This window comes from Nonomuraea sp. NPDC049607 (genome assembly GCF_040675375.1).
Classification (GTDB): Bacteria; Actinomycetota; Actinomycetes; order Streptosporangiales; family Streptosporangiaceae; genus Nonomuraea.
The window spans coordinates 1-110,624 of record NZ_JBFAOV010000032.1 but is presented as its reverse complement, the minus strand read 5'-3'; the positions used below and the strand labels follow the sequence as shown (position 1 = coordinate 110,624).

General features: G+C 69.1%; 116 protein-coding genes, 1 tRNA gene and 2 pseudogenes (1 of these 119 running past the window's edge). 69 read left to right on the top strand and 50 right to left on the bottom strand.

What is annotated here, in order from left to right:
- Together AB0J97_RS40625 and AB0J97_RS40620 are read left to right on the top strand one after the other, a co-directional pair.
- Positions 1–830 carry the 3' portion of an RNA polymerase sigma-70 factor gene (locus AB0J97_RS40625; protein ID WP_364099379.1) on the top strand. It extends 88 nt beyond the left edge of the window, so 830 of the gene's 918 nt are visible here — the last part of the coding sequence; its start codon lies beyond the left edge, outside the window; its stop codon occupies positions 828–830.
- A 145-nt stretch (positions 831–975) separates the two neighbouring features.
- Positions 976–4,728: a S8 family serine peptidase gene (locus AB0J97_RS40620; protein ID WP_364099376.1), complete on the top strand. Its 3,753-nt coding sequence runs from the start codon at positions 976–978 to the stop codon at positions 4,726–4,728.
- A 35-nt stretch (positions 4,729–4,763) separates the two neighbouring features.
- Here the strand turns inward: AB0J97_RS40620 and AB0J97_RS40615 are convergent, their stop codons facing one another.
- From AB0J97_RS40615 to AB0J97_RS40605, 3 genes are read right to left on the bottom strand one after another with little or no spacing between them, the layout of a single operon-like run.
- Complete coding sequence (locus AB0J97_RS40615) at positions 4,764–5,717, bottom strand: helix-turn-helix domain-containing protein (RefSeq protein WP_364099373.1); 954 nt, start codon at positions 5,715–5,717, stop codon at positions 4,764–4,766.
- Between the two features lie 30 nt (positions 5,718–5,747).
- The gene (locus AB0J97_RS40610; RefSeq protein WP_364099370.1) at positions 5,748–6,575 is read right to left on the bottom strand and encodes a hypothetical protein; all 828 of its coding nucleotides are present in this window, start codon (positions 6,573–6,575) and stop codon (positions 5,748–5,750) included.
- Positions 6,576–6,607: 32 nt separating this feature from the next.
- Entirely contained in the window at positions 6,608–7,027 is a 420-nt protein-coding gene (locus AB0J97_RS40605; protein WP_364099367.1) for a hypothetical protein, read from the bottom strand.
- 156 nt (positions 7,028–7,183) lie between these two features.
- Between AB0J97_RS40605 and AB0J97_RS40600 the strand changes: the two genes are divergently transcribed.
- From AB0J97_RS40600 to AB0J97_RS40530, 15 genes are all read left to right on the top strand, one after another.
- On the top strand, positions 7,184–7,603 hold the full coding sequence (locus AB0J97_RS40600) for a VOC family protein (protein WP_364099364.1): 420 nt from the start codon (positions 7,184–7,186) through the stop codon (positions 7,601–7,603).
- 39 nt (positions 7,604–7,642) lie between these two features.
- Positions 7,643–8,002 carry an MmcQ/YjbR family DNA-binding protein gene (locus AB0J97_RS40595; protein WP_357692331.1) on the top strand — a complete coding sequence of 120 codons (360 nt, stop codon included), beginning with the start codon at positions 7,643–7,645 and terminating at the stop codon, positions 8,000–8,002.
- A gap of 22 nt (positions 8,003–8,024) precedes the next feature.
- Complete coding sequence (locus tag AB0J97_RS40590; RefSeq protein ID WP_364099361.1) at positions 8,025–8,519, top strand: GNAT family N-acetyltransferase; 495 nt, start codon at positions 8,025–8,027, stop codon at positions 8,517–8,519.
- Positions 8,520–8,618: 99 nt separating this feature from the next.
- Positions 8,619–8,996, top strand: a complete 378-nt coding sequence (locus AB0J97_RS40585; RefSeq protein WP_364099358.1) for a hypothetical protein — start codon at positions 8,619–8,621, stop codon at positions 8,994–8,996.
- 18 nt (positions 8,997–9,014) lie between these two features.
- A complete protein-coding gene (locus tag AB0J97_RS40580) occupies positions 9,015–9,917 on the top strand; it encodes an EamA family transporter (protein WP_357692325.1) in 903 nt (300 codons plus the stop codon).
- Positions 9,917–10,546 (top strand): GntR family transcriptional regulator, encoded by a 630-nt coding sequence (locus tag AB0J97_RS40575; RefSeq protein WP_364099412.1) that lies wholly within the window; start codon positions 9,917–9,919, stop codon positions 10,544–10,546. The genes AB0J97_RS40580 and AB0J97_RS40575 overlap by 1 nt, the downstream gene beginning before the upstream one ends.
- A gap of 72 nt (positions 10,547–10,618) precedes the next feature.
- Positions 10,619–10,969: a hypothetical protein gene (locus tag AB0J97_RS40570; protein WP_357692323.1), complete on the top strand. Its 351-nt coding sequence runs from the start codon at positions 10,619–10,621 to the stop codon at positions 10,967–10,969.
- A gap of 270 nt (positions 10,970–11,239) precedes the next feature.
- Positions 11,240–12,694, top strand: a complete 1,455-nt coding sequence (locus tag AB0J97_RS40565) for a sugar transferase (RefSeq protein WP_364099354.1) — start codon at positions 11,240–11,242, stop codon at positions 12,692–12,694.
- 2 nt (positions 12,695–12,696) lie between these two features.
- Positions 12,697–13,764 carry a glucose-1-phosphate thymidylyltransferase gene (locus AB0J97_RS40560; protein WP_364099351.1) on the top strand — a complete coding sequence of 356 codons (1,068 nt, stop codon included), beginning with the start codon at positions 12,697–12,699 and terminating at the stop codon, positions 13,762–13,764.
- Positions 13,761–14,690, top strand: a complete 930-nt coding sequence (gene rfbB, locus AB0J97_RS40555) for a dTDP-glucose 4,6-dehydratase (protein WP_364099348.1) — start codon at positions 13,761–13,763, stop codon at positions 14,688–14,690. Before AB0J97_RS40560 ends, rfbB begins: the two co-directional genes overlap by 4 nt.
- A 13-nt stretch (positions 14,691–14,703) precedes the next feature.
- Complete coding sequence (gene rfbD / locus AB0J97_RS40550) at positions 14,704–15,555, top strand: dTDP-4-dehydrorhamnose reductase (RefSeq protein ID WP_364099345.1); 852 nt, start codon at positions 14,704–14,706, stop codon at positions 15,553–15,555.
- The gene (locus AB0J97_RS40545; protein ID WP_364099342.1) at positions 15,540–16,499 is read left to right on the top strand and encodes an endonuclease/exonuclease/phosphatase family protein; all 960 of its coding nucleotides are present in this window, start codon (positions 15,540–15,542) and stop codon (positions 16,497–16,499) included. The genes rfbD and AB0J97_RS40545 overlap by 16 nt, the downstream gene beginning before the upstream one ends.
- Positions 16,500–16,551: 52 nt before the next feature.
- Positions 16,552–17,322, top strand: a complete 771-nt coding sequence (locus AB0J97_RS40540) for a WecB/TagA/CpsF family glycosyltransferase (protein ID WP_357692311.1) — start codon at positions 16,552–16,554, stop codon at positions 17,320–17,322.
- Complete coding sequence (locus AB0J97_RS40535; protein ID WP_364099338.1) at positions 17,319–18,434, top strand: hypothetical protein; 1,116 nt, start codon at positions 17,319–17,321, stop codon at positions 18,432–18,434. Before AB0J97_RS40540 ends, AB0J97_RS40535 begins: the two co-directional genes overlap by 4 nt.
- Before the next feature lie 69 nt (positions 18,435–18,503).
- Complete coding sequence (locus tag AB0J97_RS40530) at positions 18,504–22,316, top strand: LamG-like jellyroll fold domain-containing protein (RefSeq protein WP_364099335.1); 3,813 nt, start codon at positions 18,504–18,506, stop codon at positions 22,314–22,316.
- On the opposite strand, the gene AB0J97_RS40525 is transcribed toward AB0J97_RS40530, so the two are convergent.
- Both AB0J97_RS40525 and rfbC read right to left on the bottom strand, forming a co-directional pair.
- Positions 22,313–23,143, bottom strand: coding sequence for a glycosyltransferase (locus tag AB0J97_RS40525; RefSeq protein WP_357692305.1), 831 nt, complete (start codon positions 23,141–23,143; stop codon positions 22,313–22,315). The two genes, AB0J97_RS40530 and AB0J97_RS40525, sit on opposite strands and share 4 nt — an antisense overlap.
- Complete coding sequence (gene rfbC / locus AB0J97_RS40520) at positions 23,137–23,694, bottom strand: dTDP-4-dehydrorhamnose 3,5-epimerase (protein WP_357692303.1); 558 nt, start codon at positions 23,692–23,694, stop codon at positions 23,137–23,139. Before rfbC ends, AB0J97_RS40525 begins: the two co-directional genes overlap by 7 nt.
- 96 nt (positions 23,695–23,790) lie before the next feature.
- On the opposite strand from rfbC, the gene AB0J97_RS40515 reads away from it, so the two are divergent.
- The 9 genes from AB0J97_RS40515 to AB0J97_RS40475 all read left to right on the top strand — a co-directional run bounded on the left by AB0J97_RS40515 (position 23,791) and on the right by AB0J97_RS40475 (position 33,028).
- Entirely contained in the window at positions 23,791–24,996 is a 1,206-nt protein-coding gene (locus AB0J97_RS40515) for a class I SAM-dependent methyltransferase (protein WP_364099409.1), read from the top strand.
- Positions 24,993–25,772, top strand: a complete 780-nt coding sequence (locus AB0J97_RS40510) for a sugar phosphate nucleotidyltransferase (RefSeq protein WP_357692301.1) — start codon at positions 24,993–24,995, stop codon at positions 25,770–25,772. The genes AB0J97_RS40515 and AB0J97_RS40510 overlap by 4 nt, the downstream gene beginning before the upstream one ends.
- Positions 25,769–26,416, top strand: a complete 648-nt coding sequence (locus AB0J97_RS40505; RefSeq protein WP_357692299.1) for a PIG-L family deacetylase — start codon at positions 25,769–25,771, stop codon at positions 26,414–26,416. The genes AB0J97_RS40510 and AB0J97_RS40505 overlap by 4 nt, the downstream gene beginning before the upstream one ends.
- Complete coding sequence (locus AB0J97_RS40500; protein ID WP_357692297.1) at positions 26,416–27,432, top strand: SDR family oxidoreductase; 1,017 nt, start codon at positions 26,416–26,418, stop codon at positions 27,430–27,432. Before AB0J97_RS40505 ends, AB0J97_RS40500 begins: the two co-directional genes overlap by 1 nt.
- Positions 27,429–28,694, top strand: coding sequence for a DUF4910 domain-containing protein (locus AB0J97_RS40495; RefSeq protein ID WP_364099328.1), 1,266 nt, complete (start codon positions 27,429–27,431; stop codon positions 28,692–28,694). Before AB0J97_RS40500 ends, AB0J97_RS40495 begins: the two co-directional genes overlap by 4 nt.
- The gene (locus AB0J97_RS40490) at positions 28,691–29,671 is read left to right on the top strand and encodes a hypothetical protein (protein WP_364099325.1); all 981 of its coding nucleotides are present in this window, start codon (positions 28,691–28,693) and stop codon (positions 29,669–29,671) included. Before AB0J97_RS40495 ends, AB0J97_RS40490 begins: the two co-directional genes overlap by 4 nt.
- Positions 29,672–29,682: 11 nt before the next feature.
- Complete coding sequence (locus AB0J97_RS40485) at positions 29,683–31,158, top strand: oligosaccharide flippase family protein (RefSeq protein WP_357692291.1); 1,476 nt, start codon at positions 29,683–29,685, stop codon at positions 31,156–31,158.
- Positions 31,159–31,173: 15 nt separating this feature from the next.
- Entirely contained in the window at positions 31,174–32,052 is an 879-nt protein-coding gene (locus AB0J97_RS40480) for a glycosyltransferase family A protein (RefSeq protein WP_357692289.1), read from the top strand.
- A gap of 130 nt (positions 32,053–32,182) precedes the next feature.
- Complete coding sequence (locus tag AB0J97_RS40475; protein ID WP_364099321.1) at positions 32,183–33,028, top strand: hypothetical protein; 846 nt, start codon at positions 32,183–32,185, stop codon at positions 33,026–33,028.
- On the opposite strand, the gene AB0J97_RS40470 is transcribed toward AB0J97_RS40475, so the two are convergent.
- Complete coding sequence (locus AB0J97_RS40470; RefSeq protein WP_364099318.1) at positions 33,021–34,148, bottom strand: acyltransferase; 1,128 nt, start codon at positions 34,146–34,148, stop codon at positions 33,021–33,023. The genes AB0J97_RS40475 and AB0J97_RS40470 overlap by 8 nt on opposite strands.
- 143 nt (positions 34,149–34,291) lie before the next feature.
- Between AB0J97_RS40470 and AB0J97_RS40465 the strand changes: the two genes are divergently transcribed.
- From AB0J97_RS40465 to AB0J97_RS40455, 3 genes are read left to right on the top strand one after another with little or no spacing between them, the layout of a single operon-like run.
- Positions 34,292–35,182 (top strand): hypothetical protein, encoded by an 891-nt coding sequence (locus tag AB0J97_RS40465; protein WP_364099315.1) that lies wholly within the window; start codon positions 34,292–34,294, stop codon positions 35,180–35,182.
- Between the two features lie 8 nt (positions 35,183–35,190).
- On the top strand, positions 35,191–35,922 hold the full coding sequence (locus tag AB0J97_RS40460) for a hypothetical protein (protein WP_364099312.1): 732 nt from the start codon (positions 35,191–35,193) through the stop codon (positions 35,920–35,922).
- A complete protein-coding gene (locus AB0J97_RS40455; protein WP_364099309.1) occupies positions 35,919–37,313 on the top strand; it encodes an O-antigen ligase family protein in 1,395 nt (464 codons plus the stop codon). Before AB0J97_RS40460 ends, AB0J97_RS40455 begins: the two co-directional genes overlap by 4 nt.
- Here the strand turns inward: AB0J97_RS40455 and AB0J97_RS40450 are convergent.
- Both AB0J97_RS40450 and AB0J97_RS40445 read right to left on the bottom strand, forming a co-directional pair.
- Positions 37,202–37,750, bottom strand: coding sequence for a dTDP-4-dehydrorhamnose 3,5-epimerase family protein (locus tag AB0J97_RS40450; protein WP_357692277.1), 549 nt, complete (start codon positions 37,748–37,750; stop codon positions 37,202–37,204). The genes AB0J97_RS40455 and AB0J97_RS40450 overlap by 112 nt on opposite strands.
- 10 nt (positions 37,751–37,760) lie before the next feature.
- The gene (locus tag AB0J97_RS40445; protein ID WP_364099306.1) at positions 37,761–38,684 is read right to left on the bottom strand and encodes a glycosyltransferase family 2 protein; all 924 of its coding nucleotides are present in this window, start codon (positions 38,682–38,684) and stop codon (positions 37,761–37,763) included.
- Between the two features lie 105 nt (positions 38,685–38,789).
- On the opposite strand from AB0J97_RS40445, the gene AB0J97_RS40440 reads away from it, so the two are divergent.
- The 3 genes from AB0J97_RS40440 to AB0J97_RS40430 all read left to right on the top strand — a co-directional run bounded on the left by AB0J97_RS40440 (position 38,790) and on the right by AB0J97_RS40430 (position 42,102).
- On the top strand, positions 38,790–39,605 hold the full coding sequence (locus tag AB0J97_RS40440; RefSeq protein ID WP_357692273.1) for a 2OG-Fe(II) oxygenase: 816 nt from the start codon (positions 38,790–38,792) through the stop codon (positions 39,603–39,605).
- Positions 39,606–39,622: 17 nt separating this feature from the next.
- Entirely contained in the window at positions 39,623–40,519 is an 897-nt protein-coding gene (locus tag AB0J97_RS40435) for a hypothetical protein (RefSeq protein ID WP_357692271.1), read from the top strand.
- A gap of 227 nt (positions 40,520–40,746) precedes the next feature.
- Positions 40,747–42,102 (top strand): PT domain-containing protein, encoded by a 1,356-nt coding sequence (locus tag AB0J97_RS40430; protein WP_364099302.1) that lies wholly within the window; start codon positions 40,747–40,749, stop codon positions 42,100–42,102.
- A gap of 35 nt (positions 42,103–42,137) precedes the next feature.
- Here AB0J97_RS40430 and AB0J97_RS40425 read toward each other — a convergent pair whose 3' ends face one another.
- The 6 genes from AB0J97_RS40425 to AB0J97_RS40400 all read right to left on the bottom strand — a co-directional run bounded on the left by AB0J97_RS40425 (position 42,138) and on the right by AB0J97_RS40400 (position 48,444).
- Positions 42,138–42,794, bottom strand: coding sequence for a hypothetical protein (locus AB0J97_RS40425; RefSeq protein ID WP_364099299.1), 657 nt, complete (start codon positions 42,792–42,794; stop codon positions 42,138–42,140).
- Between the two features lie 64 nt (positions 42,795–42,858).
- Positions 42,859–43,782: an NAD-dependent epimerase/dehydratase family protein gene (locus AB0J97_RS40420; protein ID WP_364099296.1), complete on the bottom strand. Its 924-nt coding sequence runs from the start codon at positions 43,780–43,782 to the stop codon at positions 42,859–42,861.
- 62 nt (positions 43,783–43,844) lie between these two features.
- On the bottom strand, positions 43,845–44,891 hold the full coding sequence (locus AB0J97_RS40415) for a 2-oxoacid:ferredoxin oxidoreductase subunit beta (protein WP_357692263.1): 1,047 nt from the start codon (positions 44,889–44,891) through the stop codon (positions 43,845–43,847).
- Positions 44,884–46,728, bottom strand: coding sequence for a 2-oxoacid:acceptor oxidoreductase subunit alpha (locus AB0J97_RS40410; protein ID WP_364099292.1), 1,845 nt, complete (start codon positions 46,726–46,728; stop codon positions 44,884–44,886). Before AB0J97_RS40410 ends, AB0J97_RS40415 begins: the two co-directional genes overlap by 8 nt.
- Before the next feature lie 120 nt (positions 46,729–46,848).
- Entirely contained in the window at positions 46,849–46,938 is a 90-nt protein-coding gene (locus AB0J97_RS40405; RefSeq protein WP_357692259.1) for a putative leader peptide, read from the bottom strand.
- 33 nt (positions 46,939–46,971) lie between these two features.
- Positions 46,972–48,444, bottom strand: a complete 1,473-nt coding sequence (locus AB0J97_RS40400) for a polysaccharide deacetylase family protein (RefSeq protein ID WP_364099288.1) — start codon at positions 48,442–48,444, stop codon at positions 46,972–46,974.
- 85 nt (positions 48,445–48,529) lie between these two features.
- On the opposite strand from AB0J97_RS40400, the gene ndhC reads away from it, so the two are divergent.
- The 6 genes from ndhC (at position 48,530) to AB0J97_RS40370 (ending at position 53,293) form a co-directional block, all read left to right on the top strand.
- Positions 48,530–48,901 carry an NADH-quinone oxidoreductase subunit A gene (gene ndhC, locus AB0J97_RS40395; RefSeq protein WP_364099285.1) on the top strand — a complete coding sequence of 124 codons (372 nt, stop codon included), beginning with the start codon at positions 48,530–48,532 and terminating at the stop codon, positions 48,899–48,901.
- A gap of 119 nt (positions 48,902–49,020) precedes the next feature.
- Complete coding sequence (locus AB0J97_RS40390) at positions 49,021–50,217, top strand: M48 family metallopeptidase (RefSeq protein WP_364099282.1); 1,197 nt, start codon at positions 49,021–49,023, stop codon at positions 50,215–50,217.
- A gap of 90 nt (positions 50,218–50,307) precedes the next feature.
- The gene (locus tag AB0J97_RS40385) at positions 50,308–50,781 is read left to right on the top strand and encodes an NADH-quinone oxidoreductase subunit B family protein (protein ID WP_357693524.1); all 474 of its coding nucleotides are present in this window, start codon (positions 50,308–50,310) and stop codon (positions 50,779–50,781) included.
- Positions 50,778–51,320 carry an NADH-quinone oxidoreductase subunit C gene (locus AB0J97_RS40380; protein ID WP_364099279.1) on the top strand — a complete coding sequence of 181 codons (543 nt, stop codon included), beginning with the start codon at positions 50,778–50,780 and terminating at the stop codon, positions 51,318–51,320. Before AB0J97_RS40385 ends, AB0J97_RS40380 begins: the two co-directional genes overlap by 4 nt.
- Positions 51,313–52,254, top strand: coding sequence for an NADH-quinone oxidoreductase subunit NuoH (gene nuoH, locus AB0J97_RS40375; RefSeq protein WP_364099276.1), 942 nt, complete (start codon positions 51,313–51,315; stop codon positions 52,252–52,254). Before AB0J97_RS40380 ends, nuoH begins: the two co-directional genes overlap by 8 nt.
- 94 nt (positions 52,255–52,348) lie before the next feature.
- Positions 52,349–53,293 carry a hypothetical protein gene (locus AB0J97_RS40370; RefSeq protein WP_364099273.1) on the top strand — a complete coding sequence of 315 codons (945 nt, stop codon included), beginning with the start codon at positions 52,349–52,351 and terminating at the stop codon, positions 53,291–53,293.
- Positions 53,294–53,415: 122 nt separating this feature from the next.
- Here AB0J97_RS40370 and AB0J97_RS40365 read toward each other — a convergent pair whose 3' ends face one another.
- Positions 53,416–54,609 (bottom strand): serine/threonine-protein kinase, encoded by a 1,194-nt coding sequence (locus AB0J97_RS40365; protein WP_364099270.1) that lies wholly within the window; start codon positions 54,607–54,609, stop codon positions 53,416–53,418.
- Positions 54,610–54,762: 153 nt separating this feature from the next.
- Here AB0J97_RS40365 and AB0J97_RS40360 point away from each other — a divergent pair, with 153 nt between their 5' ends.
- The 7 genes and pseudogenes from AB0J97_RS40360 (at position 54,763) to htpX (ending at position 63,601) form a co-directional block, all read left to right on the top strand.
- A complete protein-coding gene (locus tag AB0J97_RS40360; RefSeq protein ID WP_364099267.1) occupies positions 54,763–56,367 on the top strand; it encodes a 4Fe-4S binding protein in 1,605 nt (534 codons plus the stop codon).
- Positions 56,364–56,924 (top strand): NADH-quinone oxidoreductase subunit J, encoded by a 561-nt coding sequence (locus AB0J97_RS40355; RefSeq protein WP_357692241.1) that lies wholly within the window; start codon positions 56,364–56,366, stop codon positions 56,922–56,924. Before AB0J97_RS40360 ends, AB0J97_RS40355 begins: the two co-directional genes overlap by 4 nt.
- A pseudogene (gene nuoK / locus AB0J97_RS40350) lies at positions 56,924–57,226 on the top strand (NADH-quinone oxidoreductase subunit NuoK); the annotation flags it as partial. The gene AB0J97_RS40355 and the pseudogene nuoK, both read left to right, overlap by 1 nt.
- A gap of 125 nt (positions 57,227–57,351) precedes the next feature.
- A complete protein-coding gene (locus tag AB0J97_RS40345) occupies positions 57,352–59,310 on the top strand; it encodes an NADH-quinone oxidoreductase subunit L (RefSeq protein ID WP_364099264.1) in 1,959 nt (652 codons plus the stop codon).
- A gap of 87 nt (positions 59,311–59,397) precedes the next feature.
- Positions 59,398–61,026 carry an NADH-quinone oxidoreductase subunit M gene (locus tag AB0J97_RS40340; RefSeq protein ID WP_364099261.1) on the top strand — a complete coding sequence of 543 codons (1,629 nt, stop codon included), beginning with the start codon at positions 59,398–59,400 and terminating at the stop codon, positions 61,024–61,026.
- Positions 61,023–62,573 carry an NADH-quinone oxidoreductase subunit N gene (locus tag AB0J97_RS40335; protein WP_364099258.1) on the top strand — a complete coding sequence of 517 codons (1,551 nt, stop codon included), beginning with the start codon at positions 61,023–61,025 and terminating at the stop codon, positions 62,571–62,573. Before AB0J97_RS40340 ends, AB0J97_RS40335 begins: the two co-directional genes overlap by 4 nt.
- A 176-nt stretch (positions 62,574–62,749) precedes the next feature.
- Complete coding sequence (htpX, locus tag AB0J97_RS40330; RefSeq protein ID WP_357692233.1) at positions 62,750–63,601, top strand: zinc metalloprotease HtpX; 852 nt, start codon at positions 62,750–62,752, stop codon at positions 63,599–63,601.
- A 236-nt stretch (positions 63,602–63,837) separates the two neighbouring features.
- Here htpX and AB0J97_RS40325 read toward each other — a convergent pair whose 3' ends face one another.
- Positions 63,838–64,308 (bottom strand): NUDIX domain-containing protein, encoded by a 471-nt coding sequence (locus tag AB0J97_RS40325; RefSeq protein ID WP_357692231.1) that lies wholly within the window; start codon positions 64,306–64,308, stop codon positions 63,838–63,840.
- A gap of 101 nt (positions 64,309–64,409) precedes the next feature.
- Positions 64,410–64,910 (bottom strand): YajQ family cyclic di-GMP-binding protein, encoded by a 501-nt coding sequence (locus AB0J97_RS40320; RefSeq protein WP_357692229.1) that lies wholly within the window; start codon positions 64,908–64,910, stop codon positions 64,410–64,412.
- A 219-nt stretch (positions 64,911–65,129) separates the two neighbouring features.
- Here AB0J97_RS40320 and AB0J97_RS40315 point away from each other — a divergent pair, with 219 nt between their 5' ends.
- A complete protein-coding gene (locus AB0J97_RS40315; RefSeq protein ID WP_364099253.1) occupies positions 65,130–65,810 on the top strand; it encodes a sulfotransferase family protein in 681 nt (226 codons plus the stop codon).
- An 87-nt stretch (positions 65,811–65,897) separates the two neighbouring features.
- Positions 65,898–65,979, top strand: a tRNA-Tyr gene (locus tag AB0J97_RS40310).
- 121 nt (positions 65,980–66,100) lie between these two features.
- Here AB0J97_RS40310 and AB0J97_RS40305 read toward each other — a convergent pair.
- The 21 genes from AB0J97_RS40305 to AB0J97_RS40205 all read right to left on the bottom strand — a co-directional run bounded on the left by AB0J97_RS40305 (position 66,101) and on the right by AB0J97_RS40205 (position 78,773).
- The gene (locus AB0J97_RS40305) at positions 66,101–67,486 is read right to left on the bottom strand and encodes a tyrosine-type recombinase/integrase (RefSeq protein WP_364099250.1); all 1,386 of its coding nucleotides are present in this window, start codon (positions 67,484–67,486) and stop codon (positions 66,101–66,103) included.
- Complete coding sequence (locus AB0J97_RS40300; RefSeq protein WP_364099247.1) at positions 67,486–67,680, bottom strand: helix-turn-helix domain-containing protein; 195 nt, start codon at positions 67,678–67,680, stop codon at positions 67,486–67,488. The genes AB0J97_RS40305 and AB0J97_RS40300 overlap by 1 nt, the downstream gene beginning before the upstream one ends.
- 179 nt (positions 67,681–67,859) lie before the next feature.
- Positions 67,860–69,077 (bottom strand): DUF3631 domain-containing protein, encoded by a 1,218-nt coding sequence (locus tag AB0J97_RS40295; protein WP_364099244.1) that lies wholly within the window; start codon positions 69,075–69,077, stop codon positions 67,860–67,862.
- A complete protein-coding gene (locus tag AB0J97_RS40290) occupies positions 69,074–69,976 on the bottom strand; it encodes a bifunctional DNA primase/polymerase (protein ID WP_364099241.1) in 903 nt (300 codons plus the stop codon). The genes AB0J97_RS40295 and AB0J97_RS40290 overlap by 4 nt, the downstream gene beginning before the upstream one ends.
- Positions 69,973–71,079, bottom strand: coding sequence for a DNA cytosine methyltransferase (locus AB0J97_RS40285; protein ID WP_364099238.1), 1,107 nt, complete (start codon positions 71,077–71,079; stop codon positions 69,973–69,975). The genes AB0J97_RS40290 and AB0J97_RS40285 overlap by 4 nt, the downstream gene beginning before the upstream one ends.
- 96 nt (positions 71,080–71,175) lie before the next feature.
- Entirely contained in the window at positions 71,176–71,433 is a 258-nt protein-coding gene (locus tag AB0J97_RS40280) for a hypothetical protein (RefSeq protein WP_364099235.1), read from the bottom strand.
- 33 nt (positions 71,434–71,466) lie between these two features.
- Complete coding sequence (locus AB0J97_RS40275; protein ID WP_364099232.1) at positions 71,467–71,721, bottom strand: hypothetical protein; 255 nt, start codon at positions 71,719–71,721, stop codon at positions 71,467–71,469.
- Positions 71,722–71,723: 2 nt separating this feature from the next.
- The gene (locus AB0J97_RS40270) at positions 71,724–72,203 is read right to left on the bottom strand and encodes a hypothetical protein (protein ID WP_364099229.1); all 480 of its coding nucleotides are present in this window, start codon (positions 72,201–72,203) and stop codon (positions 71,724–71,726) included.
- Between the two features lie 279 nt (positions 72,204–72,482).
- Positions 72,483–74,540, bottom strand: coding sequence for a hypothetical protein (locus AB0J97_RS40265; RefSeq protein ID WP_364099226.1), 2,058 nt, complete (start codon positions 74,538–74,540; stop codon positions 72,483–72,485).
- Entirely contained in the window at positions 74,540–74,944 is a 405-nt protein-coding gene (locus AB0J97_RS40260; RefSeq protein WP_364099223.1) for a hypothetical protein, read from the bottom strand. Before AB0J97_RS40260 ends, AB0J97_RS40265 begins: the two co-directional genes overlap by 1 nt.
- Positions 74,941–75,366, bottom strand: a complete 426-nt coding sequence (locus AB0J97_RS40255) for a hypothetical protein (protein ID WP_364099220.1) — start codon at positions 75,364–75,366, stop codon at positions 74,941–74,943. The genes AB0J97_RS40260 and AB0J97_RS40255 overlap by 4 nt, the downstream gene beginning before the upstream one ends.
- 5 nt (positions 75,367–75,371) lie before the next feature.
- Complete coding sequence (locus tag AB0J97_RS40250) at positions 75,372–75,653, bottom strand: hypothetical protein (protein ID WP_364099217.1); 282 nt, start codon at positions 75,651–75,653, stop codon at positions 75,372–75,374.
- Positions 75,650–76,579, bottom strand: a complete 930-nt coding sequence (locus tag AB0J97_RS40245) for a DUF2637 domain-containing protein (RefSeq protein ID WP_364099214.1) — start codon at positions 76,577–76,579, stop codon at positions 75,650–75,652. The genes AB0J97_RS40250 and AB0J97_RS40245 overlap by 4 nt, the downstream gene beginning before the upstream one ends.
- Positions 76,576–76,851, bottom strand: coding sequence for a hypothetical protein (locus tag AB0J97_RS40240; RefSeq protein WP_364099211.1), 276 nt, complete (start codon positions 76,849–76,851; stop codon positions 76,576–76,578). The genes AB0J97_RS40245 and AB0J97_RS40240 overlap by 4 nt, the downstream gene beginning before the upstream one ends.
- Positions 76,848–77,231 (bottom strand): RRQRL motif-containing zinc-binding protein, encoded by a 384-nt coding sequence (locus AB0J97_RS40235; RefSeq protein WP_364099208.1) that lies wholly within the window; start codon positions 77,229–77,231, stop codon positions 76,848–76,850. Before AB0J97_RS40235 ends, AB0J97_RS40240 begins: the two co-directional genes overlap by 4 nt.
- Positions 77,228–77,419, bottom strand: coding sequence for a hypothetical protein (locus AB0J97_RS40230; protein WP_364099205.1), 192 nt, complete (start codon positions 77,417–77,419; stop codon positions 77,228–77,230). Before AB0J97_RS40230 ends, AB0J97_RS40235 begins: the two co-directional genes overlap by 4 nt.
- Positions 77,419–77,658: a hypothetical protein gene (locus tag AB0J97_RS40225; RefSeq protein ID WP_364099202.1), complete on the bottom strand. Its 240-nt coding sequence runs from the start codon at positions 77,656–77,658 to the stop codon at positions 77,419–77,421. Before AB0J97_RS40225 ends, AB0J97_RS40230 begins: the two co-directional genes overlap by 1 nt.
- Entirely contained in the window at positions 77,658–77,993 is a 336-nt protein-coding gene (locus tag AB0J97_RS40220) for a WhiB family transcriptional regulator (protein WP_364099199.1), read from the bottom strand. Before AB0J97_RS40220 ends, AB0J97_RS40225 begins: the two co-directional genes overlap by 1 nt.
- A complete protein-coding gene (locus AB0J97_RS40215; protein ID WP_364099196.1) occupies positions 77,990–78,133 on the bottom strand; it encodes a hypothetical protein in 144 nt (47 codons plus the stop codon). The genes AB0J97_RS40220 and AB0J97_RS40215 overlap by 4 nt, the downstream gene beginning before the upstream one ends.
- Before the next feature lie 74 nt (positions 78,134–78,207).
- A complete protein-coding gene (locus tag AB0J97_RS40210) occupies positions 78,208–78,588 on the bottom strand; it encodes an RNase adapter RapZ (protein WP_364099193.1) in 381 nt (126 codons plus the stop codon).
- Between the two features lie 11 nt (positions 78,589–78,599).
- Positions 78,600–78,773 carry a hypothetical protein gene (locus AB0J97_RS40205; protein WP_364099190.1) on the bottom strand — a complete coding sequence of 58 codons (174 nt, stop codon included), beginning with the start codon at positions 78,771–78,773 and terminating at the stop codon, positions 78,600–78,602.
- Between the two features lie 400 nt (positions 78,774–79,173).
- On the opposite strand from AB0J97_RS40205, the gene AB0J97_RS40200 reads away from it, so the two are divergent.
- The 3 genes from AB0J97_RS40200 (at position 79,174) to AB0J97_RS40190 (ending at position 81,690) form a co-directional block, all read left to right on the top strand.
- Positions 79,174–79,938: a GntR family transcriptional regulator gene (locus AB0J97_RS40200; protein WP_364099187.1), complete on the top strand. Its 765-nt coding sequence runs from the start codon at positions 79,174–79,176 to the stop codon at positions 79,936–79,938.
- A 34-nt stretch (positions 79,939–79,972) separates the two neighbouring features.
- Positions 79,973–81,064 (top strand): alanine racemase, encoded by a 1,092-nt coding sequence (locus AB0J97_RS40195; RefSeq protein ID WP_364099184.1) that lies wholly within the window; start codon positions 79,973–79,975, stop codon positions 81,062–81,064.
- A gap of 236 nt (positions 81,065–81,300) precedes the next feature.
- Positions 81,301–81,690: a GntR family transcriptional regulator gene (locus AB0J97_RS40190; RefSeq protein ID WP_364099181.1), complete on the top strand. Its 390-nt coding sequence runs from the start codon at positions 81,301–81,303 to the stop codon at positions 81,688–81,690.
- 371 nt (positions 81,691–82,061) lie between these two features.
- Here the strand turns inward: AB0J97_RS40190 and AB0J97_RS40185 are convergent, their stop codons facing one another.
- From AB0J97_RS40185 to AB0J97_RS40175, 3 genes and pseudogenes are all read right to left on the bottom strand, one after another.
- Complete coding sequence (locus tag AB0J97_RS40185) at positions 82,062–82,706, bottom strand: Crp/Fnr family transcriptional regulator (RefSeq protein ID WP_364099405.1); 645 nt, start codon at positions 82,704–82,706, stop codon at positions 82,062–82,064.
- 1,560 nt (positions 82,707–84,266) lie between these two features.
- A pseudogene (locus AB0J97_RS40180) lies at positions 84,267–84,524 on the bottom strand (site-specific integrase); the annotation flags it as partial.
- 911 nt (positions 84,525–85,435) lie between these two features.
- Positions 85,436–86,074, bottom strand: a complete 639-nt coding sequence (locus AB0J97_RS40175; protein ID WP_364099178.1) for a hypothetical protein — start codon at positions 86,072–86,074, stop codon at positions 85,436–85,438.
- Positions 86,075–86,348: 274 nt separating this feature from the next.
- Between AB0J97_RS40175 and AB0J97_RS40170 the strand changes: the two genes are divergently transcribed.
- Both AB0J97_RS40170 and AB0J97_RS40165 read left to right on the top strand, forming a co-directional pair.
- The gene (locus AB0J97_RS40170; RefSeq protein ID WP_364099175.1) at positions 86,349–87,284 is read left to right on the top strand and encodes a hypothetical protein; all 936 of its coding nucleotides are present in this window, start codon (positions 86,349–86,351) and stop codon (positions 87,282–87,284) included.
- A gap of 393 nt (positions 87,285–87,677) precedes the next feature.
- Positions 87,678–88,190: an ATP-binding protein gene (locus AB0J97_RS40165; RefSeq protein ID WP_364099172.1), complete on the top strand. Its 513-nt coding sequence runs from the start codon at positions 87,678–87,680 to the stop codon at positions 88,188–88,190.
- Between the two features lie 229 nt (positions 88,191–88,419).
- Here AB0J97_RS40165 and AB0J97_RS40160 read toward each other — a convergent pair whose 3' ends face one another.
- Entirely contained in the window at positions 88,420–88,746 is a 327-nt protein-coding gene (locus tag AB0J97_RS40160; RefSeq protein ID WP_364099169.1) for a hypothetical protein, read from the bottom strand.
- Positions 88,747–88,944: 198 nt separating this feature from the next.
- Positions 88,945–89,115 (bottom strand): hypothetical protein, encoded by a 171-nt coding sequence (locus AB0J97_RS40155; RefSeq protein ID WP_364099166.1) that lies wholly within the window; start codon positions 89,113–89,115, stop codon positions 88,945–88,947.
- A 72-nt stretch (positions 89,116–89,187) separates the two neighbouring features.
- Between AB0J97_RS40155 and AB0J97_RS40150 the strand changes: the two genes are divergently transcribed.
- Positions 89,188–89,313, top strand: a complete 126-nt coding sequence (locus AB0J97_RS40150; protein WP_364099163.1) for a hypothetical protein — start codon at positions 89,188–89,190, stop codon at positions 89,311–89,313.
- Between the two features lie 162 nt (positions 89,314–89,475).
- Here AB0J97_RS40150 and AB0J97_RS40145 read toward each other — a convergent pair whose 3' ends face one another.
- Positions 89,476–90,102, bottom strand: a complete 627-nt coding sequence (locus AB0J97_RS40145; protein ID WP_364099160.1) for a TetR/AcrR family transcriptional regulator — start codon at positions 90,100–90,102, stop codon at positions 89,476–89,478.
- A 225-nt stretch (positions 90,103–90,327) separates the two neighbouring features.
- On the opposite strand from AB0J97_RS40145, the gene AB0J97_RS40140 reads away from it, so the two are divergent.
- The 3 genes from AB0J97_RS40140 (at position 90,328) to AB0J97_RS40130 (ending at position 92,116) form a co-directional block, all read left to right on the top strand.
- On the top strand, positions 90,328–90,798 hold the full coding sequence (locus AB0J97_RS40140) for a carboxymuconolactone decarboxylase family protein (RefSeq protein WP_357710740.1): 471 nt from the start codon (positions 90,328–90,330) through the stop codon (positions 90,796–90,798).
- A gap of 52 nt (positions 90,799–90,850) precedes the next feature.
- Positions 90,851–91,333, top strand: coding sequence for a carboxymuconolactone decarboxylase family protein (locus AB0J97_RS40135; RefSeq protein ID WP_364099156.1), 483 nt, complete (start codon positions 90,851–90,853; stop codon positions 91,331–91,333).
- A gap of 507 nt (positions 91,334–91,840) precedes the next feature.
- Positions 91,841–92,116 (top strand): hypothetical protein, encoded by a 276-nt coding sequence (locus AB0J97_RS40130; protein ID WP_364099153.1) that lies wholly within the window; start codon positions 91,841–91,843, stop codon positions 92,114–92,116.
- A gap of 944 nt (positions 92,117–93,060) precedes the next feature.
- Here AB0J97_RS40130 and AB0J97_RS40125 read toward each other — a convergent pair.
- Positions 93,061–94,242 (bottom strand): serine hydrolase domain-containing protein, encoded by a 1,182-nt coding sequence (locus tag AB0J97_RS40125; RefSeq protein WP_364099150.1) that lies wholly within the window; start codon positions 94,240–94,242, stop codon positions 93,061–93,063.
- A 42-nt stretch (positions 94,243–94,284) separates the two neighbouring features.
- Positions 94,285–95,805, bottom strand: a complete 1,521-nt coding sequence (locus AB0J97_RS40120; protein WP_364099147.1) for a serine hydrolase domain-containing protein — start codon at positions 95,803–95,805, stop codon at positions 94,285–94,287.
- 237 nt (positions 95,806–96,042) lie between these two features.
- Between AB0J97_RS40120 and AB0J97_RS40115 the strand changes: the two genes are divergently transcribed.
- From AB0J97_RS40115 to AB0J97_RS40090, 6 genes are all read left to right on the top strand, one after another.
- Positions 96,043–97,245, top strand: coding sequence for a helix-turn-helix transcriptional regulator (locus tag AB0J97_RS40115; RefSeq protein WP_364099144.1), 1,203 nt, complete (start codon positions 96,043–96,045; stop codon positions 97,243–97,245).
- A gap of 132 nt (positions 97,246–97,377) precedes the next feature.
- Positions 97,378–97,959 (top strand): sigma-70 family RNA polymerase sigma factor, encoded by a 582-nt coding sequence (locus AB0J97_RS40110; protein ID WP_357706281.1) that lies wholly within the window; start codon positions 97,378–97,380, stop codon positions 97,957–97,959.
- A complete protein-coding gene (locus AB0J97_RS40105; RefSeq protein ID WP_364099140.1) occupies positions 97,956–98,843 on the top strand; it encodes a hypothetical protein in 888 nt (295 codons plus the stop codon). The genes AB0J97_RS40110 and AB0J97_RS40105 overlap by 4 nt, the downstream gene beginning before the upstream one ends.
- A gap of 99 nt (positions 98,844–98,942) precedes the next feature.
- On the top strand, positions 98,943–99,704 hold the full coding sequence (locus AB0J97_RS40100; RefSeq protein ID WP_364099137.1) for a hypothetical protein: 762 nt from the start codon (positions 98,943–98,945) through the stop codon (positions 99,702–99,704).
- A 345-nt stretch (positions 99,705–100,049) separates the two neighbouring features.
- Positions 100,050–100,487, top strand: coding sequence for a hypothetical protein (locus AB0J97_RS40095; RefSeq protein ID WP_364099134.1), 438 nt, complete (start codon positions 100,050–100,052; stop codon positions 100,485–100,487).
- A gap of 71 nt (positions 100,488–100,558) precedes the next feature.
- Positions 100,559–101,143 carry a hypothetical protein gene (locus AB0J97_RS40090; RefSeq protein ID WP_364099131.1) on the top strand — a complete coding sequence of 195 codons (585 nt, stop codon included), beginning with the start codon at positions 100,559–100,561 and terminating at the stop codon, positions 101,141–101,143.
- 119 nt (positions 101,144–101,262) lie between these two features.
- On the opposite strand, the gene AB0J97_RS40085 is transcribed toward AB0J97_RS40090, so the two are convergent.
- Positions 101,263–101,871, bottom strand: coding sequence for a hypothetical protein (locus tag AB0J97_RS40085; RefSeq protein ID WP_364099128.1), 609 nt, complete (start codon positions 101,869–101,871; stop codon positions 101,263–101,265).
- An 893-nt stretch (positions 101,872–102,764) separates the two neighbouring features.
- A complete protein-coding gene (locus tag AB0J97_RS40080) occupies positions 102,765–103,259 on the bottom strand; it encodes a hypothetical protein (RefSeq protein WP_364099125.1) in 495 nt (164 codons plus the stop codon).
- 102 nt (positions 103,260–103,361) lie between these two features.
- Here AB0J97_RS40080 and AB0J97_RS40075 point away from each other — a divergent pair, with 102 nt between their 5' ends.
- From AB0J97_RS40075 to AB0J97_RS40060, 4 genes are all read left to right on the top strand, one after another.
- Positions 103,362–103,766, top strand: a complete 405-nt coding sequence (locus tag AB0J97_RS40075) for a hypothetical protein (RefSeq protein WP_364099122.1) — start codon at positions 103,362–103,364, stop codon at positions 103,764–103,766.
- Positions 103,767–104,152: 386 nt separating this feature from the next.
- The gene (gene pcp / locus AB0J97_RS40070; RefSeq protein WP_364099119.1) at positions 104,153–104,797 is read left to right on the top strand and encodes a pyroglutamyl-peptidase I; all 645 of its coding nucleotides are present in this window, start codon (positions 104,153–104,155) and stop codon (positions 104,795–104,797) included.
- A 447-nt stretch (positions 104,798–105,244) separates the two neighbouring features.
- Positions 105,245–105,814, top strand: coding sequence for an RNA polymerase sigma factor (locus tag AB0J97_RS40065; RefSeq protein ID WP_364099116.1), 570 nt, complete (start codon positions 105,245–105,247; stop codon positions 105,812–105,814).
- Positions 105,814–106,431 (top strand): hypothetical protein, encoded by a 618-nt coding sequence (locus AB0J97_RS40060; RefSeq protein WP_364099113.1) that lies wholly within the window; start codon positions 105,814–105,816, stop codon positions 106,429–106,431. Before AB0J97_RS40065 ends, AB0J97_RS40060 begins: the two co-directional genes overlap by 1 nt.
- 105 nt (positions 106,432–106,536) lie before the next feature.
- On the opposite strand, the gene cynR is transcribed toward AB0J97_RS40060, so the two are convergent.
- A complete protein-coding gene (gene cynR / locus AB0J97_RS40055; protein WP_364099110.1) occupies positions 106,537–107,466 on the bottom strand; it encodes a transcriptional regulator CynR in 930 nt (309 codons plus the stop codon).
- Positions 107,467–107,576: 110 nt separating this feature from the next.
- Between cynR and AB0J97_RS40050 the strand changes: the two genes are divergently transcribed.
- The 3 genes from AB0J97_RS40050 to AB0J97_RS40040 all read left to right on the top strand — a co-directional run bounded on the left by AB0J97_RS40050 (position 107,577) and on the right by AB0J97_RS40040 (position 109,331).
- On the top strand, positions 107,577–108,164 hold the full coding sequence (locus AB0J97_RS40050) for a carbonic anhydrase (protein ID WP_364099107.1): 588 nt from the start codon (positions 107,577–107,579) through the stop codon (positions 108,162–108,164).
- A gap of 70 nt (positions 108,165–108,234) precedes the next feature.
- Entirely contained in the window at positions 108,235–108,705 is a 471-nt protein-coding gene (cynS, locus tag AB0J97_RS40045; RefSeq protein ID WP_364099104.1) for a cyanase, read from the top strand.
- A 128-nt stretch (positions 108,706–108,833) separates the two neighbouring features.
- Positions 108,834–109,331, top strand: a complete 498-nt coding sequence (locus AB0J97_RS40040) for a nucleoside deaminase (protein ID WP_364099101.1) — start codon at positions 108,834–108,836, stop codon at positions 109,329–109,331.
- Positions 109,332–110,283: 952 nt separating this feature from the next.
- On the opposite strand, the gene AB0J97_RS40035 is transcribed toward AB0J97_RS40040, so the two are convergent.
- A partial coding sequence (locus AB0J97_RS40035) for a hypothetical protein (protein WP_364099098.1) occupies positions 110,284–110,624 on the bottom strand: 341 nt, incomplete at its 5' end.

Genomic DNA, 110,624 nt, shown 5'->3' with positions numbered 1-110,624 from the left:
CCGTGGCCGACGCGGAGGACGCGGTCCAGGAGGCCTGGATCAGGTGGTCGGCCGACGACCGTTCGCAGGTGGCCGATCCGAAGGCGTATCTGGCGCGGATCGTGTCGAACCTGGCGTTGCAGCGGTTGCGGTCGACGCAGTACCAGCGCGAGACGTACGTGGGGCCATGGTTGCCGGAGCCGATCCTGACCAGCGGCGACACCGCCGACGACGTCGCGGGCGCCGACTCGGTCTCGACGGCGATGCTGGTGGTCCTGGAAACCCTGAGCCCGCTCGAACGGGCGGTGTTCGTGCTCAAGGAGGTCTTCGGCTTCAGCCACGCCGAGATCGCCGAGGCGGTGGAGCGTTCCGAGGCGGCGGTGCGCCAGGTCGCGCATCGGGCGAAGGAGCACGTACAGGCCCGCCGGCCGCGCTTCACGGCGGACCGGACACGGCAGCGGGACGTCACGCGGCGCTTCCTGGCCGCCGCGACCGGCGGCGACATCAACACGCTCATGGAACTGCTGTCCCCCGACGTCACCCTGTGGACCGACGGGGGAGGCAAGGTGCGCCAGGCGCTGCGGCCGGTCGTGGGCGCGCAGACGGTGGCCTCGTGGTTCGCCGCGATCGGCACGGTCACCTACCAGGGCATCGAGCCGGGCGACATGCGGGCGGAGCTCGCCGAGATCAACGGCGGCCCCGGCGTGGTGTTCAGCGGTCTGGGCCGGGTCGTCGCCACCGTGACCTTCGACTTCGACGCCGACGGGCACATCACCGCCGTCCACAACGTCGCCAACCCCGACAAGCTGGGCGCGATCGCGGCTGGGACCGCCCGCGACCTCACGCCTTGACAACCGTCGCTGACCCGGACGGTGGCGACGACCTGACATGTCGGTTGTCCGCCATGACCTAGTCATGGTGTGTAAGTCCCTTTCTGGCGAAACTTTGTTCTGCCGGTTGCGCAACCCCCCAACCGGTAGAAAGAGAGCCACCGCCATGCCATTCAGTCGTAGAGCGGCGCTGCTCAGCGCCGCCCTCGCCGCCACGCTCGTCGCGGCCGGCACCGGAAGCGCCCACGGTGACGCGACGGCCCCCGCCGCCGGAGTCGCCGGCGTCACCGGCGTCCCGGCGTCGTCGGTCACCACCGCGCGGGTCACCCTCATCACCGGGGACGAGGTCACCGTGGCCGGCCAGGCCGGCCGTCCCGTCTCGGTCACCGTCACCCCCGGCGAACGCTCGGCCGGCGACCTGCGCACCTACACGGTCGGCGGCGACGTGTACGTGCTGCCGAACGAGGCCGCGCCGCTGGTCGCCTCGGGCCAGGTGGACAAGCGGCTGTTCAACGTCACCCAGCTCATCGCCCAGGGGTACGACGACGCCCACAGCGAGTCGATCCCGACCATCGTCCGCTACTCCGGCAAGGGCCTGGCCAAGGCCGCTCCGCCCGACGGCGGCCGGCTCACCCGGTCCCTGCCCGGTATCCGGGGAGCGGCCGTCGCCGCGGACAAGAAGCGCGGCGGCGCGTTCTGGGAGGCCGTGGACGACGACACCGCCAAGGCGGGAACGCCCAAGGCCCGGCTCTCCGGCGGCATCGAGAAGCTCTGGCTGGACGGCAAGGTCAAGACGCTGCTCGACAAGAGCGTGCCGCAGATCGGCGCCCCCGAGGCATGGGCCGCCGGTTACGACGGAACCGGCGTCAAGGTCGCCGTCCTGGACACCGGCGTGGACGCCGAGCACCCCGACCTGGCCGACCGGATCGCCGAGAGCCGCAGCTTCGTCCCCGGCGAGACGGCTCAGGACGGCCACGGGCACGGCACGCACGTCGCCTCCACGATCGCGGGCAGCGGCGCGGGCTCGGGCGGCAAGTACAAGGGCGTGGCGCCCGGCGCCCGGCTGATCGTGGGCAAGGTGCTGGCCGACGAGGGCGCCGGCATGGAGTCGTGGATCCTCGACGGGATGAACTGGGCGGCCCACTCGGGCGCGAAGGTCGTCTCGATGAGCCTGGGCGGCCAGGAGGGCGCCGACGGCACCGACCCGATGGCCGTGGCGGTCAACGAGCTGACCGCCGAGACGGGCGTGCTGTTCACCATCGCCGCGGGCAACAGCGGCCCGGGGGCGACCACGGTGGGCTCGCCCGGCGCGGCCGAGGCGGCGCTCACCGTCGGCGCGGTCGACTCGGCCGACGCGGTCACCGACTTCTCCAGCCGCGGTCCCCGCGGCGGCGACGGGGCGCTCAAGCCGGAGATCACCGCTCCCGGCTTCAAGATCGTGGCCGCCCGCGCCGCGGGCACCTCGATGGGCACGCCGGTGGACGGCACGTACACCACGGCGAGCGGCACGTCGATGGCCACGCCGCACGTGGCGGGCGCCGCCGCCATCCTCGCGCAGCGGCACCCCGACTGGACCGCCGCGAGGCTGAAGAACCAGCTCGTCAGCACCGCGCGGACGACGGCCGGCACCTCCGTGCACAGCCAGGGCGCCGGCCGCGTGGACGTGAGCCGCGCCGTACGCCAGCCCGTCTCGGGCTCCGGCGTGATCGACTTCAGGCTCGCCGACTGGGACGCCGGAGAGCCGGCCACCAAGCAGATCGAGTACGTCAACGACGGCGACCAGCCCGTCACCCTGACGCTCGCCGCCAAGGGCGCGGGCGAGGATCTGCCGGCCGCGGCGCTGACCCTGGGCGCCCAGACGGTGACCGTGCCGGCGCACGGCACCGCGTCGGCGGCCGTCACCGTCGACACCTCGGCCGTGCCGGCGGGGGCGCACGGCGCGCACGTCACCGCGTCCACCGCCGACGGCCAGACGGTCGTGACCACGGCCGTCGGCTTCGTCCGGGACGTGGAGCGCTTCGACGTCACCCTCAAGGTGCTCGACCGGGACGGCAAGCCGACCACCGGCGCCGCCGTCGTGCACGACATCAACCTCGACAGGCTGGCCCTTCCGGACAGCTACCTGATCGGCGCGGACGGCACCGCCAAGGTCCGGCTGCCCCGGGGCGAGCACGCCTTCATGGCGGAGATCTTCCACTACGCCGCCGAGGGGAACCGGGTCTGGGAGTACACCTACGGCGCCGAGCCGGGCGCGGTCATCGACTCCGACCGGACCATCACCTTCGACGGCGCCAAGGCCGGACCGGTCACCATGGACACCCCGAAGCCGAACCAGGCGAACAGGGTCCGGCTCGGCCTGTCGGTCCAGAGTGCGGCCGGCACCAGCGCCTACGGCCTCGAACAGTGGATGAACGGCGAGACGAAGGTGTACTCCGTCCCGTCCCAGGGCACGAGCAGCCGCTTCGAGTCCCGGGTCGCCTGGTCGCTCACCGCGCCGGAGCTGAAGGCCCAGGTCCTCGGCGCCGGGGCCGAGCCGATCGAGCCGGCCTACTTCCGGGGCCGGGCCGGCTCCGCGCGCATCGACGGCGCCCAGGTCCTGCGGGCCGCGGACGCCGGGACCGGGCGTCCCGAGGACTACGCGGGGCAGCCGGTCCGGGGACGGCTCGCGCTGGTCAAGCGCAGCGCCGAGCTCACGCCGCAGCAGCAGGTCGACAACGCGGCCGCCGCAGGAGCGGGCGCGGTCATCATCTACAACGACAAGCCCGACAACTGGGGCGCCGACAACTGGAGCACGTCGCCGACCAGGATCCCGGCGATGACGCTCGCGGGTGAGCAGGGCGCCCGGCTGGCCGCGGCGGCGGCCAAGGGCAGGCTGCAGGTCCGGCTCTCGGGCACGGCGGTGAGCCCGTACGCCTACGAGCTGGTCAAGTACCGCAACGGCGGCGTCCCGGCGGACCAGCGGTACAAGGTGCGCGACGGCGAGCTGGCCACCGTGCAGTCGTTGTTCCACGCCTCGGCGCCGGCCACGGAGGCCGGGTACGCCCGGTCGCTGGTCTCGCCGATGCAGGGCACGGCCTACGCGGTCTTCACCCGGATGATCACGCCGCGGCCCCTCACCGAGTACGTCACGGCCGACCTGCGGACCTTCGAGTCGATGCAGGTGGGCTCGGTCTGGGAGGGCGGCCAGGCGTGGCAGCAGACCGCGCCGTCCGTGCTCAAGGCCGGTCAGCGGGTGTCGCGCGACTGGAACAAGGCGGTGGTCCGCACGGCGCTGCCGGCCGCGGCGGACAAGTCCGCGGTCCGCGAGGGCGCGATCGGCGTGCTCTTCGCGGGAGGGCTGTTCGACACCGCGCCCGGCCAGACGTACCTGTTCCGCGCCTCCGCCGACAAGGAGCAGTCGACGGTCTACCGCGACGGCGAGCTGCTGGGCTCCGCGCCGTCGGCGGCCGTCGCCTTCCCGGTGGTGCCGGAACGCGCCCAGTACCGCGTGGTGACCGACGTGCAGCGGAACGCACCTTTCTGGACGACCTCCACCAAGGTGCGCACCGACTGGACGTTCCACTCGCAGCAGGTGGCCGCCCAGGACCTGCTGCCGGTCCTGTCGATCGACTACGACCTCGACGTGGACGAGACCAACAGCGCCCACGCGAACGCCCCCACCCGCGTCGGCCTCGGCCTGCGCTACCCGAAGGGCCTGGCGGGGCCGCGCATCACCCGGGCCGCCCTGTGGACCTCGGCCGACGACGGCGCCACCTGGCAGCCGGTACGGCTCGCCGGGGCCGGTGAGCGGGCCTTCACCGGCGCGATCAGGAACCCGGCGAAGCCCGGCGGCTTCGTGTCGCTGCGCGTGCAGGCCACCGACGCCGACGGCGGCACCGTCGAGCAGATCGTGACCCGCGCGTACCAGCTACGCCGATAGTTCCAGGTGAGGGGCGTCCCCGGCGGGGGCGCCCCTCACAGCGGGATCATGCCGGACCGGGCCGCGTACCAGGCGAGCTGCATGCGGCTGTCGGTCCCGGCCAGCTTCATCAGCCGCCGGATCCGGCGCTGGACGGTGCGCTCGCTGGTGCCGAGCCGGCTGGCGACCGTCTTGTCCGGCATCCCGGACAGCAGGTACGTCATCAGCGCGACATCGGTGTCGTCCCAAGCCGCGACCCCCTCGGTCACGCTCGTGGCGGTGAGCCGCAGCGGGGTCGCCGCCTGCCACACCCGCTCGAACAACTCCACCAGAAGATGGACCAGGGACTGCCCCCTGACCAGGAGGAAGCCCGGCTCCACGCTCGTCTGGTCGGGCAGGACGGGCAGGAGCACGACCTCCCGGTCCACGATGATCATCTTGCTGGGCAGCTCGACGGCGATCCTGATCTCGTAGCCGCCCTTCAGGAACCTGGAGATCTCGGCCGGGGCCCTGGGGTCGTCCAGCGCGGCGCGTTCGTACACGTAGCGGTAGGTGGCCAGGGCGTTGGTGGAGTCGTCGAGGTTGACGTCGAGCACGTACGGAGGCCGGAAGAACGCCAGCACCTCCCGGCGGGCGCCGCGTTCCAGATTGCCGAGCCAGGTGGCGAGCTGTTCCGGCGTGGTGAGCGCCTCGATCTCGCCCGCGGGCGAGGCCGCGCCCGTGCGGTACACCTCCACCAGCTCGGCCAGCCTGCCCTGCACCTGCTGCAACGCGGCTTGGCGCTCGGCGATCAGCGTGCCGAGGCCGACGTCGGGGGGCACGGCCATGTACAACCCGGTGTTGTCGCGGCTGGCCAGGCCAAGCGCGACGAGCCGCGTCACGGCCGCCGTCACGGCCGCCACCGGCAGGTCCAGCGCCTCGCCCACATCGGGGATCGTCACCCGGCGGCGGCGCAGGAGCTCCAGGTAGACGACCTCCTCCTCGTCGCTGAACCCCAGCCTATCCAGCATCTCTCATCACTTTCCGGCTGTCTGGCGGCATCACGGTCGCTCGTACGCGGGCGCGGCCAGCTCCCAGAGGCCGACCGGCCGCAGAGTGGCCGCGGCGGCGAGCAGCTGCTTCTCGTCCATGTCCTCGCCGGAGAGCCGCACGAGGGTGTTCCCATGGGCGGTGAACACGACGTTGCCGAAGTCATCTCTCAGGATCCAGAGGTCCGGCGCCGCCTGCACGCAGGTCACATCCTCGTGGCGATCCACTTCGTCAGCGCAGGCCTGCGCCGGGGGCATGGTCTCCGGCAGGACTTCGACCAGGAGGATGTCCGGGGCGCGCTCGTACCTGAGGGAGAGCTCCGGGCCGCGGACCTCCACCTTGTCGAGCCGGAAACCGGGCAGGTCGGGCACGGCGTTCGAGGTGTCCCGGGCGGTCATGGCCTGCGACTGGGCGGCGAGTGCGATCACGTCCTGGTTCGACCACGCCGCCAGGAACAGGGACGCGGCCACGCCGACCGCCGAGACGCGCACAGGTGCGGCAACCGGCAGGGCGATGCCCGCTCCCAGCGCGTAGCCGCACGCCCCGGCGGCCATGATGATCAGGCCGACGCGCCAGGCGCCGAAGCCGACCATGACGGAGACGGGGGCGGTCACGTTCAGGCCGACGTACAGCGCGATGAGGGCGAACTGCCCCAGCAGCGAGGCGAGCCACCAGTTCCGCAACATGGCGTACCAGGACAGCAGCATGCCGAGCGGAAGGGTCGCGAACAGCATCAGCAGCAGGTTGCCCGCGGCGTCATCGGGGCCGTGGAAGGCGATGACCGCCTGTGCCAGGCCGACCACGGCCCCCACGAGCGCCGCACGGATCAACGCATTCATACTCGATCATGGACGTTCTGCGCCCACTGCTGTCAAGAGGGGGTGTCCGCCCGGTCCCGGCGGGAGAACCAGCGCCAGGACGGCGGCAGGAGCAGCAGGACGACGACGGGCAGCGGCCCGAGGACGGTCGCGAAGAGCACCCCTTCCAGGTCGAGGCCGGGGTCGAGCGCGTCCACCGCGACGGCCCCGCCGACCTGCAGCAGTTCCAGGGCTACGGCGGCCCAGAGCATCCACGTCCTACGGGCGCCGAAGCGTTCCATCAGCCATCCGGTCAGCAGGAGGAACGTCACCTGCACCCCGAACAGCAGGAGCGGGCCGGGCGCAAAGGCGGCCAACACCGCTCCGGCCAGGAAGACCAGCCCCACGAGGCCGAACGCCACCTGAAGCGTCATGACGAACCTGGCGGCCCGTACGACGAAGGGCATCGGCTCGATCCCGACCGTCTTCACCATGGGACAAATACTGACGGATCGGCCATCCAGCGGGACAGAGAAACCACGCGTGAATCCCACCTTTCGATCAGGAGACGATCGTCCCCCGCAGGGGCCCCCAATTGGACAGCGGCATGCGCGCAACGGATATTGGACGGGAATAGGAGGATCTATTACATGGATGCGCGTCTGGACCATCTCGTTCTCTGGGTCTCCGACCAGCTCGCCGCCCTGCGTTTCTACGAGCAGGTGGTGGGCCTGCCGGGGGTCCGGGGGGAGGAGTTCCGCGAAGGCAAGGCGGGGTTCCCGAGTGTACGGATCACCGATGAGACGATCATCGACCTGATGGCGCACGACGTGTCGAACGGCGTGGAGGAGGGCACGGGGGTGACGGGCAGCGCCGGGCACCAGATCAACCACTTCTGCCTGTCGGTGAGCCGGGAGGACTTCGACGCGCTCCAGGTCCGGCTGAAGGACCACGGGATCGAGGTCACCGGCAGAGGCTCCAACTCCTTCGGCGCCCAGGGCATCGCCCCCGAGACCATCTTCTTCCCCGACCTGGACCGCAACGTCATCGAGGTTCGTCACTACCGCTGAGCCGGCGAGGTTGTCGGTCGGGTTTGGTAGACAGACGGCATGGGTGTGAGCGTCGACGAGTTCCTTGATCTGGTGCGGGGGTTGCCGGAGGTGACCGAGCATCCCAGCGCGGAGTGGGTCGGTTTCAAGGTCAACGGCAAGGGCTTCGGCTACCTGTGGGAGAAGACCGAGACGGTCGGGGTCAAGGCCACGATCGAGGAGCAGCTCGCGCTGGTGGCCGAGCGGCCCGAGGTGTTCGAGGTGCAGTTCACCGCCGGGCGCTTCGGGTGGGTCGTCGTCCACCTCGACAAGATCGAGGCCGACGAGCTGTTCGAGCTGATGGCCGAGGCGTGGTGCCTGACCGCGCCCCGGCCGCTGGTCAGCGCGTTCGAGGAGGCGCACCAGATCGCCCCGTCATGAGCCGCGGGTAGTCTCGGGCAGCGTGACCCCCATCGACATCCGGCTGCGCGAATGGCGTGAGGACGACGCCCCGGTCGTGCTGCGTGCGTTCGAGACGCCCGATCTGCGCCGCCAGTCGCCTTTCCCCGTCGTCACGCTCAAGGACGCGATGGGCTGGATCACGTCCTGGACGGGCGTGGGGCACGCGTTCGCCGTGACCGTCGAGGGTGGCACGGTGGTCGGGAACGTGGCGGTGGCCGGGATCGACGCCCACGACAACGGGTGGGTGTCCTACTGGGTCCTGCCCCCACACCGGGGGCTCGGGATCGCGACGGCGGCCACCGAGGAGCTGGCCCGGTGGGCGTTCGGCGAGCGCGGGCTCTTCCGGCTGGAGCTGGGGCACCGCACCGACAACCCGGCGTCGTGCCGGGTGGCGACCAAGGCGGGGTTCCTGGCCGAGGGCATCGAGCGCGGCAAGCTCTGCTACGAGGGCGTGCGCCACGACGTCGAGCGCCACGCCCGCCTCGCCACCGACTGACCCCGCCCCGCGGCGGGCCGGTGGCGGCGGAGCAGGGCCGCGGGCCGGGGTGATCGGCCGGCCTGGTCACGTGGTGGTGGGGTGAACTACCCTTTCCGGGTGGACAGCGAGAGCCGGGCCGCGGCCGGGCTGCTGGCGGCCCTGAGCAGGGCGGCCGAGATCCTCGCCGACTTACGCCACCCCTTCGTGCGCGGCAACCCCTTCACCCGCTTCGTCCCACCCTCGGGCGTGCGCACCGGCACCGCGTTCACCCTGCCCGACGGCCGCGAGGTGCTCTTCGAGGTCTCCCTCACCGTCTCCGGCGACGCCTTCCACGTGGAGGGCGGGATCACCGCCGAGGGCGAGCCGCTGCTGGAGCTGCCGCGCCGGAGCCTGCCGGACGTACACGACGCGCTCACCGTCCTGGACGACTACGCCGGCGACGTCGCCGCCCCCGCTGACCGCATGCTGGACGGACTTCTGGACGAAATTGTCTAATTGTCTGACAATGGAGGCATGAAGAACGGACCTCTCGCTGTCGTGGGCGCCTCCGCGCTCTGGGGCACCGCCGGCACCGCGGGGCTGCTCGTCTCGGCCGGGTCGGTCGGTTCGGTGGACTCGGTCGCGCTGGCCGCCGCCCGGCTGGTCATCGGCGGCGCCGCGCTCGGCCTGCTGGCGAGGGCCGGCCTCAGGCGGGTGCTGCGGCCGGGGCTGCTGCTGGCCGCGCTGGCGGTGGCGGCGTACCAGTTGTGCTTCTTCGCGGCGGTCGCGCGGACCGGAGTGGCCATCGGCACGGTGGTCGCGATCGGCAGCGGGCCGGCGTTCACCGGCGTGCTGTCCTGGGTGCTGCACCGGCGGCGGCCGAGCGGGCGGTGGGCGCTGGCGACCGCGGCGGCGGTCTGCGGCTGCGCGGCGCTGATCGTCGGCGGCGGCGCGCAGGCGGGCGGGCGGCTGGTGTCGGGCGTGCTGTTCGCGCTGCTCGGCGGCCTGCTCTACGCCTTCTACGCGGTCTCCGCCGCCAGGGCCATCGAGCAGGGGGCCGAGTCGGACGCCGTGATGGGGGTGATGTTCGGCGGCGCCGCCGTGGTCATGCTGCCGGTCCTGCTGGTCGGCGGCGTCGGCTGGATGGGGGAGCCGCGCTCGCTGCTCGCCGTGCTCTACCTGGGCCTCGGGACGACCGCGCTGTCCTACGTCCTGTACGGGCGCGGCCTGCGTACCACACCGGTCGCCACGGCCGCGACGCTGGCCCTGACCGAGCCGGCCGTCGCCGCGCTGCTGGGCCTGCTGGTGCTGGGGGAGCGCCTGGCCCCGCTCTCGGTCGCCGGGCTGGTGCTGCTGGTGCTCGGCCTGGTGGCGGTGGCCGTGCCGGAACGAGGCAGGGAACGCGTCGCGGAAACGGCACTAGCATCACAGCCGTGATGTTGCCCCTCAAACCCGTCTCCACGGTCGGCGCGCTCGCCGACGCCCTGCGCAGCCGGGTGCTCTCCGGCGAGATCGCGGCGGGGACGTCGCTGCCCGAGCAGGAGATCGCCGCGTCGTACGGCGTGGCCAGGCCGACCGTGCGCGAGGCGCTGGCCGGTCTGGTGCACGAGGGACTGCTCAGGCGCGAGCGCAACCGCAGCGCCTATGTCCCGGAGGTGACGATCGCGGACCTCCAGGACCTCATGTACGTGCGCCGGCCCCTGGAGGACCTCATGGCCCAGGCCGTCGCCGGCCGCCGGGTCCCCGACGCCGAGGCCGCGCTGCTCAGATGGGAGGAGCTGCCCGCCGACGCGCCGTGGTCGGCGACCGTGGCCGAGCACATGGCCCTGCACGAGGCGCTGATCGAGGCGGCCGGCAGCAGGCGGCTCGTACGCCTCTACGCCGCGCTCGCCGCCGAGACCAGGCTCGGCATGGTCCGCCTGCGCGAGGTCTACCGCGACCGGGACGTCCTGGTCCGCGAGCATCGCGAACTGCTCGACGCCATCGCGGCGGGCCCGGCGGAGGCGGCACAGGCGGCCGTAGCGGCGCATCTCAGCCACAACTGGGGCAGTCCCGAGCGTCCCTGAACGGAAACGCCATGGCCGTCATTGAGCGCGAGCCCTTGCGGGACAAGCCCGGAACTCGCAAGAATCGCGGCCATGCACGGCAACCCGATGCCGGACTCCTACGTATATGTCACCGAAGAGGGCGTCACCCGTCACTACGCCGACGGCAGCGTCGAGGCCCTTGCGTGGGAGGACGTTGCGGAGGTCCGGGTCGCCACCGAATCCGGGGAAGACGTTCTCTTCATCCTGCTCGATCGTGAGGGCGAAGGCTGCGTGGTGCCGCGTTCCGCGACTGATGCCACCTTTCTCGCCCGTCTACGCTATTTGCCCGATTTCGATCTCGACCGGCTGAACCTGGCCGCCGATTCCGCGCGTGACGGGGTTGTGGTCGTGTGGCGCAGCCCTGATCCGCCGTCCGCATTGCCGGATCTGGAGTACGACTAGCGCGTTCGCTAGCCTGTTACCTGGCGAAATGTCGCCATAAACATCACATTTCCTCGCCTGCGTGCTGCACTTTTGGATCGTTCCGTCAACCCCCGAAACCCCTAGATCGACGTCCGATTGTGGACATTTCCCGTTATTCCCCAGGTTGGAATCGATCTTTACTCTTTAGTGGGGGCCGCCGCCCTTGATAACGCATGGGTCATTGTCAACCTATGTGGCACAAGGAACGTCCTGTTATCGCGGTGAAAGCAGTTATCACAGGGTGGTGCTATGAGGGTGGGGACTGGGGAGTCCACTGCTGTGCTCCTCAAGGCCGCGCCACGCCTTGAGTCCAGCATCTGGACCCGGGCGTACCTGCGGCTCCTGTTAGGCGGAGACACGGCCTGCGCGCTGCTCGCGTGCGTGTGCGTGCTGGGCGTACGCCTGGCCTCCGGCGTGTACGTGCCGATCGCCGAGTACGTGCTCGGGCTCGGCCTGCTCGTCGCGTGGCCGGCAGCGCTCAAGATGGGAGGCGCGTACCGCCAGCGCGCCAACGGCGAGGGCCCGGAGGAGTTCAAGGCCGTCTTCACCGGCGGGATCGGGCTGATGGCCACCACGGCCGTCCTGGCCTACGCCACGCAGACGGCCATCGCGCGCAGCTTCGTCATGGCGATGCTGCCGCTGGTGCTGATCGCCACGCTCTACTTCCGCTACCGCATGCGCAAGCGGCTGCATCGCAGGCGGGCGATCGGCGAGTACATGCGGCAGGTGATCGCGGTCGGGCACCGGGAGTCGATCCTCGACCTCGTCGTGCAGTTCCGCCGCCAGCCGCACCACGGCATGCAGGTCGTCGGGGCCTGCCTGCCGCACGACACGCTGGACGTCGACCTCGACGGCATCCCCGTGATGGGCTCCTTCGGCGACGTCGCCGAGGTCGTGGCCCACTCGCGGGCCGACGCGGTGGCCGTCCTGGCCTGTCCCGAGCTGGACGGGGCGGCGCTGCGCCGGCTGGCCTGGAGCCTGGAGACGGCGCGTACGGACCTGTTCGTCGCGCCCGCGCTCATGGACGTCGCCGGCCCGCGCATCAGCATCAGGCCGGTGGCCGGGATGCCGCTGCTGCACGTGGAGCACCCGGAGTTCGACGGCACGCGGCAGTTCGCGAAGTCGGTCTTCGACCGCATGGTGGCCGGCGCGGCCCTGCTGGTGCTCGCGCTGCCGCTGCTGGCGCTCGCCCTGGTGATCAGGCTGACCAGCCAGGGTCCCGCGCTGTTCCACCAGACCAGGGTGGGCAGGGGTGGCAGGGAGTTCCGGGTGGTGAAGTTCCGCACGATGGTGGTCGACGCGGAACGGCTCAAGCACCAGCTTCTTGAGGCGAACGAGTTCGACGGGGTGCTGTTCAAGATGAGGAACGATCCAAGGATCACCCGGGTGGGCGCCTTCCTGCGCCGCTACTCCCTGGACGAGCTGCCGCAGTTGCTCAATGTGATCCGTGGTGAGATGTCCCTCGTCGGCCCCCGACCGCCGCTGCCGGAGGAGGTCGCCAGGTACGGCGCCGACGTGCGCCGCCGCCTGGTGGTCAAGCCCGGCATGACCGGCCTCTGGCAGGTCAGCGGCCGTTCCGACCTGACGTGGGAGGAGTCCGTACGGCTCGACCTGCGTTACGTGGAGAACTGGTCGCTCCTGCTCGACCTGCAGATCCTGTGGAAGACCTGGTCCGTCGTCACCCGTGGAGAAGGGGCTTACTAGCAGTGAAGGCACTCGTGCTCGCCGGGGGGTCGGGCACACGGCTCCGGCCCATCACGCACACCTCGGCCAAGCAGCTGGTCCCCGTCGCCAACAAGCCGGTCCTGTTCTACGGGCTGGAGGCCATCGCGGCGGCCGGGATCAGGGAGCTCGGCCTGGTGGTCGGGGACACGCAGGCGGAGATCGAGTCGGCCGTCGGGGACGGCTCGGCGTTCGGGCTGCAGGTGACCTACCTCCGCCAGGAGGCGCCGCTCGGGCTGGCGCACGGCGTGCTGATCGCCCGCGAGTACCTGGGCGACGACGACTTCGTGATGTACCTGGGCGACAACTTCGTCGTCGGGGGCATCAACGACCTGGTGGACAGGTTCACCAGAGAACGGCCCGCCGCGCAGATCATGCTGACCAGAGTCGGCGACCCCGGCCAGTTCGGGGTCGCCGAGCTGGACGCGGAGGGCCGCGTGGTCGGCCTGGAGGAGAAGCCGGCCAGCCCCAAGAGCGATCTGGCGCTGGTCGGCGTCTACCTGTTCAGCCCGGCGATCCACGCCGCCGTCGCCGAGCTCAAGCCGTCGTGGCGGGGCGAGCTGGAGATCACCGACGCGATCCAGTGGCTGATCGAGGCCGGGCTGCGCGTGGAGTCGTCGGTGATCTCGGGATACTGGAAGGACACCGGCAACGTCACCGACATGCTGGAGGTCAACCGGCTGGTCCTGGAGTCGGTCGAGCCCGGCGTGCGCGGGCGGGTCGACGAGGCCAGCGAGCTGATCGGCCGGGTGGTGGTCGAGCCGGAGGCGGTGGTCGAGCGCTCCCGCGTGGTCGGCCCGGCGATCATCGGCCGGGGTGCGCGCATCCAGGACAGCTACGTCGGGCCGTTCACCTCGGTCGGCGCGTCGTGCGTGGTCACCGGCAGCGAGATCGAATACTCGATCCTGCTGCCTCGGGCGTCCATCGACGGCGTGGGCCGGATCGAGGCGTCCCTGATCGGCCACGACGTCGAGGTCACCCGAGCGCCCAACACGCCCAGAGCCCACCGTCTCGTGCTGGGCGATCACAGCAAGGTACAGATCACTACATGACAAGAGTTCTGGTGACGGGCGGCGCGGGGTTCATCGGCTCCCACTTCGTCCGGGGGCTGCACGACGCGTACGTGACCGTCCTCGACAAGCTCACCTACGCCGGGAACCGCGCCAACCTCGAAGGCGTGCGCCACGAGTTCGTCCACGGCGACATCTGCGACGCGGAGTTGCTGCGCGAGGTCGTCCCGGGTCATGACCTGGTGGTGAACTTCGCCGCCGAGTCCCACGTCGACCGGTCGATCGAGGGCGCCGCCGCCGAGTTCATGCGGACCAACGTGCTCGGCACCCAGACGCTGCTCCAGGCGTGCCTGGAGGCGGGCACGCCGAAGGTCGTCCAGGTCTCGACGGACGAGGTCTACGGGTCGATCGACATCGGCTCCTGGGACGAGTCCGCGCCGGTGCGCCCGCGTTCGCCGTACGCGGCCAGCAAGGCGGGCGGCGACCTGATCGCCCGCTCGTACGCGATCACCTACGGCCTGGACGTGTCGATCACCCGCTGCGGCAACAACTACGGCCCCCGGCAGTACCCCGAGAAGCTGATCCCGCTGTTCGTCACGAACCTGCTGCGCGGCCGCCAGGTCCCGCTGTACGGCGACGGCGGCAACGTGCGTGACTGGATCCACGCCGAGGACCACTGCGCCGGAATCCGCCTGGTCGCCGAGAAGGGCGAGCCCGGCGAGGTCTACCACATCGCCGGCACCGCCGAGCTGACGAACAAGGAGCTGACCGCCCGCCTGCTCGAAGCCTGCGGCCGCGACTGGGACTCGGTGCGCTACGTCGAGGACCGCAAGGGCCACGACCGCAGGTACTCCCTGGACGACGCCAAGCTGCGCAAGCTCGGCTACCGCCCGGAGATCCCGTTCGACCAGGGGCTGAAGGACACCGTCCGCTGGTACGCCGACCACCGCGACTGGTGGCCCTCGTGACCGGAGGTCTGTCATGAGGTGGCTCGTCACGGGCGGCGGCGGCATGCTGGCCGCCGACGTGCTCGAACGGGCGGCGCGGACCGGCGATCCGGTGCTCGCGCTCGGCCGTTCCGAGCTCGACCTGTGCGACCGGCGCTCCGTCCGCGACTTCGTCACCGCCTACCGGCCCGGAGTGGTGGTCAACTGCGCCGCCTGGACCGCCGTGGACGACGCCGAGACCCACGAGGCCGAGGCGCTGGAGATCAACGGGCACGCGGTGGGCTGGCTGGCGGAGAGCTGCGCGCGGGCCGGGGCGCGGCTCGTGCACGTGTCCACCGACTACGTCTTCGACGGAACCGCGCCGGCGCCATACCCGGAGGACGCGCCGACCGCGCCGGTGAACGCGTACGGCAGGACCAAGCTCGCCGGTGAGCGGGCGGCGCTGGAGCACGGGCACCACGTGGTGCGCAGCGCCTGGCTGTACGGCGCGGCCGGCCCCAACTTCGTGCGCACCATGATCAGGCTGGCGGCCGAGCGCGACACCGTGGACGTGGTCGACGACCAGCGCGGCCAGCCGACGTGGACCGCCGACCTGGCCGACTACCTGGTACGGCTGGCGCAGTCCGAGCTGCTGCCGGGCGTCTACCACGGCACCAGCTCCGGGGAGACGACATGGTGCGGCCTGGCCAAGGAGATCTTCACGCTGCTCGGCCTGGACCCGGAGCGGGTGCGCCCGGTGAGCTCGGCGGGCTTCCCCCGGCCGGCCCGGCGTCCGGCCAACAGCGTGCTCGCGCACACCAGGGGAGAGCCGATCCGGGACTGGGACCAGGCGCTGCGCGCGGCCTGGCCGGCGCTGACGCACGGGCGCCGGTGCGGCGTCGCGTAGGCGGCGCGGTGCTGTGGCTCATGGTGGCGGGCCTGGCGGGGTGGGCGGGGCTGCGGCTGTCCGGGTGGGAGCCGAAGTTCCTGTGGTCGCAGCTCGTGTCGTTCACGCCGTACGCGGCGGCGCTCTCGGTGGTGCCGCTGGGCTTCGCGTTCCACCTGCGCTCCTGGCCGCTGATCGCCGCCGCGCTCGCCGTGACGTGCGCGTTCGCGGTGGCCGTCGTGCCGCGCGCGGTGCCCGAGGGCAACCCGCCGGCCGCCGGGCCGGTGCTGCGGGTGATGGCGGTCAACCTGCTGCACTCCTCCGTGCTGCCGCCGGTGCTGGTGGAGACGGTCCAGCGCGAGCGGCCGGACGTGCTGAACCTGCTGGAGTTCACCGGCCTGATGCGGGAGCGGGTGGAGGAGCTGGGGCTGGCGCGGCTGCTGCCGTACCGGATCGTGCTGCCGGGGGAGGACTCGTCGGGGGCGGCGATCTACTCGCGTTACCCGCTGCGGGCGGCGGACCTGCCGATCGCGGCGCCGCCCTTCGAGGAGAGCCCGCGCCACCTGCCCGCCGTCGTCACGCTGCCGGGCGGGCGGGAGGCCGAGATCGTCGCGGTGCACGCGTGCGCGCCCTCGGAGGGCTGGCGGACGGCGTGCTGGGCGTCCAGCATCCGGGCGCTGCCGCCCGCCGCGGCGCCCTTGCGGATCCTGGCCGGGGACTTCAACTCCACCCTCGACCACGCGGTGCTGCGCGACCTGATCGCCACAGGCTACCGGGACGCAGCCGACGTCACCGGGAAGGGGCTCTCCATGACGTGGCCCTACTACGAGCAGCCGCGGCTGTTCCCGAAGGTGGCCATCGACCACGTGCTGGCCGACCGGCGGATCGCGATCCGGAGCTTCCAGACCCTGCGGGTGCCGAGGACCGACCACCGGGCGACGCTCACCGAGCTGGTCCTTCCTTGATGTGACGTTTCCGGAGCTGAGACCGATATGTCATGGACACCCAGGGGGACGGATGACGAGGTTGCCGGAGAGGAAGACGGTGTTCGGCACCGTGCTGGACGCCCTCACCATGAGCCAGGTGATCGACCGTTGCGTGGCGGCCGTCGCGGCGGACGGCAGGCTGACCATCGGCGTGGTGAACGCCGCCAAGGTCGTCAACATGCGCGCGGACGCCGCCCTGCGCCAGTCGGTGCTGGACAGCGACCTCGTGCTGGCCGACGGGCAGTCGGTGGTCTGGGCCGCGCGGGTGCTCGGCCACCGCCTCCCCGAGCGGGTGGCGGGCATCGACCTGTTCACCGAGCTGATGGCCGAGGGCGCCCGGCGCGGCTACCGGGCCTACTTCCTCGGCGCGACCGCCGAGGTGCTGGCCGGGGTGCTGGACGAGGTGCGCGCCCGCTACCCGGGCCTGGCCGTCGCCGGCTCCCGCGACGGCTACTTCGCGCCGGAGGAGTCGGGCGAGGTCGCCGCCGAGATCGCCGCCTCGCGGGCCGACCTGCTGTTCCTGGGCATCACCTCGCCGAAGAAGGAGATCTTCATCCGCGAGTGGGGGGAGCGCACCGGCGCGCGGATCATCCACGGCGTGGGCGGCTCGTTCGACGTGCTGGCCGGGCGCACCCGGAGGGCGCCGCTGCGCTGGCAGCGATTAGGGCTGGAATGGCTCTACCGCATGCTTCAGGAGCCGTTGCGGCTCGGGCCGCGCTACGTGCGCACCAACGGCAGATTCCTGCTCCTGGTGATCAGGGAGTGGGCCGGTGTCAGACGCAGGATCGAGGAGACGACGTGACGGATCACCGGATCGCTCTGCTGAGCTCCGGCCACCAGGACTTCGTGCGGGACATGCTGGACCTGTCGGTACGCGGCCTGCCCCCCGGATACCGCGACGGCGGCTTCGTCTTCACCCGCCGGGGCCGGCAGCAGGCCGACGGCACCTGGACGGCCGTGCCGGAGGGGCGCAGCATCCGCTACTCCGCGATCGTCGCGCTCGGCGTGGCCACCATGGAGGAGTCCCGGCAGCGGGCGGCGCTGGCCGGTGACGACGTCCTCGATCTGGTGGGGAACCTGGTCAAGCGGCTCCCCGAGGTGACCGGCGCCGGTGACGCCGCGCTGATCTGCTGGGCGGCGGCCGAGAGCGGGCACGCCGACCTCGACCAGGCCCTGAGCCGTCTCGCCGAGCTGGACGCGGGCGAGCAGATCTACACCGTCGAGGCGGCGTGGGTGCTGGCCGCCCTGGTCGCGGCCGGGGTGCGCGACGGCCGCGCCGAACGGGCCCGCGAACGGCTGCTCGGCGGGCTGGCCGGCAACCGGCTCTACCCGCACGCGCTCGGCCGGGGCCCGCTGGTGCCCCGCTACCGCGCCCACGTGGGGTGCTTCGCCGACCAGGTCTACCCGCTCCAGGCGCTGGCCAGGCTGCACGCGGCCACCGGCGACGCCGAGGCGCTGCGGGCCGCCGAGCAGGTGGCCGCGGGCATCTGCCGGGCCCAGGGGCCGCGGGGCGAGTGGTGGTGGCACTACGACGCCCGTACCGGCTCGGTGGTCGAGGGGTTCCCCGTCTACAGCGTCCACCAGCTCTCCATGGGGCCGATGGCGCTGCTGGACCTGGCCGACGCGGGTGGCACGGCGTACGTGGCGGAGATCTCCAAGGGGCTCGACTGGATGATCGAGCGGCCCTCGTTCGTGCTCGACGATCTGGCGCTGACCTGGCGCAAGGAGGCCAGGGACGACCCCCGCAAGCTGGTGCGCGGGCTGCGGGCGATGGCGACGGGCGTGCACAGGGGGTCGCGGCTCGGCGTGCTGGACCGGGTCTACCCGCCGGTCGCCGTGGACCGGGAGTGCCGGCCGTACGAGCTGGGGTGGCTGCTGTACGCGTGGCTGGCCAGTTGCGGACAAAGCGCGTGACTTGGCCCTGAATCGGTGCGATAGATCGATTCAGGGCTCGGGGGATATTTCCGTTTCAAGGGGGTTCCCGTGTTACGGCGGCTTCGCCATGCGCTCCTTTCCGTCCTGCTGATCACGACCGGGCTGGCCATCGTCGCGCCACCGCCCGCGCAGGCACTGCCGAGCAGCTTCCAGAGACAGGTGGTCTTCAGCGGGCTGACCAATCCGACCAACATCGAGTTCGCCTCCGACGGCCGGGTGTTCGTCGCCGAGAAGAGCGGCCTGATCAAGGTCTTCGACTCCCTCACCGACAGCACACCGGCGATCTACGCCGACCTGCGCACGCAGGTGCACAACTTCTGGGACCGCGGGCTCCTCGGCCTGGCCCTGCACCCGGACTTCCCGGCCGACCCGCGCATCTACGTGCTGTACTCCTACGACGCGGTGCCCGGCGGCAGCGCGCCGCGCTGGGGCACCGCGGGCGCGAGCGCCGACCCGTGCCCGACCCCGCCCGGCGCGACGGGTGACGGCTGCCTGATCACCGGGCGGTTGTCCGTGCTGACGCCCTCGGGCGGCTCGGTGGCCGAGACCCCGCTGATCACCGACTGGTGCCAGCAGCACCCCAGCCACTCCGTCGGCGACCTGGCGTTCGGCCCCGACGGCATGCTCTACGCCAGCGGCGGCGACGGCGCCAGCTTCAACTTCGCCGACTACGGCCAGGACAACCTGACCAGCTCCGACGTCACCCCGGACAACCCGTGCGGTGACCCGCCCTCGCCCGTCGGCACCGCGCTCAGCCCGCCGGCCGCCGAGGGCGGCGCGCTGCGCTCGCAGGACCTGCGCACCGGCGGCGACCCGGCGGGCCTCAACGGCAGCATCATCAGGATCGACCCCGACACCGGCGCCGCCGCCCCCGGCAACCCGAACGCGGGGAGCAGCGACCCCAACGCGGCCCGGATCATCGCCTACGGCCAGCGCAACCCGTTCCGCATCACCGTACGGCCCGGCACGAACGAGATCTGGGCCGGCGAGGTCGGCTGGAACACCTACGAGGAGATCAACCGCATCACCTCTCCGACCGGCCCGGTCAGCAACTTCGGCTGGCCCTGCTACGAGGGCCCGGCCCGGCAGGGCGGCTACGACAACCTGAACCTGACCCTCTGCGAGAACCTGTACGCGGCGGGCCCGGCGGCGGTGACGCAGCCGTACTTCGCCTGGAACCACGCCTCCAAGCCCGCGCCGAACGACCCGTGCCCGTCAGGCGGATCGTCCTCCAGCGGCGTCGCGTTCTACGAGGGCGGCTCCTACCCGGCCGCCTACGACGGCGCGCTGTTCTTCTCCGACTTCAGCAGGTCGTGCGTCTGGGTCATGACCAAGGGCGCGAACGGCCTGCCCGACCCGGCGACGGTGACCACGTTCGACTCCGGCATGCCCGCCGTGGAGGTGCAGACCGGCCCCGGCGGCGACCTGTTCGCGGTCGACTACACCAACGGGCAGATCATCCGATACCTGTACAACAACATCCCGCCGACCGCCGTCATCGGCGCCAGCGCGACCTCGGGCAACGCGCCGCTCACGGTGAACTTCACCTCCGCCGGATCCGCCGACGCCGACGGCGACCCGCTCACCTTCCGCTGGGACCTGGACGGCGACGGCGACTACGACGACTCCACCTCGGCCACGCCGTCCCACACCTACGCGCAACCCGGCTCCTACGTGGTGAAGCTCCGGGCCGACGACGGGCGAGGCGGCCAGGGGACCGCGACCGTCACGATCAACGTGAACAACACGGCCCCCACGGCGACGATCAACTCCCCGTCGCCCTCGCTGACGTGGGCCGTCGGTGACACGATCACGTTCTCCGGCACCGGCACCGACGCCCAGGACGGCACGATCCCCGGCTCGCGGATGCAGTGGAAGCTGATCATGCATCACTGCCCCGGCACCTGCCACGAGCACGAGATCACCACCTTCACCGGCACCGGTGGCTCCTTCGCGCCGCCGGACCACGAATACCCGTCGCACCTGGAACTCCGGTTGACCGTGACCGACGCGCACGGCCTGACCGACACCAAGAGCGTGCTGCTGCAGCCGAAGACGGTGAACCTGACCTTCCAGACCGTGCCCGCCGGGTTGCAACTCGGCTTCAACAGCGAGCAGACCGTCGCCCCCTTCACCAGGACGGTGATCGTCGGCTCCCACAACTCGGTCTCCGCGCCCTCGCCGCAGAGCTCCGGCGGCTCCAGTTACACGCTCACCTCCTGGTCCGACGGCGGCGCGGCCACGCACAACGTCACGGCGCCGGCCGGCGCGGCGACCTACACCGCGACCTACCAGCAGTCCCAGGTGCCGGACGGCCTGGTGGCGGCGTACGGCATGGACGCGGGCGCCGGCACGGCGGTCGCCGACGCCTCGGGCAAGGGCAACAACGGCACGGCCGCGAACACGGCGTGGTCCCTGACCGGCAAGTACGGCCAGGCGTTGTCGTTCGACGGCACGTCGAGCTGGGTGACGGTGGCCGATTCGAGTTCGTTGCGTCTGACGAACGGGATGACGTTGGAGGCGTGGGTGCGTCCGTCGAGTGTGACGGGGTGGCGGACGGTGTTGATGAAGGAGTTCGGGGCTGATCTGGCGTACGCGATCATGGGGAGCGGCGGCAGCGGCCCGGCGGCGTTCGTCTACACGTCCTCGGGGGCGAATGCTCCGGCGGCGGGCAATCTGCCGTTGAACACCTGGAGTCATGTGGCGGCGACGTACGACGGTTCGACGTTGCGGATGTTCGTCAACGGCACGCAGGTAGCGGCCAACCCGACGGTCGGCAACCTGCGCACCGGGACGAGCCCGTTGCGGATCGGCGGGAACAGCGGTTCGGGCGAGTACTTCAGCGGTCTGATCGACGAGGTGCGGGTCTACAACAAGGCGCTCACCGCCGCTCAGATCACCACCGACATGAACACCCCCGTCGGGCAGCAGGGACCGCCCGACACGCAGCCGCCCACCGCGCCCGGCTCGCTGGCCGCGACCGGCGGTCAGGGCAGCGCCCAGCTCACCTGGACGGCCTCGACCGACAACGTGGCCGTCACCGGGTACACCGTTCACCGGTCGGCGACCGCCGGGTTCACGCCGTCCGGGGCCAACCAGGTGGGCTCGACCGCGAGCACGTCGTTCATGGACTCGGGGGTCGCGGCGGGCACGTATTACTACCGCGTCGTGGCCTTCGACGGCTCCAGCAACACAGGGCCGCCGTCCGACGAGGCGTCGGCGGTGGTCACCCCGCCGCCCACGGTCAGCGGGCTGGTGGCGGCGTACGGCATGAACGCGGGCACCGGGACGGTCGTCGCCGACGCCTCCGGCAACGGCAACAACGGCACCCTCACCGCGGCGACCTGGACGGCCGGCAAGTACGGCCAGGCGTTGTCGTTCGACGGCACGTCGAGCTGGGTGACGGTGGCCGATTCGAGTTCGTTGCGTCTGACGAACGGGATGACGTTGGAGGCGTGGGTGCGTCCGTCGAGTGTGACGGGGTGGCGGACGGTGTTGATGAAGGAGTTCGGGGCTGATCTGGCGTACGCGATCATGGGGAGTGGCGGCAGCGGCCCGGCGGCGTTCGTCTACACGTCCTCGGGGGCGAATGCACCGGCGGCGGGCAATCTGCCGTTGAACACCTGGAGTCATGTGGCGGCGACGTACGACGGTTCGACGTTGCGGATGTTCGTCAACGGCACGCAGGTGGCGGCCAACCCGACGGTCGGCAACCTGCGCACCGGGACGAGCCCGTTGCGGATCGGCGGGAACAGCGGTTCGGGCGAGTACTTCAGCGGTCTGATCGACGAGGTGCGGGTCTACAACAAGGCGCTCACCGCCGCTCAGATCACCACCGACATGAACACGCCGGTCAGTTAGCCCCGGCTGCTCTCGTCGCGCAGCCAGGTGGTGTAGTCGCCCGCGCGGATCGCGCGGGCGGCCCGCCGCCTGGCCAGCACGGCCATCGCGGCGAAGACCACGGCCGCGCCCGCCAGGCGCGGCTCCTTCGCCACGATGGCCGCCAGGTCGCGCGGCCCGGTGCGCTCGCCGGCGGTGGCCGAGGTCCGTTCCAGCTCGGTGACGCTGGTCATCGCCCGGACCCGGCGGCGCAGCAGGTCGGCGACCGTGCGCGGCGGATGGATCACCGCGCGGGCCGTGCCGACGATCACGCGTTCGTCGGGTGCGAACGCCAGAGACGCGGTCAGGTCGTCGGCCATCACGGGCGGCAGCGCGCGCAGGCGCTCGTTGCCCACGCCGTTCACCGCGATCACGCCCCGGGCGAACAGTCCGGCGCGGACGTGCGGCAGCCGCGTCCAGATGGCGTAGTAGGCGCGCACCGGCCACGGGCTGCCGGCCAGCCTCAGGTCCCGCTCCGGCCCGGCGGCGAGCGGCCCGTCCGGCGCGCTCAGCACGGCCGCCAGGGCGCGGGCGGAGGCGGTGCTGAGCTCGACGTCGGCGTCGACGTACAGGCGGGGGTAGCCGCGGGCCGCCTGGTCGCCCATGCGCAGCGCCGCGCTCTTGGACGGGACGGGCGTGGTCAGCACCCGCACGTCGTACGGACGCGCCACGTCGGCCGTGCCGTCGGTGCAGCCGTTGGCCACGACCACCACGTCGAACTCGCCGGGCGCCGCCTCGCCGAGCAGGCCGTCCAGCAGGCGGCCGAGCACCTTGGCCTCGTTGTGGGCCGGGATCACGACGCTCACCACGACGGGAGGATCCCCGCGTCGCGGGCCTGCTTGAGCGTGGGGGCGGCGGCGTCCTTCGCCGACAGGACCGGCTCCACGTCGATCGGCCACTCGATGGCCAGGTCGGGGTCGAGCGGGTGGATGCCGTGCTCGTGCGCCGGGTCGTACGGGGAGGAGCAGAGGTAGACGACCGTGGCCGACTCGCTGAGGGCCATGAAGCCATGGCCCAACCCCTCGGTCAGGAAGATGCCCTGGCGCGAGACGTCGTCCAGCCGCACCGCCTCCCACCGCCCGTACGTCGGCGAGCCCACCCGGACGTCCACGACGACGTCCAGGGCCTCGCCCGCCAGGCACATGACGTATTTGGCCTGGCCGGGCGGCACGTCGGCGAAGTGGATGCCGCGCAGCACGCCGCGGCTGGAGACCGAGCAGTTGACCTGGGCCAGCTCGATCGAGCGCCCCGTCGCCTCCCGAAGGTCGGCGGCGCGGAAGCTTTCCAGGAAAACGCCCCGGGGATCGCTGTGGATGCGGGGGGTGTAGAGCAATGCTCCATCGATGCTCAGGCGTTTCATGAAGACACTTGTAACACTCATTGCCGCCCACCCGAAGTATGGCTGTGGGTTTCCAAAGGGGGAAATCTTGTCATTTCTGGGTGGGGCCCTTTGTTGATGACATCGTGCCGGTTGTGCGGCTCGACGGACCTGGTCGGCGTGGTGGATCTCGGGGCGACACCGCCCTGTGAGCTCTTCCTCACGACGGAACAACTCGATCAGCCGGAGCTCACCTATCCTCTTCATCTGCGGGTATGCACGGGCTGCTGGCTGGCCCAGATCCCGCCGTTGATCACGCCGGAAGAGACATTCACCGAATACGCTTACTTTGCGTCATTCTCTGCTTCCTGGGTGGAGCACGCGCGGCGGTTCGTCGACTCCGCGGTGGAACGGTTGAAGCCGTCGTTCGTGGTCGAGGTGGCCAGCAACGACGGCTACCTGCTGCAGCACGTGGTCGAACGCGGCATCCGGTGCCTCGGCATCGAGCCGTCGGCCAACGTGGGCCAGGCGGCCAAGGACAAGGGCGTGCCGACGCTCACGGCGTTCCTGACGCCGGAGACGGGCGCGTCGGTGCGGGCCGGGAACGGTCCCGCCGACCTGGTGGTGGCCAACAACGTCTACGCGCACATCCCCGACGTCATCGGCTTCACCAAGGGGCTGCGTGCCCTGGTGGCCGACGACGGCTGGGTCTCGATCGAGGTCCAGCACCTGCTCACGCTCGTGGAGCTGAACCAGTACGACACGATCTACCACGAGCACTTCCAGTACTACACGGTGGCCTCCGCGCAGCGGGCGCTGGCGAGCGGCGGGCTGACCCTGGTCGACGTCGAGCTGGTGCCCACCCATGGCGGGTCGATCCGGTTGTGGGCGCGCCCCTCGGGGAGCCCGTCGGACCGGGTGCTCGACGTGCTCGCCAGGGAGAAGGCCGCCGGGCTGCACGACCTCTCCGGTTACGCGGGGTTCGCGGAGCGGGTCGCCCGCGTCCGCCGTGACCTGTTGCGATTCCTGATCACCGCCGCCGAGGAGGGCAAGACGGTCGCCGGGTACGGCGCACCGGGCAAGGGCAACACGCTGCTCAACCACTGTGGGATCAGGCCGGACCTGCTGGCCTACACGGTGGATCGCAATCCGTACAAACACGGCAGGTTCACGCCGGGCACCAGGATCCCGATCGCTCCGCCGGAGCGCATCGCCCAGGACCGCCCGGACTATGTGCTGGTCCTGCCGTGGAACCTGCGCGAAGAGCTCACGGCTCAGCTCTCCTATGTGCACGAATGGGGAGGCCGGCTGGTCTTCCCGATCCCACACCTGGAGGTCGTGTGAAGGTTGTACTGTTCTGCGGAGGATTCGGCACCCGGATGCGGACCGGTGTGCCGGGCGAGGTGCCCAAGCCGATGGCGCTCGTCGGTCCGCGACCGCTGCTCTGGCACGTGATGCGCTACTACGCCCACTTCGGACACAAGGAGTTCATCCTGTGCCTGGGGTACGGCGCCCACCACATCAAGGACTTCTTCCTCCGCTACCAGGAGGCCACGTCCAACGACTTCGTGCTGCGCGACGGCAAGGTCGAGCTGCTGTCGAGCGACATCTCCGACTGGTCCATCTCGTTCGTGCAGACCGGGACGAACTCCCCGATCGGCGAACGGTTACGCCGGGTCCGCAGCCATCTGGGCGATGACGAGATGTTCCTCGCCAACTACGCCGACGTGCTCACCGACGCGCCGCTGCCCGAGATCATCGACCGGTTCACCGGCTCCGGGGCGGCCGCCTCGATGATGGTGGTGCCGCCGTCCCAGACCTTCCACTGCGTGGACGTCGGCGAGAACGGGCTGGTCGCCGGCATCTCACCGGTCAGCGAGATGCCGGTGTGGGTCAACGGCGGCTACTTCGTGCTGACCCAGGAGGTCTTCGAGCACATCCCGGAGAACGGCGACCTGGTCGCCGACGGCTGTGCCGAGCTGGCCAAACGCGGACGCCTGCTGGCCTACCCGCACCGCGGCTACTGGCGGCCCACCGACACCGTCAACCAGCGCATGGAGCTGGACGAGGCGTACTCGCGCGGTGTGCGTCCGTGGGCTCTGTGGGAACGGTCCCGGTGATCGGACTGCGTCCCGGAGGCGTGACCTCCGTCGTGGCGCTCGCCGCGCACTGCGACGACCTGGCGATCGGAGCCGGCGGCAGCCTGCTGACGATCTGCGCCGCCCGTCCCGGCCTGCGCGTGGACGCGCTGGTGCTGTCCGGCGGCGGGACCGAGCGGGAGGAGGAGGAACGCGCCGCGCTGGCCGACTTCTGCCCCGGCGCGGACCTGCGGGTGAGCGTGCTCAAGCTGCCCGACGGCTACCTGCCGGCCCGCTGGGAGGAGGCCAAGGCCGCGGTGGAGGAGCTGCGCGCCCGTACCGAGCCCGGCCTGATCCTCGCGCCCTGGCGCGGCGACGCCCACCAGGACCACCGGGGGCTGGCCGAGCTGGTGCCCACCGCCTTCCGCGACCACCTGACGCTCGGCTACGAGATCGTCAAATGGGACGGCGACCTGGCCGCGCCCGCCCTCTACCAGCCGCTCACCGCGGAGGTGGCCGAGCGCAAGGTGGACCTGCTCCAGCGCCACTACGCCTCCCAGCGGCACCGCCCCTGGTACGACCGAGAGGCGTTCCTGGGGCTGGCCCGCATCCGGGGCATCGAGTGCCACGCGCGGTACGCCGAGGCGTTCCACGTATCCAAGCTGACCGTCGATCTGGAGAACTGATGCGGGTACTTCTCACCGGCCACCAGGGCTACCTGGGCAGCGTGATGGCCCCCGTCCTGGCCGAGGCCGGGCACCAGGTCGTCGGCCTGGACTCCGGCCTGTTCGCCGACTGCGTGCTCGGGCCCGAGCCGGAGCCGGTCGAGGCGCACGCCGTGGACCTGCGCGACGCCGGTCCCGAGCACGTCGCCGGGTTCGACGCGGTGATCCACCTGGCCGCGCTGTCCAACGACCCGCTCGGCGCGCTCGCGCCCGACCTGACCTACGACATCAACCACCACGCCTCCGTACGGCTGGCCAGGCTGGCCAAGGAGGCGGGCGTGCGCCGCTTCCTGTACGCCTCCACCTGCTCGGTCTACGGCGCCTCCGGCGGCGCGGACCTGCTGGACGAGGACGCCCCGCTGCGCCCGGTCACGCCGTACGCCGAGTCGAAGGTGCGGGTCGAGGACGACCTGACCGCGCTGGCCGACGACGACTTCACCCCGGTGTTCCTGCGCAACGCCACCGCCTTCGGGTTCTCGCCCAGGCTGCGCGCCGACATCGTGCTGAACAACCTGGTGGGCCACGCCCACCTGACCGGCGAGGTCCGGGTGCTGTCCGACGGCACGCCCTGGCGTCCGCTGGTGCACGCCAGGGACATCGCCGACGCGTTCGCCGCCGCCCTGACCGCGCCGCGCGAGGCCGTGCACGCCACGGCCTTCAACGTGGGCACCGAGGTCAACAACGTGACCGTGGCCGAGATCGCGGCCGAGGTGGTCGCGGCCGTGCCCGGCTCGACGCTGACCATCACCGGCGAGACGGGCGCCGACCCGCGCTCCTACCGCGTCGACTTCTCCCGGATCAGGTCCGCCCTCGGGTACGAGGCCCGCTGGACGGTCAAGGCGGGCGCCGTCGAGCTCATCGACGCCTACCGCGAGCACGGCCTGACCCGGCACGACTTCGACCGCCGCTTCACCAGGCTGGCCCGGCTCGCCGACCGGCGGGAGTCCGGCACCGTCGACGACACCCTGCGGCCATGACCGGCCCCGAGATGCACGACCTGGTACGGCGGCTCTACCCGCTGTGCCGCAGCATCACCGGCGACGGCCTTCGCCGCACCCTGGAGATCATCGACGGGTCGCTCCCGCTGGAGGTCACCGAGGTGCCGACGGGCACGAAGGTCCTCGACTGGACGATCCCCCGCGAATGGAACATCCGCGACGCCTACCTCCAGGACGCCGCCGGGAACCGCGTCGTCGACTTCCGGCGGAGCAACCTGCACGTCGTGGGCTACAGCGTGCCGGTCGAGGCCACCATGTCGCTGGAGGAGCTGCGCGGGCGCCTGCACACGCTGCCCGGCCAGCCGGACCTGGTCCCGTACCGGACCAGCTACTACGCCGAGACCTGGGGCTTCTGCCTGAGCCAGAACACCCTGGACGGGCTGGCGGACGGCCCGTACGAGGTCAGGATCGACTCCACGCTCGCCGACGGCCACCTGACCTACGGCGAGCACGTGATCCGGGGCCGCAGCTCGGAGGAGGTGCTGATCTCCTGCCACGTCTGCCATCCCTCGCTGGCCAACGACAACCTGGCCGGGGTGGCGGTCGCGGTGGCCTTGGCCCGGAGACTGGTCGACCCCTGGTACACCTACCGGTTCGTCTTCGCGCCCGGCACCATCGGCGCGATCACCTGGCTGGCCCGGAACCGCGAGCGCACCGACCGGATCAGGCACGGCCTCACCCTGGCCTGCGCCGGGGACGCCGGGACGATCACCTACAAGCGCAGCAGGCGCGGCGACGCCGAGATCGACCAGGTCTTCGCGTACGTGCTCAAGGACCGGCCGCACACCCTCCTGGACTTCTCGCCCTACGGCTACGACGAGCGGCAGTACTGCTCGCCGGGGTTCGACCTGCCCGTGGGCTCGCTGACCAGGACGCCCTACGGGAGCTACCCGGAGTACCACACCTCGGCCGACAATCCCGACTTCGTGCGGCCCGAGGCGATGGAGGACACCCTGGAGACGTTGTGGAGCGCCGTACGGGTCCTGGAGGGCAACCGCCGCTACCAGAACCTCAGCCCGTACGGCGAGCCCCAGCTCGGAGCGCGCGGCCTGTACGGCTCGCTGGGCGGCCGCAGTGACACGAAACAGGCCCAGATGGCGATGTTGTGGGTGCTGAACCTCTCGGACGGGCTGCACAGCCTGCTCGACATCGCGGAACGGTCGCACCTGCCGTTCCAGGCATTGGCGGACGCGGCGAACGCCCTGCAGAACGCGGGCCTGCTGAAGGAGTGGGTGGATTGAGTCTGGCGCTGAAAGTCGGCGACGTGGTCGAGGTTCTCAGTGCTGAAGAGATCCTGGCGACCCTTGATGAGCGCGGAGAGCTGGACAGCCTTCCGTTCATGCCGGAGATGCTGCGGTTCTGCGGGCAACGGCTCACCGTCCACAAGGTGGCCAACAAGCTCTGCGACACGATGACCAGGACCGGGATGCGGAAGATGGAGGACGCCGTCCACCTGACCGGATCCCGCTGCGACGGCTCGGCCCATGGCGGCTGCCAGACGGCCTGCCTGCTCTACTGGAAGACCGCCTGGGTCAGGAAGGTCGACGGGCCGCCCACGGCCGGCGAGCGGGTCCGCCCCGAGCGGCCGCTGCTGCCGATCCTGGAGGTCAACACCCGGCGGGAGCCGGCGCCCGATGGCGAGGAGCGCTTCCGCTGCCAGGCGACGGAGCTGCTGCGCGCCGCCCCCGAGCTGCTGCCCTTTCGCGACCTCGGGCAGTACGTCACGGACATACGCGTGGGGAACTCCGGGCTCTGGGCCACCATGCGCGCGCTCTTCTTCGGCCTGTTCAACCGCTACCAGCGGCTGTCCAGGAGGTTCCCCCGCGCCCTCCGCATCAGGAACGGCCTGGCCTGGGGCTTCGTGCAGGCGGGCCCGCACACCGGCGCCACCCCGACGGGCACGATCGACCTCCAGCCGGGCGAGCTGGTGCGGATCAAGTCGAAGGACGAGATCATCGCCACGCTCTCCACGAAGGGCTTCAACCGGGGCCTCGGCTTCGAGGAGGACATGGCGCGCTCGTGCGGCCGGGTGGCCCGGGTGACGGCCCGCGTCGAGCGCTGCATCGAGGAGTCGACCGGCCGGATGCTGGAGATGAAAAGCCCCTGCATCACGCTCGACGACATCATCTGCGAAGGCATGTACAAGTCCAACTGCCCCCGCGCGTTCATCCCGTTCTGGCGGGAGATCTGGCTGGAGCGGATCGGCGAGCCGAGTTAGGAAAGGCGGGCATGGGAGAGCAACCGAGCCCGGACATCAGTGACATCGGACGCAAGGCGGGCCGAGGGGCGGTGTGGAGCCTGCTCGGCACGCTGGTCACGCGTGCGGGCTCGTTCGTCCTCGGCCTGATCCTGGCCAGGCTGCTCTCGCCCGACGACTTCGGCACGTACGCCGTCGCGCTCGCGGCCACGCAGTTCGTCATGGTCGTCAAGGACGTCGGCGTCATGTCGGCCGTCGTGCAGTGGCGGGGGCGGCTGGAGGAGATCGCCCCCACGGCCACGACCCTGACCATGATCTCCGCCCTCGGCCTGTACGGGATCTTCTGGGTCGGGGCGCCGTACTTCTCGGCGCTGGCGGGCAGCGTGGAGGCCACCTCCGTGGTGCGCATCCTCACCGCGGTCATCCTCGTCGAGGCGGTCACGGCGGTGCGCAGCGCGGCCCTGCTGCGCTGGTTCCGCACCGGCAAGAACGCCAAGGCGGTCCTCGCGGGCTTCCTGGTCAACGCGCCGGTGGCCATCGTGCTCGCGGTCAACGGGGCCGGGGCCTACAGCTTCGCCTGGGGCCAGCTCGTCGGGGCGGTCGTCACCGGCGTCTTCATGCTGATCTACGCGCGGCTGCCCTACCGGTTCGGGTTCGACCGGCGGATCGCGGGCCGGCTGCTGAGGTTCGGGATCCCCTCGGCGGCCGGTATCGCCCTGGAGGTCCTGCTGCTCAACGTGGGCTACATCATCGTCGGCAACATCATGGGCGCGGCCTGGCTCGGCTTCTACCTGATGGCCTTCAACGTGTCGAGCTGGGTGCCCGGCATCATCGGCAGCGCCATCCGCATGGTGTCGATCGCCGGCTTCTCGCGGCTGGCCGAGCGGGACCCGGAGTCGCTCTCGCTCGGCGTGCAGAAGAGCCTGCCGCTGCTCATCGCGATGATCCTGCCGCTGGCCGTCTTCATGGCGGTGCTCGCCCACCCTGTGATCATCTTCATCTACGGCCTGGAGTGGGAGCAGTCGGCGGGCGTGCTGCGCTTCCTCGCGGTGCTGATGCTGGTCCGCATGCTCACCGCCTTCGCCCTCGACATCCTGAACGGCCAGGGCGCCACCCGCTCGACCGTCTGGATGAACCTCGGGCACGCGGCGGCGATGATCCCCGCGGTCATCGTCGGCGCGAACCTCGACGGCATCCGCGGCGCCGCGATCGGCCAGGCGGTCGCGGCGGTCCTGGTCGCCCTCCCGCTCGCCATGATCGCCGTGCAGCGGGCCGGCGTACGTCTCGCGCCGGTCCTGCCCGGCCTGGTCCGGCCCGCCATGGGCGCGCTGCTCTGCGGGGCGGTCATGCTGGGCCTGACGATGCTGACCGAGGGGAGTCCCTTCGTCCAGCTCGTCGTGGCGGGCGGCGCGGGGCTGCTGGCGTACACGCTGGTCGTGGTGACCCGCGACCAGTTCCACCTGCTGAGCGATCGTGTGGTGCGGCTGCTTCCCGCCCGCGCGCGCTGACCTTGAGGAGAAGCGATGCTGGTGTCCATCGGAATGCCGGTCCGCAACGGCGCGGACCACCTGGAGGCGGCCGTCCGGTCGGTGCTCGCCCAGGAACACGCCGAGATCGAGGTGGTGATCTCCGACAACGCCTCCACCGATGACACCGAGGAGCTGTGCCGCCTGCTGGCCAAGGAGGACAGCCGGATCGTCTACCACCGGCAGGAGCGCGACCTGCACGTCGTCGACAACTTCGAGGAGGTGCTGCGGCGCTCGCGCGGCCGGTTCTTCCGCTGGATGGGCGACGACGACCGCCTCGAACCGACCTACGTCTCCCGTGCCCTTGAGCCGTTCCAGGACGACGAGCGGCTCATCCTGGTCACCACCGAGGTCACCTACACCTGGCTCGACGGGACCGTGCACGAGCCGCGCTACCTCGGCACCCGCCTGCTGTCCGACGACCCCGTCGACCGCCTGGAGGAGTTGTGCGAGGTGTGGGCCGCCCAGCACCTCAGGCTCGACCCCCTCTACGGCCTGATGCGGCGGGAGCGGGTGGCCGCCGTGCCGCGCCCCCGGATGATCCGCGAGGACGAGGTCTTCGCCGCGCGGCTGGCGCTGACCGCGCCGTGGGGGCACGTGCCCGAGCCGCTCGCCCACCGCCACCTGCGCGAACGCCGGCTGTCGGCGATCGCCTCGATGCTCGGCGTGCCGGCCTGGACCGCGCGGTTCGCCACCACGCTGCAGTTCCGCGCCATCCACGAGGCCCTGGGCGGGATGGAGCTGTCGGCGGAGCAGCGCGGGCGGGCCCGTGCCGTGCTGATGCGGGCGTACTGGCGGCGGCAGCGGAAGATGCTCGCGCACCGCGGCCGCAAGCTGGCCGGGATGGCCACCAGGGCGGTCACCTCGAAAAGGTGATCGCGCGGTCTCCGTGTAACGAAGAAGCGGACCGGGACGAGAGAAAGGAAAAGCACCACGCGAGGGGGAATATCTCGCTATGCCCGTTTTATTAGCCAACAGCCGGATTAATGACGATGTCCGGCGCAAAATGATCTTCCAGGGTGATGTCTTTCTCTACTCCGCGACGCCCGCCTCGACCGAACTGATCGAGTTCGCCCGCGAGCTGATCGAGGAGGCGTTCGACGGCCGCGACCCGCAGACCGCCCAGTACGAGATGCCCGTCGAGGAGTTCGCCGCACTGCTCGCGCAGCTCAAGCCGCGCTTCATCCACCACCCCACCAGCAAGAGGATCCTCGCCGCCCTGCTGGAGGAGCAGGGCATGGCGCTCGACAAGACCTACTTCGACGTGCCGAGGCTGCGCACCTCCACCGCCGACCACTACCTCGACTCCGGGATCTCCTACGCCTACCACGCGCATCGCGACTGCTGGTACTCCGCGCCGTTCTGCCAGGTCAACTGGTGGATCCCGGTCTACGAGGTCGTCCCGGAGAACGTCTTCGCCCTGCACCCGCACTACTTCGACCGCCCCGTACGCAACGGCAGCGGACGCTACGACTACGCGGAATGGACCGCCGTCAGCCGGCCCGCGGCCGCGCAGCACATCCACAGCGACACCCGCGAGCAGCCCAAGCCGGAGGAGGAGCTCGATCTGGGGGCCGAGCTGCGGCTGGTCCCCGAGCCGGGCGGCATGATGCTCTTCTCCGGGGCGCACCTGCACTCCACCGTCGCCAACACCTCCGGCAGGACCCGCTTCAGCATCGACTTCCGCACCGTGCACATCGACGACGTGCGTTCCCGTGCGGCGGCGCCCAACGTGGACGCGACCTGCCAGGGCACCACCCTGCGTGACTTCCACCGAGCCGACGACCTGAGCCGCATCCCGGAAGAGCTCGCCGCGGCCTACGAGGCCGAGGCGCTGGCCAAGCTCACCTGACCCGCGCGCGTACGGCCTCGCGCAAGCCCTTCCAGCTCCGATGCCGCTGGAAGGGCAGCTCGAAGACGGACGCGAACAACCACGCCGCCGCGATGCAGGCCGGCACGGCCAGGGCGAGCGTGAGGAGGAACGTGGGCATGCCGGGCGGCGTGCGCGGGGCGACGACAAGCCGGTTGATCATGACGACCAGCGGCGCGTGGATCAGGTAGAGGCTGTAGGAGAAGGAGCCGAGGCGCCGGACCGGACGGGTGTCGAGCAGCCGTACGAGCCACACCGGCCGGCCCGAGGCCACGCCCGCCAGCAGCAGTCCGGCGGCCGGGCCGATCGCGAGGTCCACCCAGAAGAAGTTGCCGACCACCCACACCGGCCCGGCGGCCACCACCAGCAGCAGCACCGGCGCGGCGGCCGCGGCGGCGTACCAGTGCCAGGCGGCCCGGCCCGACTCCTCCGGCGTGCGCAGGACTCCCGCGCAGACCGCGCCGATGGCGAAGAGCGCGGCGAACTGCGGGGTCAGCCGCATCAGCAGCTCCACGGCTGGCACCGCGGGCGCCAGCGCCCCCACCGCCACGACGATCAGGGTCACCGCGCCGAGCATCAGCGCCGCGCCCCACCTGCGCAGGACCAGCAGCATCAGCGGGAACACCAGGTAGAGCTGCGCCTCGACGGCGATCGACCACATGGCCCCGTTGGGGCTGGGGGAGCCGAAGACGTCCTGGAGCAGCAGCCCGTAGATGAGGGCCGACTGGCCCGTGGGCGGCTGCTGCCCCGGCTGCGGGATGACCGCCCACGCGATCACGAGGCTGAACAGCAGCGCCGCCCAGTACGGCGGCAGAATGCGCCAGGCCCGCCGCTGGAAGAACGTCCGGACGCTGCCGAGCCGCCACCCGGACCTGGCGGGCGAGACCGCCAGCGAGAACCCGGACAGGACGATGAACACCACGACCGCGAAATGGCCGTAGAGCAGCCATTTCGTCCAGCCGGGCGAATCGTTGACGGGAAACCCCGGCCACGTCAGCAACCAGCAGTGGTGCAGCACCACGAACAGGGCCGCCAGGCCGCGTAATCCGTCGAGCCCGGCCAGCCGGCCCCGCGTCGCCGGACGCTCCACTGTCAGCCCCAAAGGAAACCCCCGTCGCCGTAGTCGGTAGGTCTATCGGTCGGGCGCGGCGGGATGTAACGGTCCGGGACGATGTAACGTCTTCCTGCTTTTCGGCGATGGCCGTCTATAGGGCAAGCGTCGCCGATGCGGGGGAACGTACCAAAATGGAGTTCTGGAAGGCGATCCTTGGTCTTCTCCGGCGAATTCACATAGGTCCACCGCTCATCCTGCTCTCCGTCCTGGTGGGCGGCGTCGTCCATCTCGTCATCCCGGCCCAGTACACGGCCGACGTCTCGCTCGTGCTCGCCACCCCCGTCAACGGCGGCACGGTCTCCAACGACAAGGCCAAGCAGGGGCTGACCAACCCCTTCCTCAACTTCAACGACGCCCTGAAGACCGGAGCCAGCATCGTCATCCTGGCGATGAACACCCAGGACGTCTGGACGCAGCTCGGCGCCCCCAAGGACGGCCCGACCGAGATCACGATCGACGACGGGCGCACCAACCCGAACGTCCTGGACATCAACGGCCCCTACATCTACGTCAGGGTCAACAGCGACTCGGCGGAGAAGGCGACGGCCGTGCTCATGGCGGCCCGTGAGCGCGTGGCGGCCGAGCTGTTCAAGTGGCAGAAGGCGCTCGGCGCGCCGGCGAACACGTTCATCACCTCGACCGACATCGTGCCGCCCGCCAAGCCCGAGGCCGACAGCAGCCTCAGCTGGCAGGGCGCGATCGGCGCCGCCCTGCTGTGCCTGTTCCTGGGCCTCGGCATCGCCTACGGCGTGCTCACCAAACGGGCGCCCGCCCCCGAGAAGCGGCCGGACGCCGAGGCCCCGGCCCGCGAACCGCTCGCCGCACCGACGCCGCCCCCACCTCTGGCCCCACCTCTGGCCCCACCTCTGGCCCCACCTCTGGCCCCACCTCTGGCCCCGGCCCCGACTTCGGCGCTCGACGAGGACAGCTCCGCCACGATGGAGTTCCCCGTCTACCGGGGAGAGCCCCTCTCGCGCGTGCCCGGGCCCAGGAAGGCGAACCAGGACGACGGCGAGGGATGAGGCCCGGCATGGACTTCTGGGCGACGGTGACGGTCCTGTTCAGACGCTGGTACGTGACCGTGCCCGCGTTCCTGCTCACGATCGCGGGCACCTTCGGCGTGTACGCCGTGGCGCCCAAGACGTTCATCTCCACCTCGGCGCTCGTCCTCACCCTGCCGGTCACCGGCGGCAGCGTGCCGAGCGACCCGGCGTTCCCCAACCCGCGCACCAACCCCCTGGTCTCCTTCGACCAGGGGCTGAGCATGACCTCCTCCATCCTCATCCAGGCGCTGAACACCCCCGAGACGGGTGCCGCGGTCGGCGCGCCGCCCGGCGGCGCCGTCACGCTCAAGATCACCAGTGGTGGCACCAACCCCGAGCTGATGCCGGCGACGCCCTTCATCGTCGTCGTCTGCGAGGCGCCGACCGCCGAGCTGGCCCACGGCATCGTCACGAAGGTGACGGCGCTGGCCCAGAAGGAGCTGCGGGCCCGGCAGATCAAGGTCAACGCGCCGCCCACCACGTACGTCACCGCCACGGTCGTGGTGCCGCCGACGCAGGCCGACGAGAAGAAGGGCAGCCGGATGCGCAGCGCGGTGGTCGCCGGGGCGCTGGCGTTCTTCATGAGCCTGTTCGCCGCGTTCATGACGGAGAGCTTCGTCGGGCACCGCCGTGCCCGCCGGTCCGGCCCGGCCACGCCCCCGCGCGTCGAGGCCGCCGCGGCCAACGGCACCCGCTCGCTGGCCGGACGTGAAGGATGACCCCGATCCTCATGCCGAGGCGCGCCGACGGCGCCACGATGATCGGCATCTTCGTCCTGGTGCTGCTGGTCCTCCCGGCCCGGCTGGTGGTGGCCGGCCTCCCGCTGTCGCTCACCCCCGCCGAGATCGTGGCCCTGACGCTGGGCCTGGTGTGGGTGTGCGCCCAGATGATCAGTACGACGGGCGCCGCCAAGGGAGCCAACCCCGCCCGTACCGCGATCTTCGTCTACGGCGCGCTCCTGCTGGCCGTCTACGGGTACACGACCTCGGTCTACCTGCCCTCCGACGAGCTCAACCTCGCCGACCACACGCTCGTGCTCTACCTCGGCTACGTGAGCCTGGTCCTGGTGATGTGCGACGGGCTGGGCAGCCGAGAGCGGCTCGACTTCGTGCTCAAGGCCGTCGTGGTCGGCGGCACCTTCTCGGCGGTCGTCGCCCTGCTGCAGTTCAGGCTCGACCTCGACATCACCCAGTACATGCAGTTCCCGGGCCTGCGCCACTCGTCCACGGAGGAGGTGCCGACCGTGATCTCCCGGTCGGACCTGCGCCGGGTCGCCGGGACGCTCGGGCACCCGATCGAGTTCGGCGCGGTGTCGGCGATGGTGCTGCCCATCGCCGCGCACCTCGGCTTCCAGGCGCGCAGCCGCGGTCAGGCCGCGACCCGCTGGTGGATCTGCGCCGCCGTCATCGGGGCCGGCCTGATGTTCTCGGTGTCCAGGACGGCCGTGCTCGGTCTGGCGGGCGCGAGCATCATCCTCCTGCTCGGCTGGTCGAACCGGCGCAGGCTCATCGCGGCCGGCGCGTTCGTCGTGTTCCTCGGGTTCATGAAGGTGCTGGTGCCCGGCCTGCTCGGAACGTTCTACAACCTGTTCGCCGGGGCGGGCGAGGACAGCAGCATCATCTACCGCACGCACGACTACCCGTTCGCGATGCGGGAGTTCGGCAGGAGCCCGATCTTCGGCCGCGGGCCGGGCACCTGGTACCCGTTCAAGCACCAGGTGTTCGACAACCAGTACCTGCTGTCGCTGGTCGAGACCGGGCTGATCGGCGTGGTCGGCTTCGTCGGCGTGATCGTGGCCGGGATGTCCGTCGCTCTGTGGGCGCGCCGGCTCAGCACCGACCCGAACGTGCGCAACCTCGGGCTGACCATCGCCGCCTGCCTGGTGATCCCGCTGCTCGGCGCGGCCACGTTCGACATGTTGTCCTTCCCCGGCATCACCAGCCTGATGTTCCTGCTGATCGGCGCCGCCGGGGCGATGTTGCGCCTGGAACGCGCCGATCAGGCGGCCAGGACGCTCCTCAGCTCCTTCCACGACCCCGCCGAACGGTCGCGCTCGCTGATCGCGCTGACCGGCAGGGGCCAGGGCAGCGCGAGGTCGGGGTCGTCGTAGCGGACGGCCAGGTCCTCGGCCGGGTCGTGCTCCCTGTCGATGCGGTAGCAGACGTCGGCGTGCTCGGTCAGCGCCTGGTAGCCGTGCAGGATGCCCGGCGGCACGTACAGGTGCGCGAACGTCACGTCGTCGAGCCGGACGGTGACGTGCGAGCCGAACGTCGGCGACCCAGGACGCGCGTCCACCAGGACGTCGAGCACCGCGCCGTGGGCGGCCCGCACCAGCTTGGCCTCCCCGCGGCCGGACCGGCCGTGCATCCCCCTGATCGTGCCGAGCCGCGAGCGCGACTGGCTGTCCTGGACGAACGCGGTGTGGTCCAGCCCGTGCGCGGCGGCGATCGCGGCGTCGAAGGTCCTGGTGAACAAGCCCCGGTCGTCGTGGCTCGGCGTCGGCACGAACAGCAGCACGCCGTCGAGGTCCAGCCGCTCGACTCTCATGGTGTTCCTCTCATCCGGGTAGGGCCCGCATCCGGCGGGAGGGTCTGAGCAGGGCCACGACGGAGGCCCGCGCCGTACGCCGGCCCGCCGCCGCCCGCATCGCCTCGCCGAGCAGCACGGCGAGGTAGAAGCCCGCGGTCGCGATCCGGCCGCGGCGCAGCCTGAACAGCCGCACGCGGTTGACCGTGAGCAGCGCGGCCAGCATCGGACTGATCTTCGCCTCGCCGCCGATGTGCTCGACCAGGGCGGCGGGCTCGTACCAGAGGGTCCAGCCCGCGTCCGCGGCGCGCAGGGCGTACTCGGTCTCCTCGCTGTACAGCAGGAAGGACTCGTCCCAGGGGCCGACCTCGGCGAGCGTCGCCACCGACAGGAGCATGGCGGCCCCGGTGGCCCAGTCCGCCGGGCCGGGCCGCTCGTAGCGGTCCGGGTCGGCGACCATCTCGCCCAGCGTGCCGATGCGGCCCGCGAGCCGCCCGCCGAGCAACGACTCGGCCAGTGCGCGGCGGACGGCGGGCGTGCGCCGCAGCGAGTGGTGCAGCACGCCCTCGGTGCTGACCAGCCGGGGAACGGCGATGCCGGTGCCCGGACGGCCGAGCGCGGCCGCGAGCACGGCCAGCGAACCAGGACGAAGGCGGCAGTCGGGGTTCATCACGAAGACCGCGTCGAGCTCGTCGAGGTCGAGCGCCGCGATGCCGGCGTTGATCGCCGCCGCGTAACCGGCGTTCCTGCCCACCTGCAACGGCCTGACCGGCAGGCCGGCGGCCTGCTCGGCGAGGCGGAGCGAGTCGTCCTTGGAGGCGTTGTCCGCCACGACGACGTCGGTGAGGAGCACCCCTTCGGCGCCCTCCCGCAGGGAGGCCAGGCATCCGCCGAGGACCGGCGCGCTGTTGTAGGTCACGATCACGATCGCGAGACGGGGAGGGCCGGACGTCACATGTCGCCCATCGCGCCCCAGGAATGGATCGTTACAGGTAACAGATGGCACCGGTGAGGCGATATGGGGATAGCGGCCGGTGTCGTAGAGACGGAGAGAGACTCCATGCAGAACCTGCAGGCTTTCACCTTTCGCCGGGACGAGCTCTTTCCACTGGCGGACAAGTACTCCGAGCGGTTCCGCACGGCCTCGCCCTTCCGCCACGTGGTCATCGACGACTTCCTCCCGCCGGACGTGCTGGAGCCCGTGCTCGACGAGTTCCCGGAGCCGCGCGACGCCACCTGGGAGCGGTTCGACAGCGCGCGCGAGGTGAAGCTGGCGCTGGCCGACACCGAGCGCATGGGGCCGGCCACCCGGCATCTCCTGGCGGAGTTCAACTCCGGAGTGTTCATGGAGTTCCTGGAGCGGCTGACCGGCATCGGGCAACTCGTCTCCGACCCGCACTTCGAGGGCGGCGGCCTGCACCAGATCCGGCCGGGCGGCTTCCTCAAGGTGCACGCCGACTTCAACAAGAGCCGCAAGCTCAACCTGGACCGCCGGCTCAACGGCCTGCTGTACCTGAACAAGGACTGGGAGGAGAGCTACGGCGGCCACCTGCAGCTGTGGAACAAGGACATGACGGCGTGCGAGTCGAAGGTGCTGCCGGTCTTCAATCGGTTCGTCCTGTTCGCCACGACCGATGACGCCAACCACGGCCACCCCGACCCGCTCACCTGCCCGCCCGACCGCGCGCGGCGCTCGATGGCGCTCTACTACTACTCGAACGGCAGGCCGGCGGACGAGGTCACCGACGACCACACCACGCTGTTCAAGCAGCGGCCCGGCGAGGCGTGGAAGAGCAACCTGCGCCAGGTCGCCAAGCGCTGGACGCCGCCCGCGCTGGCCGACCTCGTCGGCGGCCGGAAGTCCAAGGGCGAGTGAGGCCGTACGCCGGAGGGTTGTGCCTTGGCCTGGTCCTGGCGGTCGTGCTGCTGAGCGCGTGCCAGAGCTCCGGGAGTGAGCCGCTCGGCTCCCGCTCACCCGCCACGCCGTCCGCGTCCGTCTCCGCCACGCCGTCGCGGGCGTCCGGGCGGGTCTGGCCGGGCCCGGACAACACGGGCGTGCCCGACGGCGTACGCCTGCGCCCGTCGGACTCCCTGGTGGTGAGCGAGAAGGGCGCGGTCATCGACGGTCTGGACGTGACCGGCTACATCACGGTCGAGGCCGACGACGTGACCATCCGCAACACGCGGGTGCGCGGGCAGCAGGACTGGTGGGGGATCCTCCAGCGTGAGGGGCGTACCGGGCTGACGGTCGAGGACAGCGAGATCTTCGGCAACGGCAAGGTGCGCACCCAGTTCGGCATCCTCAACCAGGGCAAGCTGATCACCGTCCGCCGGGTGGACGTCCACACGATCTCCAACGGCATCCTGACCCAGCAGGGCCTGGTCGAGGACTCGTACGTGCACGACCCGAAGTACTACGCGGGCGACCACACCGACATGATCATGTCCACCGGGCCGCCCGCCCCCGGCACCGAGCTGGTCATCCGGGGCAACACCGTGATCAACACGCTGGACCAGACCGGCGCGATCGCCCTGTTCCAGGACTTCGGCGTGAGCCGCGACGTCACCGTGCAGGGGAACCTGCTGGCCGGCGGCGGCTGGTCGTTGTACGCCGGGGCGGGGGCGAAGGGCAGGTCGTCCAACATCAAGGTGATCGGCAACGTCTTCAGCCGCCGCGTCTGGCCCAAGGGGGGATTCGCGGGCCCGGTCTCATATTGGGATAAGAACGGGTCCGGAAATCGATGGGACGGGAACACCTGGGAGAACGGCGGGACGGTGCCGCCGGGATGACGACCTTTTGTCGGATTTAATATGACAGATGAAAAAGCTGTGATTATTGTGAATTAAGAGGAAAGCGGCGTCCTTTTCGGTAAAAAGCCTCACTCCTGCTTCCGGCATGGCTACTCTCTCCCCTTGGGGGACTCGGACCTGGCCTAGATCGGAAGGAGTCACCTGTGTCAAGGCATCGAAGAGGGAAGAGACGCGCGGGGTGGTTATCCCTGGCCGGCGTTTCCGTGGTGGCGCTGCTGGCCGGCGGGTACGGCATCATCGCCACCGACGTACTGGAGCCCCGGGCGGTCCTGACGGACGCCGGCGGGGCGCAGGCCGCGGCAGGGCCGCACGCCGCCGCCGGCCAGAAGCCCAGATCGCGTCCCACCACCCAGAAGCCCCGGCCCAGGAAGACCCGGAGCCAGGAACCGCAGTGGTGGCCCAGGCGGCCCACGAGGAAGCCGACCGCGCGCCCCACCCGCCGCCCGACCCACCGGCCCACCCATTGGCCCACTCGCTGGCCGACACACCGGCCGACCGGGAAGCCCACGGTGAGCCCGCCCGTGACGCCCACAGTGGACCCGCCCGGCACCCCGACGCCGACGCCGACGCGCACCCCGACCACCACGAGCACCCCGACCACCACGAGCACACCGACGCCCACCCCGAAGCCGACCCCCACGCGGACACCCACCCGGACGCCCAGCCCCACGCCCAGCCAGACCCCCACGGCGACCCCCACCAAGTCACCGACGGCCACACCCACCAGCACACCCACGGCGACGCCCACCAGCACGCCCACGAAGACGCCCCCCTCCAGCCCGCCCCCGTCCCGGGACTGGCCGGGAGAGGGCAACACCGGCGTCCCCGACGGCACGAACCTGGTCAAGAAGACCGGCTCGATCGTCATCAAGGAGGACGGCAAGGTCATCGACGGCTGGGACGTCACCGGCGACATCACCGTCGAGGCCGACAACGTCACCATCCGCAACACCCGCGTCCGCGGCCAGAGCGACTACTGGGGCATCCTCCAGCGCGAGGGCTTCTCCGGCCTGAAGGTCGAGGACAGCGAGATCTTCGGCAACGGCAAGGTGCGCACCCAGTTCGGCATCCTCAACCAGGGCAAGCTGATCACCGTCCGCCGGGTGGACATCCACACGATCTCCAACGGCATCCACACCGACCAGGGCCTGATCGAGGACTCGTACGTGCACGACCCCAAGTACTACTCCACCGACCACACCGACATGATCATGTCGACCGGCACCGCGCTCCCCGGCACCGAGCTGATCATCCGCCACAACACGGTCATCAACACGCTCGACCAGACCGGCGCGATCGCCCTGTTCCAGGACTTCGGCGTGACCCGCAACGTCACCGTGCAGGGCAACCTGCTGGCCGGCGGCGGCTGGACGCTCTACGCGGGCGCCGGTCGCAAGGGCCTGTCCTCGAACATCAAGGTCGTCGACAACGTCTTCAGCCGCAAGGTGTGGCCCAAGGGCGGCTACTCGGGCGCGGTGGCGTACTGGGATCCCGAGGGGCCGGGCAACGTCTGGCGCGGCAACACCTGGGAGAGCGGCGGCGCGAGCGTGCTGGCCGACTGACGTCGCAGGCCCTCAGGGCCCCTGTGAAGCACGTGCTAGGCCCGGATCGCGATGACCGACTTCACCAGCCCGCCCAGCCGCTCGAAGTGGATCTGGGACTTCGGGAAGTAGTGCCGCATCTCGGTCACGCTGAGCAGCTCGACCTCCATGGCGATCATGCGCGCGGCGTCCCGGTCGGAGGTCGGCGTGTGCACGAGCGGCCAGCGGCGCAGGATCGTCGTACGGGCGGCGAGGGGCAGGAACTGGAACCCGGGGAACAGGAAGTGCGGTTCGACCGGGAAGTACCGGTACGGCGTCTGCACCCAGTGCCGCTCGGCCATCTCGTGCACGGTGTCGGCGAACCGCTGCCGGCGCTGGTGGCCGCCGACGTGCTCGATGACGGCGTTGGAGAAGACCAGGTCGTAACGGCTGGAGCGGATCGAGGACGGGAGGTCGCAGGCGTCGGCGACGTCGGCCCGCAGCCACGACGGCAGGTCGGCGGGCGGCTGTTCCAGGTTGACGATGTGCGCGTGCGCCGGCTTGACCGGCGCCCGCATCCAGGCCCCGGCCGTGCCGCCGAGGTCGAGGACGCTCATCTGGTCGAGGTCCGGGAACCGGTCGGCGAACCAGCGCCACCGCCGTGCTCGTGCCTTGGCTCCCAGGGAGTCAGGAGCGTCCACAAAACGACTGCGCAGCGCATTCAGACGGCTCATGCAGGGGCTCCTCGGCTCCGGCCGGATCAGTAACCCCTATGCTCGCAGAATTCCGCCTGATCGGCTAAGAGTGCGATTCTTCGTGACATTCTTGCGACGCATACCAATTAACGGTCCGGCGCAGCCCTTCGTCCAAATCCGTGGCAGGTCGCCAGCCGAGCCGGTCCGCCGCCGGTGCAATGTCGCCGACCTGCGTGATGTCATGCGGGCGATCGGGGGCGGAACCGAATTCGGGTCGGGTGGGCGCGCCGGCGATCCGGTAAAGCCGTTCGACGATCTCGTGGGCCGGGGTTTTCAGGCCCGTCCCGATATCGAGCGTGTGACCGACCGCTTTATCCGACGTGCCCGCCAGGACGAACGCGTCGACGACGTCGTCCACGTAGATCCAGTCGGCGAGCTTGGCCCCCCTGGTGAGCCGGGGACGCTCGCCGCGCAGGAGACAGAGCGTCACGTACGGCACGAGCTTGGTGGTGTCGGGCTGGGCCGGGCCGTAGACCATGCTGGGACGCAGCACGGTGACGGGCAGGTCCCAGAGCCGGTGGTAGAGCTGCGCGTAGCCGGTGGCGGCCCACTTGGACATCGCGTACGCCGACGACGGCGGCGCGTGGTCGTTGCCCGGCCGCGGCTCCTCGATCGAGCCGGTGAACACGGTCCGGACGCCGTGCTCGCGGGCGGCCGACAACACGTTGACCGCGCCCACGACGTTGCTCTCCAGCGTGGCCCGGACGACCTCGTCGCCGCGTGACCCGGTGACCTCGCCGGCGAGGTGGAACAGCAGGTTCGGGCGTACCGACCGGAAGAGCCGCGAGGTGTCGCCGGCGTCGTCGAGCCGAACCTGGTGCCAGATCTCGCCGTGGCGGGCCCGCTGCGGCCGCCGGCTGATCGCATGCACCTGCGCGCCGAGCGAGCGTAAGCGTCTGACCAGGTGCGATCCGATGAACCCGGCCGCACCCGTCACCAGCACCACGGCCTCGGGCCAATACGACATCGTGGATTGACCTCCGTGGAAGATGGAGCCGTTCGGGCCGACGGCTCCATCTAATACACGAACTAGCTGATGCGCCAGGTGTCTCCACCCAAGAGCAGCTCGCTCAGGTCGCCGGGGCCCTTCTGCGCCACGGCCTCCTCCAGCTGGTCGGCCATGAGCACGTCGTAGGCCGGGCGGTCGACCTGGCGGAAGATGCCGATCGGCACGTGCTCGAAGGCCGGCTCGTCGAGCCTGCTGAGGGCGAAGGCCACCGACGGGTCGGGGTTGTGGGCGTCGTGCACGAGGATCTGCTCCTCGCTCACGCCGTCCCTGGCGACGACCTCGATGCCGCCGTTGGCGCCGCGCACGACGGCCTTGGACGAGCTCACGATCGGCTGGCCGTGTTCGAGCCGCAGCGTGATGTCGTCGCGGACCGCCGGGTCCTTGAGCTGCTCGAAGGCGTTGTCGTTGAAGATGTTGCAGTTCTGGTAGATCTCCACCAGCGACGTGCCCTGGTGCGCCGTGGCCTCGCGCAGCACCGACTGCAGGTGCTTGCGGTCGGAGTCGATCGTGCGGGCCACGAACGACGCCTCGGCGCCGATGGCCAGCGAGATCGGGTTGAACGGCTTGTCCAGCGAGCCCATCGGCGTCGACTTGGTGATCTTGCCGACCTCGGAGGTGGGCGAGTACTGGCCCTTGGTCAGACCGTAGATCCTGTTGTTGAACAGCAGGATGTTCAGGTTGACGTTGCGGCGCAGCGCGTGGATCAGGTGGTTGCCGCCGATCGACAGCGCGTCGCCGTCACCCGTGATCACCCACACCGACAGGTCGGGCCGGGAGGCGGCCAGGCCGGTCGCGATCGCGGGCGCGCGGCCGTGGATCGAGTGGAAGCCGTAGGTGTCGAGGTAGTACGGGAAGCGCGAGGAGCAGCCGATGCCGGAGACGAACACGATGTTCTCGCGCCGCAGCCCCAGCTCCGGCAGGAAGCTCTGCACCGCGGCCAGGATCGCGTAGTCACCGCAACCCGGGCACCAGCGCACCTCCTGGTCGGACTTGAAGTCCTTCAGCCCCTGCTTGACGTCCGTCTTGGGAACCAGGCTCAGGCCCTTCCCGTTCACCAGCTCAGTCACTGTCGATCACGTCCTGAATGACTCCGGCCAGCTCCTCGGCCTTGAACGGGAGCCCGCGCACGCGGTTGTAGCTGATCACGTCGACGAGGTAGCGGGCCCGCAGCAGCAGCGCGAGCTGACCGAGGTTGATCTCGGGCAGCAGCACCTTGTCGTAGCTCTTGAGCACCTCGCCGGTGTTGGCCGGCAGCGGGTTGAGGTGGCGCAGGTGCGTCTGGGCGACCTTGCCGCCGTTGCGCCTGATGCGCCGTACGGCCGCCGCGATCGGCCCGTACGTCGAGCCCCAGCCGACGACCAGGACCTTGGCGTCGCCGTCGGGGTCGTCGACCACGAGGTCGGGCACGTCGATCCCGGCGATCTTGGCGGCCCGGGTGCGGACCATCAGGTCGTGGTTGTCCGGGTCGTAGGAGATGTTGCCGGTGCCGTCGGCCTTCTCGATGCCGCCGATGCGGTGTTCGAGGCCGGCCGTGCCGGGGATGGCCCACGGGCGGGCCAGCGTCTCGGTGTCCCGCTTGAACGGCAGGAACTCGCCGCCCTCGCCGTTGGGCTCGGTCGTGAACTCCTGCGAGATGTCGGGCAGGTCGGCGACTTCGGGCAGGCGCCACGGCTCCGAGCCGTTGGCCAGGTAGCCGTCCGAGAGCAACATGACCGGGGTGCGGTACTTGACCGCGATCCGCGCCGCCTCGACGGCCGCGTCGAAGCAGTCGCTCGGCGAGAGCGGCGCGACGATCGGCACCGGCGACTCGCCGTTGCGGCCGAACATGGCCATCAGCAGGTCGGTCTGCTCGGTCTTGGTCGGCATGCCCGTGCTGGGACCGGCGCGCTGGACGTCAACGATGATCAACGGCAGCTCGGTGGTGACCGCGAGGCCGACCGTCTCCGCCTTCAGCGCCACGCCGGGCCCGGAGGTGGTGGTCACGCCCAGCGCCCCGCCGAACGCCGCCCCCAGCGCCGCGCCGACGCCCGCGATCTCGTCCTCCGCCTGGAAGGTGCGGATGCCGAACCGCTTGTGCTTGGACAGCTCGTGCAGGATGTCGCTGGCCGGCGTGATCGGGTACGAGCCCAGGAACAGCGGCAGCTTCGACTGCACGCTGGCCGCGATCAGCCCGTAGGCCAGGGCCTGGTTCCCCGAGATGTTGCGATAGACGCCGGGAGCCAGCCTGGCGGGCTTGACCTCGTAGGAGACCGAGAACGACTCGGTCGTCTCGCCGTAGTTCCAGCCCGCCTGGAAGGCCGCGATGTTCGCCTTGGCGATGTCGGGCTTCTTGGCGAACTTCTGCTGGAGGAACGAGATCGTCTGCTCGGTCGGCCGGTGGTAGAGCCACGACAGCAGGCCGAGGGCGAACATGTTCTTGGCGCGCTCGGCGTCCTTCTTCGAGATCTCGAAGCCTTCGAGCGCCTTGACCGTCAGCGAGGTCAGCGGCACCGCGTGCACGCGCCACTCGTTCAGGGAGTCGTCCTCCAGCGGGTTGGCCGCGTAGCCGACCTTCTGCAGGTTGCGCTTGGAGAACTCGTCGATGTTGGCGATGATGTCGGCGCCGCGCGGCAGGTCGCCGAGGTTGGCCTTCAGCGCCGCCGGGTTCATCGCCACGAGCACGTTGGGCGCGTCGCCGGGCGTCAGGATGTCGTGGTCGGCGAAGTGGAGCTGGAAGCTCGACACGCCGGGCAGGGTCCCTGCGGGGGCGCGGATCTCGGCGGGGAAGTTGGGGAGCGTCGACAGGTCGTTGCCGAACTCCGCCGTCCCCGCGGTGAAGCGGTCGCCGGTGAGCTGCATGCCGTCGCCGGAGTCGCCGGCGAACCTGATGATCACGCGGTCGAGTTGCTGGACCTGCTTCGTCACAGCTCAGTCCTCCTCGACGCGCCAAGGCGCGGTTGCTTTGGGCGCGTTCTCTGTTTCCATGCTAGATCCTCGGAAGGTCACGCGTTTGCCAGCCGCGAAAGCGGGTAACGCGGTCGGAAGTCAGGTTGAGGCGGGAGAACGACGACACAGCCCTGACGCGAGCCTGCAGAGGTCTACATGCAGGCGTGCGAAGAGGACGGTTCGGGTCACGAGCGCCAATGATACGTCCCCCCAACACGTGTGCTACGTCAGGGGCTGCTTGCGCGACTGCGTGCTCCCCGTCTCGTACAGGCGTCCGGCGCGCATCGCTGCGGAGCCGTACAGCTCTGGAACGGTCACGAAGGTGTAACCCTTCCCGCTGAGTTCTTTCAGGATGCCCGGAATCGCGTCGATCGACTCCGCATTGGTGTCGTGCAGCAGGATGATCGCGCCCGGATGGGCCTTGCGCACGACGCGGTCGGTGATCTCCGACGCCTTGGCGCCGGGTTCGTCCCTGGCGTTGACGTCCCAGCCGACCAGCGACAGTCCCAGGTCGCGGGCGACGTCGCGGACGTCCTTGCTGATCGCGCCGTAGGGCGGACGGGCCAGCGTGGGCTCCTGCCCGATCGCCGCCCTGACGGAGTCGTCCGTACGCCGGAAGGAGTCGGCGATCTTGCTGGTGCCCTGCTTCGACAGGTCCCGGTGAGCCCAGGAGTGGTTGCCGACCAGATGGCCCTCCGCGCTCATCCTGCGCAGCAGGCCCGGCTGCGTGACGGCGTTCGTCCCGACGGTGAAGAACGTGGCCCGCGCCTTGCCGGCGGCCAGCAGGTCGAGCAGTCGCCCGGTCCCTGGCCCCGGCCCGTCGTCGAACGTCAGCGCCACGCACTTGGTCCTGGCGCAGTTCACGCTGCCGGCCCGGTTGCTGGTGGCCTCGGGACTGGCCGTGGGCGTCGTCTCCGGCCCGGCCGGAGGAGCGCTGCGGGCGGCCTCCCGTACGCTCTCCTGCGCCCGGCGTCCCAGCTCGGACAGCAGCGGCGTCACCCGTCCGGCCTGGACGGCCACGGCGACCCGGCCGAGCGAGCACGGCCCGACCTGGCAGTCGTCGAACTCGACCACCAGGTCACCGCCGCGGTTGAAGGCCATGGAGTCGAACTGGTCGGGGTCGGCGCGCACGCCGTCCCGCTCGACCTGCGGCCCGCGTCCCTTGAGCTGCTCCTTGACCAGCACCGTGAGCCGGTCGAGCGCCTGCTGCCCGCCGAGCAGCGCCATGGACCCGGCCGCCTTGCCGGTACGCGGGTCGAACCAGAAGGTGCGGGTGGAGTTGCCCCAGCTCGCGCCCAGGAACTCGCCGGTGCGCAGCCGTACCCCGACGGCCTCGGGGGAGCGGGCGGCGAGCTGCCAGTCCATGTTCAGCTCCGAACGCGGATAGCCGCCGTTGACGCTCTTGGCGGCCCGGAAGGCGCGCAACTGCCGCTCGGCCTCCGCGCGCAGGACGCGGTTCAGGCTCGGCGCGTCGGTCAGTTCGGGGTAGCTGATGTGCACATATCTGCTGTGGTCGTCCTTGTTGGTGATGTTCGCCGTGGACAGGCCGACGACTGTCGCGGGGTCGACGAAGTCGATCGCGGTCGGCTCTGCCGGGACCAGCACGTCCCGCTCGGGCGAGGCGGCGGCCAGCCCGCAGCCCCCGGCCGAGAGGGCCAGCAGAGCGATTCCAGTAAAGAATCGCGTTTGGTGCATGTCTGTCAGGGTATGGGGGCGACTATCCCTTTTGCCCTGTCTTGGGGTTATGGGGTCTGAGGTTTGACTGGGTTACGATCACGTCATGGAGGGCTACTTCGGGTCCTACGTGCTGGTCGCCGTGCTGCTCGCGATCGGCGTCGCCATCGTCGCCGGGGCCCTCACGGTCAACCGGCTCCTGCGGCCCACCAGGCCGACCCCCGAGAAGCTGACCACGTACGAGTGCGGCGTCGACCCGGTCGGCGACGGCTGGGCGCAGTCCCAGATCCGCTACTACGTCTTCACCTACCTCTACGTCGTCTTCGCCGTCGACGCCGTCTTCCTCTTCCCGTGGGCCACGATCTTCGACGCGCCCGGCTACGGGGTGACGACCCTGGTCGAGATGTTCGTGTTCCTCGGCTTCATCACCCTCGGCATCCTGTACGCCTGGCGCAAACGCGTCCTGTCCTGGACGTAGATCGTTATTCGGGTGTGCTGGTGCGTCGGATGTGGCTTCTGTCACCGTTCTCCGACATGCCGACACAGAGACCGTGTCCCCGATGTGGTGTCTCGATCACACAGGACGGGCGTTTTCCCGTGTGGTGTCCGCCCTGCGGGTGGAACCTGCCCGTACCTGAGGGCAAGCGCTCGATCAGCCAGGCCGTCACGGACCGGCTGACCGCGGGACTGCACGCCGACACCCTCAAGAAGGGCGCCGACGTTCCGGGGACGACGGTCGCGCGGGTGCTCTCGTACGTGATAGCCGCGTCGGTGCATGTGATCGCGGCGGGCGCGCTCGTCGGGGCGGGGTGGGCGGTCGTCACGTGGCCGAACGTCCTCGGCGTGCTGCTCGGCGCGCTCCTGCTGTTCGTCGCCTGGTTGATGCGCCCGCGGCTGGGACGCCTGCCGCGCGGACCGCTCGTGCTCACGAGGGACGCCGCGCCGCGCCTGTACGACCTGATCGACAGGGTCGGTGCGGAGATCGGTGCGAACCCGGTGGACCTGGTCATCGTCACTCCCGCCTTCAACGGCTCCTTCGGTCAGGTCGGCCTGCGGGGCAGGCGCGTGCTCGAGATCGGCGCCCCGTTATGGGCCTTGCTCCAACCTCAGCAACGGGTGGCGCTGCTCGCGCACGAGCTCAGCCATTCCAGCAACGGCGACAGCCGGCACGCTCGGTTCACCCGCACCGCGCTCGGCGCGCTGGAGTCCGTCCGACGGTCCATGCGCGGAGCCTCACGAGGCGGGGAATACGTGGGGGAGACCATGCCGGAAAGCGTGCTCGGCCCCTTCGCGCTGGCAGTGATCATTCTGATGCGCGTCTCGGGGTTGCTGGTCTGGATGCTGGGCATGCTCCTGCTGTTCGTCACCATGCGCTCCGCCCGCCAGGCCGAGTACGTCGCCGACGAACGCGCCGCCCGTGTCGCCTCCTCCGAGGCCGCCGCCGGGACACTCGACCTCGTCGCGACAGGCGACATCGACGTGAACGAACTGGCCTGGATGTCGGCCGCGCTCGGCCCCTCGGTGTGGGAGAAGCTGCGCGAACGGCAGGCCGCCTTCCCCGACCACGAGCTCGAACGGCGGCGCCGGATCCAGGCCATGGAACAGGCCCGCGTCGATGACTCGCATCCACCGCTCCCGCTGCGCGTGGAGTTCATACGCTCCCTCCACCACGACTGGCCGGTCATCCGGCTGCGGGACAACGAGAACGAGGCCATCGAGGCCGAGCTCGCCCCCCTGTTCGACCGGCTCGTCACCGAGCTCGCCGCCACCAAGAAGCATGATTCCTTTGCCTGACCTGCGATTCGCGCAAGAATGGGCGACATGGCAGCAACGGATCTCCCGATGCCCACCGTCGGACCTGTCTCCAGGCTCGCGCCCAAACCCATGCGGTTCGTGCTCAACTGGGGTCGGCGCTATTCCCTGTGGGTGTTCAACTTCGGGCTGGCCTGCTGCGCCATCGAGTTCATCGCGACCTCCATGAGCAGGCACGACTTCATCCGGTTCGGGGTGATCCCGTTCGCCAACGGCCCCCGTCAGGCCGACCTGATGATCGTCTCCGGCACGGTCACCGACAAGATGGCTCCCGCCGTGAAGCGCCTCTACGAGCAGATGCCCGACCCCAAGTACGTGATCTCGTTCGGCGCCTGCTCCAACACCGGCGGCCCCTACTGGGACTCCTACTGCGTGACCAACGGCGTCGACCAGATCATCCCCGTCGACGTCTACGTGCCCGGTTGCCCGCCCCGCCCCGAGGCCCTGCTCTACGGCATCATGAAGCTCCAGGAGAAGATCGCGGGGGAGAAGCTCAGCGACCGCTACGTCTGGTCCCGCTCCCACGGCGCCGAGGACCAGGCGTGAACGCCGCCGTCGCCGCCCGGTTCGGCGAGCGCGCCGAGCTCAGCGAGTCCTACGGCGAGACCACGATCGACGTCGCCCCCGCCGACTGGATCGAGCTGCTGACCTACGCCCGCGACGACCTCGGCCACGCCTTCTTCGACTGGCTGACCGGCGTGGACGAGCCGCCCGACGCCTTCGTCGTCGTCGCCCACGTCTACAACCTGGACACCCGCGAGCGGCTGCTGCTGCGCACCCGGGTGCCGCGCGCCGACCCGCGCCTGCCGTCCGCCGTCGGCGTCTACCGGGGGGCGAACTGGTACGAACGCGAGACGTACGAGATGTTCGGGGTGATCTTCGAGGAGCACCCCCACCTGGTGCCGCTGCTCCTGCCCGACGGCTTCGAGGGCCACCCGCTGCGCAAGGACTTCGTGCTGGCCGCCCGCGTGGCCAAGCCGTGGCCGGGCGCCAAGGAACCGGGCGAGTCCGGGCACGGCGCCCCGAGCCGCCGCAAGACGCTTCCGCCCGGAGTACCGGCCGATTGGGGTCCGCCTGATGCTTGAAGTGGTGCTGAGCTTCGTCGTCATCCTCGTCGTGTTCCTGGTGCTGCCGCTGATCGTCGGCCAGACCGAGCACAAGGTCATGGCCCACATGCAGTCGAGGCTCGGCCCCATGTACGCGGGCGGCTTCCACGGCTGGGCGCAGCTCATCGCCGACGGCGTGAAGTTCATGCAGAAGGAGGACGTCATCCCGGCCGCGGCCGACCGCCGCATCTTCATGATCGCTCCCGGCGTGGCCCTCGTCCCGTACCTGATCGTGCTGATCGTCATCCCGCTCGACCGCGGGCTGGTCGCCGTCGACCTCGATCTCGGGCTGTTCTTCGTGCTCGCCGTCATGGGCGTCGGCGTGCTCGGCGCGATCATGGCCGGATGGTCGTCGGCCAACAAGTACTCGGTACTCGGCGGGATGCGGGCGGCGGCCCAGCTCATGTCGTACGAGCTGCCGCTGGTGCTGGCGGCCTCTTCCGTGGCGATGGCGGCGGGCACGCTGTCGATCCCCGGCATCGTCGAGGCGTGGCAGTGGTGGTGGCTGCCCTGGCAGGCGATCGGCGGCGTGGTGTTCTTCGTGGCGGGGCTGGCCGAGCTGCGGCGTCCGCCGTTCGACATGCCGATCGCCGAGTCCGAGATCATCATGGGCCCGATGACCGAGTACACTGGCATGCGTTTCGCCCTGTTCATGCTCTCCGAGTACGTCGGGATCGTCGTCCTGTCCTTCCTGACCACCGTGCTCTTCCTGGGCGGCTGGCACGGGCCGTTCCTGCCGGGCTGGATCTGGACCCTGATCAAGGTCTTCGCGCTGGCGTTCGTGGTGATCTGGCTGCGGGTCACCTATCCCCGGCTGCGTGAGGACCAGCTCCAGAAGCTCGCCTGGGCCGGGCTGGTGCCGCTGGCCCTCGTCCAGCTCGCGCTCACCGGCGTGGTGAAGGTCCTCGTCTGAGGTTCGCGGGGCTTTCTGTTGTGGCGACGGAAACTTTATGTCGTGCTTATCCGTCGTACCCGGCATAGGGGGCCCCAGATGAAGGGGACGACTTGTGAACGCGCAACTCCTGCCCGTCGCGGGTGCGATGAAAGGCGCCCGCTGCCCGAAAGTCAGCCTGACCTCCGACGGCCGAACCTTGACCGTCACCGACGAAGCCAGGGGCCGTTCGACGACCCTGTCACCCGCATCGCTCTACCGTTACGGCTACTCGATCGACGGTTCCGGAAAGAAGTCGCAGGTCCTGACGGGGGTCGCCGCCCTCGACCCCGACGGACTGGTCCTGCTGGACCTCCCCGGCGACTGGCACCCGCCCCACCTGCGGGACTTCGCCGCCAAGGCCGGAATCCCCCTCAGAGACGGCCAGGACGACGGCTCCGAGCGGACCCGCCGGATCCTCGCCGCCCGCGCGCCCGGCTGGGAACGCGTCCGCGGTCTTCCGGTGCCGCGACCGGCCAGATGGAACCTGGCGCTGGGCGTGTGCGCGGGAGTCGCCGGGCTCGGGCTGATGGTGTACCTGGGGGTCACCGGGATGTGGGGGGCCTGGCGCGGCTTCTCGGCCGTCGGACGGGTCCTGATGGAACTGATCGAGGCCAAATGGCTGCTGGTCGCCTTCAGCCCTGCCCTGCTGGTCGTCCGGCCTGTGCTGGGCGGGGTGCATCGGTGGCAGGCGGGGCGCGGCGTGATCGTGGGGCCGCCGGAAGGGCCGTATCTGCGAATGAAGTCGTCCAGGAGGTTGTCGGTCTATCGCCGGTCGGGGGTCATCGCCGAGCTTCCGGTCGAACGGGGCAGCAGCCTTCTCCGGTACCGCTTCGACGACCTGTCCGGCATTTTTCTCCTCGACCCCGCCGGGAACCCCTTGATCCACCTTCCCGGCCGCTGGGCCCCCGCCGCTCTTCACCGCTTCACCGAACGCCACGGCCTGGGCCTGGCGATGCACCGCGTATCCCGAGACGAATACCTGACCCTCACCACCCATTCCCCCCAAGCCATCCCCTGACCCCTCTGCCCGCCCTTCCGAGCCGGGTCGAGCTCCGGCTGTCCGGCCTTCGGGCGGGAAAGGTCCGCCGCTGCCTCTGACAGTCCGTCGGAGGCGCCGGTTCCGTACGGAGGCGTCGGCGTCTAGTGGACGATCGCCACCATCACGTCCGACGCCGACGGCCGTTCCTGGGGGCGCTTGTTCAGGCAAGCCCCCACAATTCCCCGTAAGGCAGGCGGTAACGGCGACAGATCCGGATGAACCGTAAGCACCCGGTTGAAGACCGCAGGCACGGTGTCCTCCCCGAACGCCGGCCGCCCCGTGGCCGCGAACATCATCGTCACCGCCCAGCTGAACACGTCGGACGCGGGCCCCACAGGCTCCCCGGTCAGTTGCTCAGGCGACATGTACGGCGGCGTCCCCACCATCTTCCCGGACGTCATGGTCATCCTGTCGAGCGCGCGGGCGATCCCGAAGTCGATCACCCGCGGCCCGTCGTGCCCGATCAGCACGTTGCTCGGCTTGAAGTCACGATGCACCACTCCGGCCTTGTGGATGGCCGCCAATGCTCCGGCTGTGGATAACGCGAGCCGCGTCAGGCCGTCCTCGTCGCGGGGCCCGTGGCGCCGTACGAGTTGCTCCAGCGACGGACCTTCCACGTATTCGGAGACGATGTACGCTTGCTGCCCGTTGATGTTCACATCGAGCACCCGGGCTGTGGAAAACGTGGCGACCCGCCGAGCCGCGTCCACCTCCCGCGCGAACCTCGTACGTGCCGTCTCGTCTACCAGGTCGTGCAGCACCTTGACCGCCACCCGCACCCCGTTGGGCGCCATGGCGAGGTAGACGGCCCCCTGCCCGCCGCGCCCGAGCTGGTGCAGCACCCGGTAGTGCCCGATCCACTCCGGCTGTCCGGGATGCTGCTGACGAGTGGGGGCCGTGGTGCGCTGATGCACGTCGGTGGGACGGTACTGCGGTACGGGCCCCTGCGCCTGCACGGGCGGCCGGTGACGTGCCCGCGCCATCGCCGGCACCAGGACGATCGAATGGGCGATCCCGCCGATCCAGCCGACCACGAACCCGAACGAGATCAGGGTGGACATCGGCTCGGGAATGCTGTCGAAGTCGTCGTAAAGGATGATGGCGATGGCGAACGAGCCGATGAGGACCAGGTAGACGCAGGCGCCGATGGCCTGCCAGGTGCTCCGCAGCCAGTATGCCGCGAACCCGATCGTGAACGGGGTCGCCAGCCCGCACGAGATGAGGGCCAGGACGGCCCACCCGATGGCGGCCGCCCACGCCCCACTACTGGGACGGACCGGATGGCTGTACGGCATGGCCGAGAGACTATCGCCATGCAGTCGTTCATATCGGACAGTCACCCAGCCTGTGGATAACTTCCACTGAACCTGTGGATGGCTGTGGAAAAACTGGGGACAACGGTCTTGGCTCATTCACCTCCGCCGCCAAGTACGTCATGATGTTGAACCATGGCGCGGATACCGGGAGTCGGACTGGCAAAAGGGCTGTCCATCACTCTTCGCCACATGCTGCGCAAATCCGTCACCCAGCAGTATCCCGAGGTCAAGCCGGCCCTGCCGCCCCGCAGCCGTGGCGTTATCGCCCTGGTTGAGGAAAATTGCACCTCTTGCATGCTCTGTGCCCGAGAGTGCCCCGACTGGTGCATTTACATCGACTCCCACAAGGAGACGATCCCGGCCCCGGAAGGCGGACGTCCCCGCCAGCGCAACGTGCTCGACCGGTTCGCCATCGACTTCGCCCTGTGCATGTACTGCGGCATCTGCATCGAGGTCTGTCCCTTCGACGCCCTCTTCTGGTCTCCGGAGTTCGAGTACGCCGAGGGTGACATCCGTAACCTTCTGCATGAGAAGGACAAACTGGCGTCCTGGACCCAGACCGTCCCGCCGCCGCCTGCCCACGACCCCGGCGCCGAGCCTCCGAAGGAGCTGACGGCCGCCCCTCGCCGTCCCGCGGCCCGTACCGGGACCGCCCGCCCCGGCGCGCCCGGCCCCGCCGGCGCCGAGGCCCGGCGTGCCGCGCGAGAGCGCGCCGCCGGACCGCGCGAGGCCGCCACGAGCGAAACCGGCACCGGAACGCCGGCGAGCCCTCAGGAAGCGGGCGCCGCCCGTCCGGGGGTCGTAGAGCCGGGGGCGGCGGCCTCCGGCGGGATCGCGGGCGCCGAGCCTGAAGCCGGCGCCGAATCGGCGCTCGGCCCCGACTCCGCCGTAAGCGCAACCCCCAGCACAGAAGCAGCGCCACCTTCCGAACGTGCCGAGGCGGCTCCGTCCCAACAAGGCGGTGACGACACCGGGCGGGCCGACACCGGGCGGGCCGACGCTGGGCGGGCCGGCGTGACTCCGGCTCCTGGGCGCACGGACGCCGGCCCGTCGGCCGGGGGCGTCGAAAAGCGGGCTCGGCACGGCGCCGACCAGGGGGAGCGGGCGCGCGAGCAGGCCGGTTCCACGGAAGCTCCTGAAGCCGCTCCCGGCGAGGGCCCTGCGGCGACCCCTCCCACTGCGGGCCGCCGCGAGCGTACGCGCAGGCCCATGTCGAACGTGCGAGGCATCCGCCCGCCAGGCGCTCTCCCCCCCAGCCCGCAGCCGGCCGAACCGTCATCCACAGAACCCGCCCCCGAGCAGGGACAGGAGACGAAGGCCCCGGCCCACCCGTCCGAGCCGACGAAGCCCTCATCCGAGACAAGCCCGTCAGACACGACGGAGCCCTCAGACGTGACGAACGGCGAGGTTCCCACCGAACCCCAGGGCGACGCCCCCCGCGCCGACGAGGACGACGGCGCTGCCATCTCGGCAGGCGAGGAGCCGAACCGCACGCCCGCCCAGGACCAGGGCCCACAAGCTTCGGAGGAGCCCTCGCCGGGAACGACTTCATCCACAGGCGAGCCGCCCTCGAACAGGTTTTCCACAGCCCCGGGTGAACCGTCACCGGAAACCGGGCCGGAGGAGCAGACTTCATCCGCGAGCCCCCGCAGGCGCAGGATGGCGGACCCAAGGTCCATCCGACCGCCGGGGCGGCTCGGCCCTGACGACCCAGAGGAGTCCGAGGAGGAGTCGTGACCGAGGCGGTGCCCTCCTACCTGTCACCCACCGGGCAAGAGATCGTCTTCTTGCTGCTGGGAGCGGTAGCGGTTGGATCGGCGCTGCTCGTCGTCACGACCAGACAACTCGTCCACGCCGCCCTCTGGCTCGTGGTCTCCTTCGGCGCGCTCGCGGGCGGCTACCTGGTGCTGACCGCCGAGTTCGTGGCCTGGGTCCAGGTGTTGATCTACGTGGGCGCGGTGGTGGTCCTGATGCTGTTCGGCATCATGCTCACCCGCGCCCCGATCGGCCGTTCCGCCGACCTCGACAGCGGCAACCGTCCGGTGGCGGCCGTGGTGGCGGTGGCGACGGCGGCGGTCCTGGTCACGGTCGTGATCGACGGTTTCCGTACGGCGTACACACCGCTGACGCCGGGCCACGGGGCGGCGAAGGAGCTGGGCGCCAGCGTCTTCGCCACGTGGGTGCTGCCGTTCGAGGCGCTGTCCGTGCTGCTGCTCGCCGCATTGATCGGAGCCATCGTGCTGTCCCGTACGGACATTCCCGGCTCGCCGCCCGATGAGACGGGGGGTCACTAGTGCACATCGTCTACCCGGCGGTCGTCTCCGCGCTCCTGTTCTCCGTGGGCGTCTACGGTGTGCTCGCCAGGCGCAACACGATCCTCGTGCTGATGTCGGTCGAGCTGATGCTCAACGCCGTCAACCTCAACCTGGTCGCCTTCGACGTGTGGCTGCGCGACCGCCTGCACAGCGGCCAGGTGCTCACCCTGTTCGTCATCGTCATCGCCGCGGCCGAAGTCGGCCTGGGGCTGGCGATCGTCCTGGCCCTCTACCGCAACCGCCGTACCGTCGACCTCGACCACCTCCGCGACCTGTCCGAGCCCGCCGACGAGCGCCCGGCCCTGCTCTTGAGCACCACCCCGGCCCCTCTCGACAACCGCCAACCCGCCCCGGCCCTCGACGGCGGCCGCGCAGACGACCAGAGCGCCGAGCGAGGAGGCAAGCCGTGACGACGTTCCCGCTGCTGGCCGTACTCCTGCCCGCCATCGCCGCCGCCATCGCCCTGTTGCTCTCCCGCTGGCCGCACCCCCGCACACCGGCCCAGGAACAGCCACCACGCCACACCCCCACCGACAGAGCGCGACTCGCGGCGGCCGAGAAGACCTTCGGCGAACGGGCCAACACCCGGGCCGCGTGCATCGCCATCCTCCCGACCGCCGCCTCGGCCGTCCTGGCCCTGTGGCTGGCCTGGGGGCCGGGCTTCACGTTCCTGGACGGCGGCACACCCTCCGAGCCCGTGGGCCGCGCGTACGGCACGATCGTCACCGGCGGCGTCCCGATCTCGCTCGTCCTCCAGGCCGACGACCTGTCGGCCATCCTCGGCGTCCTCGTGACACTCGTGGCGCTGGCCGTGCAGGTCTACTCGGTCGGCTACCTCAAGGACGACCCCCGCTACCCGTCATACAGCGCGTTCATCAGCCTGTTCACCGCCGCCATGCTCCTGGTGGTCTACGCGGGCGACCTCCTGGTCCTCTACGTGGGCTGGGAGATCATGGGCCTGTGCTCCTACCTTCTCATCGGTCACTGGTGGGAAGACCGGGGCAACTCACGCGCGGCGGTCAAGGCGTTCCTCGTCACCCGGCTCGGCGACGTCGGCTTCCTGTTCGGCATCTTCGTCCTGGGCACGGCGGCGGGCAGCTTCCGTGTCGCCGACGTGCTGGCGAAGGTGCCCGACATGTCCGCGGCCACCCTGACGACGGCCACCATGTTGTTGCTGTGCGGTGTCGCGGGCAAGAGCGCCCAGGTGCCGCTGCACACCTGGCTCCCGGACGCCATGGCCGGCCCGACGCCGATCAGCGCGCTGATCCACGCCGCCACCATGGTCGCCGCCGGCATCTTCATCGTGGCCAGGCTCTTTCCCGCCTTCCTCGCCGCCCGCCCCACGCTCGACGTCCTGGCCGTCATCGCGGCGATCGGCATGCTGGGCGCCGCGCTGGCCGCGTTCGCCCAGAACGACCTGAAACGCGTGCTCGCCTACTCCACGGTCAGCCAGCTCGCCTACATGGCCGGCGGCCTGGCCGCGGGCTCCGACCGGGCGGCCATCTTCCACCTGGTGACGCACGGGGCGTTCAAGGCGCTGCTGTTCCTGTGTGCCGGAGCGGTGATCCACCACGTCGGCTCCAACCTGATGACCCAGATGGGCGGGTTGCGCCGCGAGCTGCCGGTCACGTTCGTGACGATGACGGTGGGTTTCGCCGCTCTGATGGGCCTCCCACCGGCCAGCGGCTTCTTCAGCAAGGACGGCGTCCTGGCGGCCATGGACAACGCGCTGGCCGGCGGAGGCCTGACGGACGCCGCCGCACTGCTCCTGTACGGCTGCGCGCTCGCCACCGTCGCCGTCACCGGCGCGTACGCCACCAGAGCCTGGCTCCGCACGTTCTTCGGGCCGCCGCGAGTGGTGGCGCTCCCCGAGCCCGAGCCCGGCACGGCCCACGTCGTCGACGTCACCGAGGCCCCCAGGACCATGCTCGTGCCCGTCATGCTCCTCACCGTCCCCGCCCTGCTGCTGGGCTTCGCGGTGGAGCCGCACGTGGACCTGGCGGTGGCCGCGATCAGCGTCGTGCTCGCCCTGCTCGGCGCGGGTGTCGTCTACGCCGTCTGGCGCGGCGACCCGCTCACCGATCCGGCACGCCTGCTGGGCCCACTGCGGGCCCCCTGCGAGCACGCGTTCTACGTGGACGGCCTCTACGCCGCGCTGTTCGTCCGCCCGATCATGGCCCTGGCCCGGCTGGTCGTCAGAACGGACGACGTGGTCGTGGACGGCGCCGTCCGCGGATCGGGCCGCACCGCCCGCGGCCTGTCCGGATGGCTGCGCCTGGCCCAGAACGGCAACGTCCAGCTCTATGTCAGCGGCGTCCTCGCCGGGGTGCTCCTGATCGCGGTGGGGGCGGTGATGCTCACATGACGGCCCCAGCCGCATCAGAGTGGCCCACACGACGAGCCACGACCATCCGGGCACGAGTGCGCACCCGCGCGGGACGGTGGTGATCTCATGACGGGCTGGCTGCCTGTCGCACTGCTCGCCGTGCCGCTGCTCGGCGCGCTCCTGCTCCTCCTCGCCCCCGGCGCGCTCCGCCCGGCCCTGCGCACGTACGGCCTGATCCTCTCGGGCATCACGCTGGCGCTGGCCCTGGTCATGACGGCCACGTTCGATCACGGACGTCCGACGCGCCTGCAGTTCACGGTCGACCAGCCGTGGATCCCCGGCCTGGGGCTCCGCTTCCACCTGGGCGTCGACGGCATCTCGCTGCCGCTGATCGTCCTGACCGCGCTGCTGACGTTCCTCTGCTTCGGCTACCTCTCCTGGGGGCGGGCCCGCACGCCGAGCCGCTTCCTGGGAAACAGGCCGCGGGCGCTCGTGTTCACGCTGCTGGTGCTCGAAGTCGGCATGATCGGCACGTTCCTCGCCCTCGACCTGCTGCTCTTCTTCGTCTTCTTCGAGATCGTGCTGATCCCGATGTACTTCCTGATCGGCATCTGGGGCGGGGCAGGGCGCCGGGCGGCGTCGATCAAGTTCATCCTCTACACGCTGCTCGGCTCGGTCGTGATGCTCCTCGGCCTGCTGCTCGTCCGGGCCCAGACCGGCACGCTCGACCTGGCCGAACTGGCCGCGTCCCACGGCGCGGGGATGTCCAGGTCCGTGCAGATCCTGGCGTTCGTGGCGATCGGTGTGGGCCTGGCCGTCAAGACGCCGATGTGGCCCCTGCACACCTGGCTGCCCGACGCCCACACCGAGGCCCCGACCGTCGGCTCGGTGCTGCTGGCCGGCGTGCTGCTGAAGATGGGCACGTACGGTTTCGCCAGGATCGCCATCCCCGTCCTCCCCGAGGGGGCGATCGCGGTTGCGCCCTGGCTGGGGGCGTTCGCCGTGGTCGGCGTCATCTACGGCGCTCTGGCCTGTCTGGCGCAGCGTGACCTCAAACGCATGATCGCCTACTCGTCCGTGGGGCACATGGGCTTCGTCCTGCTCGGCTTCGCCACCCTGACCCCGGTCGGCATCAACGGCGCCCTGTTCGCGAACGTCGCCCACGGCCTGATCACCGGCCTGCTGTTCTTCCTGGCCGGCGCGATCAAGGACCGCTACCACACGGCCGACATGCCGAGCCTCGGCGGCGGCCTGCTGGCCACGATGCCGCGCCTGGGATCGGTGCTCACCTTCGCCGCGATCGCCTCGCTCGGGCTGCCCGGTCTGGGCGGGTTCTGGGGGGAGATGCTGGCGCTGTTCGGGGCGTTCCAGCCGGCGAGCGGCCTGCCGCGTCCGCTCTTCCTGACGTACATGGTGATCGGCGGCTTGGGGGCGGTCCTGACGGCCGCGTACTTCGTGCTCATGCTGTCCCGCGTCACCCACGGCCGCCCGTCGGGGCATGCACGGCAGCCGGCCGGCGAGACGCCCGACGAACGTCCGGTGGCGCCCCTCGGCTCGGACGAGTCGCTCGCGGGGCAGCCGACCACGACGCTCGAAGCCGAGAACGTCCAGCAGGGCATCGATGACATCCGGTCCTACGAGCTGGCGGCGTGGACCCCGCTGGTGGTCCTGATCCTGCTCTTCGGGCTCTGGCCCGGCCTCCTGCTCTCACTCACCACGCCGGCCGTGCAGACGCTGCTGGGAGCCCTGTCATGACTCAGCAGATCGACTACTTCGTGATCGCGCCGCCGCTGGCGCTGGCGGTGGTGGCCGGGCTCGTGCTGCTGCTCGACGCGTTCCTGCCGTCGTCGGCGCGCACACGGACCGCACTCGGGCTGGTGACGCTGGCGGGGGTGACCGCGGCCCTCGGGTTCGTGATCGCGCAGGCCGTGAGCGGTACGTCCCGGGCCACGTTCTGCGTCCCGCCGGAGCTCGCGGCCGGCGAGGCGGGTTCATTGTGCTCGTTCGTCGCCGACCGGTTCACGACGGCGTTCGCGGGGCTGGTGCTCGTCGCGGCCCTGGTGGTCGTGCTGATGTCGATGGCGGAGCTGGCCGGCGGCGGCATCCCGGCCGGCGAGTGGTACTTCCTGCTGCTCGGCACCCTCGTCGGCGCGGTGACCCTGCCCGCCTCCCGCGACCTGGTCATGCTCGTGGTGGCGCTCGAACTGGTCTCGCTCCCGGTGTTCGCCCTCACCGCGCTCAAACGTTACGACGGCCGCGCCTCCGAGGCCGCGGTCAAGCTCTTCGTCGTGTCGGTCGTGTCCACGGCCATCATGCTGTTCGGCGTCTCCCTCCTCTACGGCATCTCCGGGACGGTCTACCTCTCCCGTCTGGCGGCCGTCCTGAGCGGCCGGGCCCCGGCGCCGGGAGCGGCGGCGGGCACGTACTCCACGGCGTTGGAGACGGCCCACGGGCTGCCCGCGGTCGTCACGGTGGGCGTCGTCCTCGTGGCGGCCGGGTTCGCGTTCAAGATCGCCGCAGTGCCGTTCCACTCCTGGGCGGCGGACGTCTACCAGGGCGCGCCCATCCCGGTGGCGGCCCTCCTCTCGGTCATCTCCAAGGCGGCCGGGTTCGCGGGGCTCATCCTGATCCTGGTCACCGCCCTGGCCGGGCAGTCGTCCACCTGGGGGCCGGTGATCGCGGTCATCTCGGCGCTGACCATGACCGTGGGCAACCTGCTCGCCATGCGCCAGCGTTCGGCCGTCCGCATGCTGGCCTGGTCCTCGGTCGCGCAGTCCGGCTACGTCCTGGCCCCGCTGGCGATCGCCGCCACGGCGGCCACGTCCCAGGCCGCGACCGGCACGTCCGTCGCGTACCTGGTCATCTACGCGGCCATGAACCTCGGCGCCTTCGCCGTCGTCCTGCTCGTCTCCAGAACTTCTCCACGCAGCGAGCTCGACGACTACCGCGGCCTGGTCCTGCGCAGCCCGGCCGCCGGGATCGCGCTCGCGTTCTGCCTGGTCTGCCTGGCAGGGCTGCCGCCGGGGCTGGCCGGCCTCTTCGCCAAGGTCTTCGTGTTCCGGACGATCGTCGAGGGCGGCCTGGGCTGGCTCGCGCTGGTCATGGCCGTCAACACCGTGATCGGCCTCTACTACTACGCCGTATGGGCGTCCCGCCTCTTCACGCCTTCAGGAGAGAGGCGCCTCCGTAGCCCGTCCCCGGCGGCGTGGCTCGCCGTCGGCCTGGCCTTGGCCGTGGCGATCCTCTTCTCGGTCGCTCCCCAGCTCGTCCTCGACCTGACCTCGTTATCGGCCACGAGCTGACCGTGGGCGGGTCCACCGGCTGTTCGCATTGCGGGGCAGCCGGGCCGCAACCCGCCCTGCTTCCCCCGGAACAGGGGGTAAGTCGCGCTCCGCCCGCAGCTGAGCACGCCGGGGAACGATAACCCGGGTCATCGTCGTTGGACGAGGTGAAACCCGGACCACGAAGGGGGGAGACCTTGCACCACAACGGTCTGCGTACCGCCATCCTCCTCGGAGGTCTGTCGGCGTTCATCATCGTGGTGGGCGCGTGGCTCGGCGGTGGCACCGGCCTGCAGATCGCGCTGGTGCTGGCCCTGCTGAGCAACGGCGTCGCCTACTTCTTCTCCGACCGCATCGCGCTGTCGGCCATGCGGGCCAGGCCGGTCAGCGAGGTCGAGCACCCCACGCTCTACCGGATCGTCCGCGAGCTCTCCACCGAGGCCCGCCAGCCGATGCCGCGCCTGTACATCTCCCCGACGGTCCAGCCCAACGCGTTCGCCACCGGACGCAGCCCACGTAAGGCCGCCGTGTGCGTCACGTACGGCCTGACCCAGCTGCTCGACGAGTCCGAGTTGCGCGGCGTGATCGGGCACGAGCTGTCGCACGTGTACAACCGGGACATCCTTGTCTCGTCCGTGGCCGGCGCGCTGGCCACGATGATCACGTGGCTGAGCTACGTCGCCGTCTTCTTCGGCGGTTCCGACGACGACGAGGGCCCCGGCTTCGTGGGCGCCCTGCTGATGATGATCCTCGGGCCGGTGGCGGCCGGGATGGTCCAGATGGCGATCTCGCGGACGAGAGAGTTCCAGGCCGACGAATCGGGCGCGAGGCTCACGGGTGACCCGCTGGCCCTGGCCTCGGCGCTTCGCAAGATCGAGATGGGCGCGCGCAGGTTGCCGCTCCCCGAGAACAGCCGCCTGACCTCGGCTTCGCACATGATGATCGCGAACCCGTTCAGCGGATCCGGCTTCGGCCGCCTCTTCTCGACCCATCCGCCCACGTCGGAGCGGGTGGCAAGGCTGGAGCGCATGGCCGGCTACCGCCGCTGACCTTCCCGATCAGATGGACCGAGGGCGTTCCTGGTCGGGTGAGGCCGAGGAGGCGAATCCGTCGCGACTGCGCCAGGGCTGCTGAAATCGACCGAGAGCCCCGAATCCGGCCTTCCTGTCAGACCTTCGCCATCTGCTCTCCACCGGCCGTACCGCAATCGATCAGGGCCTTCCGGCCCTGTCTCGGAAGGCCGCAAGGGCTCGCGTACGGCTCGGCGGGTCTCACCGCTCGGCTGTTACCCGAGCTCGCCGGCCGCCGTGACCTTCCTCAGGATGGCCGGCAGGTCCTCGGGGAAGAAGGTCTCCCCGGTGTTCTCCAGTTCCTCCGCGCTCCACCACCGATGCCCGGTCGTCGTCTCCTTCTCGATCTGCTCCATGTGATCGAAGGAGACGGCGGCGTCGTGCACCCGGATCGCGAAGAAGGTCTGGTCCTGCGTGATCGCGTACTCCGACCAGAAGAACTCGATCGTGCTCGTCCCGTACGGACCGGCGAACTCCTCCGCCTCCCGCCGCATCCCGACCTCCTCGTACAGTTCGCGCGCGGCGGCCTGCTGAAGCTCCTCCCCGGCCTCGGTCGCGCCGCCGATGGTGAACCAGAACGGCTCGTCCGGCCGTTGCGGATCAAAGCCGTGCAGCAGCAGCACCCGGTCTTCTGCGTCGAGGGGCAGGACGCGTGCCGTGAAGCGGCGCAGGGGGATCTTCGTCACGGTTGTCGAGCTTACGATGCCGGATCCGCCCGTCCGACGAGAACGCAGGCCCGAGGCACAAGAAGGCGCGTACGCCACCATGTGCCCCGGATGCCGGCCCGTTAGCGGTAGTTCACGAATTGCAGAGCGATGTCCAGATCCTTGCCCTTGAGCAGAGAAATGACGTCCTGCAGATCGTCCTTCTTCTTCGAGCTGACCCGCAGCTCCTCGCCCTGGATCTGCGCCTTGATCCCCTTGGGGCCCTCGTCGCGGATCAGCTTGGAGATCTTCTTGGCATTCTCCTGGTCGATGCCCTCCTTGAGGGTGACCAGCATGCGGTATTCCTTGCCCGACAGCCTGGGCTCGCCCGCCTCGAGAATCTTCAGCGAGAGCCCGCGCTTGACCACCTTCTCCTTGAACACGTCGAGTGCGGCATTCGCGCGCTCCTCGCTGTTCGCCTTGATCTCGATGTTGTCCTGCCCGGACCAGCTGATGCTCGCCCCGGTGCCCTTGAAGTCGAAGCGGTGTCCGATCTCCTTGACCGTCTGGTTCAGCGCGTTGTCGACCTCCTGGCGGTCGATCTTGCTGACGATGTCGAAAGATGAATCGGCCAAAACACCCATCCTCTCGGCTGTGAAAGCGTTATTCGGGATCCCGCCTCTCCGCCGTACGCGAAACCGCTCCGTCGTACGCCAAATGCGCGGACCCAGCGAACGAGCCTAGCCAGCATCGGCGCGCCGTGCAGTCCACGTTCCCCGGACACGGCTTGCTGCCGGGCCCTCGGCGGCGGATCATGCCTGTGGGCCCACATTTCGCAGTTTCCGATCGTATTGGTAGGGATCATGCGAGTCATCGGAGCCGGCTTCGGCCGTACAGGAACGCTGTCCACGAAGACCGCGTTGGAACGTCTGGGCTTCGGCCCATGTCATCACATGACGGAAGTGCTCCAGAATCCCGTCCACATCCGCCGCTGGCTGGACCTCGCCGAGGGCCGCCTCGTCACCTGGGACACCCTCATGTCCGGCTACGACTCCTGCGTCGACTGGCCGGCCGCCGCGTACTGGCGCGAACTCGCCCACCATTACAAGGACGCCAAGGTCATCCTCACCGTCCGCGACCCCGAACGCTGGCTGGCCAGCATGAACGCCACCATCTTCAAACGGTCCGCCCGCGCCCGCACCTGGTCGGGCCGGACGATGGGCACGATCTCCCGCCTCCTCGACACGGACTTCGCCGCATTCATCCGGATGACCCGGCTGGTCGTGAGCGAACGCGTCTTCGGCGGCGGCATCCCCGACACCGAACTCGCCCTGAAAATCTTCAAAGAACACGTGGAAGAGGTCAAAGCCACCATCCCCCCGGACCGGCTGCTGGTGTTCGAAGTGGCCCAGGGCTGGCAGCCGCTCTGCGACTTCCTGGACGTACCCGTCCCGAACGAACCCTTCCCCAGAACCAACGACGCGGCAGGCTTCGACCAGCACGCACGCGGGATGGGACGCCTGCTGTTCCGGCGCAGCCGATGACCACGATCCGGCTAGGGACAAACTGGTGTCACGTACACCTCGGAAGTCCGCTATTCTTCTGTCTGTCGCCGCGAGAGCGGATGGCACGGCAGGTTGCCCGAGTGGCCAAAGGGAGCGGTCTGTAAAACCGTCGGCTCAGCCTACGCAAGTTCGAACCTTGCACCTGCCACACCAGCGGGAAGAGGCCCGTCACCAGCGGAAACGCGGTGACGGGCCTCTCGCTTTGTGTCCGGCTGTCCATGGTCGTCAACGGCGCTCTACGGGCTCTCGCGTCGGATCCGCGTCGGCGCTTAGTCGGCCTCTTGTGGAGGTTTCAGGGCCTCACTGATCAGCTTTCGGGCGAAGTCGTCTTGACCCACGATGCACTTCGCGTAGACCCGTAGAAGCACGTTCACGCTGTGTCCTGCCCACTCAGCGACTTGGGGGGCCGGAACTCCGGCGTTGAGCCACGTCGAGACGCAGGCGTGCCGTAGGTCGTAGGGCCGGGCCGCGAGCGGTGAGGCTGTCTCAGCCTTACTCAGCGCCCCGGTACGAGCCTTCTGCCAGACACGGCCATAGACGCTCTCCGAGAGCGGACCGCCGCGCTCTCCGACGAAAAGGTGACCGTCAGGGCTTACGCCATATGTCGTGAGATGAGCGCGCAGGATAGCCACCAAGGGTGGCGGGATCGGCACAGGGCGGACTGCCGTACGCGCGCGGTGCTTGAGCTCTCGCGACTCCCGACGCTTGCCATTTCCTGTCCAGTCGGCTCCCACTGCCGGCGCCGAGTCGCCGAGACAGAACCATCCCCACTCTTCGTCGCTTTCGACGTCGGGAAGGTCGATCTCGTCGGCTGTTAGGTCCGCGGCTTCCGCCGGACGTAGAGCCGAGTAGTACATGACCGCGAAGAACGCGGTCAGTTGCGCCATGGTCTTTTCGACCTCGGCCAACAGGGCTTCGGCTTGCTGTGGGTTGACCACACGACGGGGAGAGACTTCCTCGGCGACCTTGGGTGTCTTCCACCTCACGCTGATCAGAGGGTTGCTTGTCAGGAGCTTGGCAGGGCTCACCGCATAGTCCAGGACGTTGTAGAAGACGGCGCGTTTACGCGCGATCGTCGTCCCTGCTGCGCTTTTTCCCGTCAGGGTCCTGGAAATGCCTTTCAGCGTCTCCAGGACCACGGCCTCATCAGCGAGCGACGCCACGGGAACTGTGTTCTTCTCCAGCCACGCAACCGCACTGGCGATGTCCTCCGGCACGTCCCCCGCAGCGCGCCGCGGCTTGTGGGCCGCCCACTTAGACACGGCCCGACGAATGTCGGACTTGGACGGCCGGCCGTTCCCACCAGCGAGGAGAGACAGTGTCGCGGTGGCGAGGGCATCAGCGATCGAGCGGCGCGAGTTGGGAGCCGCATCGTCCCACCGATGGTCAACGTAGGCACAGATCAGCGCCCACCACGTGACCGACTGGCCGCGCTGCCCAGCGTGCTCGGCGGGTCGTCCGGTGGCCAGGTCGAACGCCTTCCCCTGCCGAATGGCCGTGAGCAACTCGGCGCGGAAACTCTCGGCGAGTGCCCGCGTCATGAACGTCTCTCGCCAGGGCCTTTCAGCGGTGAGCCATCGCACGGTGTAGGTGTTGCCCCCCTTGTTCTTGTTAGTGAGCACGCGCCACACGCGCACGTCGTAGGTGGTATTCATCAGGCGGTGTCCTCTCGGGAGGCGAGCCAGCGTTCGTACTCGGCGCGGCGGATACGCAGGCTGCCGTTGGGCAGGGTGATGCATTTAGGGGCGCGGCGCTTGGCGCGCCAGTCGTAGAAGGTGGAGCGGGAGATATCCAGTTCGGCACAGAAGTCAGCGACGGTGAGAGGCTTGGTTCCGGTGGCGGTGGCCATGGGGCGTGATCCCTTCCGGGTTCCGTGATCGATGTGGAGCTGCCTCGGCATGGCGGCGAGAGGTGATCGCCGAGGCTGTTGAGGAGGGGCGTGGAGCCGGTTGTGAGGGGGAGCCGTACCAGCCGTACCAGCCTCGTTTTTGCTGGTCAGGGCTGGTACGGCTTTTTCGGTGGTACGGCTTAAGCCGTACCGGGGATGCAAGCCTCATCGCTTTGACCTGCGATGTTGAGGCTGGTACGGCTGGTACGGCTCCCCTTCCCGAAGGGGAGGATTTCGCCGTTCCCGGACGCCTCCAGGTCGGGGCAGTAGCGCGACCAGGCGTCGGTGAAGTCGTCGCGTTGGTAGCCCTTGGCCTGCCCGGTCGGGGCGGGAAACCGGATGGTGGCTGATCGGATCTCGTACTCGCGCAGGATGACTCCGAGTTTCATGGCGGTGAGCCCGTTGGGTCCGTAGTCGGCCCAGGGCGCTTCGGGGTCGGCTTTGAGCCGTTCCAGCAGGGTGGCAGTGGGCAGGGCAGTGTCGGTGCGGAATGCGGTGCGGCAGTCGGTCAGGAGCCGGAGGCGGTTGGATGGCTGGCTGTTGTCGTCGGCTTCGGCGGTGAGGGTGAGGACGGCGGCGCGGGCGCGGTCGGGCCAGTGGCCGCCGGCGTGGTCGGCCACGGTGATGAGTGGTTCCCAGGTGTCGGCGGCGCGGTCTTCGACAGGCATGGCAGGTTCGGCCTGTTCCAAAGTGGCCAGGTCGGCGCGGAGCCATTGGCGTAGGTCGGTTGCCAGCTGGCGGAGCGGGGGCCGGTCGCGGCGGTGGCGGTAGGGGGAGACGGTTTCGCCGGGGGCGCGGCGGCGCATGCGGATGACGACGGCGCGGTCTTCGATGGTGTCGGGCATGGCGCCGATGCCGGCGAGCGCGGCCATGGCGAAGGTGGGGATGCTTTCCACGCGGTTGGTGGCCGCGTCGTAGCGTTTGGCGGGCCGGTTGCGCTGGTGGCCTGCGTTGAGCAGGCCGCGGAGGTCTTCGTTGCCGTCGGCTTTGGGGCCGAAGATGGTGTCGGCTTCGTCCACGAGCATGGTGGGCGGGTCGTCGCTGATGGAGCGGTAGACGGCGGCGCTGCTGCTGTTGACGGTGATGAACGGCTCGTGGCAGGTGGCCTCTACCACGTCCAGCAGCCGAGATTTGCCGCAGCGCTTCTCCGGGGCGCGGATGACCAGCCGTGGGGCGTGCGCCCAGGCGGGTTGAGCATGGGTGGCGGCGATCCACAGCACGACGGCGTTGGCTGCCTCGGGACTCGGCAGGATGACGTATCGGGTGAGCGCGGCCAGCAGAGCGTCCAGCAAGGTCGCGCCGTGGGTGATGGGTTGGTTCACGAGATCAGTGCTCCCATAGTGCGGTGGTGCGGTCATGCGGCGACGGTGCGGGGGCGTTGGGCGCCCGCTCGTAGGCCGGATGCGATGGTGGCTCGGGCTTCGGCCGGTGGTAGTCCGGCGTCGCCCCCTCCCTGTTCCAGCAGGGTTGTCACCTCATGCGGGTCGAGCGCGCCGCCGGCCACGAGTTGGCCCAGGGCGATGGCTGCGAGGTAGAGCGCGCCGTTGCGCTGGCCTATCGGGGCGGTGGTGACGCGCTGGAGTTCGCGGGTGAGGGCGGCTTGCAGGTAGGCGCCGCGCCGCCCGTCGGGCAGCGTGAGGCGGACGGGCTGCGGGGCGGGCCGTGCGGGAGGTAGAAGCTGCTGGAACAGGGAGGGAGGGAGCGGGGTCGGGGTGGTGTTGTGCAGTACCTCGTAGGTGCCGGTGCCGTCCGGCAGGTCCACGTAGCTGCCAGGTCCGAGGACGTAGCCACCGTGCGCGCGGGTGTCGATCAGCCATCCCAGCCCGCCGCGGTCGCCTTCGGTATTGCGCAGCTCGGGGCCTTCGGGGGCGGCGTAGTAGAGGTGGGTGCCACCGCGCCGGGTGCGAACGGTGAATGTCTCGAATGGCAGGCGTTGGCCAGCGCGTTCGCACAGCAATGCCAGGACGTCGGCGCCTTCGGTGATGCCGGGGAGGTCCCAGGGGGGCGGGGGGCGAAGCCCCTCCATTCCGGGTTTCGGCTTGTCCAGGTCCACCACCACCAGGCGGGATGGTCCGCACGCGATGCCGACGTTGTACGGGGCTCGCGACCACCAGCGGCGGATCAGCTCGGGGTCGGTGGTGGCGTTGGCCTCCCAGTCGGTGAAGCCCTTGACTGGCGGCTTGTCGCCGACAGCGGCGGGGAAGACGTGCCAGCCGCGAGCGGCGGCTGCCAGGGCGTAGCGCAAGGTCGGGGTCATGAGGCGACCCCCAGGGTGGCGGTGGCTTGTTCGTAGGCGGGTAGCAGCGCGTGCAAGGCGGCGATGGCCTGTGCGGGGAGCACGCCGTTGCCCAGGGCGTGAAGTTGCTGGTTGCGGGTCAGGCCGGGGGTGTCGGTGACCCATCCGGGTGGCAGGCCCATCAGCCACTCGACGAAGACGGGGGTCAGGCGTCGTCGATGGTCAGTTGGCCGGGGAGCTGCGCGGCCGGTGATGGCTTCCCAGCGGAGGATGGCGGGGCCGTAATCGCCCCAGTCAGAGTCGGGTTGCCCCGCGCGTAGGTCGGACTCATGCGCTCGCTGTCGGCTCTGGTCGGGGTCGGCAGCAGCGCGGCCACTTCCGCAGCCAGGCACAGGCCATGGCGTCCAGCCTCCTGCGACGGGGTGCGCTTGGTCTGCCGGTTCTCCCGCTCCGATGCGCGGGGCGTAGGCAGCAGGGAGACCGTGTGCCGCAGGTTCATCCCGCCCTGGGCGGCGTGGCCAGCCCCAGTGCCCTCCGACATCGTGGGCGTCGCGTAGCCGGCCCCCTTCCAGTCGCGGGCTGCCGGGGTCGGCAGGCCAGGCCAGGCAGAACCAGCGTTCGCGGCGGTGAGGGGCGCCGACGTCGGACGCTCGTACACACGTCCACTCCGCATCGAACCCGAGCGCGGCAAGGTCAGCGGCGACGATGTCGAGTCCGGGACGCCGGGCAACGATCGCTGCCACGTTCTCAAGCACGATGAGGCGGGGTCGTAGTACACCCAGGGCATGGGCGATGGTGAGCCAGAGGCCACTTCGGGTGCCTTCCTTGATGCCGGCGCCGCGTCCGGCGTAGCTGAGGTCTTGGCAGGGGAAGCCCGCGGTGAGGATGTCCACGGGCGGTGTGGTGTCCCAGTTCACGGCGGTGATGTCGCCGAGGTTAGGCACGCGGGGGAAGCGGTGGGCGAGGATGCGCGCGGCACCGGGGTTAGGGTCGGCGACCCACGCCGGGCGGGCGCCCAGGACTGCGCAGACGGCCAGGTCGAGCCCGCCGTACCCGGTGCACACCGATCCGACGGTGAGTGGCGTTCCCGAACCGGTCATCGGTTCAAGCGGGTCGTAGGTCATGATGGGTTCACCTCGTGCTCGTTGCGGGTGTCGGGGTGGCAGGGCGCGGCCACTGTTCTTGGCGGAGTAGAGGCCGCGCCCCGCTCGTAGCGGTGGTCAGCGCGTGGCGGGCAGGCATGTGGGATAGGCCATGGTGGGTCGCTTGGTGCAGGCGCGGATCTGAGCAGGTGTTGCGGACCGCTCGAAGGCTTCCGCGCGGTTGACGATGCCGATCATCAGGACCCGGTCGCTCTTGGTGCCCATGACGAGCCCGGCGCGGTCGGTCTTGGACGCAGGCGGCGGCGGGGGGCTGCTGCATGCGGTGGTGGTCAGGGCGGCGGTCAGGAACGCGGCTGTGAGCAGGGCGGACATCATGTGAAGCTCCCGTTTGTCGATGTGTGGCCGGGGTCAGCGGATGTTGAGCAGGCGGGCACCGAGGCGGGTCTTACGGCCGGTGCCGGTGCAGGTGGGGCAGTAGCCGAAGGAGTGCGCGAACAGGCGACTACGACGCTCGCCGGTGCCCTGGCAGGGGCGGCAGTGGGTGTAGGGGTGGCGCTTGAGGCTGACCCGGTAGGACGCCAGGAGGATGAGCGCGAGCATCGCCAGGGCGGTCAGGCAGACGGCGATCGTCGCGAGCGTGGTGAAGATGGACGGAGTGGTCATCGCTAGTCCTGGTGGCTGTAGGGCTCGGCGTACCGGCGGCCGAGGCTGGTAAGGGTGATCCGGCGGTCGGTGGGTGTGGTTTCGATGTGTCCGAGGGCTTCAAGCTCGGTCAGGGTGTCGGGGCCGACGCCGGCGTCGTGCTGGAGCATGGCGAGGGGGAGAGGGCCGTAGGCGCGTAGGTGACGCAGAGCGCGGTAGGGGGCGGCCAGACGGTCAGCGGCGGTCTTGCCTGCTTTCGTCAGGTGGATGCGGAGCAGGGGGTTGTCAGCGGTCTGCATGCTGATCGGGTAGTTCTGCTGTGTCTTGTGGAGCCGGCCGGTGATGTATCGGAGGTCGGCCAGCAGCACCAGATCGGCGCGGTCGGCGCCGGTGTGCGTGCGAAGCTGTGTGGCTCGGAAGCCGACGCGGGTGGCGGTAGCGCTGTAGGTGGCCAGGTAGCGCAGGACGCGCCATCCGGCCGAGGGCAGTCGCAGCGGGTTCACGTTCGGGTTGCCCTTCCAGGCAGAGGGTGGGCAGGCTCGCGCGCACGGCTGCGCGTGGGATGCAACCGCGAAAGTTTTTGATCTTGAGTTGAGGGGGCCACGAGGGGGGCCACGCCTCAGTGAAGTGGGGAGCCACGCAGGGGCCACGAGGGGGGCCACAGTGGGGGCCACGAGGGGGGCCACAGTGGGGGCCACGCGCTGTGGCCCCTGCTCTGAGCTGTAACTCTCTCCCCCAGCCCCCGCCCGTGGCCCCGCAAAGGGGCCACGGGATCTTGAGGATCAGGGCAGTTCGGGCCGCTCCTGCATCAGGTAGCGTTGCCGGTCGTCGTCGTAGGCGCCGATGACGCCGGCCTCGGACAGGCGTCTCATCTGCTTCTGGAACCAGGCGCGGGAGATGTCGGTGGTCTCCCACAGCACCTTAAAGTCCCCGGTGCCGACGTCGCGGGCGCCGTCGTCCCACAGCTCATGCAGGCGGTCCATGAGCGCCGCGCCGCGCTGCTCCGGGGTCATCTTGGGCTCGGGCGGGGCGAAGGTCAGCGGCGGATCCCCTGCGGGGAAGTCGGAGATCTCGTCATCCAGGCTTACGTTCACCTCGGGGTCGGGGTCGTCGGTGTTCAGGTACTCGGTAGCGACGTTGCGCACCTCCTCATCGTCGTCGGGGTCGTCGTCGGCCGGGTCTGCGGCGGTGCCGTCGTTGATGGCCGGGAGCGGGGCGGGTGCGGCCAGCGCGCTGGCGGCCAGCCGGGACAGGGCGGCGGTCATGGGGTCGATCTGCTTGTGGATGGCGGGGAAGGCGGCGGCGTGAGCGCGCATCTGCTCATTAGCGCGTTCGTCGTCGAAGGCGCCAGTGGCGCTCATCCCCCAGGCGTAGGTTCGCATCGGCATCGTGATCCGGTCATCGGGAATGGACGGGGCATCGAGGTAGGCCATGCCGGGCTGCTTGTTGCTCCACAGCTCGGGGCGACACCCGGCGTCTTCCTGGGCCTCGGACAGGCCGAAGGTGGCATCGGCGGCCGAGTCGACGCCGAAGCACATCTTGGCCAGCTGGCCGCGGGCGATCGTGGGCATCTGGGTCCAGTCGCTGCGCTGCAACGACAGCACCACGGTGCCGCCCGCGCTGCGGATCGCCTTGATCAGCGACAGGAACTGTTCTTGCTGCTTGTCGGTCAGGGCGTCGTAGATGTCGGGGAATTCCTCCAGCCACAGCACCCAGTAGGTGAGCCCGCACCCTTCGGCCCACTTCTGCAGGCCCTTGGCCGATAGCAGGTCGGTGCGCGGCTTGATGTTGGCCTGCATCTCCGTCAGCAGGTCCTTGGCACCTTCCTTGGTGGTCTCCAGGCGGTGCAGGGCGGCCTTGAGCGGTCCGAGCGTCTGCTCTCCCTTGGTGATGTCGATGGCGAACACGGCCACGTCCCGGCGGGTGACGATCTCTCCTAGCAGGTTCCAGGCGCCGCCGATGGACTTGCCGGCGCCGGTCTTGCCCATGATCTGCACATGGTGGCCGACGATGACGTAGGCGACTTCGTCCAGGTCCTGCCACAGGCCGGGCCGTACCGGCTCAGCGATCGAAGCGCCGACGCGCGACGGGCCGGGCCATGCGATCGGCTGCTTCATCACCCGCGGGTCGGAGATGACCACCTTGGCCTTGCTCGCGTCGTCGGGATCGACACTGGTGACGATGGAGCCGGGCGGCAGCCCGATCCCCGACTCGACGTAGGGCACCTTCTTTTGCAGGTCGTCAGCGATCTGACGGCCTTCGGCAAGCTGGACTTCCCCGGTCACCTTGTGCGCCGACGCCTGAATGGTGCGAGCCTGCACCGACGGCATGCCGGCCTTCTCAGCGCCGCGGCCGAACAGGAACCCCAGAGGGTCGGACGCCGCGCCGCCCACGTCGATCTGCTTGGCGCGGATCACGGTGCGGATGTTGAACGACAGCGCGAACGCCACCCCACCGATCAGGATCAGCCGCCCAGTGACGGTGCTGGCGGGGCCGTTGATGGTGGCCGCGCAGACCCACAGCCCACCGGCCAGCGTGGTCAGCGTGGTGTGCGCGCGTCCGGTCAGGCTGCGGGCGTGCGACTGACGCCAGGTCAGCGCGGTCAGCGCGAGCACGCACGTCATGATCAGTGCGGTGGTCCAGGCGATCGTCTGCGGGTCGTCGCTGGCGAGGGTGAAGTGGAAGGCGGCGCCGAGGCCGAACAGCAGCACGCCGACCAGCCAGGGCGGGAAGTACAGCAGCGCTTTGGACACCTCACGGGTAGCCACCTGCTCCCAGGATGAGGAGTCCGGGACTGCGGGCAGCGTCGCGGGCGTCGGCGGGGCGGTGGTGCGGGCCATCAGGCTTCCTCCTTCCAGTTGAATTCCTGGCGCCGCTTATCGGGCTTGGCCGGCGGCAGCACCTCCACAAACTCCTTGCGGAACTGGGCGTGGAACTTCACCAGCTCCACCCCGGCGCCGCGCTGGAGTTCGGCGGCGCGCTTGAGCCGCTTGACCACCCGGCGGGCGCGGCGGCGCACGTCCGGGGCGCCGAACACGCTCAGCACCGGGTGGCCCTTGAAGCTGCGGATCAGCACCGCGTACAGCTCATCGGATCCGAGGGCGAACTCTTCACCGAGGTCACGGGCCAGGTTGCGGCCGACCTGGGCGTAGCGGGTGATCGCCGAAGGACCCTCCCAAGGGATCGATGACAGCTCGGGGATCCGGCTCCGGCCGGGTTTGGCGGTGTTGTCGGGAGTGCTCACGAAGGGTCTCCTTCCGGAGAAGAGGCATCGTCGTTGCCGCCGCCGGGGGCGTTGTCGGCGGGCCGGGCAGAGGTTCGGGTTTCGCGTACGGCCTGGCACAGCAGCGCGGCCAGATAGACCAGGCGGCGGGTGCCGAGCAAGGCGGCCAGCAGCGCATCGAGCGCGCCGAACAGCAGGGCGGCGCACGCCCGTATACGGGCCAGCCACGGCCAGACCAGCCAGCCGAGCACCGCCCCGTACAGCCACCAGCGCAAGCCGTACACGTCCGGAATCAGCCCGGACACCAGCAGCAGGGCGGCCACCGCCACGGCGGTGCGCGCCAGCACACCGGCCGGGCGTACGGGACGGGCGTGACCAGAGCCAGCGGCAGCCGTACGCGGGGCGGCGTCGGTGATGACGTACACCGTGTGGGGTTTGGTCATGACGATCACTGCCCCCCGCGCTGCGTACGGCCACCCGTACGCTTGCCGCCCGTATGGGCAGCCGTACGGGCGGCGGGGGGACGCGACAGCCGTACGGCCAGCACGGCGTGCCAGGTACGGGTCAGCGGGGCGGCGATCAGCCCGGCGGTGAAGCCGGACAGCCACACCGCCACCGAGGGGGGCCACGGGGTCAGCTCAGCGGTCAGCAGCCCGACCGCGGCAGACAGCAGGATGAGGGTGACCAGGTTCCCCACCAGCAGTTCCAGGAAGTTGCGGCGGCGGCTCACTGGGCCACCTCACCCTCACCGGCGCCATGGCCGGTGTGCTTGTCAGCGTCGCCGGCGTGGGTGTTGGTGGTGGACGGCTGATCGTGGGCGGCCAGCGCCCGCGCGTCCCGTACGGCCTTCTCACACCACGAGCGGCGATAGCCGGAACGGGTCTCAAGGTCGTCGTAGTCGGGCTCCCACTGGCTCCCGTCTGCTTCGGTCGTACGGATCTGGCGCGCGAGTTCGGCGATGAAGGCCGTACGGTCCACACGTTCCGCCCGCTCCGTACGGTCGGCCCGTACGGTGGCCAGCTCGACCACGCCCGTACGGGCGGCGGCCACCGCACGCGGCGCCGGACCCGTACGGGGCGTGTGAGGGACGCGCGTGACTTGCTCCACCCGTACGGGCTCCTCCCTCACGCTCGTCGGACGGGACGGGTTCGCCGTAGGCGCGTTGTCCGTACGGGCCGGGGATGCGGCGGGTACCGATTCCGACGCCGGTTCGGTGGTGTCGTCGCGGGCGCACAAGGCCATCAGGTGAGCCAGCGCTCCGAGTGCCACCGGCGGCACCATGCTGACCGCGACCACCAGCACCCACCGGGAGCTGCCCAGGTGCAGCACGCCGGCTTCAAGCGCGTGGTAGATGGCGTTGCCGATGATGGACACCACCACGGCGCCGACCGCGTGGATCAGCGCGTGCTTGCGGGTCTCAGTGCTGTACTTGGCGTTGACGGTGATCCGGGTGGCCACCGCGCCGTAGGCGTCCACGCACAGCGGCAGCAGCCACGACAGCGAGATCTCGATACCGCCGGGCAGGGCCAGGGCGGCATCCCATCCGGCCAGGTGCCCTAGTCCGGCTTGTGCGGTGAAGGAGGCGATGACCGCGGCGGCGGCCACGACGCCGACACCGCCGATCGTCCACCAGTCGCGCCGGCGGGTGATTTTCACGCGACCACCGCCGGGTGGACGGAGTAGTGCAGCACGACGGACCTGCCGCGCAGGTGCTCGGGGATGCCCTCTTTCAGTACCTGCGTCAGCAGGTTCTCATGACGCATGCCGACGGGGACGGTCACGTTGTGGCTGCTGGTGGATATCTCCCCGTGGCCGCTCTGCACCGTGATGACGATGAACAGAGTGCGGGTGGCCTGCTTGGGGGTGGCGCCGTTGGTGGACGCGGCGTTGCCCTGGGTGCTGCCCGTGGTGTTGGTCGGGGTGGTCATGCGGCGCTCCTTTCAGCGCAGTCGTTGCAGATGCCGAGGTGGCGGGCCAGCACGTAGCCCACGTCGCGGGTGCAGTCGGGGCAGGTGCGGCGGGCGGTCAGGGCCTTGCCAAGCGCGGCACGCTGTCGGGCGGTCGGGGTGCGCTTGGGCAGCGCCAGCCGGACGTCGTACAGGTAGGCCGCGCGCACCCCGCCGCGGGCGCGGTAGCGGCGCGAGGCCCACAGGACCTGTCCCTGTACCTCCTGACCACCGGGGCGAAGCCCCCGCGCGGTCAGCTGGCGCATCGTGAGCAGGTGCGCCGGTGCCATCTGCCACGGCCACGACGGCAACCCGTAGCGCTGACCGGTCGGGTCGAAGAATCGGGCCAGGATGCGGCTCACGACGCGCCTCCTTCAAAGACGCGTGTCACCTCGGCCAGCCTCGCCAGCGTCTCTCCCAGCGCGCGGTGCCGGGGTCCCTCCTCATCGGGAAGCCGGTACCCGTGCGTTTCCAGCGCGCTCAGAACGTCACTGACCAGCCCGAAGGTGAAGCGGGCATCCTCGTTGTGGGTGTTCTCGACGGTTGCCATCACGACCTGCCCCCGTCCTGCTGGGATGTAGCCCAGTCCGGGGCAGGGCCGAAGCTGGCTGCCAGGGCGTTGCCCAGCGCCACCCACAGCGCCCACGCCTCATCGGCGCGCAGTCCGGCGCGCTGGTTACCGATGCACAGGTACACCGGATAGGAGCCGCCGGTGCGCACGGTGATCCGCGCGATCCCGGACTTGTTCCACGGCGCCGGCGCCGTGACGGTGAAGTAGCGGACGTCCATCACGCCACCCCTCGCACCGCATTCGGTGACACCGGCGCGGACATGTCGCGGAGTTCCTCGGGCGTCAGCCCCGCCCACACCCCTGAGGCCGGACGCTTGTCCAGCGCGGAGAGCAGGCACGAGGCCCACACCGGGCAGTCCGCGCACACCTCACGGGCCACCTGCTCACGCGCGGCCCGCTCGTCGGCGGGCTCGTCGGTGAAGGCGTCCGGGCCGGTGTGCAACTCGGGGTCGAACCGGCACGCGGCCTCATCGGCCAGATGCCGCGGCACGCCCTCGGTGACGGCGGCCAGCAGCGCGAGAGCCGGATGCGTCACCGGCAGGTCGGCGCTCATTTGCCGGCCTTCACGGCGCCGTTGTTGCCCTGGCAGATCGGGCACGGATACGGGCCGGAACCGGGGTTCCAGATGGTGCCATTGCGGCAGTCGGACGGGCAGCAGTCGGACTTGGTCATGCCGCCGAAGCGGTTCATCATGGTGATGCTCCTTGTGGAGTGAAGGGGGCGGCTCGTGTCTTGGCGGATTCGGGGCCGCCCCCGGAGCGAACGGATCAGCGCTGGACGACGGGCTTGTCCAGGTCGCGGTGATGCAGGGTGACCGACAGGCCGTCTCGACGCAGCCGGTTGGCCAGGTGTTGTGCGAAGACTGGAGCGCGGTGTCGGCCTCCAGCGCAGCCATCGGCCACGATGACGGTTCCGGCGCTCGGGCCGGACAGGAACGCGGTCACAGCGGTGGCGGTGGCCGTCAACAGGTCGGTGATGCCGGGCGTGCCCAGCACCGTGGTACGCACTGGCTCATCGTGCGCGGTCATGTGCCGCAGCTCAGGCGAGATGTGCGGGTCCTTGAAGTGGTGCCGCAGGTCGATGGTCAGATGCGCGGACGGCGGCTCACCGTGCAGGTAGCCGAACGACACGATCTCAACGGCAGGCATCTGGTCGGCGCCTAACCGAGGTTGCCGGCGAACGAGGCTAGAGCGTCGGCCACCGCCATCAACCCGTTGAAGGCGTGGGTGGTGGCGACGGCGGCCTTGTCCGGCTGACGTACCACGAACACCAGAGCGAGGCCGACGAGCACGAACAGCAGGAAGCGACGCAGCGGTTTGCGGTCGGAGTACATGAGTGGATCCCTCCTCAGAGACGGGAGACCTGAGTGAACTCGGGTGAACGACACGATCAGTGCGCAGGGGCGTGACCTGCGCGGGCCGCCTTTTCACGGGAGGCGGTGACCCATTTAGTTGTCAGGCGTCGAGTGCGTTCGGCCCGTCGGCCGGAGCGGTTCCGTCAGCGTCGGCGTGCGATCCCGTCGGATCGCCTTCCGAGTGCCTCCGGTCGTGCAGTGAAAGTGAGGTATGCCTCACCTCAGTTGTTCGACTTGGCCTGACGTGGCAGGTATGCTGCCGAGGAAACGCCAAACGTTTGTCGATGGCTCTGATGATGGACCCGCGAGGGCTCGGTGTCAACAAACGTCAAACGTTTAATGTTTCGACTCGGATAGCAAAACGGCCAAAGAGGGAGAAATGGGCACTCCAAGCAAGCTGGGCTTCCGTCAAATCGCCATGCAGCTCAGGCAGGAGATCATCGAAGGCGTCTACCCGACGGCTTCCGTGCTCCCGCCTGAGCCGGTTCTCGCGGACAAGTACGGTGCGTCGCGAAGCCTCGTCAACCGAGCCATGCAGGTACTTGCGGCGGAGGGCATGATCCGCCCCAAGCAAGGGAGGGGAACGATGGTGACCTACATTCCGCCGATGCTTCACTCAGCAGCCCGCTACGCACGTGCGGCACGCGAGGGCTGGCAGGCACGTGGCGCATTTGATGCGGAGGTGCGCGAACTCGGGCTGGAGCCGCGGCACGAAATCACTGTGGAGCGTGCCATGCCGCCAGACGACGTCGCCGACGCGCTCGGATTGGTGCGCGGGGAGGAGAACGCCCTTGTGCGGCGTCGCCGGCTGCTGGCGTCCGGCATCCCCGTGAGGCTCAATGCCTCGTGGTTCCCGCTCTCCATCGCGGAAGGCACCGACCTAGAAACCGAAGGGCCGAACATCCGGGGCGGCGTGAAGTCCGCGCTGGCCGAACTCGGCTTCGCCCAGATCGAAGCGACGGAGCGCATCCACGTCAGGCCTCCCACGGACGGGGAAGCGGACGCTCTGGAGATCAGCCCCGAGCGCACGGTTCTCGACATCTTCCACGTAGGGAAGACGGAATCGGGGCAGGCTGTCGAGGTGACTACGACGGTGACACCCGCTCACTATCTGGTGATCGAGCACACGTTCCCGCTGAGCTGACGTACGGCCAGACCACTCGAAGGAGACGAGCGAGATGACAGCTGTGACCTTGCCGATCCGCGCCCGCGCTTTGGAGCTGGCCGACGCGGGCCAACTGCCCGCCTATATCTACGACCTGGCCGACCTTGACGCCCACATGGCGGCCATCCGGTCGGCCATGGGCGACATCGAGGTCTACTACGCCGTAAAGGCCAATCCGGACCCGAACCTGATGAAGGTCATCGCGCCCTATGTCGAGGGTTTCGAGATCGCGTCCGGGGGAGAACTCGCGCACGTGCGCGAGCACTTCCCTGAAGCGCGCGTCGCCCTTGGCGGCCCCGGCAAGACGGACGCCGAGCTGTTCGCTGAAGTCCACCGGCTCCACATCGAGAGCCCGAGTGAGATCCGACGCTTGGTTGCCGCAGGCCGTTCGGCTGACGTGCTCCTTAGGGTCAATCTCGACATACCCATCAGAGGGGCGTCTCTGGCGATGGGCGGGGGTGCCACGCCATTCGGCATGGACCCGGAGGGCGTTGCCGAGTGTCTCGACATGCTCAGAGGCCAGGAGGCCATACGGCCTCGCGGAATCCACGCCCACCTGGCCAGTGGCTTGGACGCACCTACCATGCTCGAACTGGCCAGTGCGATTCTCGACTACGCCCGTGGCCTTAACGTCACGGAGATCAACCTCGGCGGTGGCATGGGCGTTTCCTACACGGACCCGGAATCACGATTCGACTGGCAGGCATACGGCGCAGGTTTGGCCGCTCTCCGACGCCCCGGCGAGACATTGCGCATCGAGCCGGGCAGGTCCATGTCGGTCTACTGCGGGAGATATGTCACGAGGGTCATGGACGTGAAGCGCGTTCATGGGGAGCTGTTTGCCGTCGTGGCGGGCGGAACGCACCACATCCGGACCCCTGCAACCAAGGGGCACAGTCAGCCCATGGTCGTTGACGAGGCGGGGGAGCAGACCACGATTGTCGGGCAGCTCTGCACACCGAAGGACACACTGGCGCGTCACGTACCAGTGAGCCTGAAGACAGGAGATGTCGTGGAGTTCCTCATGGCTGGCGCCTATGCGTGGAACATCTCGCATCACGACTTCCTGATGCATCCGAAGCCGACCTTTCACTACGTCGGCTGAGTCTGACTCTGCGTCGAGCGCCCCGGAGAGCAACGGCTTCTCCGGGGCCTTCTGCCGACAGCTGTGCCCGATCGGGTGTTGACCAGGGAAGACGTGACGCAGGACCGGGGACACTGCCGGGGGCAGGCTGTTCCCGCTGTCCCCGATGAGCCAGGTGACGCTGAACGGACCTCTTCCAGAAGGGCCGCCGCCTACGTAGCTTCGGACTACAGGAGCCACCAGGGGGCGATCATCGAATGCGGGAACCGGCCTATGTCCGCATCGCGGGCCAGTACGCACGTCGCATCCGCAGCGGGGAGCTTCCGCCCCGCGTGCAATTGCCAAGTTACAGAGAGCTTGCCGAAGAGAACGGCGTCTCGGAGATCGTAGTTCGCAGAGCTCTTGACCTACTCAAGAGTCAGGGGCTTGTTCAATCTGTACAGCGGCGCGGTGTCTTCGTTGCTGGCGGACCCGAGCGCCAGGCGGAGTCGCCTGACCATGTATCGGAGCAAGGGACTACGCTGGCCGCGCTTGCTCTGGAGATCTCGAACGTTCAGGCAAGGCTTGCCGAGATCGAACGTGATCACGGGGCGAAGTTGGAAGAGATCCTTAGGATCCTTCGTGGCCAGGACAGCTCAAGCCTGTAGCGGTTTGGCGGATCAGGCTTCGGCTGAGCCGTTGCGCGCCTGAGAGCATCGCTAACAAGACCAACTTTGCCTTGATGTTAGGACATCAGGTCACCTCTGATAATGCTTCCATGGCCGTCCTGGCGACCTGGCATCCCACCGTGATCGTTCGCTGGCTTGCTCCGCGGCAGATCCGTCCCTAGCAGGGGTGCGAAGCGTGCTTGAGTGACCAAATGCGTGACAACGGTCAGAGCCGAGCATGGGCGTTAGTGGACGGTGGTGGACGACCAGGCCCATGTTGTGGGGTAGGGGTGTCCCCAGAAGATACATGAGACCCGAAGGAGTACTCCTTCGAGTCTCATGGGGGCGAGGTGGTGGTGCTAAAGATTTTTCTACCTTCTACGCGAAGCAGGCTTAGCAGGGAACTCGTATGGGTTATGGGTGCCCCAGGCTGGGACCATCTCAGATGGGGCATCGGATGCGGCTAGAGTAAATAGCCCTCTAATGTCAGCAATAGTCACTGTGGAGTGGCTAATGCGAATGAGTCCTGCGTCCTTCCATTTTTTGAAGACTCGGGCGACCGACGCAGTGCTGATACCAATCCATCCAGCGATATCTGGTTGGGACAAGGGTGGGGCCAGCGCGGCCTCTCCTTCGCCCGGCTTATGCTCGCCGTATCGGTAGAGCAGGCTGATCAGTAGCAGCGCGACACGCGTCTCGACCGCAAGATGGGTAATAGCATGGATCCAAGTAGCCGTATGTAGTTGCACACTATGCCTGTGTGCGATGTGATCTCTAAGGGATGGCTTCTTATCGACGATCTCTCGGACGCTGTGGAGGGGGATTTCGAGGATCTTTCCTCGCTTGAGAACCGTGCCGATACATTTCCCTTGCCCTAGCCAAACAGGGCTAACAGGACTTGTTGCGTGGAGCCCGCTTAGGAGATCGTCGGGACCCACGATATCTAGTACGGCTCGCGTGCTGCCGGGATTTTCGACTTCGAGTCGGACCCAGCATCCCGAGCGCAAGATTATCATGGCGGGCTGATTCGACATTATGATGTCGCCTCGGTATACGTTCTTTTGCGTGCTCCTGCGTAAGATCAGGGCCCGTTCGAGTTGAGAGAGGCTGGACCAGAAGGTTATCTGGCCGGCACGGCGTACTTTTGGAGTCATCGCCTTAGGGTCACTGCGTGCCGTAGAGCGCATATAGGACGGCCGGGAGCGCCGTGATGACAACGGCGAAGGCCAGTAGAATGCGAGCGACTCGCTTGGAGTCCACGGCTGAGAGCCTGACAGCGGCATATCCGACTATACAGACAATCAAGACAATAACGACAGCTCCTACTATGAGAGCATGTGTATCTCTCACTCATATCCCCTTCCCTTAGCTGCTTTGCCGAGCGCTTTTGTCAGGACATAGCGGCGTGGTAGGACCCGCTATGGGGAAGACAATAGACCAGGGGCGCGATAGGGCGATCTCGCGCTGGCGCGGTGTAGCAATCTGAGGGGTTCGGTGTGTCTGAACTGCAAAAATACTCCTCCGAGCGCCTTGAAACCGTGTCGAGCGAGTGGATTGCACGGTTTGGTTTTCTCTAGCTCGGATGGGCGTACTTCTACCCCGCACAGTGGATCCCGACATATCGGGCACGAAAATCAACTAAGGTGGAGGATGCTCGACCTAAGCCTCTTTGCCGAGCGCGACAGGACGCAGCGTAGGGAGGCGGAGGCGGGGGTGGTAGCCCACCTCCGCCTCCCGGTCGTCGGGATCAAAGCCGTGTGATGGCGATGTGGTCAACGCTGGCGGTTGCCCCTTACTTCCGAGATTGGTCCAGTTGTGGATCAGCTTTAGCATCCAAACCGGAGGCCGCACGGGGCGGGCTGAGAGGGCAGTGACTGTTCCGCTGCCGACCGCCTGACCCTCGCGGTTACCGCTTGTGCGTCGTATGCGCGTCGCCATGCCAGTGTGGCAAGCAGTGTAAGAGGAATCTTCCCAGGTCAAGCCCTACTGGATAGCTCGGTAGACAGTGCTCTGTAAAACCGTCGGCTCAGCCTACGCAAGTTCGAACCTTGCACCTGCCACCAGCAGCAACAGCAGATCAGAGGCCCTTCGGGGCCTCTTCTGCGTTTCAGGGGTGTGCAGCCGTGAGCCGCGGTAAGCGGCTGCTTGTCGCTGGTCACGCAATATCCGCGCAATGATCTTGAGGTGTGTTCCCCCAGGTCGAGCGGGGCTTCACGTAGATCGATGTGTCCCGAAGACGAGAGAAGGGCCCCGGACGATCTCCGGGACCCTATGGCGCGCATGTTCACGCTGCTCGAAGCTGTTCGTCGATCCACTGGCGAGCGGCATCCCAGCTTGTGAACTCCTCCAAGTGCTCTCCGCTCTCAGCATTGAAGACGTGGTACCGGCGCTTGCCCTCCTTGCCGGTACGGATCAGGTCATACGAGCCCTCGTGCGAGCGGTACCAGATGCACTCCCCACCCTCTGCGCGTCGCGAGGTAGGTGATGCGTACGTAAACGCGTACTCGCTAACCGTTCGATCCGACATGGGCTGGATCGTATCTTCGTGCTCCTCCCAAGGGGGGATATCTGAGGGCTCAGGCTGCCAGAGCGTCATCGATCCTCCGGTTCGCGATCTCTTGGTGGCCGTCGATGCACTTGGCGTAGACCCGGAGGAGGACATCGGCGCTGTGCCCCGCACGTTCGGCCACCTCTGGGGCCGGAACTCCCGCGTTGAGCCAGAGGGACACCGCCGCGTGTCGGAGGTCGTACGGTCGTTTGGCGAGCGGAGAGGCGACCTGGGAGGGCGTCAGGGCGAGCTTGCGGGCTTCTTGCCAAACCTCCGTGTAGGCCGTCAAGCGGCGGCGCGGCGCGTCGCCGTACCCCCGGCCCTCCGCCCGCCCGCCGTCCAGGCGTGCGGCCTGAGGGCCGGTCCCGGACGGCGGCGGGACACCGGGCCGGGCACCGCACGCCGGCCCCGCCGTACGGACCGAAGGCTCCGACCGGGGTTGCCACGCCGCCGCGCAGATGCAGCCCTGCGATCGCCACTGCCTGGCCGGTCGCCATATATGGCTGGGGGCGATCGACGATCCGTGCTTCGTTCCTCAGCACGGCTCACCGAGTTCTCTGGTTCCCCGCTCGCTTCTTCTGCGGCGTTTCCCGTGCCGTTAACGGCGCCCCCATCGGGCGAGAGCGCGAATGATGGTAGGGATGTCCTCTCGGCGCGCACGCATGAGTGCCACAAGGCCGAGCACCAGCCAGGGGAGAACTGTGATCAGGACAGCAAAGGGCAATGACACGACAGAGCCACCTCTCGGAATCGGTGTCTGTCGCTGGAGCCTGCAACGCATCATGCACGGCGACCGTGCACCCACAAAACAGAACCCAGCGTCCAGAACGCTGAGCTGAGAATCACATGTCGCATCGCTCCCGTCAACCATCCAGGTCAGCGGCTGATTGTCGTGCATTTTCGTCGGCTGGCTCTGCCTTGCGGGATAAATGCCGGATGATCTTCCCTGGCGCGGGAGGGGTGAGAGCCGTACCCCGAGGTCAGATGCCTGATGCGGTCAGGAACGTCGGCCCGCTGTAGACCGTCGGCACCTCGCCGGCGTGCCCGTAAGGGCGGTCGACGAGGGGAGTCGCGGGGAAGCGCGGACAGGATGACTGCCCTCGTTGAGCTGCACCGAGGCAGGCACAGAGATCGTGTGCCTAAACCGTCCAAACTGGTGGTGTGCGTTCCGGCTACGCGACACTGCACCGTCGAGGATCAACACTCTGGTGGATCTCCGCCGACTGCGTGGAGCGCATCGATGTACCCGCCACCGACGTCGAACCGTGTGATGTCCGTCGTCTTGTTCGTAGAGCATGTGAGCGCCCAGTCCGCGGCCGGGCCGATCTCTTGGAGACGCACTCGCTTCTTCCGGGTGATCCCGCGAGCACGGCCGATAAAGCAGACACGCGGGTCGATCCTCTCGATGTAGATGGCCACGAGAGGAAACGCTTTTGTCAACGTTGTGATCAGGCCCGTGGTGGAATCCAGGTCGATCCCCGCCAGAGGCGGGGGGTACTCCCCCCGCAAGGTAAGGGCGCGATGGGTCATGGTCGAACCCTTCCAACCTGAGCGCGCTGCGTGCTCGATGTCGCGGAGGCGTATAGCCGAGTAGCCATCGAGATGAAGTTCGTCAGAGATGGTGTGCAGCAGTGCCCACTTACGGCCAATGGCCACCACGTAGGCATCAAGTCGATCCACGTGCTCGATCTCACGGCTGATCCTCACGGGGTCACCCGAACGCCTTGCCCTCTTCAGGTTCGTGAGAATCGTCCCCTTGGCCATAGCTCCGGATCGTCCGACTTCGGACATCTGATGCTCATCTGGTTTCGGGCCGTCCTGGATGATCAGGAACATCGGTACTGCAGCGAGTACTGCGAACAGAGACACACATCGACTCACAGCCGGTTGCGGTTCGGGTTGCAGTACACGGCCGTTCAGACCTGTTCAGGAAGGACGACATACAAGCGTTGACCTGTATTGAACGATCTGGAACAGCTCGAACTGGATCTTTAATTCGCAGGTTATCTTATTCGTGGTCGGGCGTTGCGCCGCAGCAGCCCGAGGCCGTCGAGGAAGCTCAAGATCCGGTCTTCTCTCTGTAGGTGCCAGCGGCCTAGTCTTCGCGCTTATGGCTCGCACCACTTCCAAGCCCTCGGTCGACATCACTCAGGTGTTGTCCGAGTTGCGCACGTACGCAAGAACAGCTGTCCGGCTTCACCCCCGGCCTGGAAAGCCAAGTGTGCATGACAGCCATATTGGAGGCCCGCTGCTCTGGCCGTCCAATGAGCCGTGGCCGGCATGCGACCGAACAGTGCAGGTACAGGCCGCGCCCTTCGGCCAGCCCGGCTGGCTGACGATGCTGGACCGCGTCCCGGAGAGTCCGATCCCCATGGTCGGTGTCGCACAGTTCTATGCACGCGACATTCCGGAGATCCCCTTCCCTGAGGGAACCGATCTGCTTCAGGTGTTGTGGTGTCCCAATGAACACGACTTGGACGACACGGGACCCGCTCCCGCTCCGCTGCTGGTCTGGCGCCGCGCCACCGACTTGACCGATGTCCTCGCTGAACCGCCGATGCGGGATCACACCACGCCCGACGGTGGGCCTGATACCCCGGTGGCCGACCTCAGCCATGGGGGCTACCTGCCGCGCCCCTGCGTGCTTCATCCCGAACGCGTCATCGAGTACCCGGATCCCGAAGAGCTGCCAGAGCATCTCCAGACGTTCCTGGACGCATGGGAAGACACTTCTGAGCACTCCTACCATTCTCAGTTGTCCATCGCGCCGGGCTGCAAAATCGGAGGATGGGAATCATGGCACATCACCGACATGTACGAGCTACCCTGCGACGTCTGTGGAACGGAAACAGAGCCACTCCTGAAACTTGCCAGCAGCGAATGGGATGGCAGCGAATCCCGATGGCGTCCCCTTGAAGAACGCCACCTCGATTGGGGCACGCCCGAATGCCAAGAGACGCTCGAACCCACCACGCTCCAGCTTGGCCGCTATGCCGCGCTCACGATCTTCCTCTGCCCGCGATCCGCCGAGCATGGCTACGTCTGACCATCCAGTAGCCACGGATCAAACCGTATGCCTTGGCGGGCGCTCCGCGTGGTCCGCGTGCAATATACGTGCAATGATCAGGGGCTTCTTGGTGTTGGGACACGGCTCTACCGCAGGTAGAAGGCCGCTTTTCGGCCGCAAGGGTCACGCGCTGTAACCGTCGGCTCAGCCTGCGCAAGTTCGAACCTTGCACCTGCCGCACGAGCAAAAAGAGGCCCGTCGCCAGCGGAAACGCGGGGACGGGCCTCTCGTGTCATGTCCGGCTGCCCACGGCGATCAACGGCCATCTACGGTTGATCGTTCCCGATTGATCAAGGGGGGGGAACAAGTGATCGGAGCCGGACGCATGAGGTCCGGCAGCAGCGAGCGGCGGGATGGTAGGTAGTGGCAGAGATGCGCAGGTCGAAGGCCGGTGACGCACGGCCGGTGGTGTACTTGCTGGTCGGGCTGACCGGTTCGGGCAAGACCACTTATGCCCGGCAGGCTTTGGAGCCGGCCGGGGTGCTGCGGCTGTCGGTGGATGAGCTCGTCTACCAGCGGCACGGCCGCTATGGCGTGGACTACCCCGAGCAGGAGTACTTCGCTCGGGAGGCGCCGGCGGTCGCTGAAGTCCGTGAGCGGCTGGTCGACCTGGTGAGGGCCGGGAAGGACGTCGTTGTCGACTGGGGGTTGTGGCGGCGGCGTGACCGTGAGGAGTGGAAAAAGCTGGTCGAGCAGGCGGGAGGCCGGTGGAGGCTGGTGTATTTCGACGTGCCTCGCCGTGAGCTGCTGCGGCGGTTGGTCGAACGCAATCTGCGTGAGGACGCCGACGCCTTGACGGTGACGTCGGAGGCGTTGAACGACTTCTACGCCCGGTTCGAGCCCCCGGGCGAGGACGAGTGCGCCGAAGTCCCGTCCGGATGGTGAACGTTGGCGCAGGTTGAGTGGGGGAGATGCCGGGCGGGCTGGTTGCATCAGCCGGTTCCGCCCGGCCCGGGGTCAGCGCCGGGCGAGTAGCACGCGGGACTCGGCATCCTCCGTCAGTGGCCCGTCGTGGGCGGGTGCTGCAGCAGCGTGGTGGCCGCGTCCTCGAACTCCTCGATCCGGTCGCCGAACAGCGAGCGAGCGGCGAACGAGGTCGAATACAGGTAGCCGATCACTTGCTCCGGGGTTCAGATGCGTTTGAGCAGGATCCGGTGCTGGTCCATCCAGTGGAAGGCGCGGCAGTGGTCACCAGGTCCGCGCGCCAGCCGGGACGGGGCGGGGTGAAGTTCTCAGCCTGCTGGTGGTGCGAGCGCAGTCCATCGGCGAGCGCCAGGTTGGAGGCGACGGTGAGCGCTGCGACCACGTCCGCTCCTGGCTTGGTAAGCGGCGACACCTCTAGCTTGTTGTTCCAGACGATGAAGGTACAGGCGTGAGGAAGCTTCTTCTGCCCGGGTTTCAAGGTGCACACGTCATGGCCGCGGACATAGGCGGACAGCACGGCAACCACGGTGTCTCGGTCGCGTGGCGAGTGGCCAGCCAGACGTTGGAGTGCGTAGATGCCGCCCAGGCGTACGTCCTGCCTGGCTGAGCCGAGCTGCTCGGACCACAACCTGGCCGGCGGCTGGTGGGCGATGCACTTCGACGGGGAGCACCCGGCGCACATGGTGTGCTGGGACGCGCCCACCGTGGACGACGCTCAGGCGCTGCTCGCCGGCTCGTGCACGCTGTGGGCGAACCTCGGACAGGAGTGGAGCGTGCCGTGGGAGACATGGGTGGTCTGGTCGCTGGTCCGCGGGAATTGCCGGCCGCGCATGCGATGGATCTGGGCGGCGGCGGCGATCGCGGCCTCCTCTACCGGTGACGGCACGCGGCGCTGGCCGTCCTGCCCCTGGCCGCTCTGTCCGTGCTGGCCCCGCATGGCCTGGCGTGCGGATGGCGCTTGGCGATCGCGGTCGGGGTGTTGTCCCGCACCGGGGTGACCCGGGTCGGATCCGTGCTCGACCTGGTGGCCGACGTCCACCGCGTCCGGCAGAACCGCCGCCGCGCTCGAAGGGACCCGCCATGACCACCCCTGGCTCGGGCCCGCACGCCGTCCGACCTGTGCGAGCTGACAGCCCAATGGCTGGAGGGCCACATCGGCCACCCGGCTACGGCGGTCCGCCCGAGGAGGAGACCCTCCCGCACATCGCCACGCTCGCCGGGGTCACCGGCATCTTGTTGGTCGAGGTCACTTTTCCTTGATCGCTGCCTCTACCAGGGCTCGTGCGGCCCAGGTGATCGTTTCCTGTTCGGCCTGGGGGTCGAGGCCGCGGACGTCGCGCAGGGCGATCTGTGCTTCCCAGCCGACCACGATGGTCAAGGCCGAGATCAGGCGTTGGAAGGACTCTTCGCTGAGGGTGCCATGGAGCGGTTGGCAGGCCTGCTCGAGCCATTCGATCCGGCGACGGGTGCGCTGTGGGGTGGCCGTGCCCGGGGCGACGTCGGGTGGTGGGTCGACGGTCAGCCGGATGAGGCGGCGGCCCAGGGGGAGCGACTGGGGTGAGTAGGCGAGCAGGGTCCGGGCGAGGGCTTCCACTCGGGCCGCGGCGTCGCCGGCGAGCGCAGGGTCGGCCAGCGCCTCCTCGACGGGAGGCTCGTTGATCGCGCCGGCGGTCGCGTCGATCAGCAGGTGGTCCAGGCTCGGGAAGTACATGTACACCGTGCGGCGGGACACGTCGGCGGCGGCCGCGATCTCGTCGACGGACGGTGTCGTTCCGCCGGCGCTCAGGTGGACCGCCGCGTCCACGATCGCCTTGCGGGTCCGGCGGCGCTGCGCTTCGCGGCCGCTACGGCGGGCTGGATCGTCGCTGCTCATCGTGGCTCTGTCGCTCCTTGGGTCGGTGGTGGCCGCAGATCTTGACGCCTGCTCACCGCTAGAGTATATCTTCATGCAGTGATTGCACAGCAGTGCAGTGATTGCATGTGAGTTCAATGGAGTTCCAGGGTCTGTATGACGTAAGTCACATGAGTGGCGGTGTCACAGAACTCGGACCTCCGGCATCTCATGGCCGAGCCGACAACAGCAGCAAGGAGCAATTCCATGGAAAGCCGCCTGAACCTCTTCGCCAGCCCGGTCGTCGCCAAGGCCCTGGGGCACTACGGCGCGGCGGCCCCGGTGCTGATTCAGGAGTCGGCGCTGCCGGCCACGACGCAGAACCTGGTGATGCTGCGCGCCAGTCAGATCAACGGCGACGGCTATGCCACCGACGTTCACGGCAAGAACGCCGCACACGCTGGTGAGACCATCGCGCGGCTGAACCTGGTCGCCGTCTGGCGCGAGTCGACGGTGTTCACCGACGCCGAGCGCGCCGCACTGGAGCTGACCGAGCAGGGCACCCGCATCGCCGACGGCGCCGGTGGCATCACCGACGAGGTCTGGGCCGACGCCGCCAAGTACTACGACGACGACCAGCTGGCCGCGCTGGTGGCGTTCATCGCCCTCATCAACGCCACCAACCGCTTCGCCGTCATGAACCGGCAGCGGGGCGGCTCCTACCAGCCCGCCAAGTGACGATCCGCACCCCATCCGAATGACAGACAACCCCGCGAGCAAGGACTCAGTCATGGAACGTTTCGACCTGTTGGCCAACGAGCTCGGCGCCAAGATCGCAAAGCGGATCTACAACGTCGCCGTGCTGGTGGAGAAGTCGCCGCTGCCCAAGGCCACCCAGGACCTGGTGATGTTGCGCGCCAGCCAGATCAACGGTTGCGGCTTCTGCGTCGACTATCACACCAAGGACGCCACGGTCGCCGGTGAGAGTGCGACCCGCATCCATCTGGTCGCCGCCTGGCGTGAGTCGACGGTGTTCACCGAGGCCGAGCGGGCCGCGTTGGCGCTCGCCGAGGAGGGCACCCGGATCGCCGACGATCATCGCGGCGTGTCGGATGAGACCTGGGCCGAGGTGCGCAGGCATTACGACGACGACCAGATCGTCGCACTGGTCACCCTGGTTGCCCTGATCAACGCTAACAACCGGCTCAACGTGATCGTGCGCAAGCCTGGTGGTTCCTACGAGCCCGGCATGTTCGCCGACATGGCCAACTGATCGGCGCCCACCGTCGCCAGCCCGGTGCGCGGCTTTCCTGGCCTGCGCAACGCGGAACCGCGCAGTTGAGGCGCGATCAACGACGGATCTGACGGTCCGTCGGTCCGCCTCCCCCGAGTCGAGCGGCGGCAGAGTGGGCCGAGTGTGGGTGTCGGGTTTCTGGTCGCTGTCGATGAGGGAGCCAAAGAAGAAGCGGCGGCCGGTGGGCCACGGCAGCAGGATGCGGGTGGCGAGGTCGGCCGGCCCCCGGCGGCGCAGCCGCTTGGTCAGGTAGCGGTGCCAGAATCCGGTGACGGTCTGCCGGGCGTGCTCGTGGGCGGGCACCGGGCCGGGGGTAGGGGGCGTCGGGGACGTGCCGGCCGTCCACGGGGCAGGTGAGGACTCCGGCGGCGCGCAGCGTGCACAGGCGGTGCTGGTCGTTGGTGATCCCGTCGTGGCCATCGTCATTTGACAGGCCGTGGGCCAGGGCAGGCTCGACCACGGCACCAGCCGTATCCCGTTGACGCCGTGCAGCAGACGGCGGCGTTCAGGGGTGACTACAACCCGTGGGTCCACTGTTTCGGTGGTCTTGGGGAGCTTCCGCTTGATGCGGTGCATCGGGTTGGACGGCAGTTCTTCCAGCTCCACCGCGTACTCGAAGACGTGGTGCAGGATGGCGCGCTTCCTCTTGATCGTGTTGGCGCCGGCCTTCATGCCGTCCAGGCGGAGCGTGAGGGCGGCCCGCGTGATGTCGGTGGGCGTCATGGGCCGCTTGTCTTCGGGCAGGAGAACGTACTGGCGTAGGGCAGTTCGGAGGATGGCCGGCCTGCCTTGTCCGTCGTCAGTGCCGGGAGAGCCGTGGCCAGAGCGTCGGACATGCTGTCACGGCTCTTGGCGGCCGCGTGCGGCCAACGGGCCTCGACATATGCCTTCACGAAGTCGAGGACGGTACGCGCGTCCTTGATCATCGACCCGGGAAGGCCGGTCTCCAGGTCGAATGGGTCACCGCGTCCAGAGCGAGAGGTACCCGCCGGAGGCGGTCTTGTTGGGGTGATGTGTTCGTGGGACAGTTCGCGCTGTGGACGCGTATCGCCGATCTGCCTGGTACCGCGCCGGCCGGGCGCTTGTTCTGATCAGCTTGGGCTGGGGTGCTGCCGGCCTCTTCTTCGTGTTCGCTGTCAACGACGGGCGCGTGTGGCCGAATGCCTACAGATTCCTGTTCGTCTACGTCAGCCTTCAAGTGTTTGGGTTGCTGTGTGTAGCTGCCGGTCGGACGCGGCACCGGGCGTGGCGCAAATCCGTCAGCCGGTCATCGGAGAGCGACGCGGGCGGCGCTGCCCCGAAGGACGCCGGAGGCGCCGCGTAGCGGTCAGGGCCGGTGACGGGGCGGGAGCACGGCAGTGTGGCGCCGCGGGGTGGCAGGTTGGCTTGGACACGTCGGCGTGGCGGCCCGTCCTGCTGTCGTCCGGGGCCGGCTCCCAGGCCGGATGCCCGGGCGGCGGGCAAGCGGCAGGCCGCTGTACGGCGGCGGCACACTGGGCCGGGTGCCGCACGCCGGCCACGCCGTACGGACCGAACGTTCCGACACCTGCCACACCAGTGGGAAGAGGCCCGTCACCAGCGGAAACGCGGTGACGGGCCTCTTGCTTCATGTCCGGCCGTCTCTGGCCTCCTATGGCACTTCGCCGCCGCCGTACTCTTTCCCCGGCGCCGCTGCGGCCACTCGCTCCTCAGAAGGCAGAACAGGCCTATCCGGCCGGCGTGTCGCAGAACTCCTGCTTGACGAGGGCGTCCACAAGCGTCAGGAAGTCCTTCGCCGCGCCTCTGGTGGCCGAATCCAGCCAGGTCACCGAGGCGGTCAGGGTCTTGCTGCCGTCGGGCGAGCTGTACATCAGCGCCCCGTAGCCGTGCGGTGGGCTGCCGTTGTGCTGGTAGACGGTGCCGCAGCCGGGGCCCAGGTCCTGCGCCCATATGCCGAGGCCGTAGTCCTGCTTGGGGAGCGGCGTGGGGATCGCCGTGCGCATCTCGGCCAGCAGCTCGGCGGGCAGGAGCCGGCCGCCGTTCAGTGCGGAGAAGAACGTGGTCAAGTCCTGCGTGGTGGAGATCAGGTCGCCGGCGCCGGTCAGCAGGGACAGGTTCTGGTGGGAGAGGTCGATCACCTTGTCCTTGTACTGGTAGTAGCCGTGGGCGTGTGGCCCGGGCAGTGCCGTCGTGCGGTTGCCCGCCGCGAGGGTGTCCCGCAGTCCGAGCGGGCCGGTGATGCGCCGCTTCAGCTCGGTGGCGTAGGAGTGGCCGGTGATCTTTTCGATCATCAGCAGCGCCACCGTGTAGTTGGTGTTGGAGTAGCTCCACTGCGTCCCGGGTTCGAAGCGCGGCTTCTTGGACAGCGCCAGCCGTACCAGTTCCTCGGGCTTGTAGCTCTTGAACCGGTTGGGCACCCATCCGTCTCCGTTGGCGGGGATCCCGGGTTCGTCCATTGTCCCGTCGGGCTTGTACTCGCCGGTGTAGTTGAAGATCCCGCTGGTGTGGCGCAGCAGCATCCGTACCGTGATCCGCTCGTCCAGCCCGTAGCCGGGCAGGTAGTCGGTGGCGGGGCGGTCCAGCTCGATCCTGCCCTCTGCCACCAGTTGCAACACCATGGTCGCGGTGAAGGTCTTGATGATGCTGCCCGTCCAGAAGCTCCCGTTGGTCGGGGGCTTGGCGGCCGATCCCAGCTCGCGCACCCCGGCGCCGGCGGCCCAGTCGCCCCGCTGATCGCGCACGCGTAGCTGGATCCCGGTGAAGCCGGCGTCGACGAAGGCGTTCATCGCCTTGCGCAGCTCCGGGCGATCCGGCCCGGTGGAGGTGGCCCCTGCGGGGGTGGCGGCCCCCGCGAGCACCGCCGTTGCGAGCGCCGCGACCGCCATGCGCCGGCTGATCGTCGTGTTCATGGTTTCCTCGTTTCTGGGGTTCTGGGCTCTTGGTCGCTGTTCTCAGCTCGTGGTCCGGCCGTCGCGGAACACCTCGTCGATGAGCCGCTGTGTCGCCTGCTGGAACGCCGCCGCCTTGGACAGGTCGGCGTCGTCCACGTAGGTCACCGAGGCCGTCATCGTCTTGCCGCCGTCGGGCGTGCTGTACATCAGCGCCGCGGAGCCCGCCATGCCGCCGTTGTGGTGATAGAGGGTGCCGTCGTTCCCGCCCAGGTCCTGCTCGAAGATTCCCAGGCCGTAGCCGATCTTCGGGTCCGGCTTGCGCATCTCGGTCAGTAGCTCGGCGGGCAGCAGCCGGCCGCCGTTCAGCGCGGCGAAGAACGTGTGCAGGTCCTGGGTGGTCGAGATCATGTCGCCGCCGGCGGAGATCCACGAAGGATTCTGGCTGGTGACGTCCACCGTGTGCTCCCGGCCGCCGTCCTCGTACCGGTAGTAGCTGTGGGCGTGCGGCCCGGTGATCTCCGTCGAGATGCCCGGCGCCTCGGTGCCCGTCAGCCCCAGCGGGCCGAGGATCAGCCGCTGCAGCTCCTCGGCGAACGAGCGGCCCGTGACCCGCTCGATCAGCAGCCTGGCCAGCACGTAGTTGGTGTTGGAGTAGCTCCAGTCGGTGCCCGGCTCGAAGCGCGCCGGCTTGGACAGTGCCAGCCGGACCAGCTCTTCGGGCTGGTAGGTGCGGAAGCGGCCGTCCACCCATTCCTTGCCCGACCACGCGATTCCCGGCGCGAACGTCCCGTCCTCGTAGTACTCGCCGGTGTGGTTGAAGATCCCGCTGGTGTGCTGCAGCAGCATCCGTACGGTGATCCGCTCGTCCAGCGCGAACTCGGGCAGGTAGCCGTCCACCGGGCTGTCCAGCCCGATCTTGCCCTCGGCCACGAGCTGCAGCACCACGGTTGCGATGAACGTCTTGGTGGAGCTCCCGACCCGGAACCGTCCGTCCGCCGGCGGCTTCTCCGACGAGCCCAGCTCGCGTACCCCCGCGGTGCCGACCCACTCGCCGCGCTCGTCGTTCACCCGCAACTGCATTCCGGTGATGCCGGAGTTCACGAACTCCTGGATGAGCTTCTGCAGTTCCGGGCGATCCTGCCCGGCCACGGTGTTCGCTGCGCTCACCTCGGGCGTGGCCGGGGCGGTGTCGAGGGCTGCGCTGATCTTGCGGGCCATCTCGGTCATGGTGGGGCTGGGCCTCCCGTGGGTGGCCGCTTCGACGGCGACCAGGACGGTGCGGCGGAAGTTGTCGGCCTCGGCCGGGGCCTGCTTCCTGAGCAGGATCATGGAGGCGTTCAGGGCAGGCAGCACCTGGTCGGCGAGTTCGGCCACGGTCTTGCCGTACTTCACGCCCTTGGGCGCCTTGGCCAGCACGTGCCCGACCGGGCCGGTCGCGGACGTCAGGGCGACGGAGCCCTCGGCGGCGGCCTTGTGCGCCGAACCGGCGGCACCGGCGGCGGACATCAGCGAGACGGCGCCCCAGGCGGCGGTGCGCAGGGTGAGCTGGTCCTGGTCGGTGAGGGCGAGGGCGAGGGACATGGCGGTGCTCCTTCGGGGGGCTTCCGGCTTGTCGGCGACGAGGTCCGTTGGCGACGACAGGAACGTTACGACCGTTGCCACAATCTTGGCAAGTAGTTGCCAAGATGAATTGCCAAAGCCGTCGGTGTGCGGCATCGGCGTCTGGCAAGAACTTGTCTGAAGGGAGGCAAGTGAGTTAGCCTCTGGCGTGACCCTCAAGACGTCGGACGACGTCAACCGCTACCCGGGAGTTCGGACATGCTCGAACAACCAGTCTTCGGCCGCCGACTGAGGCAACTGAGGACCGAACGCGGCCTGACGCTCGCAGCCCTCGCGGGCGAGGGCATGTCCACCGGATACCTGTCCCGGCTGGAATCAGGGGCGCGTCAGCCCACCGAACGAGCCATCAAGCACCTGGCCACGCAGCTCGGCATCAGCCCCACCGCACTCACCCAGTTCACCGCCACCTCCCTGGCCCAGAGCCTGACCCTGGCCACCGGCCTGAGCCAGGACGAAGGCGGCCAAACCCTCAGCGACGCCCTGAAAACCTCCGGCGGGGAGGACCCCCTCCTGCGCTGGCAGGCCCTCTGGCAAGTCGCCGAATGGCGTCAGTGGCGTCAGGAGTACGCCGAGCAGCGCACATGCCTCGACGAGTTGGCCACCCTCAGCGCACAGATCGGGCTACCCGAGCTGCAGTCCAGAGTGCTGGCCGCACTGTCGCGCTGCATGCGCAGCACCGGAGAGATCGTCGGCGCCGTCGATGCCGCAACACACGCCCACGAGCTGGCCGAACGCGAAGCGCTGCCCGCCCGCGTGCGGGCCTCCGCGCTGCTGGCCCTGGTGTCGGCGCTGGCCGAGGCCGGGCGACTCCCCGACGCCGCCCGACATGCCGACGAACTGCTCACGCTGGCGGACCAGGTCTCGGGAGCGCTGCGGGCCCAAGCCGTGTGGACCGTGGCCAACATCCGGGTCCGCCAGGGCGACCTCGAAACCGGCGCGGAACTGATGGACCAGGCCATCGATGGCTTCAACGGCCGTGACGACCTGACGATCTGGACGCGTCTGCGCCTCGGCGCGGCCCGGCTCGACCTCAGGGCCGATCCGCCCAGAATCGAGTCCGCCCGGCGGCGTGTCACAGAAGTCCAGGCCGTGTTGCCGTTCGCGGACGCCCCGGCCATCGAGCAGCAACTGCTGGCCGTGCGCGCCCGGATCGCCGTCCTCGCCGGCGACCTCGACGAGGCCCGCACGGTCCTGGACCGGCTGACCGGCTTCGACGACCTGCTCACCTACCAGGAGCGGATGCGGCTCGACGTCCTGCGCAACCGCGTCCTGCTCCTGGAGGGCGAGCAGGACACGGCGCTCGCCGGGCTGCGCAAGCTCGCCGAGCAGGCCCAGCAGAGCGGCAACATGGACCTGGCCGCGGACATCTGGCGCCTCGTCGCCGAATCCCTGACCAAGTAGGGCGCTGTTCCGACCCGGGTGGCGGCTGGGCGGCGCGCGACCTCACCGGCGAGAGCTCGGGGGAGGCAGTGTCCGACGCCTCGTCGTGACGGTTCGCGACACACCTGCGGGCCTGCCGGACATGACCTGGGCATGAACGTCACTGACACCGAGCCGCCGGAGCGCACCCAGCGCTTCGGCCGGCTCTACGAGCAGACGTATGCCGCGTTGCTGCGGTTCGTCGAGCGTCGCGTCCACCCCTCTCACGCCGAGGACGTGGTCGCCGACGTGTTCCTCGTCGCCTGGCGGCGTCTGGACGACGTGCCGCCGGCGGCGGATGAGGCGCGGGCTTGGCTGTTCGGCGTCGCGCACCGCACTCTCCGCAACGGGTTGCGGGCTGATCGGCGGCGGCAGGCGCTCGCCGTCCGCATCGCCGACGGGCAGCTGACCGGCGCCGCGGTGGCCGGGCTGGACCCCGAACTGGTGGCGCGCCGGCTCGACCTCGTCCAGGCGTGGCGGCGGCTCAGTCCGCTCCACCAGGAGGCGCTCGCCTTGGCCGTGTGGGATGGACTCACAGCCCCGCATGCCGCGCGGGTGCTCGGTATTTCTCCCGTTGCGTTCCGGCTTCGGCTCACCCGGGCCCGGCGTGCCCTGCGCCGCCACGCCGACGCGGCTCCCACCACAGAAACCCAGCTCGTGGCGACCGCCACCGTCGACTCTCGGAGCACGCGATGAACGACATCCTCGACCACACCCTGCGCGACCTCGACCCCGCTGTCACCCCAGCCGACCTGGACACCGGCACCGACCCGCAGGCTCGTGCCCTGCTGGCCCAGGTGGTGGCCACCGACCCGATGGGCGCGCACGCACCGACGACCAGCAGCCCTCGCGTGCTCACTGCCGGGCGGCTCGCCATGGTGAGTGGAGGGGTGGCTGCCGGCATCGCGGCGGCGTTGCTGCTGCCCGGCGTGTTCGGCGGTGGCACAGCGATGGCAGCGTGGACCGCGACGCCGCACACGGTGAGCAGTGACCGGGCCGCCGAGGCCCAGGAGAAGTGCCTCGACAACGCCCAGGACACCGCCCAGCGCACGACTGGACGCAAGCTCGACTTCCGGCCCGTGGTGACCGAGGGGCGGGGACCGTGGACGCTCGTCTACGTCAACGATGACAGCAGCCACCTCGCCGAGATCACCTGCCTGCTCCGCGATGGCGACCTCGTCGGCATGCACGGCAGCACGCCGGGCCCCGGCGCGAAGCCGCTTCCGCCGGTTCCCGCGGGGTCGGCGCGGGCGGCCCTCGGCGCGGCCACGAGTTCGAGTGAGGAGAGCGTGCGTACGGTGACCGGCAGGGTCGGTGCCGGTGTGGTGGGCCTCCAGCTCGTCACGGAGGCGAAAGGCATCGTCACCGCGACCGTCACCGGTGGCTACTTCGCGGCCTGGTGGCCGGACGCGCCGACGACGGAGGAGCGCGAGAACGCCTCAGGTCGGGGCGGCGTCACGGGCGTCACGACAATCCTCCAGGACGGGTCGCGGCGCAGCGTCTCGCTCGAGGAGCTCACCGGCCGGACGAGCGCGCAGCTGAACACGCCGGCCACTGGCGGCTCCGTCAAGCTCGACTGACAGTGGACACCCGCTGACGACGCCGATTCTGTCTTCTTCACCGCCGGCGCGGAGTTGGCTAGAGTGGCGATCTTCCGGAGTCTCTGAAGGCGAACGTCCATGACGAACCTTGATCAGGCGTCCGCGTGTCTCCGTCTCGACGCCGCGTTGAACCGCATGGTCGTCACCTTCCAAGGCATGACCGCACGTCCTGATGAGTACAACTGCGAGTGCCACTGGGGGAGTGCGGAAGAGCTCGCGCAGTTGAAGGTGCCGGACGTGGAGCTAGAGCTTGATCTTCTGCACCGCGCTTGGCGGCCCATCGATTGGAACGACCATGGATCCGTGTTGCGCCGTGTTCTGCCTCAGTTGTCGAGGGCTCTCGTCGGCGGTCTCGTCGAGCCGCTTTTCGGTATGGATGAGGTCGGACGTTCACTTGCCCGGGGCCAGTGGCAGCAGTGGCCTGGAGAGCAGGTTGCAGCGGTCCGGGAATTCCTGAACGCCTGGTGGGCCCGCACTCTCATCGACCCGGATCCGGTTGTGCCCGTGCACGAAGTTCTCGCACTGTGTCACGAAGCCTCTGCCACACTCAGCCCCTGGCTGGACGTCTGGGAAGCGCAGACGTCCAGCGTGGCCGACCACCACCTGGCCAAGGCGGTGGCGCACTGGGAATACGACTTGCTGGGAGACCGACTCCCCTGGGAAACCCAGGAGCACGAGGAAGAGACGCGTATCGAGTTGACGGCCTGGCTGATCCACACCGCCCCCGCCCGCCTCCGCAGCCAGAACGCCCCCGTAGAGCTGCTCCATCGCATACGACTGCTCGGCCTCGCCGGCTCCGCCCGCTGGGAGGATCCCCACTGGCCCGACCATCGCTACTGAGCCAGTACCCACGGCGGTCTGAGCCGATGGCTGCGGGCTCCTACGCCGGAAAATCCGTGTTCCACGGATAGGCGAACCGCTCGGGCGCCACACCCCACTCTTGGAGCAGGGGCAGGAGGTCAGCCTCGTCGGTGGCGCGTCTCGTCGTTACGTGTTCAGCCCCACCTACAATCCGCACTGGGCCTGACGCAAGGGAGGACAACGATAGGGAAGCAGACCCTTCTCGCATTCGCCCTCGCCGCGACAGCGGCCCTGTCCGTCTGCGGTGGACCCGGCGGAGGCGCACTCGCAACACAAGCGGGCCCGAAGCAGGGACAGGTCGACAGCTCTGAAGCGAAGGGCTCTTTGGATCTGTCGCTGTTACGCGTGGTCGAGGCCGACTTCGACCCGTACGGAACGCCGGAAGAACTTGCCGCGGACCGCCCCGTCGTGGCAGGCGGAACAATCGACGGCTGGCAGCAGGGGCCGATCCCTGATGGGCTCGTTTACATAGAGCTCAGCCAGGGGGGTGTCATCAGCGATCCGACGGTCCCGGTCGAGCAGTGGAAGCCGCGCAAATCCGTCGAGGATTTTGAGAAGGCTCTTCCCGCCGGCACCAAGATGCTTGCGTTCCCGCGCGAGCGTCCTGTTCAGGAACTGGAGGTGCGCGACCCGGGAGAACCTCTGCTGATGCTCGTACCTCCGCAGGGACTGACATCCGAAGACCCGCAACTGGTCGGTCAGCGATCCGGGGGCACGGCTTTGGTGGGGCGGGGGCAAGGAACGGCTGAGCGTCGGAGGTGAGGCCCAGGCAGGCAGCAGGTGAGCCGCGTGCTCGGCTGCCATCCAGACTGCTGAGAAGATTGGATTCGCTCGTGTTGGATGAGATCGTCGCTCGTTACGGCGACATGCTGAGTGACCTCGACACCATCGCCTACACGGTGACGCTTCCCGACTTCGGTGTCCTGTCGATCAGGGATGCCGTACGTCGGCTTGGGGCGGACCTCACCACGCTTCAGGGCCCCGACGAGCTGCCGCGCAGCACCGGCTCCATCAGTCTCCACCAGGTCGGCGACGGCATCGTCACGCTGGACTGGGTCAACCCGGGAGACGACCGCATGGAGATGACCGAGCGACTCGCCGGCCAGGGATTCCGGCACTGGTACGTGTCCTTCGACATCGAAGGCAACACCAGCATGTACGCCCGCTACGGCCAGGCCGAAGGCTTTCTCCATCATCCGGAGCCGGACCTCATGTCTTTTACGGAATGGGCAGACCATCTCGGTCCCTTGAGCCCGTACACCGACTTCCTCGCGAGTGGCTATGACAGCGAGGACGCGGAGGCGAGGGTGGACATCCTCGCGGCATGCCTCGCCGTGGTGGAGCTGGAAAGCGGTGTCCGCCTGGACCGAGCATTGATGGACGACAGCCCCTGCTCGGCACTGCCGATGCCTCTGTGATGCAGCTCGCCGCCGAGACGGCCTGATCGGCGGGGCCCATTGCCTAACCGGCCTCATGAAGATCGAACGGCGGCGCGGCGCGCCGCCGTAAGCCCGTCGTCCGGGCGTGCGGCCTGGCCTCATTCCAGGTTGGAGCCCAGGAGAAGGCCGTGGAGATCCCAGCCCGTTGGAATGGGCCTGTCATCCGGATAGTCGATCACCTGGAGTGAAGCCTCGTCGTAGAGGCTGTACGTCGTGATGTCGTCGCCTTGGGCCACTATGAGAAGACGTGCGCCCAGCCGCCAGACCGCATGTTGCCATTCCGACTCGTCGTCCCAGCCGTCATCGATCACAGTCGGTGCGCCCAAGCGTCGTGCGACAGTCCTGTGCCCGTCTTCCCAGACGCCCTGGAACCGGGCCCGGTCGGCGGTGCGATCGATCCGCCAGATATCCGATGGGACGTGCTGGGGAAACTCGCTCAGGTCCGGGTCTGGGTCGGGATCCCAGATATCGTCGGGCTCGTAAAAGAGGGCGAAGCCCACGGAGAATCCTCTTACCCGAGTGCTCTTGCCGTTGGTGATGACACCGACGTTCCACTCTCCCGCGGGCACTATGGGCCACTCTTCATCGTCGAGGATGTGCTTGGCGAGAGAGCCGCCTTCCGGGAGTGGCCATCCGGTCGGTTGCCAAGTTCGATCGAGTGCCTCACGGCTCCATGGGCTTCTCGCCAGGTTGATCACAGTGTCCACGAGAGCAAGGTCGATGCCATGCCATGCCAAGGCCATGGTGGGTGCCCCTCTGACAGATCGTTTCGACGGCTCGGGGCAAGTTACGGCCCGCATCGTTTTGGGAGCCACCCAAACGAACGAACGTGAAGTGCGGTGTACGGGAATGAAGGGTGAGGCTGCCGTTGGACCAGGTGGCGGGCAGTGCGTAGAACTCGTTAGGACTGGGGGCGCGTCAGCGGTTCATCTGGAGGAAGCACAGGGCAGGGGACAGGCGCCGTGCCACCGTGACGACGGGTGATGTGGGCCTCAAGTAGCCGAACAGCCAGCCCATGACGGTAATGGAGGGCGAAGAGCAGCGGGATGTCCCCATCGGGGCCCGGGCGTTCAGGATCCGCCCCATATGCCAGGAGCACGGCGGTGCATGCAGCATCGAGTGGCTCTCCGGTCTGGGCTGCTCCGTCCGCCTCCACGTCGATCGAATGCAAGAGCAGTGTCGTGTTGGAGCACGCCTCATTCGGGTCGGTACCGGCGTCGAGCAACCGGGTCAGCTCCCTCAGGTCGCCATGCTCTACTGCCAGGTGCGCCGGAGTCATCGGCTCATAGGGTGCCGCTGCTGGTTCCATAACCGTGATCAAAGCAGACGCCGGACCCCTGCCGCCGGCTCTGGGTGAACCCCCGCGGAGTGGATCTGGTTTGGGAGCCACCCTGGGCGAACGATGCTTGTCCACGTTGACGTAGCCGTCGATGAATCGCTCGAAGACCTCGGGGCTCTGCTCCGGAACCCACGCGTAGACGTCGAGACATGGCGGATGGGGGCGTGAACGTGATGCCCAACGGGTCCAGAGATCGTGTACCGAAACCCTCCAACTGACATGACGATCGGCGACGGTCAGGGGACCAGAGCCTGCTCTCTTTCATTTCATACGTCGTAGTCGCGCCGCTTTCGCGATTTCTCCAGCTTGGCATCGGAGCTCATCATCAGTTGGCGGCGTGCTTCGTAAGGCTTCCCAATCATCGATGAGAATCATGAGCTCTGTGATCTCGGGTGGGTGGCCGCATCGAGGTGAGAGTTCGGTGATCAGGAAATCGGCACCAGCCGAAATGGGCAGCGTGCCGTCCTGCATGGCTAGTGAGACTTCGAACGCGACATTCCACGGTTCCTGCTGGGTGTCCAAGGGGGGCATTCCACATTCGGAGAGCACCTGGCGAAGCAGCGGTTCAATCTCCGAAAGGGAGCCGATGGAGAGGGCATATCCGGCTAGTTCGATGGTGCTGGGTGTGTCGACTCCGGCTCCGATCAGCTCGCAGGCCATCCAACCTGCGTCTGCGACACGACCGACGAGTCGTCGGCAGAGCAGGTCACCCCGAAGCTCAACAAGATACGCGCGCAGTTCTGCCGGGAGTTCCACGGGACCAGTATCGTCGTGGGAGCGTGATCCGGAACATGCCCGGAATGATCAGCGACATCATCTTCGCGCCAGACTGTCTATCCGCAGCTCAGTGGCAGGGCGATGCGCCATGAAGGCGATCTGCTTCTCATTCGACAGTCCTTCGTCCTCGTGCGCGCGTGGACGGCGAACGGGATGATCGGACAGATGGCGCGAGGTCACGTGATGCAGGTCGAACTGCTGTCGTGGTTCCACGCGAGCGATACGGGCGATTACGGTGATGGGGTGGACACGGCCATGGCGAGCGCTTGTGCGTGGCGCAAACTTGTCCGCGACCGTGGTTCGGTTGAGCGGGACCGCGAAGCTCTGGCCCAACTGATCGAGTACGACGGCGATCCGTTCGAGATCGAGCTCTACGAGCATGCTTCAGATCCGCAAGTCCGATTGATCGACCGGGCAGTGCGGTCGCACGTCGGCCGGTACAACCGCCGGCTCCGGCGGCTGGAGGAGCGGGCACAACGAACGTGATGACGTCGCAGAGCCGAGGCCCGATCCAGAGACGCAGGCCAAGCGGCCAGTTGAGGCGAGATCCACGATCCCCTGTGAAAACCGTCGGCTCAGCCTACGCAAGTTCGAACCTTGCACTTGACGCACCAACGGGAAGAGGGCCGTCACCAGTGGAAACGCGGTGACGGGCCTCTCGTTTCATGTCCGGCACTCCATGGCTGACCACGGGTGATCGTTCTCTGTATGTTCCCCAACGATCAAAGGCGGCAGAGCATGATCGCCTTCTGAGTACCACCCCGACCCTCCCCGGCCTCGCCAAGGGCCGGGGAGGGGAGCGGGCCGAGGATGCCGATAGTCTCCGCAGACCCCTGCACCGCTGATCGGCGCCGGCGTACGAGAGGAGACCCATGACCCACGTGCTGCTCACCGGGTTCGAGCCGTTCGACGGTTCTGGCGTCAATCCGTCGTGGCAGGCGGTGCAACTGGCCGCGACCACGCCGCCGGAAGGGGCGTCGCTGACGACTGTGATGCTGCCGGTGGTCTTCCAGGACGCCATCGCACGGCTGCGCGCGGCCGTCGAGGAGTCCGGTGCCGAGGTCGTCGTCTGTGTCGGGCAGGCGGGCGGGAGACCGGGCATCACGGTCGAGCGCGTCGCCATCAACCTTGATGACGCTCGCATCCCCGACAACAAGGGCGCCCAGCCCATCGACGAGCCCGTCGTCGTGGACGGCCCGGCCGCGTACTTCTCCACCCTCCCGGTGAAGGCGTGCGTGGCCGCCGTCCGCGAGGTCGGGCTGCCGGCGTCCGTCTCGCACACGGCGGGGACGTTCCTCTGCAACCACGTCTTCTACGGGCTGATGCATCTCATCGAGTCCGGCCGGCCGGGGGTGCGCGGCGGCTTCGTGCACGTGCCCTACCTTCCCGAACAGGTCCCGAGCGGGGACCAGCCGTCGATGTCCGTCCGGTCGATCGCCGAAGCGCTGACGGCGATCGTGTCCGTGGCGATCACCACGACCGCAGATCTCAAGGAGACCGGCGGCTCTCTCCACTGATCCACTGCCGACCGTCGCCGATCTCGGCCGTCTACCCGCGGGCCAACCCGACGTTCGAGCGGCCCTGCGGCTGGGCCTGACTGTTCGCGCCGGCCGCTGAATGCGCCTCGGCCTGGCCCGGCGTGATGCCTGCCTCGCGTGGGTCCCGGCCTGTTGTCGGTGGTTCACCAATAGACGTGCAAGGATCTCGGCGGCGTTCCCGTGGGTCTTCGGGGCTTGGTAGCGCACTTGACTGGGGGACAAGGGGCCTCGGGCCAGATCCGTGCGGCGCGTGAAATGGCTGAGGGCCCCGGATGGTGTCCGGAGCCCTGTGGGTGTGGCCGAGCATCACGCCGCCAGTGCCTCCAGTGGCGCTCGCCCCCGTACCCATGATGGGCGGTTCGTGAAGGATTTCGGCCTGGCGCGGTAAGTACAGGTGACCGCATACGCCAGGAAAGGTCGGTATGCATGACAATCCCTCGCGAAGTAGTTGAGGTCGACGACGCGCTCCTCATCGAGAGATCGCTGAACGAACCCGAGATCTTCGCCACGTTGTTCGACCGGCATGCGCCGCTCCTGCACCGTTACGTGACCAGGCGCCTGGGGCCCAGCGAGGCGGAGGACGTCGTGGCCGACACCTTTCTGGCCGCCTTCCAGCACCGCGGCGGCTACGACCGAAGTCGCGCCGATGCCCGACCGTGGCTGTACGGCATCGCCTCCAACTTGATCGGCCGGCGGCGGCGTACCGAGACGAGCCTCTATCGCGCCTACGTTCGCAGCGGCGTGCATCCGGCGGAGCTGTCCGGCTCGCAGGTCGAGGACGAGGTCAACACCCTGGCCGTCAACCGCCCGCTTGCGCTGGCCCTGCTGGAGCTCGCACCGGCCGATCGCGACGTGCTGCTGCTCGTCGCATGGGCCGAACTGAGCTACCAGGAGGTGGCCGACGCGCTGGCCATCCCGCCGGGAACCGTCGCCTCGCGACTCAACCGAGCCCGTCTCCGGATCCGTCAAGCCCTGAGCAAGCAAGGAGAACGCTGATGGACGCACTCAAGGCCATGTGGGAGACCATCCCCCCCGCCACCCCGGACGAACTGGCCGGAGCGCGGCAGCGGCTGCTCCACGGGATGCGGCCCCGGCGACGCGTCGTCACCGGCCCCCGGCTGCTGGTCGCGGCCGGGCTCGCGGCGGGGCTCACCGTCGCACCGCTGATCATCGGAACCGGGCCCGCCGCTCACGCGGTGACCAGAAGCCCGGACGGCACGGTCGAGGTCACCGTCAACGAGCTGAGCGATCCGGCCGGGCTGGAGGCCAAGCTGGCCGCGGTGGGCATCAAGGCCGACGTGACCTTCCTGGCCCCGGCCACGCGGTGCGCGGGCCCGCGGTTCGCCGGCGTGGACCGGGCCTACGGCGGGGAACCCGCTTCGAACGCGAGCGAGCTGCGTTCACTCGTGGAAGAGTCGCGGTCGTTCAAGGCCACCCGGGTGACGTCCGTTCGGACGATCCGGATCTTCCCGCAGTACATCAAGCCGGGCGAGACGCTCGTGGTGGAGTTCCGCGACAACAGGAACCCGCAGGTGCCCTGGCGGCTCGGCGCCTGGCTGGCCGAGGCGGGCACATCCGTGAAGCCGTGCACGCCCGTCACGGGCGCTCAATGAGGCCTTGCTGCTGATCGGCGGCAACCGCGTCGCCCGGTACGGAAGCGGGTTCAGCCCTCCTCGTTCCCGGCATTTCGGGCTTGGCGCCGCCCTTCGTTCAAGCCGTCAACCAGCACCCCCGCCGGCCTCGCCGGCGGGGGTGTAGCCGCGGGTGCGGACGAGGTCGCGGGTGAGCTCGGTGAAGGCGTGGGTGGCGGCGCTGCGGTAGGCGCCCTCGCGGTGCAGAAGGGTGACGGTACGGGTGGGCAGGGGCGGGTCGAGGGGGACGGGGGTGAGGTGAGGATGGTCGTGGGTGATGGCGTCGGGCAGGACGGTGGCCAGCGGGGTGCGCTGGACGATCTCGATGAGGGCCTGGACGGAGTTGGCCTCGACCGCGATGTGGGGGGCGGTCCGGTGGCGGGCGAAGTAGGCGTCGATGTGGCCGCGGGTGGCGAAGTCGCCGCTGAGCAGGGCGAGTCGCTCGTCCTTGAGGGCGCGGACCGGTAGGGGGGCGGGCAGCGGCCGGGCGCGGGGGATGCCGGTGACGAGGCTGAGGGTCTCGGTGAACAGCGCGGTGGCGGTGACGCCGGGCAGGTGGGGGCCGGCGAAGGCGATGCCGAGGTCGAGGTCGTCGGCGAGCAGGGCCGCTTCGATGCGGTCCTGGGCCATCTCCGCCAGGGTGAGGCGGATGCCGGGGTGGCGGGTGTGGAGCTCGGCGGTGAGCGGGCCGACCAGGTAGGCGGTGAAGGTGGGGGTGACGCCCAGGCGCAGGTCACCGCGGGAGAGGTCCTGGACGTCGTGGACGGCGCGTTCGGCGGCGGCCAGGTCGCGTAGTGCCCGCCGGGCGTGGTCGGTGTAGACGGCGCCGGCGTCGGTGAGGCGTACTGTGCGGCCGGTGCGGTCCAGCAGTTGCACGCCCAGGGTCCGCTCCAGCTGCCTGATCTGCTGGGAGAGCGTGGGTTGCGAGATGTGCAGCTCCTCGGCGGCGCGGGTGAAGTTGCCGTGTTCGGCCACGGCGAGCAGATAGCGCAGGTGACGCAGTTCGAGGACGGCCATGGAACAAATATAGATGAGAGCAATAGATTCCATGTCGAACAACTCTTGGACTCTATAAGCCCAGGTCATGCATGATGGATTCACCAGCCCGCGAAGGGAGTGACCACACCATGCAGGACCTCACCGAAGGCGTCGCCCGTTTCCAGCGGGACGTCTTCCCGGCCAAGGCGGAGCTCTTCGCCCATCTGGCCACGCACCACACACCGCACACGCTGTTCATCAGCTGCTCCGACGCCCGCGTCGTCCCCGAGCTGATCACCGGTACCGAACCGGGTGACCTGTTCGTCATCCGCACCGCCGGCAACCTGGTGCCCGCCTACGGCCTCGAAGCCGACGGGGTCGCGGCGAGCATCGAGTACGCCGTCGCCGCCCTGGGGGTGCAGGACATCGTCGTCTGCGGCCACTCCGCGTGCGGCGCGATGACCGCGCTCGCCGAGGGGCACGACCTCAGCGGCGCTCCGACGGTCGCCGCCTGGCTGCGGCACGCGGACGCCTCCCGGGCCCGCACCGCCACCGCCGGCGACGTTCCCGCCCTGGTCCGGCAGAACGTGCTCGCCCAGCTGGCGAACCTGGCCACCCACCCGTCGGTGGCCCGCGCCCTGGCGGAGGGGAAGGTCGCCCTGCACGGCTGGGTCTACGACATCCCCACCGGCCGCGTCGAGGACCTGACCGCCGCCGGCCCCGCGCGGGCGGCCTGACGCCGGGGTTTCGCCCGCGACAGCTCGCCGGAACCCCCGTATCCATCGAACAGAGAAGGATATACCGATCATGGTGCACGCACAGTTCAACGCCACCGCTCGCGAGGCCCTGGCCGCCGCCGCTGTGGACGCCAAGACCCGCAGGAACCTCACCTGGCAGCAGATCGCCGACGCCTCCGGCCTGTCGGTGGCCTTCACCACCGCGGCCGTCCTCGGCCAGCACCCGCTGCCGGAGAGCTCCGCCAGGGCCGTCGCCGAGCTGCTGGGCCTGGACGAGGACGCGGTGATGCTGCTGCAGACCATCCCGGTCCGCGGCTCGATGCCGAACCGGATCCCGACCGACCCGACCATGTACCGCTTCTACGAGATGCTCCAGGTCTACGGCACGACCCTCAAGGCCCTGGTCCACGAGCAGTTCGGCGATGGCATCATCTCCGCGATCAACTTCAGGCTCGACGTGAAGAAGGTCGCCGACCCCGAGGGCGGCGAGCGCGCCGTCATCACCCTGGACGGCAAGTACCTGCCGACCAAGCCCTTCTGACGACCTGACACGGCGTCACAGACGGGCGGCAACGGGGCGGGCCGCAGACGACCTGCCGGCCCGCCCCGCCCCGTTCGACGAACCCAGCCGCGCCGACTGCCCACCCAGCAAACCTCTGGAGGATTTCCGTGGACTTCGCCCAGCGCACCATCGACATCGCCCGCCAGAACGTCGCCGACGGCGGCCGTCCGTTCGCGACCGTCATCGTCAAGGACGGCGAGATCCTGGCCGAGAGCCCCAACAAGGTCGCCCAGACCGGCGACCCCACCGCCCACGCCGAGATCCTCGCCATCCGCGAGGCCTGCACCAAGCTCGGCACCGAGCACCTGACCGGCACCACCATCTACGTGCTGGCCCACCCCTGCCCGATGTGCCTGGGCTCGCTGTACTACTGCTCCCCGGACGAGGTCGTCTTCCTCACCACCCGCGACGCCTACGAGCCCCACTACGTGGACGACCGCAAGTACTTCGAGCTGAGCACCTTCTACGACGAGTTCGCCAAGCCCTGGCAGGAACGCCGGCTGCCGATGCGCTACGAGGCACGCGAGGACGCCGTCGACGTGTACCGGTTCTGGCAGGAGCGCAACGGCGGCGACCGCCACGTCGCGGGCGCACCCACCGCGTGAGCCAGGTGGCCCTGAACGGCCGTCGTGCACCAGATGGTGGAGCTCGCCGTCGTAGTGCTGCTGCTCCCTGCCCACCGTCATCTGGCTTGCCATGACGATGCTGCGCCGCCGCAAGGTGGTGCCTACAGCGGGGTGTTCGTGATCCCAGACGGGCCCCCTTGATCAGAAGTCGGCGTTCCAGGGGAAGTTCGGACGTCGCCGCTGCCGCCACCATGGCCAATCAGGTGACGCGAGGGGATTCGGCGATGTTCGGGCGAGAAAGCTCCTGTCGATAGGTAGCACCAGGCTGTAGAGACAAGGTCGCGCCCAGCTGGGCAACGCGATGAGCACCTGTTCCAGTGCCCCGCGCGGATCGTGTTCCCAACATCCGGGGCATGTGCAGGTGGGTAGGAGTCGTGTGGAGGTGCCGGGAATCACTTCCCGCGTCCATGCCAGCAGCATCGCCGCCACATGGCCCGGCTCCCACCAGGCATGTTCCAGCGTGATGACCGCGGACATGGGGCGTGGTCCGAGACCGGAAACCTGATGAATAGAGGGTCTGTGGGTTGCGCACATGAATCCTCGTGTGCGCACCGCGGAAGGGCGCCTACGCGGCATGGCCCTTTCTGGTCGAAGTCATGTGCATGATGATCGCATGGCAAGGGTGTGACTTCCAGGCCTCGATCGCCTCAGCACATTGCGCATCCAGCGAGGACCTCCGGCTACCGGATGCTCTCTCCGGGCCAGATGTCGGGCAACAGACGTTTAGTGCAGCCAGATGCAGCCTTGAGTCCGTCGTTCGTCGTCGGTGACGGAACACGCGCGGGATAGATCACGAGACGTTTCCTCAGACGGAGGCATGTGTGCGGGAGGATGCTGCCCTGGAACGCTCTCAGAGTGCGTTTCGCGAGCTGATGCCCCTTTCGTCGCCGGAGTTGGCTTAGGTCGCCCGGTCAGAGGCTCGTCATTCGGGCTATGGGCGCGGTTGGGTGAACAATCCCGGTTCGGTCTCGACGAGGATGCCGCGACCGGCCAGGCGTTTGAGCTTGGCGCGAAGGTTCTGGATGTCGTTGCGCGTCAGGGGCAGGTCCAGGGCCATGGCCACGTCACGGGCGCGCAGGGAGCCGCCGGCTTCGCCGAAGACGGTGAGGATCTGCTGGTAGGCAGGATGAGCGGGGACCGCTGGCGGCGCGAACGGTTCAGCCGGGGCGAGGTCCTCCTCGGCCAGGGAGATGAGGGTCTTGCGGGTGATCCGCAGGTGCTCGACCTGCTCGCTGAGTTCGCCCAGGCGCGCGCTGAGAGTGTCGATCTCCG

Excerpts from the sequence above, each read along its gene's own strand:
- AB0J97_RS40620 (WP_364099376.1), top strand. The coding sequence starts at position 976 with ATGCCATTCAGTCGTAGAGCGGCGCTGCTCAGCGCCGCCCTCGCCGCC.
- AB0J97_RS40615 (WP_364099373.1), bottom strand. The coding sequence starts at position 5,717 with ATGCTGGATAGGCTGGGGTTCAGCGACGAGGAGGAGGTCGTCTACCTG.
- AB0J97_RS40610 (WP_364099370.1), bottom strand. The coding sequence starts at position 6,575 with ATGAATGCGTTGATCCGTGCGGCGCTCGTGGGGGCCGTGGTCGGCCTG.
- AB0J97_RS40605 (WP_364099367.1), bottom strand. The coding sequence starts at position 7,027 with ATGGTGAAGACGGTCGGGATCGAGCCGATGCCCTTCGTCGTACGGGCC.
- AB0J97_RS40600 (WP_364099364.1), top strand. The coding sequence starts at position 7,184 with ATGGATGCGCGTCTGGACCATCTCGTTCTCTGGGTCTCCGACCAGCTC.
- AB0J97_RS40595 (WP_357692331.1), top strand. The coding sequence starts at position 7,643 with ATGGGTGTGAGCGTCGACGAGTTCCTTGATCTGGTGCGGGGGTTGCCG.
- AB0J97_RS40580 (WP_357692325.1), top strand. The coding sequence starts at position 9,015 with ATGAAGAACGGACCTCTCGCTGTCGTGGGCGCCTCCGCGCTCTGGGGC.
- AB0J97_RS40575 (WP_364099412.1), top strand. The coding sequence starts at position 9,917 with ATGTTGCCCCTCAAACCCGTCTCCACGGTCGGCGCGCTCGCCGACGCC.
- AB0J97_RS40570 (WP_357692323.1), top strand. The coding sequence starts at position 10,619 with ATGCACGGCAACCCGATGCCGGACTCCTACGTATATGTCACCGAAGAG.
- AB0J97_RS40565 (WP_364099354.1), top strand. The coding sequence starts at position 11,240 with ATGAGGGTGGGGACTGGGGAGTCCACTGCTGTGCTCCTCAAGGCCGCG.
- rfbB (WP_364099348.1), top strand. The coding sequence starts at position 13,761 with ATGACAAGAGTTCTGGTGACGGGCGGCGCGGGGTTCATCGGCTCCCAC.
- rfbD (WP_364099345.1), top strand. The coding sequence starts at position 14,704 with ATGAGGTGGCTCGTCACGGGCGGCGGCGGCATGCTGGCCGCCGACGTG.
- AB0J97_RS40540 (WP_357692311.1), top strand. The coding sequence starts at position 16,552 with ATGACGAGGTTGCCGGAGAGGAAGACGGTGTTCGGCACCGTGCTGGAC.
- rfbC (WP_357692303.1), bottom strand. The coding sequence starts at position 23,694 with ATGAAACGCCTGAGCATCGATGGAGCATTGCTCTACACCCCCCGCATC.
- AB0J97_RS40515 (WP_364099409.1), top strand. The coding sequence starts at position 23,791 with ATGACATCGTGCCGGTTGTGCGGCTCGACGGACCTGGTCGGCGTGGTG.
- AB0J97_RS40500 (WP_357692297.1), top strand. The coding sequence starts at position 26,416 with ATGCGGGTACTTCTCACCGGCCACCAGGGCTACCTGGGCAGCGTGATG.
- AB0J97_RS40495 (WP_364099328.1), top strand. The coding sequence starts at position 27,429 with ATGACCGGCCCCGAGATGCACGACCTGGTACGGCGGCTCTACCCGCTG.
- AB0J97_RS40485 (WP_357692291.1), top strand. The coding sequence starts at position 29,683 with ATGGGAGAGCAACCGAGCCCGGACATCAGTGACATCGGACGCAAGGCG.
- AB0J97_RS40480 (WP_357692289.1), top strand. The coding sequence starts at position 31,174 with ATGCTGGTGTCCATCGGAATGCCGGTCCGCAACGGCGCGGACCACCTG.
- AB0J97_RS40475 (WP_364099321.1), top strand. The coding sequence starts at position 32,183 with ATGATCTTCCAGGGTGATGTCTTTCTCTACTCCGCGACGCCCGCCTCG.
- AB0J97_RS40465 (WP_364099315.1), top strand. The coding sequence starts at position 34,292 with ATGGAGTTCTGGAAGGCGATCCTTGGTCTTCTCCGGCGAATTCACATA.
- AB0J97_RS40460 (WP_364099312.1), top strand. The coding sequence starts at position 35,191 with ATGGACTTCTGGGCGACGGTGACGGTCCTGTTCAGACGCTGGTACGTG.
- AB0J97_RS40455 (WP_364099309.1), top strand. The coding sequence starts at position 35,919 with ATGACCCCGATCCTCATGCCGAGGCGCGCCGACGGCGCCACGATGATC.
- AB0J97_RS40450 (WP_357692277.1), bottom strand. The coding sequence starts at position 37,750 with ATGAGAGTCGAGCGGCTGGACCTCGACGGCGTGCTGCTGTTCGTGCCG.
- AB0J97_RS40440 (WP_357692273.1), top strand. The coding sequence starts at position 38,790 with ATGCAGAACCTGCAGGCTTTCACCTTTCGCCGGGACGAGCTCTTTCCA.
- AB0J97_RS40425 (WP_364099299.1), bottom strand. The coding sequence starts at position 42,794 with ATGAGCCGTCTGAATGCGCTGCGCAGTCGTTTTGTGGACGCTCCTGAC.
- AB0J97_RS40420 (WP_364099296.1), bottom strand. The coding sequence starts at position 43,782 with ATGTCGTATTGGCCCGAGGCCGTGGTGCTGGTGACGGGTGCGGCCGGG.
- AB0J97_RS40400 (WP_364099288.1), bottom strand. The coding sequence starts at position 48,444 with ATGCACCAAACGCGATTCTTTACTGGAATCGCTCTGCTGGCCCTCTCG.
- ndhC (WP_364099285.1), top strand. The coding sequence starts at position 48,530 with ATGGAGGGCTACTTCGGGTCCTACGTGCTGGTCGCCGTGCTGCTCGCG.
- AB0J97_RS40385 (WP_357693524.1), top strand. The coding sequence starts at position 50,308 with ATGCGGTTCGTGCTCAACTGGGGTCGGCGCTATTCCCTGTGGGTGTTC.
- nuoH (WP_364099276.1), top strand. The coding sequence starts at position 51,313 with ATGCTTGAAGTGGTGCTGAGCTTCGTCGTCATCCTCGTCGTGTTCCTG.
- AB0J97_RS40365 (WP_364099270.1), bottom strand. The coding sequence starts at position 54,609 with ATGCCGTACAGCCATCCGGTCCGTCCCAGTAGTGGGGCGTGGGCGGCC.
- AB0J97_RS40360 (WP_364099267.1), top strand. The coding sequence starts at position 54,763 with ATGGCGCGGATACCGGGAGTCGGACTGGCAAAAGGGCTGTCCATCACT.
- AB0J97_RS40340 (WP_364099261.1), top strand. The coding sequence starts at position 59,398 with ATGACGGGCTGGCTGCCTGTCGCACTGCTCGCCGTGCCGCTGCTCGGC.
- AB0J97_RS40335 (WP_364099258.1), top strand. The coding sequence starts at position 61,023 with ATGACTCAGCAGATCGACTACTTCGTGATCGCGCCGCCGCTGGCGCTG.
- AB0J97_RS40320 (WP_357692229.1), bottom strand. The coding sequence starts at position 64,910 with ATGGGTGTTTTGGCCGATTCATCTTTCGACATCGTCAGCAAGATCGAC.
- AB0J97_RS40315 (WP_364099253.1), top strand. The coding sequence starts at position 65,130 with ATGCGAGTCATCGGAGCCGGCTTCGGCCGTACAGGAACGCTGTCCACG.
- AB0J97_RS40305 (WP_364099250.1), bottom strand. The coding sequence starts at position 67,486 with ATGAATACCACCTACGACGTGCGCGTGTGGCGCGTGCTCACTAACAAG.
- AB0J97_RS40300 (WP_364099247.1), bottom strand. The coding sequence starts at position 67,680 with ATGGCCACCGCCACCGGAACCAAGCCTCTCACCGTCGCTGACTTCTGT.
- AB0J97_RS40295 (WP_364099244.1), bottom strand. The coding sequence starts at position 69,077 with ATGACCGCACCACCGCACTATGGGAGCACTGATCTCGTGAACCAACCC.
- AB0J97_RS40290 (WP_364099241.1), bottom strand. The coding sequence starts at position 69,976 with ATGACCCCGACCTTGCGCTACGCCCTGGCAGCCGCCGCTCGCGGCTGG.
- AB0J97_RS40285 (WP_364099238.1), bottom strand. The coding sequence starts at position 71,079 with ATGACCTACGACCCGCTTGAACCGATGACCGGTTCGGGAACGCCACTC.
- AB0J97_RS40280 (WP_364099235.1), bottom strand. The coding sequence starts at position 71,433 with ATGATGTCCGCCCTGCTCACAGCCGCGTTCCTGACCGCCGCCCTGACC.
- AB0J97_RS40275 (WP_364099232.1), bottom strand. The coding sequence starts at position 71,721 with ATGACCACTCCGTCCATCTTCACCACGCTCGCGACGATCGCCGTCTGC.
- AB0J97_RS40265 (WP_364099226.1), bottom strand. The coding sequence starts at position 74,540 with ATGGCCCGCACCACCGCCCCGCCGACGCCCGCGACGCTGCCCGCAGTC.
- AB0J97_RS40255 (WP_364099220.1), bottom strand. The coding sequence starts at position 75,366 with ATGACCAAACCCCACACGGTGTACGTCATCACCGACGCCGCCCCGCGT.
- AB0J97_RS40240 (WP_364099211.1), bottom strand. The coding sequence starts at position 76,851 with ATGACCACCCCGACCAACACCACGGGCAGCACCCAGGGCAACGCCGCG.
- AB0J97_RS40230 (WP_364099205.1), bottom strand. The coding sequence starts at position 77,419 with ATGGCAACCGTCGAGAACACCCACAACGAGGATGCCCGCTTCACCTTC.
- AB0J97_RS40225 (WP_364099202.1), bottom strand. The coding sequence starts at position 77,658 with ATGGACGTCCGCTACTTCACCGTCACGGCGCCGGCGCCGTGGAACAAG.
- AB0J97_RS40220 (WP_364099199.1), bottom strand. The coding sequence starts at position 77,993 with ATGAGCGCCGACCTGCCGGTGACGCATCCGGCTCTCGCGCTGCTGGCC.
- AB0J97_RS40215 (WP_364099196.1), bottom strand. The coding sequence starts at position 78,133 with ATGATGAACCGCTTCGGCGGCATGACCAAGTCCGACTGCTGCCCGTCC.
- AB0J97_RS40210 (WP_364099193.1), bottom strand. The coding sequence starts at position 78,588 with ATGCCTGCCGTTGAGATCGTGTCGTTCGGCTACCTGCACGGTGAGCCG.
- AB0J97_RS40205 (WP_364099190.1), bottom strand. The coding sequence starts at position 78,773 with ATGTACTCCGACCGCAAACCGCTGCGTCGCTTCCTGCTGTTCGTGCTC.
- AB0J97_RS40200 (WP_364099187.1), top strand. The coding sequence starts at position 79,174 with ATGGGCACTCCAAGCAAGCTGGGCTTCCGTCAAATCGCCATGCAGCTC.
- AB0J97_RS40195 (WP_364099184.1), top strand. The coding sequence starts at position 79,973 with ATGACAGCTGTGACCTTGCCGATCCGCGCCCGCGCTTTGGAGCTGGCC.
- AB0J97_RS40190 (WP_364099181.1), top strand. The coding sequence starts at position 81,301 with ATGCGGGAACCGGCCTATGTCCGCATCGCGGGCCAGTACGCACGTCGC.
- AB0J97_RS40185 (WP_364099405.1), bottom strand. The coding sequence starts at position 82,706 with ATGATAATCTTGCGCTCGGGATGCTGGGTCCGACTCGAAGTCGAAAAT.
- AB0J97_RS40175 (WP_364099178.1), bottom strand. The coding sequence starts at position 86,074 with ATGTTCCTGATCATCCAGGACGGCCCGAAACCAGATGAGCATCAGATG.
- AB0J97_RS40170 (WP_364099175.1), top strand. The coding sequence starts at position 86,349 with ATGGCTCGCACCACTTCCAAGCCCTCGGTCGACATCACTCAGGTGTTG.
- AB0J97_RS40165 (WP_364099172.1), top strand. The coding sequence starts at position 87,678 with ATGCGCAGGTCGAAGGCCGGTGACGCACGGCCGGTGGTGTACTTGCTG.
- AB0J97_RS40145 (WP_364099160.1), bottom strand. The coding sequence starts at position 90,102 with ATGAGCAGCGACGATCCAGCCCGCCGTAGCGGCCGCGAAGCGCAGCGC.
- AB0J97_RS40140 (WP_357710740.1), top strand. The coding sequence starts at position 90,328 with ATGGAAAGCCGCCTGAACCTCTTCGCCAGCCCGGTCGTCGCCAAGGCC.
- AB0J97_RS40135 (WP_364099156.1), top strand. The coding sequence starts at position 90,851 with ATGGAACGTTTCGACCTGTTGGCCAACGAGCTCGGCGCCAAGATCGCA.
- AB0J97_RS40125 (WP_364099150.1), bottom strand. The coding sequence starts at position 94,242 with ATGAACACGACGATCAGCCGGCGCATGGCGGTCGCGGCGCTCGCAACG.
- AB0J97_RS40120 (WP_364099147.1), bottom strand. The coding sequence starts at position 95,805 with ATGTCCCTCGCCCTCGCCCTCACCGACCAGGACCAGCTCACCCTGCGC.
- AB0J97_RS40115 (WP_364099144.1), top strand. The coding sequence starts at position 96,043 with ATGCTCGAACAACCAGTCTTCGGCCGCCGACTGAGGCAACTGAGGACC.
- AB0J97_RS40110 (WP_357706281.1), top strand. The coding sequence starts at position 97,378 with ATGAACGTCACTGACACCGAGCCGCCGGAGCGCACCCAGCGCTTCGGC.
- AB0J97_RS40105 (WP_364099140.1), top strand. The coding sequence starts at position 97,956 with ATGAACGACATCCTCGACCACACCCTGCGCGACCTCGACCCCGCTGTC.
- AB0J97_RS40100 (WP_364099137.1), top strand. The coding sequence starts at position 98,943 with ATGACGAACCTTGATCAGGCGTCCGCGTGTCTCCGTCTCGACGCCGCG.
- AB0J97_RS40075 (WP_364099122.1), top strand. The coding sequence starts at position 103,362 with ATGCGCCATGAAGGCGATCTGCTTCTCATTCGACAGTCCTTCGTCCTC.
- pcp (WP_364099119.1), top strand. The coding sequence starts at position 104,153 with ATGACCCACGTGCTGCTCACCGGGTTCGAGCCGTTCGACGGTTCTGGC.
- AB0J97_RS40065 (WP_364099116.1), top strand. The coding sequence starts at position 105,245 with ATGACAATCCCTCGCGAAGTAGTTGAGGTCGACGACGCGCTCCTCATC.
- AB0J97_RS40060 (WP_364099113.1), top strand. The coding sequence starts at position 105,814 with ATGGACGCACTCAAGGCCATGTGGGAGACCATCCCCCCCGCCACCCCG.
- cynR (WP_364099110.1), bottom strand. The coding sequence starts at position 107,466 with ATGGCCGTCCTCGAACTGCGTCACCTGCGCTATCTGCTCGCCGTGGCC.
- AB0J97_RS40050 (WP_364099107.1), top strand. The coding sequence starts at position 107,577 with ATGCAGGACCTCACCGAAGGCGTCGCCCGTTTCCAGCGGGACGTCTTC.
- cynS (WP_364099104.1), top strand. The coding sequence starts at position 108,235 with ATGGTGCACGCACAGTTCAACGCCACCGCTCGCGAGGCCCTGGCCGCC.